Origin of the sequence: Rhizobium sp. WSM1274 (assembly GCF_025200775.1) — a bacterium.
Taxonomy (GTDB): domain Bacteria; phylum Pseudomonadota; class Alphaproteobacteria; order Rhizobiales; family Rhizobiaceae; genus Rhizobium; species Rhizobium leguminosarum_I.
This window is the reverse complement of sequence record NZ_CP104138.1, coordinates 4,710,344-4,821,086: the sequence shown is the minus strand read 5'-3', so window position 1 is coordinate 4,821,086 and position 110,743 is coordinate 4,710,344. Positions and strand designations below refer to the sequence as shown.

Here is a 110,743-nt window from a genome sequence, read left to right as displayed (position 1 = left end):
AATGGCGGCCTTATGCTTTTCGTGATCGGGCTCTATGCCAATCAGCGCCTTCGTCGCGCCACGCGCGTTTCGCACTGACAAGCGCGTCGCGATCTTTCAGATACGCTTCCCGCGATTGCTTTGTTTTTACGCATGTCGTTGTCGCGACATGCTTTATCCCATCTGAAGATTGCCGGCGTCAATTCGTCGCCGGCCGATAGCGAAAGAACTGCACGCCCACGTCCGCCGCCTTCGGAAGCGGTTCCAGATAGGGCGGGATATTGCCCTTGCCGAGCTCAGCATAGAGCCCGTCCGGCTTCAGCTTGGCGATCTCGCGCGTCTGCAGGTCGCCGGGGCAGAAGGCAAGCGCCGTCACGCCAGTCCCCTTCAGGAAGGCTTCCGCCTCCTGCGGCTCCGCCATGCCGATATGCAGCTCCGTCAGCATGCCGCCCTGATTGCGATGATAGGGCGCAGAGAGAACACGGTTGCTGGTGAAGCGCAGGATCGGCACCCCCATTTCCGAGGGCGCGGAGACCAGTCCGGTCGGAAGCCCGGCGAGCGGCGTCAGCGCCGCTTGGGACGTGCAGGAAATTTCCTTTGCCGGCTTCACCGCCTTCTTCTGGGCAGCATTCTCCATCTGCAGCGAGATAAACCCGCCACCGACAGCCCAGGCGGCTGGAGCACTGGCGAGCACGGTGACGATATAGACGAAGGCGGCGGCGACATTCTCGCTGTCGCCGTTGGAAATGCGGCGCACATCTATAATCAACAGGGCAAGCGGCAGGATCGAGATCAGGTTCGAGAAGGTCGAACCGCGCACCTGGACCAGCGCGATTGCCCAGCTCGTCATCAGCAGGAAAAGCAGGATCAGGTGGATCTGCACACGGTCACGCTGAACGACGCGGAAGATGCAGACGGCGATGCCGAACAAGCCGGCCGCATAAAAACCACCGATCGAGAAGGGATCGGTGCGCCCGAGAACGAAAACCGACTGCGCTTCCGAAACATTCCTCAGCCAGAGCTCGACCAGCATCGGATCGAGACCGGCCAGCGGATCGCTCAGGCATTGCGGTGCGATCACCACCGCCGAACCGAGAACGCCGGCGCCGACGACGGCCAGCGCGGCAAAGCGCAAGGGCCGGCGCAGGCGGCTCGCGAAAACCGCCGAAAACAACAGCAGTCCGCCGCCGATCGCCGCCAGGCTGTAATAGCCAAGCGAGAGATTGTCGCAGGTGACCATCGAATAAAGCCGGGGCGGCACCGTTGCGAAGAAGAGGATGCTGATCGCAATGGCCAGCGCCAGCCCGAAGGCCTTCGCGGCGGCAGCGAAATCTTCGCCCTCCCATGCCCAGAGCAGGGCGATGGTCAGGCAGACGGCGGCAACGAAAGGTGTCGTCTCGGCGCCGATGGCGATGGCGATGGCTGCCGCGATGCCGGCAACCGCATAGCTCCAGGCGCGACGCTCGGGATCCAGCAGCATCGCGATCATCGTCGCGACCAACGCCAGCTGCGCGTTGTGATGATCGATGGCGCCCGGCGCGAAACGGTTTCCGGTGTAGATCGCAAGACCGGTCAAGCCGAGACTGATGTGCATGGCGGCAACGCCGCCGATGCGCCGACCGGCAACCGCCATGGCGAGCATGGCGGGCAGGATGAGCGATACCGGCCAGACGCCGAGCGCCAGCGCCTCTGCCGTCTCATGCGGTACAAACAGGCTGAAGAACCAGATTAGCGAGGCAATCGGCAGATCGATCAGCCGTGACCAGTGCATCAGCGTGCCGCCGTCGAGGCCGAGACGGTATTGCATCAGGTCGAACCAGCCCTGCCCGGTCAGAAAATCGCGAACTTCGACGAGACGCATTCCGTCGTCATTGTCGGGGCCGACGTAATCGGTGGCACCGGAAAGCTTGGTGATGAGGATGGCGGCGGCAAGGATGACGCTATAGGCGATGACAACAGGCCAGAGACGCGTCAGCAGGTCGCGTAGCCCGACCCGAGAGGCGTCGATTGCGGATGATGCTTGGGAGATCGGCTGCACAGCGTTCATCGTGGTTAGCGGTTCGTTTCCGGATGGCGAAGCTTAGCCGCCGCCGATCAAGAAAGTGTAAAGCCGTTTGTGGCAGCCGCTGATTTTGCCTGCGTCATAGGGTCTTATTAACGGCGCATGATTTAGGCTGAGCGCGGCTTTCAAGTGTAACGAGTAGAGTCATGGCCCGATCGCGCACCGACAATTGGAATATTGCCGTTCTGCTTCCCTGCTATAATGAAGCGGCGACGATCGGCGCTGTCGTTCAGGGTTTTCGGGCGACGCTGCCCGATGCTGCGATCCATGTCTACGACAATAATTCCACCGACGGCACCGCGCTGCAGGCAATGCTTGCCGGCGCGCATGTCGTGCGCGAGCGGCGTCAGGGCAAGGGCCATGTCGTGCGCCGGATGTTCGCCGATATCGACGCCGACATCTACATCATCGCCGACGGCGACGGCACCTACGCGCCTGGTGATGCCGAGGAACTGGTGCGCACGCTGCTGACCGAGCGCGCCGACATGGTGGTTGGCACCAGGCGCGGCGTGCACGCCGATGCCGGCCGTCAGGGCCATGCGCTCGGCAACCGGCTTTTCAACCTGCTTTACCGGATGATCTTCGGCCCCGATTTCACCGATATCTTTTCCGGCTACCGCGCGTTTTCGCGCCGCTTCGTCAAGAGCTTCCCGGCGGTATCGGGCGGCTTCGAGATCGAAACCGAGATGTCTGTGCATGCCTCGCGGCTGAAGCTGCCGGTCAGCGAGCTGGAGCTCGACTACGGCCGCCGGCCGGAAGGCTCGCATTCCAAGCTTTCGACATTCCGCGACGGCGCCAAGATCCTCTGGATGTTCGCGATGCTGATGAAGGAAACCCGGCCCTTCGCCTTCTTCAGCGCGATCAGCGCCACCTTCATGCTGGCGAGCCTCGGTTTCATGGCGCCGGTGCTGGCGGAATATTTCGAAACGGGACTCGTCAGCCGCATGCCGACCTGGGTGCTGTCGACGGCGCTGATGATGATCTCCTTCATGCTGTTCACCGCCGGCGTCATCCTGGATTCCGTCGCACGCGCCCGCGCCGAACAACTCCGTATCCATTATATGGGCCTGGAAAGGCCGAGCGCGTTGAAGGCACCGCTCAGCGACGCAGGCCCGGTATCGCGCGCGCCTCCCGGCAAGGCGGATGCGGCATGAGAAAGCTCATCCGCTTCGCCATTGCCGGCGGCATCGGCTTCCTCGTCGATGCCGGCATCCTGTCGGCGCTCCTCCATCTGACACCGCTCGGGCCGTTTCTGGCGCGGCTCTTCGCAATCGCCTTCGCCATGGCGGCAACCTGGGCTTTCAACCGGAGCTTCACCTTCGATCGCACCGGCCGTTCGCTGGCCGCCGAAGGCTTCCGCTATGGCTCGGTCGGGGTGACGGCAGCGCTCGTCAATTACGGCCTCTATTCCGCGCTTCTGCTGTCGCTGCCGGCGCTTCAGCCGCTGGCGGCCATGGTGATCGCCAGCGTCGCCTCGATGATCTTCAGCTTCTTCGGCTATTCGCGCTTCGTCTTCCGCGCCGAGTGAGTAGAGCGCCGCGCGTCCAATAGGACGCGCTAAGGACGCTCTAACCCTCTGAAGTGGCGCATAATCCTTTCCGAAAATCGATTCCGATTTTCGGGTTTATGCGCTAGACTGCTTCCCAGCCGTCCTTCTCGCTGGCCCGGTAGATCGCATCGATCACCTTCTGGTTCAGCTTCGAATTTTCGAGCGTGACGATCTCTTCCTTGCCGTTCTTCACCGCTCTGGCAAAAGCCTCGACCTGCCGCTTGTACTGGCGGCTGTCCTGGAAGCGGAAGATGCGCGATTGAGTGTGGCTGCGGTCGGCAAGCTCGATCTCCTCAGGTCCCCAGCGATTGGCGTTGAACGGCGACTTGACCTCGATGTAACCTTCGGTGCCGTGAAAAACCATGACCTGGCGGTTGGCCATCTGCGTCGAGATATAGAAGCTCAGCTCGAAATCGCCGAAATCGGCCTTGACGCTCGAATAGATATCCGTGCCGAAATCCGCGTCGCGCTCGGTGATCGCCTGGATCCAGAGCGGCTCCTTGCCGGTGGAAAAACGCGTACCCATGACGGGATAGACGCCGATATCGGGAAGGCCGCCGCCGCCGAGCTCGGGGACGTTGCGCATGTTGGCGGGGTCGCGGTTGAAATAGGTGAAGGCGCCCTGCACATGCCGGAGCGAACCGATGGCGCCCTCGTCGATCAACGAGCGCACTTTCTGCCAGACCGGGGAATAGGTGATCATATAGGCTTCGCTGACCACCACCCGGTTGCGGTCGCGGGCGGCGATCACGTCGTCGATATCGTCTGCCTTCAGCGCCAACGGCTTCTCGCAGAGCACGTGCTTGCCGGCATCCGCCGCCTTGATCGACCATTCGATATGCTGCGAGGTCGGCAGCGGGATGTAGACGGCGTCGATGAGGTCGGAGGCTAGCATCTCCTCATAGGAGCCGAAGGCATGCGGTACCGAGAAGCGGTCGGCCATCTCCCTTGCGCGGTTGAGATCGCGGCTGGCAATCGCCGTGACGACACAATTTTCCGCATCCTGGATCGCCGGAACGACATTGTCGCGACCGATCTTCGCCGTTGAAATGATACCGAAACGCAACATGATCCAAGCCTCCCGAACTGATTTCCGCGAACCATATTCAGGCCCTAGCTGCGGCGCAATGGCGGGACATGAAATCACGGAAGTTTGCCTTCCCGGATGCGCGGATCGCACTAAGTTGGTCAGGGCGGCGTTCTGCCGTATCCGCGATTTCAATTTATTCACACTTCTGGAGAGCGTCATGGAAATGCGCCGGCTTGGAAAAACAGGTCTATCGGTCGCGCCGATCGTCATCGGCGGCAATGTCTTCGGCTGGACGGCCGACGAAAAAACATCCTTCGCCATTCTCGACGCCTTCTTCGACGCGGGCCTGAACACGATCGATACGGCCGATGTCTATTCCTCCTGGGTCCCGGGCAACAAGGGCGGCGATTCCGAAGAGATCATCGGGCGCTGGCTAAGCCAGGCAAAGATCTCCCGCGACAAGGCCGTTATCGTCACCAAAGTCGGCTCCGACATGGGACAGGGAAAGACGCTGAAGGAGACCTATATCCTGAAGGCGGTCGAGGATTCGTTGCGCCGGCTGCAGACGGATTATATCGACCTCTATCTCTCGCACTGGCCGGATGAAGATACGCCGCATGAGGAAACGCTCGGGGCCTTTGCCAAGCTGAAGCAGCAGGGCAAGATCCGCGCCATCGGCTGCTCGAACTATGATGCGAAACTGCTTCAGGCATCCTTCGACGCTGCCGAGAGGGCCGGCCTGCCGCGTTACGATGTGCTGCAGCCGGAATATAATCTCTACGAGCGCTCGAGCTTCGAGGGGCCGCTTGCCGATCTCTGCGTCGAAGAAGACATCGGCGTCATCACCTATTTCAGCCTTGCCGCCGGCTTCCTCACCGGCAAATACCGCAGCAAGGCCGATACGGAAGGCCGCGCACGCGAGGGCCGGGTTTCGAAATATCTCGATGATAAAGGCCTGCGCATTCTGGCCGCCCTCGACAAGGTTTCGGCCGAGACCGGTGCAGCGCCCGCAGAAATTTCGCTCGCCTGGCTGCTGCGCAAGAAGGGCGTCACGGCGCCGATTGCCAGTGCAACCAGCCTTTCGCAGCTTGAAAGCCTGACGAAATCGGCGACACTTGCGCTTTCCGATGACGCGATGGCGCTGCTCGACGAAGCCGGCGCCTGAAAGAAAGAGATGCCATGACCGTGACGATACGCGATGCCCGCCCCGAAGATGAAGCCCGCTGGCGCGAGCTTTGGGCCGCCTACCTCGCCTTTTACGAAGTTACGGTCGATGCCGATATCAGCGATTCCACGTGGCGCCGGGTCTTCGATCCGGCGTCGGCGATTGCGATGCGCGTCGCCGAGGTCGATGGCCGGATCATGGGTTTTGCGCTCTATCTCACGCATGAGGGCACGTGGATCCGTGGCAGGGACTGCTATCTCGAAGACCTGTTCGTCGATGCCAATGCGCGCGGCAAGGGCGTCGGGCGGGCACTGATGGACGATCTCGTTTCGACCTGCAAAGCCCAGGGCTGGTCGCGGCTCTACTGGCATACCAGCGAGCAGAACAGAACCGCGCGTGCGCTGTACGACAGCTATGTCGAGAGCGACGGCCATATCCGCTATCGCATCAGGTTCACTGCATAATTTCTTAAATCGGAAATCGATTTAAAGTGTTACAGCGTCCTTTGCGCGTCTGAGAAGACGCGCGGCGCTGTAAGAGATGGAAAACCAGCATACCACTCGGAATGATCGCCTGCCCAATTGGCCATGCCGGGTTTGGTCAGGATGCCGCGCGGGCTGACATAACTCTGGATCACCCGCTTCGGCCGTTCGTGCCACTGGATATTGAAGGCCCAGAGCTTGGGAAAAAAGCAGAGCGAGGCATAAGGCAGGTGGTCGTGAATCCACCAGGCGAGCCGCTGCCAGTCGCTTTCATCGTGGTAGTGGTCGACCATCCACGGCACGGCAATGCAGACGGCAGCACCCATGCAGCCGTCAAAGTCCCTCATATCCCAGATGTGATGCGCTGATGTGGACGCATTGGTCGAACAGTTCAGATTGTTCTCGTTGCCGAACCTGTTGACTGCGGGCGAACGATAGCCGGATCGGATATGCAGGCGTCCGAACGTTGCCTCCAGCGGCTCCAGCAATTCCTCGCAGAGCCTCTTGCCCGCCTCGATCGCCAGATCGGGATCTTCGGGGATATTGGGAATGCGGTAGAAATCGGCGATTTCGGAATGCAGGAAATCGCGGAGGAAGAAGTTTTGCGACAGCCGCACACGGCCAAGATCCTCCAGACCCTTCATCGAATTCGGCTTTCGCATGACTTTACCCTCCCACATCGACGGCAGGAATCATCGCCCGGCACCGATTTCCAGTCCACCCGAAATCGATCGGGAACAATTAACGCGATCTTCTCTTCTTAATGTGTCGCCGCGTTCGCGGTTTTCCCCAGAACAAGGATCGAGAAAATGGCCAAGGAAAAGACGCTGGAAGATCTCTTCTATGACACGCTGAAGGACATCTACTTTGCCGAACGGCAGATATTGCGCGCCCTGCCGAAGATGGCGCGGGCCGCCCAATCCTCCGAACTGAAGAAGGGCTTCGAAAAACACCGTGAGGAAACCGAAGGCCAGGTCGAGCGCCTGCAGCAGGTTTTCGAACTGATCGATAAACGCGCCCAGGGCAAGACCTGCGAGGCGATCCAGGGCATCATCGCCGAGGGCGAGGACATCATGGAGGAATTCAAGGGCACGGCGGCCCTCGATGCCGGCCTGATTTCGGCTGCCCAGGCCGTCGAGCATTACGAAATCGCCCGTTACGGCACGCTGAAGACCTGGGCCGCGACGCTCGGTCTCAAGGAGGTCGTCGGCCTGCTCGACCAGACGCTGCAACAGGAAACGGCCACCGACAAGACCCTCTCCCAGCTCGCCACCACGGCGGCAAACCAGAAGGCAAAGGCTGCCTGATGGAAACGGCGCCCTAATAAGAACGGGCGGCCCGGCTCCAGCGCATCGGCCCGAAAAGTCGGAATCGATTTTCGGAAAGCACGATGCGCAGATTTAAAGTGCTACAGCGTCCTTTGCGCGTCTGAAAGGACGCGCGGCGCTGTAATCCTTACCGGCCGCCCGTATCCTGCCCGCTGTATCTGAAAAAATCGATGAAGGCGCGCAGCGCCGGGCGCATCTGCCGCCGGGTGGGATAATAAAGAAACGGCCCGGCATAGGGCGGGCACCAATCCTCCAGCACCCGCACAAGCTTGCCGCTCGCCAGTTCGGCATTGACCCGCATGTCGAAGAGATAGGCAAGGCCAGCACCGTTCAGCGCCGCAAGCAGGGCAAGTCGATCCTCGCTGACAACAAGCGGCCCGTCGACCGAAACGACGAGTTCCTGCCCGTCCTTTTCGAATTCCCAGCGATAGATCGAGCCGTTGGTGAAGCGCCGCTTGATGCAGCGATGACGGACGAGATCGCGCGGATGCTCCGGCTTCGGATGGTGCTCGAAATATTCGGGCGAAGCGGCGATTACCGTCGTCAGATCGGGCGAGACCCTGGCCGCGATCATATCAGCCTCCAGGCTCTCCTCCAGCCGGATGCCGGCATCGAAACCTTCCTTGACGATATCCGTGAAACCGTCCTCATTGGCGATCTCCAGGGTGATATCGGGATAGAGGTTGAGAAAGTCGCCGAGCCGCGGAGCGAGCAGCAGATCGGAGGCGAAGCGCGGCGCGGTGATACGCAGATTTCCAGCCGGTTTGGCGCGCGTATCTCGGACGGCCTCCAAGGCAATGTCGATCTCATCGAGCGCGGGACGAAGTCTTTCAAGCAGCAGCCGGCCCTCTTCCGTAGGCGCGACGCTGCGGGTGGTGCGCGCCAGAAGCCGCACCCCCAGGCTTTCCTCGATGCTCGATATCGCATGGCTGATCGCCGAGGGCGCGACGAGGAGTTCCTTCGCCGCGGCCCGGAAGCTGCGATGCTCCGAGACGGCGGCGAGAACGGCGAGTTGCGAGAGCTGTGTTCTGTTCATTGATCGAAATGATAGAACAACCTGTTAGAAACTGCATGTATTTTCTGATTGATGCGGCAGCGATATGGTCTGCCCGTACCGCAACCAGTCAGAACAGAATGATTTCAGGCCGGGCGGCCTAAAATCTGAATCCTGTTCTGAATTAAATAGTTAGAGCATGACGTCGTCCGAAAACCACTCACACTTTTCGGCATCATGCTCTGGCGGCTCAAAATCAGCTCAAAGGAGCACATCATGAAAAACCGGAAACTCGGAAACGATCTGACCGTCTCGGCCGTCGGACTTGGCTGCATGGGCATGAGCTTTGCCTATGGCGCCAGCGACGATGCGGAATCGATCAAGACACTGCATCGCGCCATCGATCTCGGTGTGACCTTCTTCGACACCGCCGAAGTCTATGGTCCCTTTACCAACGAGGTTCTTCTCGGCAAAGCGCTGAAGCCGTTCCGCGACCGCGTGGTGATCGCCACCAAATTCGGCTTCAAGATCGATGCCAGCAAGCCGGGTACTGCCGCCATCACCGGCGTCGACAGCCGCCCCGAGCATGTGCGGGCGGTGGCCGAAGCCTCGATGAAACGCCTCGGCATCGAGACCATCGACCTCTTCTACCAGCACCGGGTCGATCCCAACGTGCCGATCGAAGAGACGGTCGGCGTCATGGCAGAGCTGGTGAAGGAAGGGAAAGTCCGCGCCCTCGGGCTTTCGGAAGCCGGCAGCGCCACTATTCGTCGCGCGCATGCGGTCCATCCGATCGCAGCCCTGCAGAGTGAATATTCGCTCTGGACGCGCGACCCCGAAGAAGAGGTTCTTGCCACCTGCCGCGAACTCGGCATCGGCTTCGTGCCTTACAGCCCGCTCGGGCGCGGCTTCCTGACCGGAGCGATCCGCAAGGCGGAGGATCTCGACGCGGACGATTTCCGCCGGCAGGTGCCACGTTTCCAGGCGGAAAATTTCGACGCCAATGCCGCCCTCGTCGCAATGCTCGAGCGGCTGGCAGCCGAGAAGGGCGTGACGGCAGCACAGCTGGCGCTCGCCTGGGTGTTGAACCAGGGCGACGACATCGTGCCGATACCGGGCGCCCGCAAGCTTCATCATCTCGAACAGAACGCCGCTGCCGCCGATATCGTGCTGAGCCCCGCGGAACTCGCGAGGCTTGAAGAGGTCATCCCGGCCGGGCAGGTGGCCGGGAAACGTTACTCGGATGCCTCGCTTGCGATGACCAACATCTGAACCTGAAAAAGCCCGGTCGGCGCAACCGGCCGGGCTTGCCTTCGGGGCTGGCGAAACTATTTAACGCCATCTCGAAGAACGGGATGAAAATATGTCGGACAGGCAGGCAGTCGAACAGACGGTTCATCTCTATGTCGAAGGCATGGCCTTCGCCAATGAGGCAGCCTTGAAAAAGGCCTTTCATCCAAAAAGCTCGATCATCGGCCATTACGAAAATGCGGTCGAATGGCTGACGCGGGACGAATTCATCGCCGCGATCCTGCAGGAGGAGCCGGCGCCGCCCGGCACGCAGCCCTACATGGACATCCAGAGCGTCGATGTCGAAGGCGATGCGGCAAGCGTCAAGGTCACCGACGATTTCGCCGGCATGCGCTTTACCGACTATCTCTCGCTGCTGAAGATCGACGGCCGCTGGACCATCGTCAGCAAACTCTACCATCTGCATCGGTGAAAAGACCGGCCGCTATTTGCGACCGGTCCATTAATGGCGACGCTGAATGGAGCTCAGCTTCTGAGGACACCGCCGGTGAATTTCATGACGCTGGCGACGATCTTCTGCGTCAGCGCCTCGAAATCCTCGTCCGTCAGCGTGCGCTCGACCGGCTGGATCTGCACCTCGATTGCCACCGACTTCTTGCCGTCGCCAACCGATGCGCCCTCGAAGATGTCGAAGACGTTGACGCCGGTCACCAGCTTGCGGTCGGCGCCGGTGGCGGCCTTGACGATGGCGCCTGCTTCCACCGTTTTGTCGACGACGAAGGCAAAGTCGCGCCGCACCACCTGGAAGGGCGACAATTCGAGCGCCGGCTTGGTGCGCGTCGCCTTGCGCTTGGCCTCCGGCATGGCGTCGACATAGACCTCGAAGCCGCAGAGAGCGCCGGAGACATCGAGCGCTTCCAGCGTCAGCGGATGGAATTCGCCGAAATAACCGAGCACGACCTTCGGCCCCATCTTGATCGTGCCGGAGCGGCCGGGATGATACCATTCCGGCCCGCCCTGCTCGATCTGGATATTGCCCATCGGCAGGCCGCAGGCTTCGATGACGGCGAGCGCGTCGGCCTTCGCGTCGAAGACGTCGACCGGCTTGCCGCCGCCCTTGGCGGGGTTCGACCAGGCGCGACCGGCGCCGGCAAGCGAGGCCGTGCCGCGGCGAATGCCGCCGGCCACGCGGCGCTGACCCTCAGGTCTGTCATTCTCATAGGTGCCGGAGACCTCGAAGAGGGCGACATCGCCGTAACCCTTGTCGGCATTGCGCTGGGCTGCGGTCAGCAGGCCCGGCAGAAGCGAGGGACGCATATCCGACATTTCGGCGGCGATCGGGTTGGCAAGCTTGAGGGTGGGCGAACCGCCGCCGAACAGCTTTGCCTGGTCTTCCGGAATGAAGGACCAGGTGACGGCTTCGAGCATGCCGCGCGCGGCCAGCGCCCGCTTGGCGAGGCGGGTGCGGATCTGCAGCGTCGTCAGGATCTTGCCATTGACGGCCGCATGGCTTTCGAGCGGCGCCGGCTTAATATTGTCGACGCCGTGGATGCGCATGACCTCTTCGACGAGATCGGCCTTGCCGTCGACATCGGGACGCCAGGAGGGAACGGCGACGGAGACGCGCTCGCCGGAACCGGAGACCTTGAAGCCAAGACGCGTCAGAATCGTGTCGCTCTCCTCATTCGAGACGTCGAGGCCCGTCAGGCGCTTGACCTCCGAATAGGGGAAATCGACGATCTTCGGTTCGTAACCCTTGTAGCCGACGACCTCGGCCTTGGCGGCCTTGCCGCCGCAAAGTTCCAGCACCAGTTCCGTCGTGCGTTCGAGACCGGGGACCATATAGTTCGGATCGACGCCGCGTTCGAAGCGGTAGCGAGCGTCAGTGATGATGCCGAGGCTGCGGCCTGATTTGGCGATGTTCATCGGGTCCCAGAGGGCAGATTCGATCAGCACGTCGACGGTGTTTTCGTCGCAGCCGGAATGTTCGCCGCCCATGATGCCGCCGATCGATTCGATACCGTTTTCATCTGATATGACGACGTTGTTCGGCGACAGTTTGTATTCGCGCTGGTCGAGCGCCAGCACCGTCTCGCCTTCGGCGGCGCGGCGGACGGTCAGGTTGCCATTGATCTTGGCGGCATCGAAGACATGGATCGGCCGTCCCTGATCGAAGGTCATGTAATTGGTGACATCGACAAGCGCATTGATGGGGCGCAGGCCGATGGCGATCAGCCGCTGCTGAATCCAGCGCGGGCTCGGGCCGTTCCGGACGCCGCGTACGAGGCGCAGCGCAAAGCCCGGGCAGAGCTTCGGATCGTCGAGATCGAGCGTCAGCTTCACCGGCGTCTCGCCTTCGACGGCGAAGGACGGGGCGGGCCGCGTCTTCAGCGTGCCGAGACCGGAGGCGGCGAGATCGCGGGCGATGCCGTGGATCGAGGTGCAGTCCGGCCGGTTAGGCGTCAGGTTGATCTCGATAACCGGATCATCGAGATGAGCGTAGGCGGCATAGCTCGTGCCGACAGGCGCGTCGTCCGGCAGGTCGATAATGCCGTCGTGACTGTCGGAGATCTGCAGCTCCTTTTCGGAGCACATCATGCCATGGCTTTCGACGCCGCGGATATTGCCGACGGCAAGCGTCACATCGATACCGGGAACATAGGTTCCGGGCGCTGCGAAGGCGCCGACGAGACCGGCGCGCGCATTCGGGGCACCGCAGACGACCTGGACCGGCGCGCCAGAACCGGTATCGACCATCAGCACCTTCAGCCGATCGGCCTGCGGGTGTTTTTCGGCCGAGACGACCCTGGCGATAACGAAGGGCTTGAAGGCCGCCTTGTCGTCGACATCCTCGACCTCCAGCCCGATCTCGGTGAGGCGCGTGCAGATTTCATCGAGGCCGGCATCCGTTTCCAGATGCTCTTTCAGCCAGGAGAGCGTGAATTTCATCGTCCCAATTCTCCGTTCAAGCGCTGAGGCCGCCGAACAGCGTCGGCATGTCGAGCGGGCGGAAGCCGTAATGCGTCATCCAGCGGACGTCGGCGTTGAAGAAGTCGCGCAGGTCGGGCATGCCGTATTTCAGCATGGCGATGCGGTCGAGGCCCATGCCCCAGGCAAAACCCTGATATTCGTCCGGATCGAGCCCGCCGTAGCGCAGCACGTTCGGGTGGACCATGCCGCAGCCGAGGATCTCCATCCAATCGGTGCCTTCGCCGAACTTGACGATCGGGCCGGAGCGATCGCACTGGATATCGACCTCGAAAGAGGGCTCGGTGAAGGGGAAGAAGGACGGGCGGAAACGCATCGTCACGCTATCGACCTCGAAGAAGGTCTTGCAGAATTCTTCCAGCACCCAGCGGAGGTTGGCGACATTGGCCTTCTTGTCGACCACCAGGCCTTCGACCTGATGGAACATCGGCGAATGCGTGGCGTCCGAGTCCTGGCGGTAGGTCTTGCCGGGAATGATGATGCGGATCGGCGGCGTCTGCGCCTCCATGGTGCGCACCTGCACCGGCGAGGTATGGGTGCGCAGGACCTTGCGCTCGCCATTTTCATCCGGGTTGAAGAAGAAAGTGTCGTGCATCTCGCGGGCCGGATGGCCTTCGGGGAAATTCAGCGCGGTGAAATTGTAATAATCGGTCTCGATGTCGGGACCTTCGGCGATCGAGAAGCCCATGTCGGCGAAGATCGCGGTGATCTCATCGACGATCTGGCTGATCGGATGGATACGGCCGCGCTCGGCCGGCGAAGAGCGCACCGGCAGGCTGACATCGACCGTTTCGGCCTTCAACCGAGCATCGATCGCCGCTTGCCGCAGCGTCGCCTTGCGGGCGGTGAGCGCCTCGGTCACCGCGTTCTTCAGAACGTTTATCGCAGCACCCTTGCTCTGGCGCTCCTCCGTCGTCATGGCGCCGAGCGTCTTCAACAGTTCGGAGACGGAGCCCTTCTTGCCAAGGGCGGAAACACGCACGGCTTCCAGCGCCGTTTCGTCATCGGCAGCGGCGATTTCTGCGAGCAGCGATGTGTTGAGCTGGTCGATATCTGACATTGTCACTTCTTTCCGTCCAGTATCAGGCGGGCGATCGGGAGGCAGGCGGCGCCGGCCGGCGCCAGGAATATAAAGAAAGAAAAACCCGCGCTAGCCCAAACCAGCGCGGGTTTCCCAAAATCATAAATTCAAAAGCTTGGGAAGCGCTAGTTACTTGATCGCGCCTTCAAACTCGTTCGCCGTGCCGGCTTCCTTGAGGTATTCAAGAGCCTTCTTGGCAGCGCTGACCAGCGCGCCGAATGCTTCCGGCTCGTGGATCGCCATGTCGGAGAGAACCTTGCGGTCGACTTCGATGCCAGCCTTGTTCAGGCCGTCGATGAAGCGGCCGTAGGTCAGGCCGAATTCACGCACGGCGGCGTTGATGCGCTGGATCCAAAGCGCACGGAAGTTGCGCTTGTTGACCTTGCGGTCGCGGTAGGCGTACTGCTTCGAACGATCGACAGCAGCCTTGGCGGTACGGATGGTGTTCTTGCGGCGGCCGTAAAAGCCCTTTGCTGCCTTCAGAACCTTCTTGTGCTTGGCATGAGAGGTGACGCCTCTTTTTACACGTGCCATATCATGATCTCCTTAAATCTAGCGTTCGCGGACGAGTCTCAGAGACCGTTCGGCAGGTAATTCTTGATAACCTTGCGGCCATCCGGTTCTGCGAGAACCATGGTGCCACGTGCATCGCGAATGAACTTGTTGGTACGCTTGATCATGCCATGGCGCTTGCCAGCAGCGGCAGCCTTGACCTTGCCGGTTGCGGTGATCTTGAACCGCTTCTTGGCAGAGGACTTCGTCTTCATCTTGGGCATTTTGCTACTCCTTCTGTCCTCCCTGCGCGCTTTATCAAAAAAGCCCTTCTCGCGAAGTCCGGTTCTCCGGCCGTCGCAACAAGGTGCGGGAGCGTTTGTTGTTGATCTACGGCATCGGCGACGAACCGTTCCGCAAGCATTCGAAACTGCCACGGCATGCCCTGCCGGTCAGTTCGGACGCGCGCTTATAACCGCAGCGTCATGAAAGTGCAACGGGGCGGCGGAGGAATCTTCGCTGCTCCCAAAATACAGTGGCAGAAAGCACAAAAGCCGCCCTTACGGACGGCCTTGGGCGAAAAACTGCCTGGCGCTTACTTCGGCGCCAGCACCATCATCATCTGGCGGCCTTCGAGCTTCGGTTCGGCTTCGACCTTGGCGAACTCGATCGTATCGGCCTTGACCTGCTGCAGAAGCTTCATGCCGAGTTCCTGGTGGGCCATTTCACGGCCGCGGAACTTCAGCGTCACCTTGACCTTGTCGCCTTCGTCGAAGAAGCGACCCATCGCCTTCATCTTCACCTCGTAATCATGGGTGTCGATGTTCGGGCGCATCTTGATTTCTTTGACTTCGACGATCTTCTGCTTCTTGCGCGCCTCGGCAGCCTTCTTCTGGTTGGCATATTTCAGCTTGCCCAGATCGAGGATCTTGCACACAGGCGGTTCGACATTGGGGGAAATTTCGACGAGATCGAGTCCGGCTTCTTCCGCCATTCTCAAGGCCTGGTCGGTAGGCACGACGCCCATATTCTCTCCGTCAGCCCCGATCAGCTGAACTTTGGGAATGCGGATTTCACGGTTCGAGCGCGGTCCGTCCTTCACGGGCGCGTCGGTTTTAAAAGGTCTGCGAATGGTCGTATTCTCCTCGCGTTGTTTCGGAACGTTGCAGCATCGCGCTCCCAATCAGGGGTGCACAAACGTGTCGCGTCATCGCTGCAACGGAGTCAATATCATCCTTTAGCGGAAAAATCACCCGCTGTCAGCCTGCCAAGAATCTGTTTTATAGACCAAAACAACAGGAGTTTCGCCGATGTCCGATCAGATGTCCAATGCCCAGCCGCAGTTCCTGACGGTCGGCGAGGGCGAGGCAGCGCGTGACATCGCCATGCTCGTCCGCCCGGCGCAGGCGGGCAACGGCGCACCGGCGCTCGTCTGGCTGTCCGGCTACCGCTCCGACATGAGCGGCACCAAGGCGGTGGAACTCGACGGGCTGGCGGCGGAGCTTGGGCTCGCCTGCATCCGTCTCGACTATTCCGGCCACGGACTTTCCGGAGGCAGCTTCGGCGACGGCACGATCTCGCGCTGGCTGGAGGAAGCGCTTGCCGTCATCCGTCATGTCGCGCCCGACCGGGTGATCCTCGTCGGTTCGTCGATGGGCGGCTGGATCGCGCTCAGGCTGGCGCAGGAACTTGCGCGACAGGGCGGCGGAACGCTCGAAGGCCCAAAGCTCGCAGGGCCAAAGCTCGCAGGGATGGTGCTGATCGCGCCGGCACCCGATTTCACCTCGGAGCTGATCGAGCCGAACCTGAAGGCCAAGGAGCGCAAGTCGCTTGCGGAGCGCGGCTATTTCGAAGAGCGCTCGCAATATAGCCCGGAACCCAACATCTATACGCGGGCGCTGATCGAGGACGGCCGAAGGAACCGGGTGCTCGACGGCATCATCGAAACGGGCTGCCCGGTGCATATCCTCCAAGGCATGAAAGATCCCGACGTGCCGCATGCGCATGCGATGAAACTGGTCGAACATCTTCCCGCCGACGACGTGGTGCTGACCTTCGTCCGCGACGGCGATCACCGCCTTTCCCGCCCCGGCGATATCGCGCTTCTTTTGAGTGCCGTCAAAGACATCATCCGTTCATCAACAAATAGGCAGATGCCCGCTTGAACGGCAGAGGCGGATAAATTCGCCTGATGCAAGCTCCCCAAGCCGTTGCATTTTAACCATACCGGCGAGTCGCAAGGTCCTCCCAAGAAGTAACGATTGACTCTTTCCGGCCCTCTCCATTAACACTTTGTTAATAAATAAGGGCGATGCAAGGAAAGAGCGGGCGTGCGGATCAAGGGTATCTTTGTGGCCATGATGGCCATGTTTGCGATGGCGACGGCCGCCATACCAGCCCCCAGCAGAAATGCTTCCATGGTGACAGGCAATGCCACCTCACAGCCGATCGGGCACTACGATTTCTGTCAGATCCACCGCAGCGAATGCGGCGCAAACCGCAACGCAGGCCCGGTTGCCATGAACCCGGAGAAGTGGTCGCTGGTGCGTTCGGTCAACGCCACGGTCAACCGCACGATCACGCCGATGACCGACAAGGAAATCTACGGCAAGGATGAGGTCTGGGCCTATCCGACCACTGCCGGCGACTGCGAAGATTTCGCGCTGCTGAAGCGCCGCATGCTGATCCAGCGCGGCTTTTCGGCTGCCGATCTGCTGATGACGGTCGTGCGCAAGCCGGATGGCGAAGGCCATGCCGTGCTGACGCTGCGCGCCGCCGAGGGCGATTTTGTGCTCGACAACCTCGCCTCCGACGTCAAGCCGTGGTTTGGTACGCCCTATTCCTTCGTCAAGCGCCAGTCGAGCTACAATGCCGGCCGCTGGGTCACCATCGAAAACGACCGCGACGTCCTGGTCGGCGCGCTGCGGTAAGGGTCGCAATAGAAAATGTGGAAAGGCCGGCGGTTTGCCGGCCTTTTTTTGTTTTGTGGGTGGTTCTTTATAAAGGGGGGCTGCCTTTCGCTTGCGCTCCTCACCCCCCTCATCTGCCCTACGGGCATCTTCTCCCCGCTGGGGAGAAGGGGGAGCAAGACGCGCCATCGCTTCTACAAAAGATGCTTCAAGAAGGGCGAGACGTCGCCATACATCCCTTCTCCCCAGCGGGGAGAAGATGCCGGCAGGCAGATGAGGGGGTGAGCGACGATAGGAGCGAATGCACGGAGCGCAAGCGATGGGCAAGAGCCGGCTTGATGCCGAGTGTGACGCACCGTCTCCGGCCCTTCGCTTGAGCTCAGGGCGTTCGTCGCTGCAATCGATTCACCGGATCGATTGCTCGGGCTTCGCCCGACCGCTCCTCACCCATTCCCGATCAGGATACCGGCGCCGAGTACCAGGCTGCCGCCGAGCACCACCTGGAAGGCGGCGCGCAGGAAGGGGGTTTCCATGTAGCGGTTCTGGATGAAGGCGATGGCCCAGAGTTCGAAGAAGACGACGATGGCGGCGGTGATGGTCGCCGTCCAGAAATGCGGGATCAGATAGGGCAGTGCATGGCCGAGGCCGCCGAGCGCGGTCATGATGCCGCAGGCAAGGCCGCGTTTGACCGGCGAGCCTCTGCCGGAGATCTTGCCGTCGTCATGGGCGGCCTCGGTGAAGCCCATCGAAATGCCGGCGCCGACGGAGGCTGAAAGGCCGACGAGGAAGGTCTGCCAAGTATCCTGCGTGGCGAAGGCGGCGGCGAAGATGGGCGCCAGCGTCGAGACCGAGCCGTCCATCAGCCCGGCAAGGCCCGGCTGCACATAGGTCAGCACGAATTGCCGGCGCACCGTCTCGTCCTCGTCATGCTTGACGTCTTGGGGCGTATGTTTGTCTCCGAGCATGCGGGCGATATCTTCATGCCCTTGTTCAGCAAGCGCGAGATCACCGAGAAGCTGGCGCGTCGAGGCGTCCGAGGTCCGCTTTGCCGCCTCGACATAGAAACGATAGGCCTGCTCCTCCATCGCCTCGGTTTCCCTGCGCATCGCATCCAGCGAAAGGTTTGCCCTGAGCCAGTCCGGCTTGCGTTCGTAGAATCCCTCCACATGCTCGCGCCGGATCAACGGAATGCGCTCACCGAAACGCTGGCGATGCATCTCGATCAACGATTTGCGATGGGTATCCTCGACCTCGGCCATGTCCTCGAAGACCTTGGCCGAGGCCGGAAATTCGTGGCGAAGCCTGTCGGCATAAGCGAGATAGATGCGGGCATCGTCTTCCTCGGAAGCGATCCCAAGGGCGAGAATCTCCTGCTCGGACAGCGACTCGAAAGATCGTTTCGGGGATCTGAAAAACCGCGCCAGCATGACTCTCTCCAATTTTTAGAATAATTCTAAACCTAAAGAAGGAGGTGGTGACGGTCAAGGGCATGGAGCAGGCCAGCTGACAGATTGCCGCAAGCGGCACGGACGACTTTGGCTCATCGCCATAAACACCTATATGAGAGGGCGCCGCATCACGCGGCACCGGGGTTTTGAAATGGACAATGACATTCAGGGCCGCCCTGCTCATGTCGCGGCGATCCGCGAAAGGGCGGAGGCCGAAATGCGGGACATGGGCGTCGACGAGGCTTTCATCGACAGGCTGGTCGAGACCTTTTACGGGCGCGTGCTAACGCATCCCGATCTCGGCCCGGTGTTCGACGCCAGGCTATCCGGCCGCTGGCCGGCGCATATGGAAAAGATGAAGAGCTTCTGGTCGGCCGTCGCCTTCCGCAGCGGCGCCTATGGCGGCAAACCGGTGCAAGCGCATACCGGCGTTGCGAACCTCACACCCGATCTCTTTCCGAAGTGGCTGTCGCTGTTTGCCGCAACGCTCGACGATATCGCCCCATCGCCGGAGGCCAAGGCCTGGTTTATGGCGACGGCCGAGCGGATCGCCAAGAGCCTGACGCTGTCGCTGTTCTACAATCCGGCACTTGACGATCCCACGCGCAAACCCGCCCGAACTATCGTGTAGAGACGATATTCCCGGAAAAACGCTGACACTTTTCTAGAACAGGATGATTTTAGGCCGGGTCGGCCTAAAATCTGAATCCTGTTCTACATTATATAGTTAGAGCATGATGTCGTCCGAAAACCGCTCAACACTTTTCGGCATCATGCTCTAGGTCTTCGCCGCCGAGGCGGTGGCGCCGGCGCTGGCCGCCACGACGAGCGCCGTTCCCAGCATCTGCAGCGCGGTCATCGGCTGGGCGAGGATCAGAAAACCGGCAAGGGCGCCGATCGCCGGTTCGAGGCTCATCAGGATACCGAAGGAAGCCGCCGGCATGCGCCGCAGCGCCACCATCTCCAGCGCATAGGGCAGGAGCGGCACGAGGATGGCAAGGCCGAGAACCTCGGCCAGTCCCTTCAGCGTGAAGGCACCCGCCGTCTCCACCAGACCGAAGGGTGTCGCGACAAGACCTGCGACGATCAGCGACATGGAGAGACCTTCCAGCCCCTTGAAGGCAGCGCCGACCTTCTTCGTCAGCAGGATATAGACCGCCCATCCCACCGCCGAGCCGAGGGCTAAGAGGACACCTGAGGGATTGCCGACCCAACCTTCGCCGTCATGGGCAAGGAAGAGGATGCCGGCCGCAGCGATCAACGGCCAGACGAGCCGCCAGGTCAGGCCGTAGCCGAAGACGGCAACCGAGAGCGGCCCAAGGAAATCGATGGCGATCGCCAGTCCGAGCGGCAGCCGCTGGATCGCCGCGAAGAAGCAGAGCGTCATGGCGGCCGTCGTTGTGCCGAGCAGCAATATCGCCCGCCATTGGGCGCCGCTATAACGCAGCACCGAAGGCCTGACGACGACGGCAAGGATGATCGCCGCGAAAGCAAGCCGCAACCAGGTGGCGCCGGCAACGCCATAGGTCGCAATGGCTGACGAAGACAGTGCCGCGCCGAACTGGATCGAAGACATCGACATCAGGCACATCGCGACCCCGGCCGCCAAGCCGCCCGAAACCGTCGATACGCCCGGCTGCGCCATCAAAGCTGCGCCATCCGTCCCGGTCTCGATATTCTTGATGTCCATGTGGCCCCCGATCCTGGCGCGGTTCTAGGCCGAAGACGGGTGAGAGCCAAATTCAAACTTTTCATGCCGGGATCAAGAGCGCTGATGCTGATGCGCCGTAGATCGGCCGGCGGTGCGGGATCGATCCCGCGCCTTGGCCCAGGAGATCGCCGATTAGTGCCCCTCACCCTAACCCTCTCCCCGTAAACGGGGCGAGGGGACGTGCCCTGCGAGAGCGAAGTGGGACGGAGAGGTCGCGGCTATCCCCCTTCGCCCCGCGAGCGGGGAGAAGGTGGCGGCAGCCGGATGAGGGGCCGGTATCGGCGATCTCCCCGGCCGCGGCGATGCAATATCAGCGACGGCCAGCAAGGATGACCTCTTCGGCGTCTTCGACGCTCATCTCGAAGACCCTCCTGCCGATGTCGAAGCTGAAGCCGTTGCGGGCAAAAGCCGAAAGCTCTTTGGCCTTTCGCTTTTCGTCGAGCTCGACCCGGCGGAAGGGGCCGAAGGCGCGTTTGCGGGCAAATATCGCTGCCGCATAGAGATCGTCAGCCTCTTCAAGTGCCGCCTCGACCTTGTCGCTGGAGACGCCCTTGGCAGCAAGCTTCTGGGCGATCGCGCGCTTCGATTTGCCGCCGCGCACGGCCGAGCGCGTGCTGATTTCCGCATAGGCGTGATCGTCGAGCACCTTGTTGTCATAGGCAAATTTGACGGCGAAATCGGCAACGGCCTTAAGTTGTGCCGCGCTGATATCTTCGAATGTCTCCTTCGCCTTGCGGGTGATGGCGTCAAACAGCTGCTTTTCCGTCATCATCCGCCGCTCGAGGCGATAGACGGTGGAATTGCGCGCCCAGCTCAGCATGCGGGCTGTCGGGAGGGATGGAACGGTTTCGTCGGTCATCGGCTGGGTTCAGGCTTCCAGACCCTTGAGAACATTGGCGACGTTAAGGCCGATCTCCGGCACGCCGTAACCGCCCTCCATGCAGGCGAGCACCGGCAGGCCGGCGGAAGCGATCATCGCGCCCATGCGGGTGAAATCGTCGGAGGTGAGGCTGAAGAAAGAGATCGGGTCGCGCTCGAAGGTGTCGACGCCGAGCGCCACGACGATCGCCTCGGCGCCGAACGTCTTGATGCGGGTGAGCGCATCAGCAAGGGCCGAAGACCAGACATCCCAAGGCGTGCCCGGCGGCATCGGATAGTTGCGATTGGCGCCGGCGCCCTCCCCCTCGCCTTCCTCGTTGGCATGGCCGAGGAAATAGGGAAAGGCGTGCATGGGATCGCCGTGCAGCGAGGCGGTGAAGACGTCGCCTCTGTGATAAAAGAGATCCTGCGTGCCGTTGCCATGGTGGAAATCGACATCCAGCACCGCGACTTTCCTGGCACCGCGATCGAGCAGCCGCTGCGCGGCGACGCCCGAATTGTTGATGAAGCAGTAGCCGCCGAAGAGATCGATGCCGGCATGGTGGCCGGGCGGGCGGCAGAGCGCGAAGGCGAAGCGATTGCCGGCATTCAGCCAGTCGACGCCTGATATAGCGCATCGCATCGAAGCGATCGCTGCCTCGTAGGACCCCTTGGTGATCGAGGTATCGGCGGCATTGGCGTAATGGCCGATCGCGCCAACGATATTGTCGGGCACGCTCTGACTAGTGCGGCGAACGGCGAAGGAATTGGCGATCGCCTCGCCGGTGAAACCGGCCGATACCCAGCGGTCCCAGACGGTGGCGAGAAAATCCAGATAGGCGGGATCATGCACCTTTCGGGCCGTTTCCAGCCCGTGCGCATCGGGCGCCACGACATCGGTAAAGCCCGCCTCCTTGACCGCCGCCAGGATCCATTCGGCGCGAAACGGCGCCTCGAAGGGCGTCACCAGCTGGCCGGCGTGCAGCTCCGTCCTGGCATCGCGCAGCCTGTGATCCTCGGAATAGATGACGCGCATTTCAGATCCTGCCCTTGATTGACAATGGAGATTTACACGGCTCGCCCCTGACAAAAAAGCGGCGCGGGCTCTTGATCGTCTGGAATAATGACGCCACCTTCGCCGGGGTTTTGAGAACGAGGAAATTTTCCGCATGAAAGTGCTGATGGTCGATGTCGACGGCGTGCTCGTTCATGGTCGTCCCGCCGATGGCCTGCCTCTCTTCACCTATCTGGAGCGCGATCTCGGCCTGCGTATCGACCTGCTGCAGGAGGAATTCTTTCAGACCCACTGGCGCGATATCATCATCGGCCGCGAGGCGCTGGAACCGCGGCTCGCCGGCGTGCTCGCAAAGATCGCACCCCATCTCAGCGCTAAAACACTGATCGACTACTGGTTCGAAAACGATTCCCGCCTCGATCTCAATCTGCTGGAAGAGCTCGCCGCTCTCAGGCAAAGCGGCATCACCCTCTTGCTGGCGACCAACCAGGAACATAGGAGGGCACGCTACCTGATGGAGCAGATCGGCCTTAAAGCGCATTTCGACGACATCATCTATTCCGCAGCACTCGGACACAGCAAGCCTTCGCCCGATTTCTTCCGGCTGGCGACCGAGCGTGCCGGCGTGCTTCCCGGCGAGATCGCCTTCATCGACGATCTGGCCGAAAATATCGAAGCGGCGCGACAGTTCGGCTGGAATGCCGCGCAATGGACGGCGGGCGCGACACTCGGTGGCACGCTTCCTGTCTTCGCCAGGCCGGCATGAGCGGGGCCGGCGCAATCAGGCGAGCCGCTTGTAGAACAGGGTGGTGGCGCAAAAGCCGCCTTCCGGCCACAGCGCATAATCGGGAATGACGCCGACGCGCTGCCAGCCCAGGCGCGGATAGATCGCCTCGGCATCGCTGCCGGTTGCCGTGTCGAGCACGAGCAGGGTCTTGCCACGGCTTGCCGCCTCGCACTCGGCGGCATCCATCAGCAGCCGGGCGAGTCCCTTGCCGCGGGCCGAGCGGTGCACCAACAGCTTCTTCAGGTCGCCGCGATGCGGCTGGTTCGGCATCTGTGCGGCACCCACCTGCACCGTGCCGACGATCCTGCCGCCGAGTTCGGCGACCAGCAGCAGATTGGCGCCGGTGGCAACGGCATCGGCGACATCGCGCCAATAGGACTCGGCATCCTCAAGCCCATAGGGCTGCATGAAGCCGACGGAGGCGCCGCCAGCGACGCAATCGATAAGTATTTCCGAAAGAGCCGGAATGGCCGCGCGGGCTTCCTCGGCGGAAAGGCTGCGAATAGCAGGCATGCTGTTCTCCTGAAATGAATGCTGTTATCGGCCGCCGCGATCGAGCACGACGCAATAGCGTGCCGGCGCGTTGCCCGGATTGTGGAAGACATGGCCCTCGCCGACCGGCATGAAGAGGCAATCGCCCGGGCGCAGCCGGTAGACGGTCTCGCCCGCCGTCATCTCCAGCTCGCCGTCGAACAGCCAGATATGCTGCGTCATGCCATGGGCGCTCGCATGCGGGGGGAAGCTGACGTGGGCACCGGCGGGGAACTCGACCTCGACGATATCGACATCGGAAGCCGTGCCCGGGGGTGAAACAGACCGCCTGATATAACCGGTCTCCGGATCGCGCCAGACCTGTTGCTCCTGCCTCCGGGCAAGCGGCGAGGCCTGCCCCTCTTCCGCAAAGAAGGCCGACAGCGACAGGCCGAGCGCGGCGCAGATCCTTGCCAGCAGCGAGGCGGTCGGGCTCGCCTCCGCCCGCTCGATGCGCGAGATCATCGCCCGGCTGACGCCGGAGGCGGCAGCAAGATCATCGAGCGTCAGAGCCTTTTCCTGCCGCAGCGTGCGGATGCGGATGCCGATCGCCTGTTCGAGTTCCGGTTCCATTTTCAGGTCTCATGATTCCACTATAAGAGAAATACATTATCCGATGATGGAATCAAGTGCCTATGAAAAGCGGCAAAACGCGCCTTGCTTTCGCCGCTGCGCCGTCCATATATGGCGGCGTAATCCGAGGAGAGAACAATGGACGCCAGCACGCAGAGCACGGAACTGACGCGAAGCTTCACGGCTGCCGCCTGGGACAGGATCGCTCCGATCATGGCTGAAATCGAGGCCTTGCCGCTGCTGCAGCGCCTTTCGGACGGCACATTGCCGCCTGAGATTTTTCGGCATTACATCCTGCAGGATGCGCTCTACCTGAAGCATTATGCGCGATGCCTTGCGATCGTCGCGGCCAAGGCGCCCGACAATGCGCAGGTCCTGCGCTTCCTCGGTTCGGCGCAGAAGGCGATCACCGTCGAGCAGGGCCTGCATGCAGGCTTCCTCACCCAATTCGGCATCACCTCCGCCGACGTCACATCCGCCGAACCCTCGCCTGCCGGCTTTGCCTATACGAACTTCCTGCTCGCCACCGCCTATCACAGCTCCTACGCGGTGGCGCTGTCCTCGATCCTTCCCTGCTTCTGGATCTACTGGCATGTCGGCGAAGCGATCAAGAACCGGCCTGTTATCGAGGGCAATGCCTTCCAGGCCTGGATCAACACCTATGGCGATCCGCAATTTGCCGCCGGTGCCCGCGAAGTGATCGCGTTGGCCGACATCGCCGCCCGCGCCGCATCGCCGGTTGAGCGGGCTCAAATGACCGATGTCTTCGTGCGCGCCTCGCAATATGAATGGATGTTCTGGGATTCGGCCTGGCGGCAGGAGACGTGGCCGGTCTGATAGGGCTCGGCACAGGACGTCATAGCGTAAACAGCGGGATAATTACCGCTTTGCGGCAGGGGGCGGCGCTGCTATATGGCGCGCATGAGCACCAATTCCACCACTCCGCTGTCCCATATCCGCAACTTTTCGATCGTGGCCCATATCGACCACGGCAAATCGACGCTGGCCGACCGGCTGATCCAGACGACGGGCGGCCTTGCCGAGCGCGAAATGTCCGAGCAGGTGCTCGACAATATGGATATCGAGCGCGAGCGCGGCATCACCATCAAGGCGCAGACCGTGCGCCTGCACTACCAGGCTAATAACGGCGAGAAATACATTCTCAACCTGATCGACACGCCCGGCCACGTCGACTTCGCCTATGAAGTCTCGCGGTCGCTGTCGGCCTGCGAGGGTTCGCTGCTTGTCGTCGACGCTAGCCAAGGCGTCGAAGCGCAGACGCTCGCCAACGTCTATCAGGCCATCGACAACAACCACGAGATCGTCACCGTCCTCAACAAGATCGACCTGCCGGCGGCCGAACCCGACCGCATCAAGGAACAGATCGAGGAAGTGATCGGCATCGATGCATCGGAAGCGGTGCTGATTTCGGCAAAGACCGGCCTCGGCATTCCCGACGTGCTGGAGGCGATCGTCCACAAGCTGCCGGCGCCGAAGAGCCCCGGCGGCGAGAAGGCGCCGCTGAAGGCGCTGCTCGTCGACAGCTGGTACGACGCCTATCTCGGCGTCATGGTTTTGGTGCGCGTCATCGACGGCGTGCTGACCAAGGGCCAGACGGTGCGGATGATGGGCACCGATGCGAAATACCAGGTGGAGCGCGTCGGCGTGCTGACGCCGAAGATGGTCAATATCGACAGCCTCGGCCCCGGCGAGATCGGCTTCATCACCGCCTCGATCAAGGAAGTGGCCGATACCCGCGTCGGCGATACGATCACCGAGGACAAGCGGCCGACGGCCCAGGCGTTGCCGGGCTTCAAGCCGGCCCAGCCGGTGGTGTTCTGCGGTCTCTTCCCGGTCGATGCCGCCGATTTCGAGGATCTGCGCGCCGCCATGGGCAAGCTTCGCCTCAACGACGCCTCCTTCTCCTTCGAAATGGAATCGTCCGCCGCTCTCGGCTTCGGTTTCCGCTGCGGCTTCCTCGGCCTGCTGCATCTCGAAATCATCCAGGAACGGCTGGAGCGCGAGTTCGACCTCGACCTCATCGCCACCGCGCCCTCGGTCGTCTACAAGATGTACATGACCGACGGCACGGAGCGCGAGCTGCACAACCCGGCCGACATGCCCGATGTCGTCAAGATCTCGGAAATCCACGAGCCGTGGATCCGCGCGACGATCCTGACGCCCGACGACTATCTCGGCGGCATCCTGAAGCTCTGCCAGGACCGGCGCGGCATCCAGATCGAACTTACCTATGTCGGCACGCGCGCGATGCTGACCTACGACCTGCCGCTCAACGAAGTCGTGTTCGATTTCTATGACCGGTTGAAGTCGATCTCGAAGGGCTATGCCTCCTTCGACTATACGTTGACCGACCATCGCGAGGGCAACCTCGTGAAGATGTCGATCCTCGTCAACGGCGAGCCGGTCGACGCGCTGTCGATGATGGTGCACCGGACGGCGGCCGAAAAGCGCGGGCGCGACATGTGCGAGAAGCTCAAGGAGCTGATCCCGAAGCACATGTTCAAGATCCCGATCCAGGCGGCGATCGGCGGCAACGTCATTGCCCGCGAGACGATCTCGGCGCTGCGCAAGGACGTGACCGCGAAATGCTACGGCGGCGACGCCACCCGCAAGCGCAAGCTGCTCGACAAGCAGAAGGCCGGCAAGAAGCGCATGCGCCAGTTCGGCAAGGTGGAAATTCCCCAGGAAGCCTTCATCGCAGCGCTGAAGATGGGCGACGAATAACGCTTCTCAACGTCATCTTATGCGCATACAATGTGCGCATAAGACTGAGGAGATCGTTATGGCCCAGCAGCCAAGAAAAGCAGCGAACCTGTCTCTTGACGAAGGACTCGTCTCGCAGGCGCGCGAGCTCCAGATCAACATTTCCCGGGCGGCGGAAGAAGGTATCGCAAAGGCCATAAAGGCGGAGCGCGAGCGGCTTTGGCGTATCGAGAACGCCGAGGCTATCCGTCTGGAAAACGAATATGTTGAAAAGCACGGCTTGCCCTTCGCGAAATACCGTCAGTTTTAATGGTACGCTTTCACGTTTATCGCCTTAAAAGCGGAAATCTCCTGGCCATCGATCTTCAGGCCAATCTGCTTGACGATCTGCCTTCGCGCGTCATGGTTCCGCTGCATCCCGTGCAAGAACTGAGCTGGTCGATCTCGCGACTGAACCCACGCTTTCCTATTGAGGGTGAAACCTATGTCATGGCCACCCAGCGCATGGCATCGGTCCCGACCGTGGAAATTGGAAAAGTGGTGGCGGATCTTACCGCCGACAGCGATCGCATTATCGCTGCCGTCGATTTTGTCTTCCAGGGCTTCTGAGATCAACTCCCCGCCATATACTCCTTTACCAGCCCCTCATAGGCGTCCATCTCGGGCAGCGCCTCGTAGCTGTACACCGCGCCGGTGTCGGCGAAGGACAGCTTCTCGCTTGTCCATGTCTCGATGAAGGGCGTGAACCAGCTGGGGTCGTCGAGCATGGTCACGCGCAGATTGACGAACCAGTCCATGCCTTCCGGCCGGGTGAACATCCAGCTCATGCAATGCGGGCAGAAGTAATGCTTCGTGGCGCCATGCAGACCGCCGATCACCGGCTCGCCTTGCGTCACCTCGAAGCCTTCGCTCGGGATGGCCGCACTCAGCGAATAGGCGCTTGATGTCATCTTCTGGCACCCCGTGCAATGACAGGCCATGGTGAGCAGCGGCGGGGCACTGATCTTCAACCGCACCCGACCGCAACGGCAGCCGCCTTCCATCGGTAAATTCAGTTCGCTCATGATGTCCTCCCGTTTTGCCTTCTGATCTAGCGGAGCTTTCTTCGCTGTCGAGGTGGCGAGGTCATCGCGGAATGGACGGCCTTGCCGGCGTTAGAGCATTTCCGTTTTCTCCCAATCACGGAAATGCTCTATCTCTTTGTTTTCCGGACGCAAAACCGCTACGCACTTTTGCTGGAATTGCTCTAGCGGATGCGGGCTGGATTGCCGACCACGGTTGCGCCGGCCGGCACATCCCTTGTCACCACCGCACCGGCGCCGACGATCGCACCGTCGCCGATGGTGATGCCGCCGAGAATGATGGCGCTGCCGCCGATCCAGACATCGCCGCCGATCGTGACCGGCCGGGCGATCTCGATGCCCGTGCTGCGCAATGCCGGGTCCTTGTGATGCTCGGCGCAATAGATCTGCACACCGGGGCCGAACATGCTGCGATCGCCGATCGTCACGCGGCCGGAATCGAGGATGGTGCAGCCTGCATTGAAATAGACGCGCTCGCCGAGAGTGATATTGATGCCATAGGAGCAGTGAAACGGTGCTTCGATGAAGATATCGGGCGCGGCCAGCGCAAAGAGCGCTCGCAGGGCCGGCGCGGCGGCGCCACGCTCATCCGGCGGCAACGTGTTATGCGCGTGGACGGCTAAGCGCGCCTGCCGGCGCAGGAGATCGAGCTCATCATCGAGGCAGCAATACCATTCGCCTGCCGCCATCTTTTCGCGTTCGCTCGCCGGCATCGCATCGCCTCTCACGCCGAGGCCTGCGACAGCATTTCGACCTCTTGCTGCTCGATCAGGCTGACCCAGGCACGCGCGATAGCAAGGCCTGCAGCATCGGCGGCTCCGGCATGTCTTGCCGCCAGTTCGGCACGGTTCTCCAGCCAGCCCGGCGCGATGCGCGCAATCGTATCGGGGAATTCGGCCGTCCATTGCGCGACGACCGCTGCATTGGCCTCGAAATGGAACTGGGTGCCATAGACGGCGCGGCCGATTCGGAAGGCCTGGTTTTCGGCGACAGGGCTCGAGGCGAGACACACCGCGCCTTCGGGCAACGAAAACGTATCGGCATGCCATTCGAAGATGGTGAATTCGCCGCCGAGCGCCGACAGCAGCGGATCGGCCCGGCCCTCGGCGGTGACGGCGATCTTGTGCCAGCCGAATTCGCGGGCGATTCCTAAGTGATTGTCGGCGCCATAGGCGCGGGCGAGGATCTGGCTACCGAGGCAGATGCCGAGCACCGCCTTGCCGGCATCGCCGAAGCGGCGCGTGAGCTGGACGAGTTCCGGCAGATAAGGGTGGGTTTCGTCGTCCAGCGCGCTCTGCTCGCCGCCGAGGACGACCAGCGCGTCATGGCCGGATATATCTTTCGGCAGCATGCCATCCTGCCAGACCCGGAACCACTCGATCTCCGCTCCCGCCTCGTCGAGGGCTGCTGCAAGCGCGCCGAGGCCGGTATTCCGCATATTTTCGATCACTGCGACGCGCATAGGCTCTTCCTGGTATGGCCGACCACCGGAAGAGACCATGCGGAAGAGCGGCGCGCAAGACGCCAGAACGGGATTCAGGCTTTAGGCCGGTTCGGCCCAAAATCTGAATCCTGTTCCTAATTAATTAGAGCATGATGTCGCCCGAAAACCGCTCACACTTTTCGGCATCATGCTCTGGCGAGGCAATTGCGCCGGCGCGCGACAGGGCTTAAATCTCGGCAAACGAAAGGACATCGCCATGACCGAAAAAGCCCGCGTCACGATCCTCTACTGCACCCAGTGCAACTGGCTGCTGCGCGCCAGCTGGATGGCGCAGGAGCTGCTGCATACTTTTTCCGACAGTCTTGGCGAAGTGGCGCTGATTCCCGCCACCGGCGGCAATTTCGAGATCCGCGTCAATGGCGATCTGATCTGGGAGCGCAAGCGCGACGGCGGCTTTCCCGGGCCGAGGGAGCTGAAACAGCGGGTCCGCGACATCGTCGAGCCCGGTCGCGATCTCGGCCATGTCGACCGCGCCTCGCTCGAAAGTTGACCACGCGGCTCAGCGGTAGGGCGATCGGCAGGTCTTGTAGATGCCCTCATAAGTGAGGAAACGATCCGTCCGCGGATTGTAGGAGCGGTACTCGTTGCTGCACCAAGCGGCATGGCTATTCATGTCGCGCGGCTTCGGCTGCACCCTTTGCACCGGCGGCGGATCATAGGTCAGCTGCGGCGGCCCGGCAGCGCCCGGCCGATAATAGGTCGGCCCCGAGCCCCGCGGACGATAGTTCGGCTTGACATAGGCGGGGCGATGCCATTGCTGCGGCCCGAACCCGAAGCAGCCGCGAAAATCGCAGAGCGTCGATCCCGTATTAAGCGGCCCGATGCCCGGCTTGCCCAGCTTCAGCGAATCGGCCCCGGCGATGGCGGGTGACAAAACGGCCAAGAGACCGGCGAGCAGAAGCGTATGGGGAGCAAGCATGAGGCATTCCTTTCGGTATTTCCTCTATATAGGGCGTGCCAACGGGAGCGCTATGCCCACCCTTCGGCGCTCCCTTGCATGTGATTGGCTGCTTTTTCGCCAACTGTCAGAAAAACTTCAAAAACCCAGTTGACAGTCAGGGGCCACCCCCTTACATCGCTCTCCGTCGCCCAGATGGCGGAATTGGTAGACGCGCCAGCTTCAGGTGCTGGTACCCGAAAGGGTGTGGAGGTTCGAGTCCTCTTCTGGGCACCATTCCATTCTTGATCGCTACCAAGATCAAGGAGTTAAGCCTTTCCAAACTAAAGTTGCGCAGGTGCCTTGCAACAAAGGCCAGTCATGATGCGCGCAAAGGCTTGTTCGCTCGGTAGCTCCCAAGGTCCTCATTTCTGGACGCTTATTCCCGCCGCTCTTGATAGCTGGCCTGCATTGACTCACCCATCTCCAAATGCGAACATAAAGAGAACGCAATGGAGTCTTGCAATGATCCGATTCGCCACATCCGCAGCCAGCAAACCCGAGCCGTCAAAGGCACGCGAGGTGTCGGCCACCGAGCCGGCCATTGAAATGTCTCGCCCGAAGTCGGTCATTGAGCTAGCCGCTGCGGCGCCTACGGCTGGCCTGCTGCTGCCCAGCTCCGAGGCAGGCGAGCTCGGCTCCGATACTCTGCCGAAGACCGCCAAGCCACCACGCCGTGCGGCAACAAAACGTAAGCCTAAGGTCGCCGAGGCAGACGACACTCCACTCCAGCTTAGTCTGGAGGCTTAGCCGCAACCATCCGGCCAAGGTGTGGCGGCAGGGAATTCCCACCATGATCTATATAGCACTTCGGAATTCCGAGATTGGCTGCGGCCTGGGCGGGCGTCATCGGACGGCGTCGACCCGAAGCGTTTACCGCACCGGCTGATAGTGGCCGCGGAGCGGAACTTTGCCACCCGTGGTAATCAAGCCATCGCGTTCGCAGACATAGATCAGCGTCGGCATGCCGCCGGAACGGAAGATTTCGTCATAACGGCGGCGGATCTGCACGGTTTCGGTGCGGCAGTTGTAAGATTCCTCCTCTTTCTTATCCGGCTGCGCCTTGACGCCGGGAAGACCCTTGTAGGGATAGAGGGGCCGAACGCCCGAATCGACGGATTTCGTCCAGTCGACGGCAAAGGCGAACGCCGGGGCGAGGCTCGACACGGCTACGAGCGATATCAGAAGCATCATCAACAGCCGCATGGGAACTCTCCTGCCGGCAATAACCCGTCCTTCCGATGTAGGAAAACCGACGACCGTCATCAAGCGGCTGCAGCGGGGGACTTCCTAAAATAACTTCTGATGACGGGATGGCTGAAGAGGCCGGCGAGGATCGCAAAGCCGGCGCCGAGGACGAAACCGGCGAGAAAACCGCCGATGACGCCGGCAATCAATAGAATCGTCTTTCCGGGACCGTCTCCCTTGACCGGCGGCTCGGCCGGCGAAATGACGCGAATGTTACTCTGATTGAAGTTCTGCTCCTCGCTCGTCTGGCTGGAGCGTTTCAGCACCGTCTCGTAGATATCGCGCGCCGCCGTCGCCTTGCGCTGCAATTCGTTCAATTCCACCTGCTTGTCCGACGAACTCGCCTGTAGCGCCTTCTGCACGGCAAGCTCCTTGGCGATGCTGTCCTCGGCGGCCTTTGCCTGCTCGTATTCGCCCCTTGCCGAGGTGGCGAGACGCTGCAATTCGCCCTTGATTTCGCCTGATATGCTCTGCAGCGAGGAGCGGGCCGCCTGCAGGCGCGGATGACGCGTGCCCATCTGGCTTTCGAGGCTGCCGACGGCGGCGGCCTGGGTGGCATATTGCTGACGCAGGCTGACGAGCGGCGAGGTGACGCCGCCTTCCGCCTGGTTGCCGGCGACGATGTCTTCGACGCGGAGATTGGCGACGGCATCGGCGCGGGCCTTCGCCTGGATGGTCTTTTCCTGTGCCGTCACCAGCATCGTGTTCAGCGAGACGAGCCGTTGGTCGGAGATCAGGTTCCCCTCGGTCGCGGCCATGTCGTTGTCGGCGCGGAAGGTTTCGACAGCCTGCTCGGCTTCCAGCACCTTCTGGCGCAGGTCGTTGAGCCGTCCGTCAAGTGTCGACGAGGTGTTTTCGTAGATGCCGTTCGAAGCGCTGTCCTCCTCCTCGGTGAAGGAGGTGACGACCTGGTTGGCAAGCCTTGCGGATTTTTCGGGATCGTTGGTCGTGGCAGCAAGCGAGACGACATAGGTGCTGGCCTCGCGGGTGATCACCAGCGCCTTCTGCAGAGTGCCGATTACGGCAGCGCCATCCGTCCGGCCGCCGGTGAATTCGGGATCCTGGTCGAGCTTCATGGCTTCGGCAACGCGGCGCAGCACATTGCCCGAAGTCAGGATCTGCACCTGGCTGTCGATCAGCGCCGAGATCATTTCCGGCGAGGGACCCGAAGATTGCGCGCTGGCATCGGCAAGGCCGATCTGGCGTGGGTCGAAATAGAGGCTGCTGACGGCGGTGAATTTCTGGGCGATGCGCGGCGCCACCGCCCCGCCGGCCACAGCTCCGAGAAGGGCCAGGCCCAGCACGACCAACCGCCGGCTCCAGATCGCGGCGATACTGGAGCGGAGGTCGAGAAGCGGGGCGCCAGGTGCCGACGCAGCATTCGACGGCGCGTCGACGACAGGCTGTTTTGGAGGAGGAGGCGCCAGCCGCTCATATTGGCGGGTTTCGGCAATGCTTGCCGGCGGCACGAAGGGTGGCGGCGCGGGTTCGGGCGATGGCCGGACGAAATCATCCGGACGGACGACAGGACTGCGCATGCGCACGCCTTCCGGCGCAGTCTGAGACGGCTCAAAACTGCGCCAGCCAGGGAGCCGGCTTACCCTGTTCCTGTCATACTGGTTCATACGCGCACTCGTGTCCCGCCCAGCGTGAAAGACTGAAGCCGAGGTGCCGATACTTTAGAAATTCTTAGCTAACGGACCGTTAAAATAACGTCAGCGACGCCGATGTTGCGATTTGCCGCGATAACGAGGATGGCCATGAGGACGATACGACATCTGACAGCGCTGCTGCTTGCGGCCGCTCTGATCCCGTCGCCGGCCTTTGCGACCGAGGCTCCCTGTTATCGCGGCGTCAATTTGTCCGGCGGCGAATATGGCGAGCGCGGCGGCATCTACGGCACCAACTACACCTATCCCGGCGAAGACACTATCGGCTATTTCGCCAAGAAGGGCATGACGATCATCCGGCTGCCCTTCCGCTGGGAGCGGCTGCAGCCGGCGCTCGGCGGACGGCTCGACGAGGACGAGCTCAAGCGGATCAAAGATACCATCGGCCTGATCCGCAAGCACGGCATGGCGGTTCTGCTCGACCCGCATAATTTCGGCTATTACGACAAGACCCAGGTCGGCACGGCGCCGGCGACGGATGCCGCCTTCGGTGATTTCTGGGCAAGGCTTGCCGTCGAATTCGCCAATCAGGACGGCGTTCTCTTCGGCCTGATGAACGAACCGCACGACATCAAGGCAACGGACTGGCTGGATGCCGCCAATGCCGCGATCCGCAGCATCCGCGCCGTTGGCGCGCGCAACCTCATCCTGGTGCCGGGCACGGCATGGAGCGGCGCGGGCAGCTGGGAAAAGGATGTGATCGGCGGCGCCAACGGCACGGTGATGCTCGGCGTGCGCGATCCGCTCGACTTCTACGCCTATGAGGTCCACCAGTATCTCGACGCCGATTCCTCCGGAACCCATCCGACCTGCGAAGGTGCAGGCGCCGCGGTCGACGCAATCGCCAGCGTTACCGCCTGGCTGAAGCAGCACCACAAGCGCGGCTTCCTCGGCGAATTCGGCGCCTCCACCGACAAGGACTGCATGAGCGGATTGACCGAAATCTACGCCACCATGTCCGGAAATAGCGACGTCTGGCTCGGCTGGTCCTATTGGGCGGCGGGCGAATGGTGGCCGGCGGACGAGCCGTTCAACGTCCAGCCGCGCAAAGGCCCCGAGCGCCCGCAGATGCGGCTTCTTGCCGAGGCGGCAAAAGCCGATACCGGCACTTGCTCAGCCGTCAAGCCGGCGGGGAAATGAAAATGGCGGTCGTCGATCACAGGACAGCAACATTCGCTGTAGGCGCCACTGTAGCGGGCAACCGGTTCGATGCCGCCGGCAGGGCATCGCGCACCGATCATCTGGTGCTCTGGCTCGGCCTGCTCTCCGTGCTCTACAACGGCATTCTCGCCTTCATCAACCACAACGTCGTGCCGCTGTCGATGACGCATGTCGCCGCCAGCGAAGGCCTGATCATGGCGAGCGCCATCATCTATATCCTGCACAAGGGGATCTACGAGACCGACCTGCCGGCCTTCCTGTTCCTGCTGTTCACGCTCATCGTGACCATCTATGTCAGCGTGCTCAACCGCATGCTGTTCATCGATCACTTCCGCAACGTGCTGATCATCTTCTGCTTTACCGGGCTCGGCGGCTGGAGCAACGAGAAAACGATGAAGCTCGCCTTTCGCTGGGCAAGCCTTGCCGTCATGATCTTCCTGATCTTCGAGATCGTCAGCGTGCCGTTCTACGTCAGCATCGTCCACCCGTCCGATTATTTCGCCAACACGCGCGGGCTGCTGCCGCTGAGCTACAACACGACGGGCCTCTTTCAGAACGCGCTCGGCTTTCCCGAGCGCTTCTCCTTCGGCATCATCGACCATCGTTCCTCGTCGATCTTCCTCGAACAGGTGTCGCTCGCCAATTTCTGCGGCGTGATCGCGGTCTACCTGATTTCGATGTGGGAAAGACTCGGCCGCTGGGACCGGCTGCTGATGATCGGCACGGCCGTGCTGATCCTGGTGACGAACGACACGCGCACGATGCTGATCTTCTGCTTTGCCTGCATCGTCGGCTACTTCGTCTTTCCGAAGATCCCGAAGAATTTCAATCTGGCGCTGATGCCGCTGATCGTCGCCGCCGGCTTCCTCGTCTACGTGCTGAAACCCAATGCGACCGGCGACAATTTCACCGGCCGCATCAACCTAACGATGAAGAAAATCATGGAGCTCGATCCGCTCGCCATTCTTGGGCTTTCGGTCGACCGGGTCGCCGAATTCGCCGACAGCGGCTATGTCTACCTGATCTACGCGGCGACGATCTTCGGCGTCATCGCCTTATGGCTGTTCGTCTGCCTCTTTCCCGCCGGGCGGACGGCGGCGCAGCGGCGTTGCGCCCATTCACTTTCTCTTTTCATTTTTCTGAATATGATGATCGGGGGAACTGCGGTCTTCTCGATGAAGATCGCCGGTCTCCTGTGGTTCGTCGTCGGACATATGCGCTTCCACGACAGCCCGCGCATCCGGCAGGGTCGTCCGGCAGATGTATTGAGTTGACCGCAGCGGCGCCTGTTCGCGCGAGCCCGAGGGAGCAAAACGCTCGATGCTTGTCCAGCTTCAATATCTGCGCGCCATCGCGGCGCTGATGGTCGTCTATTTCCACGCGATATTGCAGCTTGCCAAGGTCAATCCCGCCGTCGACGCCACCGCCTTCATCTATGGCGAAACCGGCGTCGACATCTTCTTCGTCTTGAGCGGCTTCGTGATGTGGCTGACAACGAGCGGACGCGCCATGAGCCCGGTCGATTTCGCCCGCCGGCGCATCAGGAGGATCGTGCCGCTCTACTGGCTGGCGACGCTGTTTTCGGCGACGGTGGCGCTGGTGGCCCCGTCATTGCTGAAATCGACGGTGTTCGACCTGCCGCATCTCGCAGCCTCGCTGTTCTTCCTGCCGTGGAGCAACCCCGCCGATCCCAGCACGATCACGCCGGTGGTCGTTCCGGGCTGGACGCTGAATTACGAGATGTTCTTCTACTTCGTCTTTGCGCTGCTATTGCCGCTACAGGAAGTTCGGCGCATCCCGGCGATGTTTGCCGTCTTTGCCGTCATCCTGATCGCCTGCCGGCTGCTGCCGGAAACGACTGTGACCCGGTTCTACCGCGAACCGATCATGCTGGAATTCCTCGCCGGTGTCGTGCTCGGCTGGCTCTACGGGCAGAAGATCCTGCTGCCGAGCCGCTGGGCTTGGGCGGCCCTTGCCATGGGCTTTGCCTTTCTCTTCATCAACGAGGCGCTGATGCCGCCGGAAAGCCGGTTCTATGCCTGGGGAATCCCGGCGATCTTCATCGTCTACGGCGCGATCTCCATCGATTTTTCCAGGCTGCCGGTTGTCGGATGGCTGAACTATCTCGGCGACTGCTCCTACAGCATCTATATCACCCACGCCTTCGCGCTGGCCCTTCTCAGGGTCGCCGCCGACCGCCTGCCAATCGGCATGCTGCAGCAGCCGGTGCTCTTCGTGATCCTCTCGCTGGTGCTCTCGTCGATCGGCGGCGCGATCATCCATGAGGTCACCACGCCGCGCCGCAAGGTTGCGGTGGCGAGCCGGCCGCCGGCCTAAAACGCTCGAAGGCGAGATTACGCATCCAAGCGGCGCTGACGGTACAGTTTTTCGCGCAACTTCTCCTAAGCTTCAGACTGAGCAATGAGAGAACTTGCGCAAACGTGATGGTTTCTCTTGCAATTTGTCGCATGAATGAAAGTGCGCCGGCCTATTCGCGGCCCGGGCTTTGATCTAAGCACAGCGGCGGCCTTGGAGAGGGAAGAGGGAAAGACATGACAAGTTACGTATTGACGGTATCCTGCAAGTCGACGCGCGGCATCGTGGCGGCGATTTCGAGCTATCTGGCCGACAAGGGCTGCAACATCGTCGACAGCTCGCAGTTCGACGATCTCGACACCGGCAGGTTCTTCACACGGGTGAGCTTCATCTCCGAGGAAGGCGTGCCGCTTGCCGAACTCAAGGAAGGCTTCGAGCCGATCTGCAAGCGGTTTGCCATGGATGCCGAGATCCATGACGGCAACGCCCGCATGAAGGTGCTGCTGATGGTGTCGCGCTTCGGCCATTGCCTCAACGACCTGCTCTACCGCTGGAAGATCGGCGCCCTGCCGATCGACATCGTCGGCGTCGTCTCCAACCATTTCGACTACCAGAAGGTCGTGGTCAACCACGACATCCCCTTCCACCACATCAAGGTGACGAAGGAGAACAAGCTGCAGGCCGAAGGCCAGATCATGGATATCGTCGAACAGACCGGCACGGAGCTGATCGTACTGGCGCGCTACATGCAGGTGCTTTCGGATGCGATGTGCCAAAAGATGTCTGGTCGGATCATCAATATCCATCATTCCTTCCTGCCGAGCTTCAAGGGCGCCAACCCCTACAAGCAGGCCTATCAACGCGGCGTGAAGCTGATCGGCGCGACGGCGCATTACGTCACCGCCGATCTCGACGAAGGCCCGATCATCGAGCAGGACACGGCGCGCATCACCCATGCGCAGTCGCCCGATGATTACGTCTCGATCGGCCGCGACGTCGAAAGCCAGGTGCTGGCGCGCGCCATCCATGCCCATATCCACCACCGCACCTTCCTGAACGGCAACCGTACCGTGGTCTTCCCGGCAAGCCCCGGCGGTTACGCCTCCGAACGCATGGGTTGAGCGTCGCCTAGACCCTGCATCTCTTTTGCTGGCGAACGACAATCTCCCGTTGCCTGCCAGCGGCAAGTACTCGATTATCTCCTTCAATAGGTAATCGAATCATGCAGCGGAGGGGTGTCATGACCGACGAGGCGCTTGTTGATCGCATGGCGCTGCCGCGTCCCGACGTCACCGCCAGCGACGCGGAAGAGATCCTCCTTGCTCATTACAGCCTCTCCGGCACGCTTACCGAACTCGGCAGCCAGCAGGATCGAAACTATCGCGTCGATAGCGATCGTGGCCGCTACGTCCTGAAGATCTGCCATGCAGCCTACGAGATCCGCGAGCTCGAAGCGCAGAATGCGGCGATCCATCACCTCAAAAGCAGGCAAGATGCCCCGCGCGTTCCACAGGTGATCCGCAGCAATGAAGGGCGGGAGATCGTTGTCCTTACCGTGCGTGGGCAGGGCTATCAGGTCCGGCTGCTGGAATATCTGGAAGGCCAGGGGCTGACGGAGCTGACCTATCTGGCGCCGGCATCCGTTGCAGCCCTCGGCGCGCTCTGCGCCAGGCTGGCGCAGGCGCTTGCCGATTTCGACCATCCCGGTCTCGACCGCAGCCTGCAATGGGATCTCAGGCGCGCCGGGCCGGTCGCAGTGCAGCTGCTGTCCGCGATCACCGATAGTGCGGCGCGCGACCGGATCGCCAAGACCATGGTGATGGCCATTCGCCGCATCCAGCCGTTGGCCCCATCGCTTCGGCTGCAGGCCGTGCATCATGACGTCACCGGCGACAATGTCGTCGGCCACCGCGACGCCCGTGGCCATACCATTCCCGACGGGGTGATCGATTTCGGCGATATCATCCGCGGCTGGCTGGTCGGCGACCTCGCCGTCACATGCGCTTCGCTGCTTCATCAGGCGGATGGCGACCCTTTTCATATCCTGCCAGCCGTCACCGCCTATCAGGCGATCTATCCGCTGACCGGCGATGAGCTGAAGGCGCTCTGGCCGTTGACCGTCGCACGCGCGGTCATTCTCGTCGCCAGCAGCGAGCAACAGATTTCAGTCGATCCCGATAATGACTATGTCCGCGGCAATCTCGAGCACGAGCGGGCGATCTTCGATACGGCGATGTCCGTTCCCTTCGAACTTATGGAAGCCGCGATCCTCAGGGCGGCCGGTGCAAATGTCGCCGCCCCGGAAGCATCGGGATGGCTGTCGTTGCTGCCGGACATCGATCCGGCCGGGATCGCCTATGTCGATCTTGGGGTGCGGAGCCCGCATTTTTCCGCCGGCAACTGGCTAAATGCCGACATGGACTGGCGGCTGCTTGCCCGTGTAGCAACCGAAAACGGCACGGCAGCGACGCGCTACGGCGAATATCGGCTTTCCCGTGCGGGAACCGCGAAGGGACAGGCGACCTGCGCCCTGCATGTCGACATATGCCTTGCCGCAGGCAGCGCGATTGCAGCGCCCTTTGCCGGCCGTATCGGCTGGAAGGACCAGCATCTGACGCTCGCCAGCGGCAGCATGACCCTGCATCTCGATGGGCTCGACCTCTCGGTCGAGGATGGAGCTGCGATTGCCGCCGGCGATCCGCTTGGCACGGTTACCGGAGAGGCTTCGTCGCTCGGCGGGCTGCGTGTCCAGCTTTGCAACGTCGCGGGTCTTGAACCACCGTTGTTTTCCACACCCCGCGCGGCGGCGGCCTGGTCGGTGCTCTGCCCTTCACCCTCGCTGCTTCTCAGCCCGCAAGCGGATGCGCCGCAACCTGATACCGCCGCGCTCTTCGCCAGGCGGCGGGCGCATCTCGCAAGGCCGCAGAAGAACTATTACGCGGCGGCGCCGCAGATCGAGCGCGGCTGGAAGGAGCATTTGTTCGATGTCGAAGGCCGCGCCTATCTCGACATGGTCAACAACGTCACCATTCTCGGCCATGGCCATCCCAGGTTCGCGGCAGCAATCCACGCCCAATGGCTGCGGCTCAACACGAATTCGCGCTTCCACTATGCCGCGATCACCGAATTTTCCGAACGCCTCGCCGCCCTTTCGCCGGACGGGCTCGACGCGGTCTTCCTGGTCAACAGCGGCTCGGAGGCGAACGATCTGGCGCTTCGGCTGGCGCAAGCCCATAGCGGCGCGCGCAACATGCTCTGCCTGCTCGAAGCCTATCATGGCTGGTCGGCGGCAAGCGACGCCGTCTCCACCTCGATCGCCGACAATCCGCAGGCACCGACCACCCGGCCGGACTGGGTGCATACCGTCGTTTCGCCGAACACCTATCGCGGCGACTTCCGTGGTCCCGATACGGCAGCGGATTATCTCGGCATGGCGACGCCGGTGCTGGAGGCAATAGATGCTGCGGGCGAAGGCCTTGCGGGCTTCATCTGCGAATCGGTCTACGGCAATGCCGGTGGCATCCCGCTGCCGGACGGTTATCTCAGGGAAATCTATGCGCAGGTCCGCGCTCGCGGCGGCCTCTGCATCGCCGATGAGGTGCAGGTCGGCTATGCCAGGCTCGGGCATTATTTCTGGGGCTTCGAGCAGCAAGGGGTCGTGCCTGATATCATTACCGTCGCCAAGGGCATGGGTAACGGCCATCCGCTCGGCGCCGTCATCACCACGCGGGAGATTGCGCAATCGCTGGAGAAGGAGGGCCCTTTCTTTTCCTCCACCGGCGGCAGCCCGGTCAGTTGCATCGCCGGCATGACGGTGCTCGACGTTATGGCCGAGGAAAAGCTGCAGGAAAATGCCCGGACGGTCGGCGATCATCTGAAGGCGCGGCTAGCCGCGCTGATCGACCGCCATCCGATTGCGGGCGCCGTGCACGGCATGGGCCTCTATCTCGGCCTCGAATTCGTCCGCGACAGAACGACGCTGGAGCCGGCGACCGAAGAGACGGCTGCCATCTGCGACCGGCTTCTCGAACTCGGCGTCATCATGCAGCCGACCGGCGATCACCAGAATGTGCTGAAGATCAAACCGCCACTCTGCATCAGCATCGACAGCGCGGATTTCTTCGCGGACATGCTGGAGAAGGTACTCGAAGAGGGCTGGTGACACAGGGCTTCCGGCATTAACCAAATCGGTCATTTCGAGGCATGTCGATTTTTAATGAAACAGGCCATTGCTTGATACGGCAAGGCTTCCTATGTCTGCCGCGGTGATCGATCGAACTTCCGATTCTGTCATGCGAATTTAACGAAAGACTGATATGTTTCTTTCTGTAAGTTCGGACTGCGACGGAATGAATTTTTTCGGATCGTCGATATTTTGACACGTTTCGGAATATGTTTCTGACAGGCTATAGCGTAATCTCTACCAAGTTAGTAGATTATCGAAGACAGCCTTCACCGATTCCGGGCTCTACCCGGGACCTTTCAAGTGCAACGCCAACATAAGGAACGAGCATGATAGACATCGATATTCTCGCCGATCTCCTTGGGCGATCTGTGCTTGGCAATGACCGTCCGGGCGCCCTCTCCCGCCCGAACTGTCGAATGTGACGTTCGTCCTCCTTTCAACGGTACCAGACAAGTCAATTCGCCATGGCTGCGCATGTTGCGCGGCAGGAGTTCTATCTATGAAGAAGCAAGTTATCGAATACGCAGGCGTTCCCGTCGGGATCGTCATTCCCGATGAAGATCGGCTGAAGTTCATCGCCGTGAAATTTCATGTCCACGACCTCGACGAGCAGCGCTTCGGCTCGCCGGACGAGGTGCGGCTGGCTATCCATGACCTGATGACCCGCCGTCATCCGAAGCCGCTTCATGCCTGAGGACAAGAGGCCGCAATCAGCATTCACGGCTTTTCGTAATGTCCGACCGGTCCCGCCAAATGGGGCCGGTCTTGTTTTTTGAGGGCATTACAGCGCCGCGCGTCTTTATCAGACGCGCAAAGGACGCTGTAACGCTTTGAATTTCTGCATAATTTTATCCTTAAATCGATTCCGATTTAAGGAATTATGCAGTACAGTCCTACCGGCCGCCTTTCCGTGATAAGGATCCGCCCTTGCCCGATCTTCTGAACCTCATTACCGACATCGAAGGCGTTTCCGTCGGCCATGCGACCGACCTTGCGCTCGGTTCCGGTGTCACGGTCATCGTCTTCGACGAACCGGCCGTCGCATCCGGCACCGTGCTCGGCGGCGCGCCCGGCGGGCGCGACACCGCCCTGCTCGATCCGTCGATGACCGTCAATGCCGTGGATGCCTTCGTGCTCTCCGGCGGCTCTGCCTTCGGGCTGGATGCCGCCGGCGGCGTGCAGGCGGGCCTGCGCGAACTCGGCCGCGGCTTTGCAGTCGGGTCGGTGCGTATTCCGATTGTGCCGCAGGCAATCCTGATGGACCTGCTGAACGGCGGCGACAAGGATTGGGGCCTTCACTCGCCTTATCGCGACATGGGCTATGCGGCGTTGAAGGCGGCCGCCAAGGGCGCATTCGCGCTCGGCACGACAGGCGCCGGCACAGGGGCGACGACGGCCACCGTCAAGGGCGGGCTTGGCTCAGCCAGCGCCGTCAGCAGCGCCGGGCACCGCATCGCGGCAATCGTCGCCGTCAATGCGCTCGGCTCGGCGACGATCGGCGACGGGCCACATTTCTGGGCGGCGCCTTTCGAGAAAGACGCGGAATTCGGCGGGCTCGGCATGCCTGATGTGACCGACCACCGGATGCGGCTCAAGGGCATGAACACCCCGGCGACGACGATCGGCGCTGTCGTGACCGATGCGCAGCTGACGAAGGCCGAAGCGCATCGGCTTTCGCTCGCCGGCCATGACGGCCTCGCCCGGGCACTGCTGCCGGCGCACCTGCCGCTCGACGGCGACACCGTCTTTGCCGCTTCGACGGCCAAGCATCGAAGAGACGATATGGCGAGCCTGATGGAGCTTTGCCATCTCGCGACTATCGTCATGGCGCGGGCGATCGCCCGAGGGGTCTACGCGGCGACCGCGCTGCCGGTCGAGGGCGCGCAAAAGGCCTGGCGCGACCGCTATGCGAGTAGCGGTTGATTGAATAGGGTCGGACTCTCTACAGATCCAATATGCCGAATGGCGGAGAGACGTGAATGCAGATCCGGGCGCTGATGTATTTCGACGAACTGGTCAGGACCAATTCGATGCGCCAGGCGGCCGAGAATCTCAATGTCGCGCCAACGGCGATCAGCCGGCAGATCGAGAACCTCGAATATCATTTCGGTGCGCCGCTCGTCGAACGCAGCGCCCGCGGCGTCAAGCTGACGGCCGCCGGCGAACTGCTTGCCGCCCGCGCCGGCCGGACGCTGCGCGAGCTCGATCACGTCCAGCAGCTGATCGAAGACCTGAAGGGCCTGCAGCGGGGCCGCGTCAGCATCTATGCCAATGGCGCGACTGTCGCCAATCTGCTGGCGCCGGCGCTCGCCGAATTCAGCCTGAAATATCCGAAGCTGCGCTTTGCCGTGACGATCACCAGCGCGCGGCAGGCGGTCGACGCCGTCAACAGCGCCGAGGCGGATATTGCGGTGACGCTGTTTGCGCCTCCTATGTCCGGCACCAAGGTACGGCTGCGCTCCGAGATCGCCTATGATCTCATCGCCACGCCGCAGCATCCGGCCGCTGCGCATGCCGAGATCCCGCTGAGGACGCTCGCCGACTACGCCTTGGCGCTGCCGGATCAATCCTTCGGCTTCCGCCAGGCCTTCGATGCGTTGTTCGAGAAGGAGGGGCTAAGCCTCGATCCCGTCTTCGTCACCAGCTCGCTCGAAATGCTGAAGGAACTGGTGCTCAGCGGGGCTGCCGCCACGCTGCTGCCGGCGCTGACTGTCCGCCGCGAGATCGAAGCGGGTCAGCTCCTTGCCATTCCGCTCGCCGGCAAGGCCGGCATCCGCACCCATGTCGATCTCTGCGTCGCGCCGGACCGGCAGCTGTCCTTCGCCGCGACGAAACTGCTCGACTTCATCGAGAGGTTCATGCGCGAGCGCACGAACCGCCGGGCCGGGACGAAAGACTGACGCTTCGAGCTTGCATCGCCTGCGGATTTGCGGTGTAGCTTTTTCGGCTACACTGAGCACACAAAATCGTCATTGTGTGTGCACCGGCATAGTGTCACTCTCCTCGCAAAAGGTCTTCGTCATCGACGCGCGGCCAGACAAGGGAACATGATGATCAAGCTTTCGTTTGCGCCTTCAGCCCGTTTCTTCAGGCGGCTTTCCCTGGGTGCCGCACTTTCGGCCGGGCTGGTGATGACGGCGATGACGCCGGCCGAGGCGGCGAAGACCACCCTCAATCTCGGCATGAGCGTCGAGCCGACCGGTCTCGACCCGACGATCGCAGCACCGGTCGCGATCGGCCAGGTGACCTGGCAAAACGTGTTCGAGGGCTTGGTGACGATCGACCAGGCCGGTAAGATCCAGCCGCAGCTGGCGAAAAGCTGGGAAATCTCGCTCGATGGCCTGACCTATACGTTCAAGCTGCAGACCGGCGTCAAATTCCATGACGGCGAGGCCTTCGATGCCGCGGGCGCCAAGTTTTCGCTGGACCGCGCCCGCGGCGCCGATTCGGTCAATCCGCAGAAGCGCTTCTTCGCCTCGATCGCCTCGATCGATACGCCCGATGCCGAAACGCTGGTGCTGCATCTCTCGGCACCGACCGGCAGCCTGATCTACTGGCTCGGCTGGCCGGCCTCGGTGATAGTCGCACCGAAGACGGCGGCCGACGACAAGACGACGCCGATCGGCACCGGTCCGTTCAAATTCGCCAGCTGGGCGAAGGGCGACAAAGTCGAACTCGCCAGGAATGCCGATTATTGGAACAAGGATGCGGCCGCCAAACTCGACACGGTGACCTTCCGCTTCATCGCCGATCCGCAGGCGCAGGCGGCTGCGCTGAAATCCGGCGATCTCGATGCGTTTCCGGAATTTGCCGCACCCGAGCTGATGAGTTCTTTCGATGGCGACGCGAGGCTCGTCACCAGGATCGGCAATACCGAACTCAAGGTCGTTGCCGGCATGAACACGGCCAAGAAGCCGTTCGACGACAAACGCGTCCGCCGGGCGCTGATGATGGCGATCGACCGCAAGACGGTGATTGACGGCGCCTGGTCGGGCTTGGGCATGCCGATTGGCAGCCACTACACGCCGAACGATCCGGGCTATCAGGACATGACCAATGTGCTGCCCTACGACGTCGAGAAGGCGAAGGCGCTGCTCGCCGAAGCCGGCTATCCCAACGGCTTCACCTTCACGATCAAATCGCCGCAGATGGCCTATGCGCCGCGCAGCGCCCAGGTGATACAGGCGATGTTTGCCGAGATCGGCGTGACGATGAATATCGAGCCGACGGAATTTCCGGCGAAATGGGTCCAGGACATTATGAAGGATCGCAACTTCGACATGACGATCATCGCCCATGCGGAGCCGCTCGACATCGACATCTATGGGCGCGATCCCTATTATTTCAACTACAAGAACCCCGCTTTCAACGCGCTGATGAAGAAGGTCCAGGAGACGGCCGATCCTGCCGCGCAGAATGCGATCTACGGCGAAGCGCAGAAGATCCTCGCCGAGGACGTGCCGGCGCTCTACCTCTTCGTCATGCCGAAACTCGGCGTCTGGGATAGCAAGCTGAAGGGCCTGTGGGAGAACGAGCCGATCCCTTCCAACGTGCTGTCTGGTGTTTCCTGGGACGAGTAACAAAGGTAGGCCGGGCCGAATGGTTGGCACGCCGTGGGCCTTGGAGGGAACCGACATGCATTTGATCGATGTAGTGCGCAGCCCTCTCCATTCCTCACCAAGTCAGTTCAGCCGGGGCCGACATTGTTTGGTTTCGCTGGCGGGTAGCATTCCTGCCGCGAGCGCCTGCACAGTGAATGGCTCCTTCCGCCCGCCCCGTTCTCCGTCATGCTCGGCCTTGAGCCGAGCATCCACACCCCATCCACCAGCAGCCGCGGCATGGATCCTCGGCTCAAGGCCGAGCATGACGGAGAGTGAGGTCGGCGTTCTAGCCAAACTCACCGTCGGCGCGTCGGGTGGGATCCGCCGTTCCACGTCGAAAGCGTGGCACGCATGATCCCACTCCTCGCCCGTCGCTTCGCCGGTCTCCTGGTCACGCTCGTCGTCGTCTCGCTGTTGATCTTCACCATCATGGACCTTCTGCCCGGCGATCCCGCCTCGATCCTGCTCGGCACCTCGGCGACACCGGAAACGCTTGCCGCGCTACGCCACGATCTCGGGCTCGATCAGCCGCTGCTGCTGCGTTATGGGCAATGGCTGACCGGTGTGCTATCCGGCAATCTCGGCAATTCGCTAACCTATGGCGTACCGGTCGCAGGATTGATCGTCGAGCGGCTGACAGTGACGCTGCCGCTGGCGCTGATGGCAATTATGCTTTCGGTGGCGATTGCCTTGCCGCTCGGCGTGCTGGCCGCCTCGCGCCGCGGCGGCATCTTCGATCTCATCGCAACGCTGTTTTCGCAGATCAGCATTGCAGTGCCCGCCTTCTGGGTGGCGCTGCTGTTGATCATCCTGTTTTCGACGATGCTCGGGCTGATGCCGGCCGGCGGTTTCCCGGGCTGGAGTGCCGGCCTGATGCCGGCGCTGCAGGCGCTGGTTATGCCCGCTGTCGCGCTGGCAATGCCGCAGGCGGGCGTGTTAACCCGGGTGGCGCGCTCGGCCGTGCTCGACACGATGCATGAGGATTTTGCCCGCACCGCGGTCGCCAAGGGGCTGTCGCGCAGTGCGGTGCTGTGGCGCCATATCGTGCCTAATGCGTCGATCCCGATCCTGACGATGATCGGGTTGCAATTCACCTTTCTCGTCGCCGGCGCGGTGCTGGTGGAAAACGTCTTCAACCTGCCCGGCCTCGGACGGCTCGCCCTTCAGGCGCTCTCCCAGCGCGACATCATCGTCATGCAGGATGTCGTGCTATTCTTCGCAGGCCTGGTCATCGTGATGAATTTCATTGTCGATCTCTCCTACCTGGCGATCGATCCCAGGATGAGAAAGGCGGCCTGACGCATGGCACCGATCGTGTCCACCGCCATCACCAGCCGCCGCCGGGTCTTTAGACTTAGCCGGCGAATGAACCTGATTTCGGGGGTCGTCATCATCGGCCTGCTGGTCGCCGTGGCACTGCTGTCGCTCGTTTGGACGCCGCTGCCGCCGGCGAAAATGCAGATCATCCACAAATTGCAGCCGCCGCTTGCCTTCGGCCTGCTCGGCACGGACCAGTTCGGCCGCGACGTGCTTTCGATGCTGATGGCAGGCTGCTGGAATTCGCTGTCGATCGCCATCACAGCGGTCATGATCGGCGGGACGCTGGGCTCGATCGCCGGCATTTCGGCGGCGGCAATCCGCGGTCCGTTCGAAGCACTGCTGATGCGCATCTGCGACGTCATCTTCGCCTTGCCGCCGATCCTGTCGGCCATGGTTCTCGGCGCCTTTCTCGGGCCAGGGCGGTTCACCGCGATCACCGCGATTGCCGTCTTCATGATCCCGGTCTTTGCCCGGGTGACGCTTGCGACCTCGCTGCAGGCCTGGAGCCGCGACTATGTGACGGCGGCGCGCGCCATCGGCAATACGCGCCTGACCATTTCGCTGCGCCATGTGCTGCCGAATATCACGAGCCAGATCATCGTGCATGGCGCGATCCAGCTGGGGCTGGCGATCCTCACCGAAGCGGGTCTCAGCTTCCTCGGGCTTGGCATGCCGCCGCCGGCGCCGACCTGGGGCCGGATGCTTGCCGATGCGCAAACCTATCTGGCGCTCGCCCCCTGGCTGGCGATCCTGCCCGGCCTTGCCATCGCGCTCACCGTCTTCGGCTTCAACATGCTCGGCGACGGTTTGCGCGATCTGCTCGACCCGCGCGAGGCAAGCCGCTGATGTCCTCCCCAGTCGAAAAGCCCGAAAGACCATGCCATGACCGATACCGACTTTACCATTCGCGAACTCAGGCAGCGCTTCGCCGATAAAAGCCTCTCCCCTCTCGAATACTGGCTTTCACTCGAAGACCATATTGCGGCCTGGGAGCCTTCGATTTCGGCACTCTACCTCTACGATCCTGAATCGGCGCGCGCCCAGGCGAAAGCATCGACGGAGCGCTGGGCGAAGGGAGAAACGCTCGGCGCCCTGGACGGCATCCCGGTGACGCTGAAAGAGTTGATCGCCACGAAGGGCCAGCCGGTTCCGCTCGGCACGAGGGCAGTGGAACTGAAGCCGGCAGAGGCCGACGCACCGGCCGCCGCCCGACTGCGGGAAGACGGCGCGGTGATCTTCGCCAAGACCACCTGCCCCGATTACGGCATGCTTTCCTCCGGGCTTTCGAGCTTTCATCCCCTCAGCCGCAATCCCTGGAACACCACGCAAAATCCCGGCGGATCGAGCGCCGGGGCTTCCGCAGCGGCGGCCGCCGGCTACGGACCGCTGCATATCGGCACCGATATCGGCGGCTCAGTGCGCCTTCCCGCCGGTTGGACCGGCATCTTCGGCTTCAAGCCGAGCCATGGGCGCATTCCAGCCGATCCCTATTATGTCGGGCGCTGCGTCGGGCCGATGGCGCGCACGGTCGAGGATGCGGCCTTTTCAATGGCGACGCTGTCACGCCCGGACTGGCGCGACGGCACCAGCCTGCCGCCGAACGATTTCAACTGGATGGATCTCGACATCGACGTGTCGGGCATGAAGATCGGGCTGATGCTCGATGCCGGCTGCGGGCTTGCGTTGGAGGACGAGATCAGGGTCGCGGTCGAAGCGGCGGCGCAACATTTCGAGAAGGCCGGCGCGACCATTGTATCCGTCCAACCGGTGCTGACGCGCGCGATGCTGGATGGGCTCGACAACTTCTGGCGATCCCGGTTTTGGGGCGATATCGCGGACCTCGACGAAGAACGGCGCGACAGCATCCTGCCTTATATCAGGGATTGGGCGATGGCCGGCGCCAACATCAGCGGTGTCGATGCGGTCAAGGGCTTCAATCAGACGATCGAGATGCGCAGGAGCTGCGGACGGCTGTTCACCGAGGTCGACGCCGTGCTTTCGCCGACCAATCCGATCATCTCCTATCCGGCCGAATGGGCATCGCCGACCAACGATCCGGCCCTGCCGTTCGAGCATATCGGTTTCACGGTGCCATGGAACATGTCGGAGCAGCCGGCCGCTTCGATCAATTGCGGCTTCTCCCAATCGGGCATGCCGATCGGCCTGCAGATCGTCGGGCCGCGTTTCGACGACCTGCGGGTGCTGAGACTGTCGAAAGCCTTCGAGGACTGGACGGGCGGGGTAAGATCCTGGCCGCGGCCGACTACAGCGCCGCGCGTCTTTTCGAACGCGCAAAGGACGCTGTAGCACTTTGAATGGCTGCATAATTTTGTCCTTAAATCGTTTCCGATTTAAGGAATTATGCAGTCGGCTGATCAACCGAACGGGCGGCGATAGCCGGTCGGCTGCTCGTAGAGCCAGCCGATGCGCTCGACCGCGGCCGCGAAATTCTCGCGCGCCACCGTCATGCTGTGGCCATTGGCATGGAGAATGGTTTCCGGATCTTCGAAGACGGCGACATGGCCCTTCCAGAATACCAGGTCGCCACGGCGGATTTCGGATCGGTCGATCGGCTGGCCGAGGCCTGCCGCCTGCAGGTCGGTATCGCGCGGCGCAGCTCTGCCCGTCATCAGCATCGCCAGCTGGACGAGGCCGGAGCAATCGATGCCGAGGCCGGAACGCCCGCCCCAGAGATAGGGCGTCTCCAGGAAACGGGCTGCGATGCCAACGTAATCGGCGCCATCGAGGGCACCGATCGGCTGCACGTGCTTGGCGAAGATCGCAGTTCCGTCCTCAAGCACGACATAGCGATTGCCGCGCGCTTCCGCCTCGCCGGCGACATGAACGCGGCTTCCCATCGACACGATGGCCTGGTGGGGCTTGCGCAGTTCCGGCTCGGGATAGAGGAAGGTGCGCTGGACGGTGACGATATGAGTCGGCGTCGGCCGGCCATCCAAGAGCGCGTCTGCCTTGACATAACCGACATAGCCGTCAGAGGCGGCTTTCACCCAGCACCAGCCGTCGGCGCGATCGAATACCGTCAGGTCCTCACCGAGAAGCAGCTCGGTATCGATGCCGCGGGCAAGATCCGGTTCAGGGCGCAAACCCACGACGGGAACGGCGACACGGGCCGGCGCGCCTTCCACAAAGCGCGACGCCTCGACCTTGCCTTCAAGCCTCGCTTCCGCGAGATCAGGTCTGTAGGCATGCAGGCGGCGGTCGAGCATCGTCATTCGCATTCCTTTCAGATCGGCAGCCGGCGGGCCTGATCTCGGATGAGATCGCCGAGCTTTTCCAGGTAGAGCGCGCCGCCGACGGTACGCTTGATGATCACGTTGCGCCGGTCGGCATCGTCACGCACACGATCGACCAGGCCCATCTCGCCCATCGTATCCAAGGCGCGGGTAATGACCGGCTTGGTGACTTCAAGCGTGGCGGCAAGCCCGCGCACGGTGTGCGGCGGCGGCACCAGATAAATATGCAGCAGGATGGCCATCTGGCGCAACGTCAAATCGCGGTCATCGTGGCGGACCTGATCGAGCGCCGCGCCATGCCAGAGCCCCAGCGCCTGCGAGGCGGTCAGTTCGATCGGCACGGCCCCTCCGGAAGATCGTTACGCTAACGTTTCATTTTCCGGTAGTTGCCATGCACATGCAAGGGGCGCTGGGAATTGCCGCCCGGCAGGGTGAATAAAATTTTAACGATCGAGGCGCAACGCGCAACACGCGGCGCGCCTCAACGCTTTTTGCGTATGGGCTCAGCGAAGGCTTTCGCGGATATGGTGAAAGAGCGCGCGGATCGCCTGTGCCTCGCCGCCGCCCGGCGAATGCGGCCGTTCGGACGGAGCCCAGCCGAAAATATCGATATGTACCCAGCTCTTCGCCCTGCTGACGAAACGCTTGAGGAAGAGGGCCGCAGTGATCGCACCGGCCATGCCGCCGGCCGGCGCATTGGTGAGGTCGGCGAACTTGGCGCGGATATCCTTTTCGTAGCCGGAATAGAGCGGCAGGCGCCAGAGCGGATCGTCGGTTTCTAGGCTCGCCTCAGTGAGGTCATGCGCCAGATTGGCGTCATCGGTGAAGAAGGGCGGGAGATCCGGGCCGAGCGCAACGCGGGCAGCGCCGGTCAGCGTCGCCATGTCGATCAAGAGCTCAGGCTCTTCCTCATCGGCGTAGGCAAGCGCATCGGCAAGGATCAGACGGCCTTCGGCGTCGGTATTGTCGATCTGGACGGTCAGGCCTTTGCGGCTGCGGTAGATGTCGCCGGGCCGAAAAGCGTTGGACGAGATCGCGTTTTCGACAACGGGCAAGATAACACGCAGGTCGACCTTCAGCTTGGCGTCCATGATCATCAGGGCAAGCCCCATGACATTCGCCGCGCCGCCCATGTCTTTCTTCATCAGCAGCATGGAGGCGGCAGGCTTGATGTCGAGACCGCCAGTATCGAAGCAGACGCCCTTGCCGACCAGTGTCACCTTGCGATGGCCCTTCTTGCCCCAGCGCAGCTCGAGAAGGCGCGGCGCATCGGCGCTGGCGCGGCCGACAGTATGGACCAGCGGGAAGTTCTGCGTGAGCAGGTCGTCGCCCGCAATCACCGATATCTCCGCCTTGTAATGTTCGGCCAGGCCACGGAAAACGGCCTCGAGTTGGTTCGGGCCCATGTCGTTCGTCGGCGTATTAATCAGGTCGCGGGCAAGAAAGACGCCAGCGAGTTGGCGCTTGATGTCGGCGGCGTCGGCATCGCGGGGGATCATCAGCGTCGCCGCCGCCGATTTTTCGGATTTGTAACGGTCGAAACGGTAGCTGCCGAGCCCGAAGCCGAGCGCCAGGCGATTTGCCGTCAGCGGCGCGGTCTCGATGTGCCAGTCGCCGGCCGGCAACGCGCGGGCGAGCCTGCCGGTGATGTAAGGCTGCTCGGATGGATTGGTGCCGAGGCCGTAAAGCGCGCCGCCGAGATGGCCTTCAGCCGTCGGGATCAGCAGCAGCGACCCGCTTTCGGCCTTGTAGCCTGCCCTGCGCGCCCAATCGAGCGCGATCGGATCGATCGTGCCGGTGTCGATATGGGCAGGCGTGACGGCAAAGATCGGCAGCGTCGAACCGCCCTTCGTGTTGAAAGGAGTCGGTCTCTCGATGAACTGATAGGGGGCCATGATTGTCCTTCGGCGGTCGTAAGGAATCGTTCCTTAACGGTCTGTTAGGGTTAACAGACTATTGCTGGAGCGAAGATTACGCGTCAAACCTTTCCCTGTTCCGCTTCGAGGTCAGGCGCCGATTTCGGAATCCAGGAACGCGCCATGCCTGCCTCGCTCACCACCATATTCACGAATCGTATCCTGCAGGGCGCTGCGGCCTCGCTGCTCGTCCTGGCGCTTGCCGGCTGCTCGACGACCAAGGACCGGATGACAACGGGCTCGGTGCCGAAACTCACCAAGCCGGTTGACGAGATGGACGCGATTGAGCTGCGCTCGGCGACGGACCGGCTCGGCCAGGCCTACGAAAAGAACCCACGCGATCCCGTCACCGGCGTCAATTATGCCAATCTGCTGCGCATGAACGGCCGTGACACGCAGGCGCTCGCCGTCATGCAGCAGGTGGCGATCGCCAATCCCGGCGACCGCAACGTGCTGGCCGCCTACGGCAAGGCGCAGGCGGCGGCCGGCCAGTTCCAGCAGGCGCTCGACACGATCGGCCGCGCCCAGACACCGGATCGTCCGGACTGGAAGCTGGTCTCGGCCCAAGGCGCGATCCTCGACCAGATGGGCCGGGCAAGCGAGGCCCGGCAGCGCTACCGCGACGCGCTCGATATCCAGCCGAACGAGCCCTCCATCCTTTCCAACCTCGGCATGTCCTACGTGCTGACCGGCGATCTGCGCACGGCCGAAACCTATCTGCGCTCCGCCGCCAGCCAACCGACGGCCGACAGCCGCGTCAGGCAGAACCTTGCCCTCGTCGTCGGTCTGCAAGGACGTTTCCCGGAAGCCGAGCAAATCGCCCGGCGCGAACTTTCGCCGCAACAGGCCGATGCCAATGTCGCCTATCTCAGAGGCATGCTCTCGCAGCCAAATTCCTGGCAGAAACTCGCCGCCAAGGACAAGACGCCGGGCGCAGCGAACGTCAGCAATACCTACTGACCGGACTTCCTCTGCGCTTGAGAGCGTCCGAAGTCACATGCGACAGCCTATCGATCACTTACGCCCGCGAGAATGAGCCGGAGCCCGAGGCCGGCCATGACGACACCCGCGCTGCAGTCGATCCAGCTCTTGGCTGCAAGATAGAGCCGCCGCGGGTGGCGGGCCGAAAAAGCGAGGGCCACGATCGAATACCACCCCGCCTCCAAGACGAAGACGCCGAGGGGCAGCGCGACGATGAGACTGAGCGGCACCGTCCTCGGTAAAAGTGCGGCAAAGATGCTGGCATAGACGATGATGGTCTTCGGGTTGCTGAGTTGGGTCAGCAGCGCGGTCATGAAGCTCAGCCTCGGCGCAGGATTTCCGTTGACGGTGTCGGAGACCTCGAGCGGCTGACCGGCGCTCCTCCAGATATTGACGGCGATATAGACGAGATAGGCGCCGCCTGCGACCTTCAGCAGGACATAGAGCCATTCGAACTGAGACAGCAGCGCCGTCAGCCCAGCAAGCGCCAGCACGGCAAAAACAACACCGCCGACGCCCATGCCGAGTGCGGCCGCAAGGCCATCCAGCCTCGAGCGCGAGATGGCGATCCTGGAGACGACGACGAAGCTCGGGCCGGGGCTCATCGCGCCGACGGCCAAGGCTGCCATGATGCTGATGAAAATGCGCCCAGAAGACATCGGAAACCTCTCTTTTGGATTGAACGAACATCAGGGGCGCCGCGGGGCGCCAGCACTTGCCGATGGTCGTCCATCCAATTTACCAGCTCAGTCGGCGGCGGTCACCCGCGTTTTCTGGTAGCCGATCGGACCGATGGTCCTTGATGCACATCGTCTTCAGCCGAAAGCGGTCGCCGCTTTCCGGCGTCGGCGCAAACGTCAGAACTTGTCGGACACCTGGATGCCAGCCGGACCGAGAATGACGGCGATCAGCACCGGCAGAAAGAACAGGATCATCGGCACCGTCAGTTTCGGCGGCAGGGCGGCCGCCTTCTTTTCCGCCTCGTTCATCCGTTCGTCGCGTCCTTCCTGGGCGAGAACGCGCAGTGCCTGCGCGACCGGCGTGCCGTAGCGATCGGCCTGGATCAGCGCCTGTGTCACCGAACGCACCAACTCGATCTGGGTGCGAGTGGCGAGATTGTCGAGCGCCACGCGGCGATCCGGCAGGAAGGAGAGCTCGGCCGTGGTCAGCACCATCTCCTCGGCGAGCGCCGGCGACTGCTCGCCGAGCTCTTCCGACACGCGACGCATCGCAGCCTCGATCGAGATGCCGGATTCGACGCAGATCAGCATCAGGTCCAGCGCATCCGGCCAGGCGCGCTTGATCGAGTGCTGGCGCTTGCCCATGCGGTTCGAGATATAGATGTTCGGGGCGTAGAAGCCGAGATAGCCGACGCCGATGACGGCGAAGAGACGGATCGGCATGCCTCTTCCGGCGAGATTGCCGAGGCCGAAGACCCAGACGGCGGCAAGCGTCAGAAAAAGGAAGGGCAACAGGAAACGCGCCACCAGGAAGGTATTCAGCGCATTCTCCGAACGGAAACCGGCGGCACGCAGCTTGTTGACCGTGTTTTCGTCGACCAGCGCCTTGCGCAGGTTGAAGCGCTCGACGATCTGACGGACCGAGCGGTTGTTCTGGTTTCTGAGCGAGGCCTTGCCGGCGCCGGTTTCGGTGTTCATGCGGGCGCGTTCGCGGGCACGGATCTGCTCGCGTTCGGTCGAAACCGCCTTCATGCGCTTGTTCAGATCGCCTCGTTCGAAGAAGGGGATGGCGATCGTATAAAAGGTGGCGAAGACGGCGATCGCGACGAAGAGCGCGATCAGCATGCTCGGATTGGTCAGCGTTGCGGCAAAGTCCTGCGACATGATGCTTCCTTCCGGCTAGATGTCAAAATTGACCATGTTGCGCATGACGAAGATGCCGATCGACATCCAGATCGCCGAGGCACCCATGATGAGATGGCCGCGCGGATCGGTGAAAAGGATCATCATGTAGTTCGGCGACGTCATGTAGACGAGGGTCGCAACGATGAAGGGCAGAGCCCCGATGATGACGGCCGACGCCTTGGCTTCCATCGAGAGCGCCTGGACCTTGGCCTTCATCTTCCTGCGTTCGCGCAGCACCTTGGAGAGATTGCCGATCGCTTCCGACAGATTGCCGCCGGCCTGCGACTGGATGGCAATGACGATGGCGAAGAAATTGACTTCCTGGAGCGGCATGTGGATCGTCATGCGGGCGCAGGCGTCGGGAATGCTGAGGCCCACCTGCTGCGCCTCGATCACCCGCAGGAACTCGCTCTTGACCGGCTCGGTGCCTTCGGTGGCGATAAGACGGATGGCATCGTTGAGCGGCAGGCCCGATTTGATCGAGCGGGTGATAACGTCAAGCGCATTGGGGAGTTCGTTCAAAAACTTGGTCTGGCGGCGCTTGATCAGAAAGCCGAGGACCCAGCGCGGCAAGCCGAGACCAGCGACGACGGCGATACCGACCATGACCATCAACGACGCACCGACGACGAAGGCCACGAGCAGCAGCACCAAGGCGAAGATGGCGCTGAAGAGATAGAATTTCGCCGGTGTGATCGTCAGGCCGGCCTGCACCAGCCGGGATTTCATCGACAGGGTCTTTTTGGTCTTTTCGTGCTGGCGCTTTTCCAGATCCTTCAAGTTGTCCTGCACCGATTTGCGGCGCTTCGACAACTCCTGCACCCGGTCACGGGCAGCCTTGACATTGACCCGGTCGCTTTCGGCCGATTTGACGCGATTGATGCGGCTTGCCGATTTCTTGTCGGCTTCGATCTTCGAAAACAACAGGGCATAGGCAACCGCCGCCGCCGAGACGGCGGCGAGGGCGACGATTGCCAGCACTATGGGATCGAATCCGAACATCTCGCCTATTCCTTCGTTTTCGCTTCCATCGCGTCGAGGGCGGCGGCAAGACGCTTTTCCTCGTTGAAGTAGCGGGCGCGATCCCAGAAATGCGGCTTTCCGACGCCGGTCGACATGTGCCGGCCGACCAGGCGGCCGTTCGCATCCTCGCCTTCGATCTCGTAGCGCATCAGGTCCTGGGTGATGATGACGTCGCCTTCCATGCCGATCACCTCGGTGATCTGGGTAATGCGGCGCGAACCGTCGCGAAGGCGCGCCGCCTGAATGACGACGTCGACCGAGCTGGAAATGATCTCGCGCACCGTTTTTGCCGGTAGAGTGAAGCCGCCCATGGCGATCATCGATTCGATACGGCTCAAGCATTCGCGCGGCGTATTGGCGTGGATCGTGCCCATCGAACCGTCGTGACCGGTGTTCATCGCCTGCAGCAGGTCGAAAACTTCAGGTCCGCGCACTTCGCCGACGATGATGCGCTCGGGACGCATGCGCAGGCAGTTCTTGACGAGATCGCGCATGGTGATCTCGCCCTCGCCTTCGATATTCGGCGGGCGCGTTTCGAGACGGACGACATGCGGCTGCTGCAGCTGCAGTTCGGCCGTATCCTCGCAGGTGATGACGCGCTCGTCCCTGTCGATATAATTGGTGAGGCAGTTCAGAAGCGTCGTCTTGCCCGAGCCGGTGCCGCCTGAAATGACGACATTGCAGCGCACACGCCCGATGATCTGCAGCACGGTTGCGCCTTCCGGCGTGATCGCGCCGAATCGGACGAGCTGATCGAGGGTTAGCTTGTCCTTCTTGAACTTGCGGATGGTGAGCGCCGGCCCGTCGATCGACAGCGGCGGCGCGATGACGTTGACGCGCGAGCCATCGGGCAGGCGGGCATCGCAGATCGGGCTCGATTCGTCGACACGGCGGCCAACCTGGCTGACGATGCGCTGGCAGATCGAGAGAAGCTGCGCATTGTCGCGGAAGCGGATCTCCGATTCGATCGTCTTGCCGCCGACTTCGATGAACGTCTGGCCGGCGCCGTTGACCATGATGTCGGCAATATCGTCGCGCGCGAGCAGCGGCTCTAGCGGGCCGTAACCGAGGACGTCGTTGCAGATATCCTCGAGCAGCTCTTCCTGCTCGGAGATCGACATCGCAAAGTTCTTGATGGTGATGATGTCGTTGACGATGTCGCGGATTTCCTCGCGGGCGCTTTCGCCGTCGAGCTTCGAAAGCTGCGAGAGATCGATGGTGTCGATCAGCGCGGAAAAGACCTGCGCCTTGGTGTCGTAATATTCATCCGTGCGGGCCGGGCGCTTGCGCTGCGGCGTCTGCAGCGGCGTCACCTGCTGGCGTGCGGGCTCACGCGAGGGTTCGACCAGAATGGAGGGGGAAGAGGCCGCAGGGGCGGCGGCCAGAGCCGGCGGCGGTGGAGCAATCGCTCCTCCGACCTTTCCGGAACCTTCGTTTCCGCGTTTTCCAAACATGCCACTCGATCCAATCTGCTCGTTCTAGAGCATTTCCCGATCTCTTCGAGTCACGGAAATGCGCTATCTCATTGTTTTCACGCAATTGCGAACGCAAACCGCTGCACAGTTTTGCTGGAATTGCTCATCGTCTACTTGCGCTTCAGGAGGCCCAGCAGACCGCCCTTCTTCGCCTTCCTGATCGCGACACGGCCGGTGACGATGTGCGATATCTGCGAAAAGGTTTCCGCCGTCGGCGACTTCGGGTCGACTTCAGAAATCATCCGGCCGCTATTGGCGGCGTTGCCGAAAAGATTGATGTCGAAGGGAATGATCGCGATCGGCTCAATCTCGAGCGGCTCGCAGAAATCCGACGGCGAAATTTCCGGCCGTTTCGGCATGCCGACCTGATTGAGGATGAGATGCGGCGGCCGGTCGTTCGGCCGCATCTTGCGCAGCGCGTCCAGCATGTTCTTGGCGTTGCGCAGATTGGCGAGATCGGGAACTGCTGCGATGACCACCTCGTCGACGCTCGACAGCACCGAGCGCGTCCATTCCGACCATACATGCGGAACATCGAGCACAGTGACGGGCGCGCTGCGCTGCAGAACATCGAGCACCGGCTGGAAAGCCTGGCCATCGAAATCATAGGCACGGTCGAGCAGCGAGGGTGCCGCAAGCAAAGACAGATGCTCGGAACATTTCGTCAGCAGGCGGTCGAGGAAAACCTCGTCGAGACGATCGGGCGCGAAGACCGCTTCGGCGATGCCCTGGGCCGGATCCTGGTCGAAATCGATGTTCGCCGTACCATAGGGCAGGTCGAGATCGGCGAGGATCGTCTCGGTGGAGAAGAGATTGGAAATGCCGAAAGCGCAATTATGCGCGATGGTCGAGGCGCCGGTGCCGCCCTTCGAGCCGATGAAGGCGATGCTGCGACCGAGCGGCTCGGCGTCCGGATCGACGAAGATCGAAGCCATCGCCGCAAGGATATCGGGCATGGCGACGGGCTGAACCATATATTCGGAAATGCCATTGCGGATGAGCTCGCGATAAAGCCCGATATCGTTGTAATATCCGACAATGACAACTTTGGTCGTCGGATCGCAGACCGCGGCGAGCGGCGCAAGTTCGGCGAGCAGGTTTGCGGCATTCGCCTTGGTCTCGAGGATGATGAGGTTCGGTGTCGGGGCGCCGGAAAACATATTGGCGGCAGCGGCGGTGCCGCCGCTGGTGATGCGCATGCTGACCTTCGCCACGCGCCGATCATTGGCGCAGCGTTCCATGACATGCTGCAGGGCTTCGCTCTCGCAGAAGGCATGGACGGAGATGCGCGGCAGCGGCCGCATGTTTTCCAGATCCGCCATGCGCACCGCCTCGTCGGCGTTGCGAAGCTCGCTGGGATTCCTGATTTCGTATTCGATCGCGCTCATCGTGCCGTTCCGCCTTAGAAGCTACTGTCGCTGCCGGCGACATCTTCGATCGTCGATGTCGTCGTGCGGTATTCCTGGATGGCGTTGTTGCGCCGCTGCGCGTCGATCGGGGTCATGCCGCGGGGTGCCACCAGATCCTCAGGATTGGCGATCTGGGCGGCAAGGTTGTTTTGCGAGGCGCAGCCGAAATTATAGTAATTCTGGTTGGTCAAATCGTTCGAGATGTCCTTCGGCCACTGGCCGCATTGCGTGGTGATCGCGGTGGTGCCGGTAAAGCTCAGCCGGATCGGCGCCGCATCGCCGGGCCCGGCGGCGGCATAGGAGGTATTGACGATTTTCGAGCTTGCGATCCCCCGCGACACCAGCTCGGCACGGACCTGATTGCGCAGTTGATAGGCTGCTGCCGAATTGGGCGACCCTTGCGGCGACAGCACGTAAACGGGGCCTGAGGCGCGCGAGATGTAGTTTGCGGCAAAACCGCGGATGAGGTCTCGCTGGGCGATGGTCAGGCGGCGATCGGTGGAGGCGACGGGTATATCAACCGTCTGCTCCGCCTCCGTCACGATGATCGGATGACGGGCGCGGTAATCGTCCGGAATACCGCCGGTCGTCAGCTGGTCATGCGGGCCGGCGCATCCAGAAAGGACGGTCATCGACATGGCGGCCATCGCAAAAAGCGCCTTCGAGATTCCGAAGCGGGTTATAGTCGCAATCATATGGGCCATCGCCTGATCTCTGTTTTCTGCCATTGCTGCCGATCGTGCCCCGCTCATTTGTAGATGAACCCGATCGAGCCGTGGAACTGCGCGTCGGCGACGGGCGCCTCGCGGCGGCCATAGACCTTGTTGACACGGTTGAGGAAGAAGGTTGCGCCATCGTTCTCAGGACTGAAATTGTCGTCCGGCCGGTTGAGCTGATTGCGCGCCACCGGACGCACCAGATAGGGCGTTGCGATGATGACGAGCTCGGTTTCCTGACGCTCGAAACCCTTCTGGCGGAAGAGCGTGCCGAGCAGCGGGATCTTCGAGACGCCGGGCGTGCCGCCCATCGTCTGGGAAACGTTGTCGCGGATCAGGCCGGCGAGCGCGATCGAACCGCCCGAGGGCAGCTCCACCGAGGTCTCCGCGGAACGGCGCTGATAGGTGGCGTTGCCGCTGCCGGCCACCGGTTCGGAGACATTGGTCTTGATCTGCAGGCTGATGCGTCCCGATGACAGCACGACCGGCTTGAAGGCGAGGTTGATACCATAGTTAAACGGCACGACAGTGACGTTGCCGTTGCTGTCGGTCGTCGAATAGAGCTGCTGGCCGCCGGAATTGAAGGTCGCGGCCTGACCCGATATCGCCGTCAGCGTCGGCTCGGCGAGCGTCTTGACGACCTTGGCCTGCTCCAGCGCGTTAAGGTAGGTTGAAATGTCATATTTGCCGATCGAGCTCTTGAAGAGCGCCGCCAGACCGCCGCCAATCGTCGATGTGGCACTGTCGGCACTGGGACTGCCGAGCTGAGCGACCGTTATGCCGGAGGAATTGGAAACGAGGTTGTCGAAGCCAAGCTGCTTCAGCACTTCGCGGCGGACCTCGGCGATCGTCACCTTGAGAGTGACCTGGTCCTCGCCCTCAATCTGCAGAAGATTGACGACCTGCGAGGCCTGACGGTTTTCGGCAAAGAGCGCCACCGAGCTATCGCCGCCGGTGCCGGATGCGGTCTCGGTTCTGGTCGTCGCCTCGCCGCCCTTCAGGAAGACCTGCGCCAGATCGGCCGCCTGCGTGGCATCCTGCGGCGTGCGCACGGTGCCGGTCAGCACGATGTTGTCGGAGACGATTTCGACCTTGATGTTGGAGTCCGGAATGAAGCGGCGGAGATTGACTTCCAGGCCGGAGACGTCGCGCTCGATCTCGATGTCGAGATTGACGATCTCCTGTCCACCGGCACCGAAGACGAAGATATTGGTCTGGCCGACCTTCTTGCCAAACAGGTAGATGCGCCGCGAGGTACGGGTCACGGCATCGGCCATAGTCGGATCGGAGACGAGGATATCGTGCGCATCGTCCGGCAGATCGACGACGACGGCCTTGTTGAGCCCAAGCTTCAACCGGCGATGGGCATTGGGGCCAGTCTGAGAGATCCGGACCAGGCTATCGGAATCGGCGTGCGCCTCGCCTGCGCCGAGAAGCGGGGAGAAAGAGGTCGGAACTATACCGGAGACGCCGATTGCCAGCCAAAGGCAGCCTGTCAGGAGAGGTCCGGCGCGCCGCGTTGAATTGCCCATTTGCACGTTCTCTTACTCCGCCTTCGGTGCTGCGCTGGCATCCGTGACGATGGCGCCCGATTTGATGACCTGGATGATCGCACTGCCGTTGTCACCGCTCAGCAGATAGTCGGCGGCACTTGTATCCTGCTCCTGCGCATCGGCGACCGAGCGCAGCGCGAGCGACAGCCGGTCGGCCATCTGCTGGGCGACAGCGAGAACCTTCGTTTGATCAGGGGTGAGCTCGAGCGTCGCGGTCGTGCCGACCACCGATTTCGAGCCGTCGTCCTTTTCCTGGATCTGTTGGTCGATGGCGAGAACGCGAACATTGCTCAGCACGGTTTCGGTAATGAGCTTGGCGGCTTCGGTGCCCTTGCGGACCATGATGACATCGACACGGTCATTCGGCAGGATGAAACCGCCGGCACCTGTTGCCACCGATATCTCGGTCGCGACGGCACGCTTGCCGGCCGGCAACAGCGAGGACAGGATGCGGCTGCTGGAATCGGCGAGCTTTTCCGGCCGGATCGGTTCACCTTCGAAGATCGGCAGACGCACGACCGCGCCCTGCAGATCCTTGATCGCATCCGGCTTGTCGGCTTCGGTGATGAGACCCTGGACGACGCCGCCCTGCGGCCAGGCCATCCAGTGCACCAATTTGTCGTCCAGCCTTGCGCCGACCGGCAGATTGGCGCTCGAAACGAGCACGTTGACGGTCGGTTCCTTCTCGACGACCGAGCGGACCTGGGTGACGACACCGCCGCTGCCCGCCATGCGCATTGCCAGGAGGCCGGCGAGGCCGGCTGCCACCACGGCGACAGCTAGGATTATAAGGCGGGCCGGTTTCATCGATCATTCCTCAGGGCATGATATGTTCGCCCTGTAGAATGCTCAGCAATTGGTATAATTATGGTTAATAGAATGCTTACATTTTAAGTTAACGGGCATTTAAAATGCCGTTATTTCAGGCTTTCCAGCGCGACGAGAAAAAGCGGCGAGGAAGGGAAGGCCATGAAACCGCCGATCGCGATCGCGATGCCATAGGGGATCTTCTTGGCGAGCAGCAAAGAGATCGGCACCGGCAGCCCGATGGCGAGGATCGTGTTCGCTTGCGTTCTCACCAGCAGGATCAACAAGGTGACGAGGCCGCCGACCGCTGCGACGTCGGTCATCAGGAACGCAAGGGATTGGTTCAGACCGAACCAGAGCGCTGTGGCGCTCAGCAGCTTGGCGTCTCCGCCGCCCATCACGTTGAAGGCAAAAAGGGCAAAGCAGGCGCCAAAGACGATGGCGGCAGCAACAAGATGCATGCCGATCGCCTCCAGGCTAAGGCCGGAGAGCGGCGCAAGCAGGAGGAAAGAGGCAACAAGGATCAGGGAAACGCGGTTCGGGATCGTCATGGTGAACAGATCCGAGAAAGCCGCGATGGCGAGGCAGAGTGGCAGTATTAGGAAAACTGCAGCTGCGATCATGCTTATACCCGATCGTGACTTGATGCGAAAAGGCTCACGGCCGTTCAGCCTGTGAGCCCGCTCAATAGCTTGGCCGGAGCAAATCCGGCCGGCATTATGCGGACGCCGTTTGGCGGCGCCTATATTAGTTGGCCGGTGCGGCCGGGGCGGCGGTTGCGGTGACCGCGCTATCCATCTTGGTGCTCAAGTTGGAGAACGTGTCGCCGATCTTGCCGCCGAGGCTCGTTGCGCCGGTGATGAGCGCTACGGAAATGAGGGCGGCGATCAGGCCGTATTCGATTGCGGTCGCGCCGGATTCGTCCTTCAGAAAACGGCTAAAAAGCTTGGTCATGGTATCTCCTAACTCCAGTTGATGTTCAGCACGTCCGCCAACTGTTTGCCGTTGATCGGATGACTGCAACCTAGCGAATGGCCGTTTCCATCGGCTTAAGGAAAAGAGTTAACTAGACGTGAACGAGACAACAGGCCTTTGTAGAGTCAGTATTTCCTTACGCACTCACCTCAATATTTAACAACATTCTTGGAATAACTGCTGAATTCATCCGGAAATAGCACAAATTTCGCCTCCAACCGGGGCGTGCGCCGTCCGGAACCGTGCCAAATCGGAGCATTACGCTTCATCCTGGAACAGAGCGGCGGGCTTAAGGCTTCGTTCACCATTTTTTTCCATTCTATGTGCATATTGCGCTGTGATCGTGAAAGAGGACCAAATGTCATCAAGCGGCAAAACCATTTTCTTTGCCGGCATGATCGCCGCTTTCGGTGTTTCGGGAGTTTCCGCGGCCGCAGACGATGACATGCTGCGGGTCTATATGGATCACGCGCGCGTGCTGAAGCTCGATCGTCCCGTCAGCAAGGTGATCGTCGGCAACGCCAAGGTCGCCGATGCGACGGTCGCCGACGCCAAGACCATCGTGCTGACAGGCCGCAGCTTCGGCACCACCAATCTGGTGCTTCTCGATGCCGACGGCAATGCGATCCTCGACGAACGCATCCTGGTGTCGATCGACGAAGGCAATACGGTGCGTGTCTACCGGCAGACCGAGCGCTCCGTACTGTCCTGCACGCCGAATTGCGAGCAGCATGCGCAGCAAGCAGCCACCGCGACCGCCTCACCCTGAGCATATCTCGGAGCTTTCTCGACTATTCGTTAAAATCGTCGTGTCAGGCTGAAACGGAAAATCAACGAACGGATCCTAGTGTGACGGACGAAGAATGTCGCTTAGGTCCAGGCAATGACGGTAATTGATCAGAAGACGGATAAGGGGCGCGCCTTTACGCCATTCCGTTTCTTACGGTTTCGCGCTCTCGCCCGCTCGCGCGAGGGTGCTGCGGCGATCGAATTCGCCCTGCTTGCCATTCCCTATTTCCTGGTGGTTTTCGCAATCCTCGAAACTTTCGTCGCCTTCGCGGCCGAGGAACTCGTCTCCAACGGCGTTGATACGATGAGCCGCCGGATGCGAACCGGGCAGATTACCTATAATCTCGGCCGCACGACCGATATGAACCGGGCGCAATTCCGCCAGGCTTTCTGCAATGAGATCTCGATCCTGATCCGTTGCTCGGCAAGCGAAGTCGCCACGCCGAGTAAGCTTTACGTGGATGTGCAGACGTTCAGCACGTTTTCGGCCATTCCGACGACGATCCCCAAGCTTTCCACCGACAAATATGCCGACATCAATACAGCCGCCTTCAAATATGCGCCGGGCGGCGCCGGCACGATCAACATGGTCCGTGCCTATTACCGCTGGGAAATCATCACGGATCTGGTCAGGCCCTATATCAGCACGATACGTCCCTCCGACGGTTCGATGCCGAGCCAATATCTGATCGTCGCGACCGCGGCCTTCCAGAACGAGCAGTATCCATAATGGCGTTGCGCAACCCGTTCACCAGACTGGTCCTGATGGCGCGGCGGCTCATCCGAGACCGCAAGGGCGCCGGAGCGATCGAATTCGCGATCCTCTTTCCCGTGCTCATCATGCTCTATATCGGCGCTTTCGAAATCACGATCGGCCTCAGCGTCAGCAAGCGCGTGACACGCGCCGCAGGAACGGTGGCCGACCTCATCACCCAGCAGCAATCCGTCACGAAGAGCGCGCTCGCGCAGATGCCGTCGGTCGCAACGGCGATCTTCGTGCCCTACAATTCGACGGCGCTGACGCTGAAGATCACGGGGATTACCATCGATGCCAGCGCCAATGCGAAGGTGCTCTGGTCCTGGGCAAAGGACGGGACGGTGCCCTATGCCAAGAACTCCACAGTGAGCAACGTGCCAGCGGACATGAAGACGGCGAACAGCTTCCTGGTCCGCACCGAACTCAGCATCCCCTATACGATGTTCCTGTTTGCGCCGAACTTCATGCCGGACGGCATGCGCACGATCACCATCAGCCGCAGTTACTTCTACCGCCAGCGTCAGGGCGACTCGATTCCCTGCGGCGACTGCTGACGGCCCCTTCCCGCTCTTGTCTGGTGCATAACTCCTTAGATCGAAATCGACTTAGGAGTTAGGCAGCAATCACAGTGTTACAGCGTCCTTTGCGCGCCTGAAAAGACGCGCGCGCTGTAATTTGCCAAGCCGGCCGTGGCATTATATGGCTGGATCTCAGCCGCCTCCGACATTCCAGAGGCCGGCGATCGGCTTTCTCGGGTGTAAAATGGCGCGTGCCTTTCTTTTCGTTCTGGATTCCTTCGGCATTGGCGGAGCGCCGGATGCGGCGGCCTATGGCGACGAAGGCGCTGATACGCTCGGCCATATCGCCGAGTTCTGCGCAGCCGGAGCCGGGGACCGCGCCGGGTTGCGCGAAGGGCCGCTTTCCCTGCCCAACATGTCGGAACTCGGGCTGATGCATATCGCCCGGTCCGCTTCCGGCCGGTTTCCGGCCGGCATGTCCGTCCCGGAAAAGGTCTACGGTATTTATGGCGCCGCCACCGAAATCTCCCGTGGCAAGGATACGCCATCAGGTCATTGGGAGATCGCGGGAACACCTGTCAGTTTCGATTGGGGTTATTTCCCGACGGAGGGCGACGCCTTTCCTTCAGAATTCATCGAGACATTGTGCAGGGAGGCTGATGTGCCCGGCATCCTCGGCAATTGCCATGCCTCGGGAACGGAGATCATCGCCCGGCTCGGCGAGGAGCATATCCGCACCGGCAAGCCGATCTGCTACACCTCATCGGATTCGGTCTTCCAGGTCGCGGCGCATGAGGTGCATTTCGGCCTCGATCGTCTGTTCGCCTTCTGCGGTTTGGCCCGGGGACTGCTCGATCCCTACAATATCGGCCGCGTCATCGCCCGGCCCTTTATCGGCCAGTCTACCTCTTCCTTCCAGCGCACCGGAAACCGGCGCGACTTTTCCGTGCTGCCGCCGGAACCGACGCTGCTCGACCGGCTGATCGAGCAGGGGCGGCGCGTGCATGCTGTCGGAAAGATCGGCGACATCTTCGCGCATCAGGGCATTTCCAGGGTCATCAAGGCGAACGGCAATGAGGCGCTGATGGATGCGTCGCTCTCGGCGATCGACGAGGCTGAGGATGGCGATCTCGTCTTCACCAATTTCGTCGATTTCGACATGATCTACGGCCATCGCCGCGATGTGCCGGGTTATGCCGCGGCACTCGAAGCCTTCGATGCGCGTTTGCCCGAAGTCCACAAGAAACTGAAGCCCGGCGATCTCGTCGTGCTCACCGCCGATCATGGCTGCGATCCGACCTGGCGCGGCACGGATCATACGCGCGAGCGCGTGCCTGTTATCGCCTATGGCCCCGGCATCCGGTCGCGTTCGATCGGCGTGCGCCGCAGCTATGCAGATATCGGCGAGAGCATCGCCCGGCATCTCGGCATCGCGGCCGGACCGCACGGAAGGAGTTTTCTGTGACATCGCATCTGAAGAAGGTCGAGCTGCACTGCCATCTGGAGGGTGCGGCCCCTCCAGCCCTGACCGCAGCGCAGGCGCGGAAATACGGCGTCGACATCAGCGCCGCGCTTCGCGGCGGAGCCTATGTCTGGCATGATTTCGCAAGCTTCCTCGAATGTTACGACAAGGTTTCCGAGGTCTACAGGACCGAAGAGGACTACGCGCTTCTGACCGAAACCTATCTCGACGAACTGGCCGGCATCAATACGATCTACAGCGAGCTCATCGTTTCGCCCGATCACGGCAAGCGCATCGGGCTGGGCGCCGATGCCTATATATCAGGTATCTGCGAAGGCATCCGGCGGGCCAAGGAAAAGAGCGGCATCGAGGCTCGGCTGATCGTTACCGGCGAGCGGCATTTCGGTCCGGAGAGTGTGATCGGTGCTGCCGAATATGCGGCAAAGGCCGGCAATCCCTTGATTACCGGCTTCAACCTTGCCGGCGAGGAACGCATGGGGCGCGTCGCCGACTATATCAGAGCCTTCGATATCGCCCGCGATGCAGGCCTCGGTCTGACCATCCATGCCGGCGAGGTCTGTGGCGCCTTCAGCGTCGCCGACGCGCTCGACGCGGTGCGCCCCTCGCGCATCGGCCATGGGGTGCGCGCCATCGAGGATCTCGATCTGGTGAAGCGGCTTGCCGATCTCGGCACCGTGCTCGAGATCTGCCCAGGCTCCAATATCGCGCTCGGGGTCTTTCCCGATTTCGCCTCCCATCCGCTGCGCCGGCTGAAGGAAGCAGGTGTCAGGGTGACGATCAGTTCAGACGATCCGCCCTTCTTCCGTACCTCGCTCAAGCGAGAATACGAGCTTGCCGCCGGGGCTTTCGGCTTCGGCGACGCCGAGATCGATGCCATGACGCGCACTGCGATCGAGGCGGCCTTCGTCGACGATGAGACACGAAAGACCTTGCTCGCCCGGCTTTAAAAGACTCGAGAGACTGGGGAAGATCGACGCAAATTGACCGCCACTCTTGCGGTCGGGACGATTTCCGTGAAAGAAACATTCGATAGAAAGAATGAAAGGCTTCCCCATGGACGGCGTCACGGTCATCGATCATCCGCTTGTACAGCACAAGCTCACCATCATGCGGCGCAAGGAGACATCGACGGGAAGTTTCCGGCGCTTGCTGCGCGAAATCTCGACCCTGCTCTGCTACGAGGTGACCCGCGATCTCGAATTGACGATGGAAACGATCGAGACGCCGCTGCAGACGATGGAGTCGCCGATCCTCGAGGGCAAGAAGCTGGTCTTCGCCTCGATCCTGCGCGCCGGCAACGGGCTGCTCGAAGGCATGCTCGATCTCGTGCCTTCCGCCCGAGTCTCACATATCGGCGTCTACCGCGACCACGAGACGCTGCAGCCGGTCGAATATTATTTCAAGGCGCCGGAGGACGTGGCCGAGCGCCTGATCATCGTCGTCGACCCGATGCTTGCGACCGGCAATTCCTCGATCGCAGCGATCGACAAGCTCAAAGAGCGAGGCGCCCACAATATCCGCTTCCTCTGCCTGCTTGCCGCACCGGAAGGCATCCGCAACTTCCGCGCCGCGCATCCCGATGTTCCAGTTTTCACCGCATCGATCGACAGTCATCTCAACGAGAAGGGCTACATCATGCCCGGCCTCGGCGATGCCGGCGACCGCATGTACGGCACCAAGTAATTTCAGCCTTCCATTACCAAATCGAAAGACCTTGAGGCCCGGAGGTTCGTTCCGGGCCTTTTGTCGTCGATATTAGCAACTTGTCAGCACTTAAGGTTTAGCAAGCTTGAAGCATGAGGCCCTGCATGAAGCCGGGTTTATACAGGAAGGATTTCTGTTTCATGCTCGTGCGCACCGTCCTATTCGCCAGCATCGCCGCGGTGCTCGCCACACAGGTGCCTTCCTTCTTCGGAAGCACCAGCCAGCAACCTGCTGACGCTCTCTCCGCCAATTACGTATCGACCGAAAGCAATGAGCCCGCAGTACCCGCGCCCGTATCCGGCAGCAATGCAATCCGCCTGCAGGCCGATGCGCAGGGCCATTATACCGGCAGCTTCAAGATCAACGGCAAGCCGGTGCAGGGCCTGATCGATACCGGCGCCACTTATGTGGCGCTCAACGAGACGCTCGCCCGCCGACTGGGCTTCACGGCCAACCAGCTCGATTTCCGCTATGGGGTGAACACCGCGAACGGCCAGACGAAGGCCGCGCATGTGACACTCGACCGGGTCGAAATCGGCGGTATTCGCGTGCGCGATGTCGAAGCCTTCGTCCTGAGGGACGATGCGCTGACGACGACGCTGGTCGGCATGAGCTTCCTGCAGAAGCTCGCCTCCTATTCCGTCGCCGACGGTTCGCTCAGCCTCAAGCAGTAAACCGCTTCAGACCAGCCCCGCAATCACCGGTGTCAGCTCCGGCTTGTCGTCGGTGATGCGGTAGTGCGTGGCAAGTGCTGTCGCCGCCCTCTCCGCTGCGGTCTCGTCAGCGGCGTGAACGAGAGCGATCGGTTCGCCCGCATTCACGCGTGTGCCGAGCGGCAGGAGTTCGGAGAAGCCGACGCGATGGTCGATCCGGTCCGCCGGATGGCGTCTTCCGCCGCCGAGATCGATGACACTGACGCCGATACCGCGGGCATCGCAGGCGGCAAGCCAGCCGGACCGGGCGGCCGGCACAGGTTTTTCGACAGGTGCCCTGGCCAGATATCGGTCGGGGTTTTCGATCAGATCGGCCGGACCGCCGAGCATCGATACCATGCGCGCGAAGACCTCTGCCGCCTTTCCCGATGACAGCGCTCGCCGCGCCATCGTCTCGGCTTCATCAGACGAAGCGGCAATGCCGGATTTCACCAGCATTTCGGCGGCGAAAGCGAGAACGACGGTCTCAAGCCGCGTGTCCTTTTTCCTGCTCGCCAGGAAATCCAGGCAATTGCGCAGCTCGACGGCGTTGCCGGCACTATCGGCGAGCGGCTGGTTCATGTCGGTGATCAGGGCCGAGGTCTTCACGCCTGCGCCATTGGCCACCTCGACCAGCGACTGCGCCAGGATCTCCGCCTGGCCGCGGTCGGCCATGAAAGCACCGTTGCCGACCTTGACGTCGAGCACCAGCGTCTCGAGCCCGGCCGCAAGTTTCTTCGAGAGGATAGAGGCGGTGATGAGGGGGATGGAATCGACCGTGGCGGTCACGTCGCGCACGGCATAGAGCCTGCCATCGGCGGGCGCCAAGGTCCCGGTCTGACCGATGATGGCGCATCCCACCTCCTTCACGACTTTGTGGAACAAGTCAGCATCCGGGGTGATCATATAGCCGGGAATGGATTCGAGCTTATCCAGAGTGCCGCCGGTGTGGCCGAGGCCGCGCCCGGAGATCATCGGAACGGCAAGGCTGCAGGCAGCGACGATCGGCGCCAGCATCAGCGAAACATTGTCGCCGACGCCGCCGGTCGAATGTTTGTCGGCGATCGGGCGGTCGATATCGGTCCATTGCAGCCTGTCGCCGGAATCGGCCATCGCCAGCGTCAAGGCCACGATTTCGGCCCGCGACATGCCCTTGAACCAGACGGCCATGGCGAAGGCGCCGATCTGGCCTTCCGACAATTGGCCGGCAGCCAACGCCGCGATGAAGGAGCTGATATCGGCGGCATCGAGTTCGTCGCCATCGCGCTTGCGCCGGATGATCTCCTGCGGGATCATTTCAATAGCTCGACGCCGCAGCCGGTGCCGACTGTGTTCCGCTCAGAACCGCCAGGATATCGTCGAGCAGGCCGGAAGCGCCGAAGCGGAACGTCGACGGCATCGCCCAGTCCGGCGTCATGATGGTTTCGGCAAGGCTCAGATAGAGGGCGGCATCCGCCACCGAGCCGATGCCGCCGGCCGGCTTGAAGCCGACCTTGCGCCCACTTTCACGAATAGTCCGGATCATGATGTCGGCGGCTTCGAGCGTGGCGTTGACGGCGACCTTGCCGGTGGAGGTCTTGATGAAATCTGCGCCGGCCTCGATGGCGAGTTCAGAGGCACGGCGGATCAATGCCGCATCCTTCAACTCGCCGGCCTCGATGATGACCTTCAGGACGACGGGGCCGGTGCATTCGGCGCGCACGGCCTTGACCATGTCGGTCACCGCCTTCTCATTGCCGGCGAGCAGCTTGCGGTAGGGGATGACCAGATCGATCTCATCGGCGCCATCGGCAATTGCCTCACGCGCTTCGGCGGCGACATCGGCCACTTCCATATCGCCCGAGGGGAAGTTGACGACGGTTGCGATGCGCACCGCATGGCCGGTGCCGAGGATGTTGCGCGCCTGGGCGACGAACCGCGGCCAGATGCAGATCGCAGCGCTGTTGCCGTAGGGCGTCTGGGCGCGGGCGCACAGCGCATCGATCTGCGCCTCGGTGCAATCGTCCTTCAAATTGGTGAGATCGAGAAGGGAAAGGGCGACAGCCGCAGTCTCCCGGTTGGAATGGCTATTCATCTTCGCTTCCTCTCGAGCATGATGTCGAAAAGTGTGGGCGGTTTTCAGACGACATCATGCTTTAACTATTTAACTTAGAACAGGATTCAGATTTTAGGCCGACCCGGCCCAAAATCATCCTGTTCCAGCCGCAATCATGTCTTTCAAGATGGCGGCGAGACGGGCGCCGCCGATGGGCGCCATGTCCTTGGTTTCTTCATGGCTTAGCTCATTGCCGGTCATGCCTGCGCCATAGTTGGTGATAACGGAGGCGGCTGCAACCCTCAGGCCCAGCATTCTTGCGATGATCACCTCGGGCACTGTCGACATGCCGACGGCATCGGCGCCGAGGATGCGCGCCATGCGGATTTCGGCCGGGGTTTCGAAGCTTGGACCGGAGAACCACATATAGACACCCTTCGCCAGCTCGATTTCAAGCTTTGCCGCTGCCCTCTGCATCGCCGCGGCAAGGCCCGCATCATAGGCATTGGTCATGCCGACGAAACGGTGATCGCTTTCCTCGCCGATCAGCGGGTTCATGCCGGAATAGTTGATGTGATCGGTGATCTGCATCACCGAACCGGGCGGCATGTCGTCACGCAGCGATCCCGCCGAATTGGTCAGGATCAGCGCTTCGACGCCGAGCGCCTTCAGCACCTCGATCGGCAGGCGCATGGCGTTGGCATCGCCCTTCTCGTAATAATGCACGCGGCCGGAGAGCATGATAACGGGCACGCCGCCGAGGCGGCCGGCGACGACTTCGCCTGCATGGCCGGAGACGGCGCTGACGGGAAAGCCCGGCAGGTCGCGATAGGGAACACGAACGGCGCCATCGAGCTCACCGACGAGGGAGCCGAGACCGGAGCCGAGCACGATGCCGTGGCGCGGCTTGATGCCCCCGAGCAATGCGGCGAGCAGGCTGACCGTCGCCTTCATCCGAGTTCCGTTTCGAAGCTGAAGGGAAGAAGCTCTTCCATCGTCATGGTCTTCTTCACGCCCGCCTCATCGCAGAGGTAGATCTTCGTCTCCTTGGAGGCAAATTCGGAGATCTTCTGACGGCAGCCGCCGCAGGGCGGGCAGAGCGGCAGTTTTTCGGCAATGACGGCCATTTCGACGATCGTCTTTGCGCCGCCCATGATCATGGCGCCGATCGCCGTCGGCTCGGCACACCATCCTTGCGGAAAGGAGAGATTTTCGATGTTGGCGCCGATATAGACCTTACCGTCCTCGGCGCGGATCGCCGCACCGACCGGGAATTTCGAATAGGGCGCATGCGCAAAAGCCATGGCGCCGCGGGCGGCTTCGAACAGGTCGTGAGACATATCAACGCTCCTTCGTATAAGGCACGCCGCCGGCTTTCGGCGGGGTCGCGACGCCGATGAAGCCGGCAAGCAGGACGCAGGTGAGAACATAGGGCAGCGCCTGGAAGACCTGAACCGGCACTTCGCCGATCAGCGGCACCTGCTTGCCCTGCATGAAATTTGCCAGCGCATCGAGGAAGCCGAAGAGCAGGCAGGCAAACATGACGGGCACCGGCTTCCACTTGGCAAAGACCAGAGCGGCAAGCGCGATATAGCCCTTGCCGGCCGACATGTCCTTGATGAAGGCGGCGGACTGGGCAATCGCCAGATAGGTGCCGGCAAAGCCGCAGAGAATGCCGGCGCACATGACGGCGCGGTAACGCAGCCAGGCAACCGAGATGCCGGCAGTATCGACCGCGCCAGGGTTTTCGCCGACGGCGCGCAGCCTGAGGCCAAAGCGTGTGCGGTAAAGCACCCACCAGGAAAACGGCACGGCGAGAAAGGCGAGATAGGTGAGGACATTGTTGCCCGATATGACATTGGCATAGATCGGGCCGATGATCGGTATGTCGTGAGCGGCATCGGCGCCCGGCAGGATGATCGGCGCGAAGCGCGATTCCGGCGACAGCTGCGGCGTGCGTCCGCCCTGGCCGAACCAGGCCTGGCCGAGCACGATGGTGATGCCGGCGATGAAGAAGTTGATGGCGACGCCTGACACAATCTGGTTGCCGCGATTGGTGATCGAGGCGAAACCGTGCACCAGGCTCAGCGCCACCGAGCAGAGGATGCCTGCACCGAGGCCGAGCCAGGCCGAATCGGTAAGATAGGCAACGCAGGCGGCGGCAAAGGCCGATCCCAGCATCTTGCCCTCGAGACCGATATCGAAGATGCCGGCACGTTCCGAAAACAGACCGGCAAGGGCGGTGAAGATCAGCGGGATCGACAGGCGGATGGTCGAGCTCAGAACGCTGATGAAGATGTCATAATAATCCATCACTCGCTCCTTAACCGCGCTTGAATTGTTGGTAGAGGCGCACCATCGCCGGCCGGAACATATATTCCAGCGCGCCGGCAAAGAGGATCACCAGACCCTGGATGACGAGGATCATCTCACGGGTGATATTCGGCATTTCGAAGGAAATCCAGTCGCCGCCCTGGTAGAGAATACCGAAGAGGATCGCTGCCACGATGATGCCAAGCGGATGATTGCGGCCCATCAGCGAGACGGCGATGCCGACGAAGCCGGCACCACCGACGAATTCCACCTGCAGACGGGCCGACGAGCCCATGACCGGGTTCAGCGCCATCATGCCGGCGAGCGCGCCGGAGAGCAGCATGGCGATGATCACCGTGCGGGCATAGGGGATGCCGGCATAGGCCGCCGCCGTCGGGCTGACGCCCAGCGTGCGCATCTCGAAACCGAGCTTGGTGCGCCAGACAAGCAACCAGACGAGGTAGCTGACGACGAGCGCAATGATGAAGGAGACGTTGAACGGGGCAGCCCCCAGCTTGGCGCCGAACAGCTGCATGACCCAGCCGAGCTTCGGCAATTGGCCGCCTTCCAGGAAGGTGCGGGTTTCCGGCGCCATTTTACCGGGCACGATCAGCACATGCACCAGGAGATACACCATGAGCGCTGCACCGATGTAATTGAACATGATCGTCGTGATGACGATGTGGCTGCCGCGTTTTGCCTGCAGGAAGGCCGGGATGAAGGCCCAGGCTGCGCCGAACAGGCCGGCGCCGACGACGGCGATCGGCATCGTTACATACCACGGCACGTAGCGATCGAGCGACAGTGCCACCAGCGCGCAGCCGAGGCCGCCGACATAGGCCTGGCCTTCCGAGCCGATGTTGAAAAGGCCGGCATGGATCGCCACCGCGACGGAGAGGCCGGTGAAGATGAAGCTCGTCGCGTAATACAGCGTGAAGCCGATGCCTTCGCCATTGCCGAGCGCGCCCTGGATCAGCAGCGACAGCGCATCGAGCGGGCTCTCGCCGATCAACCAGACGACGAAGCCGGAGATCAGGAAGGCGACGATGAGATTCAAAATCGGGATGAGGCCGTAATTGATCCAGTTTGGTAGCGGAACGGAAGCAGTGCTCATAAAGGCCTCATGCGGCAATGCCGGCCATCATCAGGCCGAGGGTCTGTTCACCGGCATCGGGCGTCTTCTCGCCGACGACATGGCCGGCAAACATGACAAGGATACGGTCTGAAAGGGAGCGGATCTCATCGAGTTCGACGGAGACGAGCAGGATCGCCTTGCCTGCGTCACGCATCTCGATGATCCGGCGGTGGATGAATTCGATGGCGCCGATATCGACACCGCGTGTCGGCTGGCCGATGATCAGCATCTTCGGATCGCGTTCGATCTCACGGGCGACGACGATCTTCTGCTGGTTGCCGCCGGAGAAATTCGCCGTCTTCAGCCACGGGTTCGGCGGACGGATGTCGTATTTCTCAATCTTCTCCATCGCATCCTTGCGGATCGCTTCGAGATCGAGCAGCGGGCCTTTGCTGTAGGCCGGGCGGCGGTGGTAACCGAGCACGGAATTTTCATATTCCTCGAATTTCAGCACCAGGCCCATATGGTGGCGGTCCTCGGGAATATGAGCGAGGCCGAGATCACGCAGGCGGGCCGGATCGGCCTTGTCGATCGTCTGGCCGTCGAGCAGGATTTCCCCGGAGGTCGGCTTGCGGATGCCGGCAATCGCCTCCAGTAATTCGGACTGGCCATTGCCGGCGACACCGGCGATGCCGACGATCTCTCCGGCGCGCACGTCGAAAGAGACGTTGTCGACCATGGTGACGCCGCGATTGTCCTTGACCGTGAGGTTGCGGACGGACAGCACGGCGGCTTGCGGGTTCGCCTCCCCCTTCTGCACACGCAGCAGCACGCGGCGGCCGACCATCAGTTCGGCGAGTTCCTCCACCGTCGTCTCCGCGGTTTTGCGGGTCGCGACCATTTCGCCGCGGCGCATGACCGAGACCGTATCGGTGATCGCCATGATCTCGCGCAGCTTATGGGTGATGAGGATGATCGTCTTTCCCTGGTCGCGCAGCACCTTGAGAATGCGGAAGAGGTGATCGGCCTCCGCCGGCGTCAGCACGCCGGTGGGCTCGTCGAGGATCAGGATCTCGGCGCCGCGATACATGGCTTTCAAAATCTCGACACGCTGCTGCAGGCCGACCGGCAGCTCCTCGATCAGCGCGTCGGGATCGACCTCCAGGCCATATTCCGTTTCCAGCCGCTTGAGCTCGGCACGGGCCGAGGCGACGCCCCTCGCAAGCAGCATGCCGGCTTCGGCGCCGAGCATGATGTTTTCGAGCACCGTGAAATTATCGACCAGCATGAAATGCTGGTGCACCATGCCGATGCCGGTGGCGATCGCCGCCTGGCTGTCGCGGATGGTGACGGGGCTGCCGTTGACGCGGATCTCGCCGCTGTCGGCATGATAGAAACCGTAGATGATCGACATCAATGTCGATTTGCCGGCGCCGTTTTCGCCGATGATGCCGTGGATCGTCCCCCTGGCAACGGTAAGGTTGATGTCCTTGTTGGCATGGACGGCACCGAACTTCTTGTCGATGCCGACAAGCTCGATAGCGGGCTTATCTGTCACTGCAGGCTCCAAATAAGAAAAGGGCGTATGGCGAAAATCCCCTCCGCCATACGCCCGATCTCAATCGTCGATCACATTCGGGCGCGGATCACTTCGGGCAAGCGCTGTCCGAGGTGTAATCGTGAACCTTGATGGTTCCCGCGATGATGTCGGCCCTGGCCTTGTCGACGGCAGCCTGCATTTCCGGCGTGATCAGCGACTTGTTGTGCTCATCGATCGCAGCGCCAACGCCATCTTCCTTGACACCGAGCGCCTGGACGCCGCCGGTGAACTTGTCGTTCTTGGTGTCGTTGTAGGCGTTGTAGACGGCGAGGTCGACGCGCTTGACCATCGAGGTCAGGACCGAGCCCGGATGCAGATAATTCTGGTTGGAGTCGACGCCGATCGACAGCTTCTTGTTGTCGGCAGCCGTCTGCAGAACGCCGAGACCGGTGGCACCGGCTGCCGCATAGACGACGTCAGCGCCCTGGTCGATCTGGTTCTTGGTGAGTTCGCCGCCGCGGACCGGGTCGTTCCAGGCCGCACCCGTCGTGCCGGTCATGTTCTGGAAGACTTCGATATCGGCCTTGACGGAGCGTGCGCCCTGCTCGTAGCCGCATTCGAACTTGCGGATTAGCGGAATGTCCATGCCGCCGACGAAGCCGACTTTGCCTGACTTCGACGCCATGCCGGCGAGAACGCCGACGAGGTAGGAGCCTTCTTCTTCCTTGTAGACAACCGAGCGGACGTTCGGCTTGTCGACGACGGAGTCAACGATGATGAACTTGGTATCCGGGAATTCGGCTGCAACCTTCTCGATGGCCGAGGTCCAGGCGAAGGAAACTGCAACCACCGGATTGAAACCACGGCTTGCGAAGTTGCGGATGGCCTGTTCGCCCTGGGTGTCGCCCGTCGGCTCGAAGTCGCGATAGGCAATGCCGGTCTCGGCCTTGAACTTCTCGGCACCGTTATAGGCCGCCTCGTTGAAGGACTTATCGAACTTCCCGCCGGTGCCGTAAACCAACGCCGGCTTGACATCGGCGGCAAGCGCCGTCGTCGACATGGCAGCCACGGCAAAGAGAGTGAGAAGGGATTTTTTCATTGTGCAGCCCTGTTGTTGCTATTCGTTAGGGGTCCTCCCGCAAGCCCTTTTCGGGCATGTCTGCGGAACCACCGACCTCCCCCCGGAGGCCTGGCTGCGCGCATCCTTGCATGGCTCACGGAAAAATTCACCAGAAATTTTTCAGCTGGTAAAGATTTGCAGCGATTGCCGAAAATCAGCTCTTCGGGGCTGATTTTTGGACATTCCTTGCCTCAAAATGCGGATTTTCTAGCCAATTCGAGCGGCAAATACCGAGTAGAAGAGCGGACGATGCCCACCCGGATTTCTCGCCGGATCGTGTTGGCGGAACCACCTTGCTATGCGGTGAAGCGACCCGCCACCGGCGGCTTCTTGTAGCCGATCATCCACAGAAGCAGCGCGATCACCAGGAAAACGGCAAAGGCCGGCTGGAGCATCAGCCACTGGAAGATGAAGGTGTAGAAACGCGGGTGGATATAATAGGAAAGGGAGGATTGCAGCGACGTCAGGGTTGTCGGGCTGACATCCTGCCAGGCATCGGAGATCGGCGTCATTACCACGGAAGACGCCGCAACCGATTGGATCGAATCGATGGTCCCGGCAATCACGGCCGCCGCAAGCGCGACAAGACTCGCCAGACGCAACAGGAAACGCATCAATTCCTCCGACGCTCGATATGCCGGACAATTCCGGCCGGCCGCGCCATTCTCCACCTTGAGAATTACATAGTCATCGATGAGGTGAAGCACAATGGAGGGGCCGAGGCGAGTTTTATCTGAAGAAGTCAAAAAACTGTTAGATTTCGGTTGATCGACAAAAATTCATCGGTATATATCGCGCCGTTCCGACGATTTGCTCCTATCCTAGGCGCGAACGCCCAATGGACAGGTGGCCGAGTGGTTTAAGGCGCACGCCTGGAACGCGTGTGTACGTGAAAGCGTACCGTGGGTTCGAATCCCACCCTGTCCGCCATACCCTCATTTTCAATATTGATTCAAACCGCATTTCGCGCGGGACGCGGAAGCTTTGTTATTCTCAAGGGCGCTGCAGCAGGGCGCGTCCGATCTGCTTCGGGTTCTCGCTGCGCAACACCAGAGATGTCGTCACAGCCCCAAATCGCGCGATCGTGTCAACGATCGTTTCCAGCTCTCCCGGCGACGGGACCAGCACCTTCAAGAGAAAACAGTCCTCTCCGGTGAGGCGCAATACTTCCATGACTTGCGGCATCTGCGCGAACTGTTTCAGACAGGGTTTGATATGCTCATGCGTCGTGCGCAAGCGAAGCACAGCCGTCATTCCAATTCCCAAAGCGGTCGGGTCTATCCGGGCGGTGTAACCGACAATGATGCCGCGGTCTTCCAGCCGCTTGACGCGTTCCGATGCTGCCGGCTGAGAGAGCCCGACCCGCCGACCGAGTTCGGAGATCGCAATGCGTCCATTTTCCTGCATCGCTTCGATGATGGCGATATCGGTCGGATCGAGCAATACCCGATTGTTTTCCTGAAAAGCCATGGGATCACCTTAAAATCATCGGAGAACGGCGTGGTTTTCCGATGATCATTCATTCCGAAGCAAAAGAAAATGCATCATTTTCACCTGCGCGGATGATCAAAGGAAAAGACATGAAGGACATCATCATATTGCCGGGAATTGGCGGTTCGGGTGAGACTCATTGGCAAACACGTTGGGAAAGGTCGAACCCGGACATGCGGCGTTTCCAACCGGCTAATTGGGAAAAGCCCGACTTGGCGGACTGGATTTCAGCTCTGGAGCGCGCCGTTGGCGCATCGGCGACCCCTCCCCTGCTGGTCGCGCATAGCCTTGCCTGTCTGCTGGTTGCTCATTGGCAGCAGGTTTCTTCGCTTGCCGTTGCCGGAGCGTTTCTTGTGGCAGTCCCGGATCCGCAGTCCGCGTCATTCCCTGAGGAGGCGGCCGGATTCGCCGATCCGCCGTCGCAAAAAATACGCTTCCCCACTCTGATTATCGCAAGCGCCGATGATCCCTTCGGCACGCTCGACCATGCCCATGCGCGCGCGGATCTGTGGGGCAGCGGCCTTGTCGCGATTGGTCCTTTCGGCCATATCAACGGGCAAAGCGGTCTTGAGGACTGGGGCCAGGGAAAGGCGTTGCTGACGGCCTTCTCTGCCGGATTGGCGAAATCTGATCGGGCTTGAACTTATTTCGAGTTCCCGACCAAATAGCGGAAACAGGCCTTTGCTGCGGCGGACGCGTGCGAGACGGAGCGACGAAATGCGCCGCTCGCAAACGTACGTTCGAGGCTCTCGAACCCGTCGCTCCGATGACGCTACGAGGTTTAAAACGTCGAAAGATTCCTGAATTTTTACCATGCGGCTTCACCGCGTCTTTGCACGTTTGGGTTTAGGTTCAGCCAAACTCAAAAACAGAGGTAAAACAGATGGAAGAACTTTCGGTAAAGTCGAAGATCATCAAATCCGTCTATTTCAGCCAGGAAGACGGACGGCTCAGGATTTGTTTCAAGAATGGCGAGGAACGTCTGTTCCAAGGCGTTCCCTCCTCGGAAGCCCACGCGATGACGGTGGCGCCGTCTCCCGGCCATTATTATCTCGACCGGATCAGAACCCGGTTTCGCAGATTGGCAGCCTGAAAACCCGCGCGGATAGCGACAGCACGCATTGCGGGGTTGCGTGGAATCGGGACGCGGCCGGTGGATATTGACCGGCTGTTAGCCTTCGATATCATCTGGGTTGGATCGCCGCGGTCGGAAAGCGGCAACGTGTCGGCGCTGCCGGCTTAAAGGTCGGCCAGCCGGGAGGCTCGGCGGCGAACCCCAGCCAGGAAGCCGAGCCTCCCCGTCACGGGACGCTCGTGGAGCGCCATGCCGAAATGCATATCGTTTTCGAACGCCACATGCCCCGCTTGTTTGCTTGAGATCGTATGATCCCGCGCCAGTTTGGGTCCCCATCATCCCACCGCGCTAGCGAATTGGGGCTAATCCTGTGAAAAACTCGAGATATCGCATCCGGACTCGACAATGCTTTATTAGCATGATTGCATAAAGCTATCGGATAAAGACCGGAGAGTGATGATGTTCGAGAAGCTGCTTGAGATGCAGGAGCGTGGCGCACGGGACCGTGCCCGTGGCCGCAGCCTAGCCGACAATCCGATGTCGAAGCCGGATATCCTGCCGATCACCGACTTCCAGGAATGGTACTCGATGTTCGACGCCTGGCGCTTCGGTTGGTCGATCGAGGATGCGATGGCGGGGCACATCAATATGCCCCGGGATGGCGGCACATTGGCCCAGACCTACACCAGAACGGTCTGATCGACCCTGTCCTCGGCGCCGAAGAATTTCAGGTAGCGTTCGACCTCGGCCGGTTCGCCGGTCGCCTTCTGCGGGTTGTCGGAGAGTTTCACCGCCGGACGGCCGTTGGCGTCGCTGACCTTGCAGACGATGGAGATCGGGTTGAGGCCGGAGATCTCGATCGGCGCGCAGCCGGAAAAATCATTCGTCAGGTTCGTGCCCCAGCCGAAGCTCATGCGCACGCGGCCTTCGAAATGCCGGTAGGTATCGATGATAGCGTCGACGTCGAGACCGTCGGAGAAGATCAGCAGCTTCTGGCGCGGATCGCGGCCCATCTTTTTCCACCAGTCGATAATCTTCTCGCCGCCTTCGATCGGCGGGGCACTGTCCGGGCGGAAACCGGTCCAGTCGGCGACCCATTCCGGCGCGTCGCGCAGGAAGGCGGCGGTGCCGAAGGCATCCGGCAGGACGATCAGAAGGTTGCCGCCATAGAGTTTGTTCCAGTCGCGCAGGATCTTGTAGGGCGCGTTGCGCAACTGCTCGTCGGTTTCGGCCAGGGCGGCGGCGACCATCGGTAGCTCGTGAGCATTGGTGCCGACGGCCTCAAGATCGGAATCCATCGCCAGCAATACGTTGCTGGTACCGGCAAAGGCCGGGCCGATGCCTTCCTTCAGCGCCTCGACGCACCAGCGCTGCCAGAGGAAACTGTGACGGCGGCGGGTGCCGAAATCGGAGATGCGCAGGCCCGGCAGTTCCTTCAGCCGTTCGACCTTCGACCACATCTTCGCCTTGGCGCGGGCATAGAGCACATCGAGAGTGAAGGGACCGAGCGCCTTCATCGCCGAGCGCGACCTAAGCTCGTTGACGATGGCGAGCGCCGGGATTTCCCACATGGTGGTTTCCTTCCACGATCCGTGGAAATCCAGCACATATTGCCCGTCCTTCTTCGACAGCTCGTATTCGGGCAGCTGGAAATTGGAAAGCCAAGCGAGGAATTCCGGTTCAAAGATCTGCGCGCGACCATAGAAGCTGTTACCCGCAAGCCAGATCATCTCCTTCTTGGAGAGCCTCAGCGTGCGGGCATGATCGAGCTGCTCGCGCAATTCGCCTTCATCGAGTTCTTCGGCCAGACGCACCCGCTTGGTGCGGTTAATCAGGGTGAAGGAAGCGTTCACGTCCGGATAGAGCTTCCAGATCATCTGCAGCATCAAAAGCTTGTAGAAATCGGTATCGATCAGGCTGCGGATGATCGGATCGAGTTTCCAGGCGTGATTGTAGACGCGTCTTGCGATATCGGTCCTGGCCATGAAACTCCCGCCCTGTCCACTCCGGTCAGGTGCTGCCAAATTCCCGGGTACTGCCAAGTTCCCAGCCGGCGCACGAAACCGGCTCGTGTGCCTTCTTATCGAAAAATCGGCGGCTAAAGTCCAGACAAAACAATAAACGCCCCGCCGCAGTGTGGCGGCGGGGCGTGAAGGTGGTTTTGCTGAAGATTATTGGGCCGGAGTTGCGGGCGCGACATTCGGAGCGGCCGGCGTGTTGTTCGGCGTTTCGGTTGGAACGGCAGTACCGTTCTGCAGTGCCGGCGCGGGGGCCGGAGCAGGCTGCTGCGACTGAAGCTGCTGGCCTGGCTGGTGCGGTGCCACCTCTTTCGCCTCGCGCCTGCCCCAAATCTCGACCGGTATCCAGACCACGAAGGCAAGCACCAGCGCAACGATCAGCACTGTCAGAATGCGATAACCGGTGCGTCCCTGCCTTGCCTTCACCGGCGGGATCAGCTGTTCCTTGTGAAGCTTGCGATCGGATTTTTCCCAGCGTGTTTCCCTCTGATGCGCCATCATCATCTCCTTCCGCTGTCTTGACCGGCCGATCCGGCTGCGAAGAATTTCCGCAAAGGAAACGGGCGGCTGTCTGGAAGGTTCCGAAAGCTCAATAGCCGGCGGCGCGGTCGACCACGAATTGCAGCGGCTCGCCGCGCTCGAAACGGGCGATCTGCGTCTCGACATGCCGGAACAGCGCGTTTTCTTCGGAGACCGCCGCATCGTGCGGCGTAAGGAAGACGTTCTGCAAGTCCCACAATGGGCTGTCTGATGCAAGCGGTTCCGCCTCGAAGACATCGAGGGAAGCGCCGCCGAGGGTACCATTTCGGATGGCGGAGGCGATATCGGCCTCGACCTGGCTCTTACCGCGGCCGGCATTGATGAAAACCGGCTGCCCGAGCGCGCCGTTACGACGCAGCTTCGCAAACAGAGCGGCGTTATAAAATCCCGATGTTTCAGGCGTCAGCGGCAGCAGGCCGACGAGGATGTCGGTCCTTGCGAGAAAGCTGTCCAGTGCGCTGGCGTCGAAGGTTTCGATACCGTCGATCTGCTTGCGGGTGCGCGACCAGCCGATGACATTGAAACCCATCACCCTCAGCTTGGCGACCGCGTCCTGCCCGAGAATGCCGAGACCCATGACACCGACCGTCACTTCCGCCGCCTCCGGCGCGATCAATTTTGCCCATTGGCGCTGGCGCTGGTGGCTGTCATGGGCGTATTGCCCGCGCAGATGCATCAAGCACTGCATGACCACCCATTCGCTCATGCGTGTCGTCAAGCTGCGGTCGACGAAGCGAACAATCGGGATCTCGGGCAGGCCGGCCATGCCGATGATATGGTCAACGCCGGCGCCGCCCGAAAAGATCACTTTCAGGTTCGGCGCCCGCGCGAAAAGATCGGCATCCGGCTTCCACAGAAGCGCGTATTCGACCGCGCTGAGATCGCGTGCCTGATTGGCCGGATCGGCGAGATTGATGCTGCCGCGGTCGGCAAAGGCCGTCTTCAGCACGCGCGCGACGCCTTCGGCATTAAACTTGATATCGACGAGAACGGGAGGACGGGCGGACATGAGCTTCTTTATTGCTGCACGGCGGGCGTCGGCACCGCCTCGATGTTGAAAGCGGCGGCCATGAGGGCCTTGGTGTAATCGTCCTTCGGCGCGCGGAAGATGTCGGCTGACGGACCCTGTTCCACCACCTTGCCGAACCGCATGACGATGACGTCGTTGGCGAGCGCCTTCACCACTTTCAGGTCGTGGCTGATGAAGAGATAGGCGAGGTCGTGTTTCTTCTGCAGATCGCGCAGCAAATCGACCACCTGGGCCTGGACGCTCATATCGAGGGCGGAGGTCGGCTCGTCGAGCATGACGAAGCGCGGTTTCAGCACCATGGCGCGGGCAATGGCAATGCGCTGGCGCTGGCCGCCGGAGAATTCGTGCGGATAACGCCAGCGGGTCAGCGGATCAAGACCCACCTCCTCAAGCGCCCAGCAGACGCGCTGGTCGCGTTCTTCAGCGGTCAGGGAGCGCTCATGCACCTTCAGCCCCTCGGCGACGATATCGCCGACCGACATGCGGGGGCTGAGCGATCCATACGGATCCTGGAAGACGACCTGCAGCTGATTGCGCAGCGGCCGCATTTCGCTGAACGAATAGCCGGCTATATCGTTGCCGACAAAGGCGATCCGCCCTTCTGAGGAAATCAGCCGGGTGAGCGCCAGGCCGAGCGTGGTCTTGCCGGAGCCGGACTCGCCGACGACGCCGAGCGTCTGGCCGGCGCGTAGCGAAAGATCGATGCCGTCGACCGCCTTCACGTGATCGACGACACGGCGCATCAGCCCGGCCTTGATCGGGAACCAGACACGGATATCCGAACCTTCCATCACCATCGGTTTCGACGGATCGGCCAATGGCGGCTCGCCACGCGGCTCGGAGGCCAGAAGGTGCCGGGTATAGTCGTGCTTCGGATTGGAAAAGACGTCCTCGACGGCTCCGGTTTCGACAATCCTGCCCTTGGTCATGACGCAGACGCGATCGGCGAATTTGCGCACGATGCCGAGATCATGGGTGATGAACAGCAGCGACATGCCGTGGACGGCCTTCAACTGCCGGAGCAATTCGAGGATCTGCGCCTGCACCGTGACGTCGAGGGCGGTGGTCGGCTCGTCGGCAATCAGCAATTCCGGCCGGTTGGCGAGCGCCATGGCGATCATGACGCGCTGGCGCTGGCCACCGGAGAGTTCGTGCGGATAGGCCTTCAACCGCTTCTCCGGCTCACGGATGCCGACCTGGTTCAACAATTCCAGTACGCGCTGGCGCGCCGACTGGCCGGTCATGCCCTGGTGCAGGGCAAGGATCTCGGCGATCTGCTTCTCGATCGTATGAAGCGGATTGAGCGAGGTCATCGGCTCCTGGAAGATCATGGTGATGTCGTTGCCGCGCACGTCGCGCAGTTCCCGCTCCGACGCCTTCAAGAGATCCTTACCCTTGAACAGGATTTCGCCGGAGGGATGGCTTGCCGACGGATAGGGCAAAAGCCGAAGGATCGAGTTGGCCGAGACCGATTTGCCGGAGCCGGATTCGCCGACGAGCGCCACGACCTCGCCTTTGGCGATATCGAAGGAGATATGATCGACGGCGAGCGAGGTTTCTCCGCCCTGATGAAAGGCAACCGAGAGATCACGGACGGAAAGCAGCGGTTCTGTCATGTCACTCATTGAAACGTCTTCCTCGGATCGAAGGCATCGCGCACGGCTTCGCCGATGAAGATCAGCAAGGAAAGCATGATCGACATGGCGAAGAAGGCCGTCAGGCCGAGCCATGGCGCCTGCAGATTGGTCTTGCCCTGCGCGATCATCTCACCGAGCGAGGGGGAGCCCGGCGGCATGCCGAAGCCGAGGAAATCGAGCGAGGTCAGCGTCGTGATCGAACCGGAGAGGATGAAAGGCAGGAAGGTCAGCGTCGCGACCATCGCGTTCGGCAGCAGGTGGCGCCACATGATGGTGCGATTGTTGACGCCGAGCGCACGGGCGGCGCGGACATATTCGAAATTGCGGGCGCGCAGGAATTCGGCCCGCACGATGCCGACGAAGCCGACCCAGGAGAAGAGCAGCATGATGCCGAGCAACACGAAGAAGCCGGGCGGCAGCAGTGCGGCGATGATCAGCAGAATGTAGAGTACCGGCATCGACGACCAGATCTCGATGAAGCGCTGCAGCAGCAGATCGGTCCAGCCGCCGAAATAACCCTGCACCGCACCCGCCGTCACGCCGATAACAGCCGAGCAGATGGTCAGCACCAGGCCGAAAAGCACCGATATGCGGAAACCGTAGATGACGCGCGCCAACACGTCGCGCGCCTGGTCGTCGGTGCCGAGCCAGTTGAGATTGCCGGGAGTGCAATCCGGATCGTTCACCCCTTGCGGATAGCCGGCGCAACGCTCCTCCTTAGTCATCAACCAGAAGGGAGCGGTCGGCGCCGAATGCGGAATGTTGGAATTGACCGAGCGATAAGAATAGCGGATCGGCGGCCAGATCATCCAGCCGTTGGCATTGATTTCGTCTGTTATCACCGAGGAACGATAGTCGGTTTCGGCCAGGAAGCCACCGAACTTTTCCTCGGGATAATCAACGAGGACTGGGAACAGGACCTCGCCTTTGTAGGAGGCGATGATCGGCCGGTCGTTGGCGATGAATTCGGCAAACAGGCTGAGGATAAACAACAGCATGAACAGCCACAGCGACCAGTAACCGCGGCCGTTCGCCCGGAAATTATGCCAGCGGCGGATGTTGGTTGGTGAGAGCAAGCCTTTGCGCGGCGGCTTGACGGGTGTCGTGACAGCGGGGTTTGCGGCGGCGTCCATCAGACATCCCTCCGCTCGAAATCGATGCGCGGATCGATCCAGGTGTAGATCAGGTCGGAAATCAAGCTGACGAACAGACCGAGCAGCGAGAAGATGTAAAGTGTGGCGAAGACGATCGGATAATCCCGGTTGACCACAGAGAGGTAGCCGAGACGGCCGAGGCCATCGAGCGAGAAGATATTTTCGATCAGCAGCGATCCGGTGAAGAAGGCGGAGATGAAGGCGCCGGGGAAACCGGCAATGATGATCAGCATGGCATTGCGGAAAACATGGCCATAGAGCACCTGCCGCTGGTTCAGGCCCTTGGCGCGGGCGGTGACGACATATTGCTTCTTGATTTCCTCGATGAAGGAATTCTTGGTCAAAAGCGTCGTCGTCGCGAAAGCGGAAAGGGAAAGCGAGATCAGCGGCAAGGTCAGGTGCCAGAAATAGTCGAGCGGCTTCTGCCACCAGGCCAGCTGATCGAAATTGTCGGAGACCAGGCCGCGCAACGGAAACCAGTCGTAGAACGAGCCGCCGGCGAAAAGCACGATCAGGAGAATGCCGAACAGGAAGCTCGGTACGGCATAGCCGACGACGATGACGCCCGAGGTCCAGACGTCGAAGGTCGATCCATCCTTGATTGCCTTGCGGATGCCGAGCGGGATGGAGATGGCATAGGAGAAGATCAGGATCCAGATGCCGAGCGAGATCGACACCGGCAACTTCTCCTTGATGAGTTCGAGCACGGAGGTGTTGCGGAAGAAGCTCTCGCCGAAATCGAAGCGGCTGTAATTCCACATCATCTCGCCAAAACGGGTCAGCGGCGGCTTGTCGAAGCCGAACTGTTTTTCGAGCTTGGCGATCAGTTCCGGGTCGAGCCCTTGGGCACCGCGATATTTCGAGCCTTCATCGCTGCCGGTGCCGCCGAGAAGATCGCCACCGCCGGATAGGCGCTGGTCGGCACTGTCAGCCTGACCGGTCAATTGGGCGATCACCTGCTCGACGGGACCGCCGGGCGCGAACTGGATGACGATGAAGGAAATCGCCATGATGCCGACGATGGTCGGGATCATTAGAAGCAGGCGGCGAATGACATAGGCGCCCATCAGCCTTCAGCCTCCGGGAATGTTTTTCCTGTCTGCCTGCCGTCCAGTCTCATGCCGCTCAATCCGCCAGCCTTCCCTTGCCGGCCCTGCCGGCTTGTCGTGATTCGCTCGTGCCATTTGGAGCCGAGGGCCCCTGCATTGCAAGCCCGCTCATTTTGCCGAGGTCGACCACCAAGCTTCCGGGAAACCCAGACCATAGGCGGGAAACTCGGCCGGCCGGGTGATCGTGTTCCAATAGGCAAGGCGAGATGTCCTGGAGTAAAACAATGGCACGACATAGTGATTGGCCAGCAAGACGCGATCCATGGCCTTGATCGACGCGACCTGCTCGTCCCGGTTCGGCGCGAAAATGATCATGCGGATTAAGGCATCGACGGCCGGATCAGCGATGCCGGCATAGTTGCGCGAGCCAGGCTGCTTTGCCGCCTCGGAACCCCAGTAGTCGGCCTGCTCGTTGCCGGGATTCATCGTCTCGCCCCAGATGCCCCAGATCATGTCGTAATCGAAGCTTCTGACGCGGTTCGTATATTGCGAGGCATCGACGGTGCGCAGACGGGCATCAATCCCGATCTTCTTGAGGTTGTTCGCATAGGGAAGGACCGAGCGCTCGAAGGACGGGTTGGACAAGAGGATTTCGAAGCTCATCGGCTGGCCGGTCTTCGCGTTGACCATGCGATTGCCCTTGAGCTCCCAGCCCGCCTCTTTGAAAAGAGCGATGGCCTTGCGCAGATTGTCGCGGATCTTCTGCGGATCACCGGCAACGGGATTGGTGTATGGCGTTGTGAACACCTCCGGCGGAACCTTGTCCTTCAGACCTTGCAGTATTTCCAGCTCCCGTCCCTGCGGCAGGCCGGATGAGGCGAGTTCGGTGTTCCAGAAATAGCTGTCGATCCGCTCGAAGGCATTGAAGGCGAGGTTGCGGTTGAGGTCCTCGAAGTCGAATGCATAGTTCAATGCCTCGCGCACCTTGATGTCTTTGAAGAGGTCGCGCCGCATATTGGGTACAAAAGCCTGCATGATGCCCGTTGCGCGTAGCGCGTTCGGCGGCTCCTCGCGCTTGACACGGCCATCCTTCACCGCAGGAAAGTCGTAAGCTGTCGCCCACCGGCTTGCCTGGTTTTCCTGGCGATAGTCCACATTGGCGGCACGGAAGGCCTCGAATTCGACATCCCGATCGCCGAAATAGGTGTAGATGATGTTGCGGAAATTGTTCTGGCCGACATTCACATTGAGATCCTTGCCCCAATAGTCATCGCGCAATTCGAAACGAGTGCGCGCGCCGGGAGAGAAATCGGCGATCTTGTAGGGACCCGAGCCCATGACGGGCTCCAGCGTCGTCTTGGAAATGTCTCGCGGCTTGCCATCCGGTCCCGGCGCCTCCCACCAATGCTTCGGCACAATCGTCAATTGGCCGAGAATATTCGGAAGCTCGCGGTTGTTCTTCTCGTCAAAAGTGAAGGTGACGTCGCGATCGCCGGTCTTTTCGGCTTTCACCACATGGCTGTAATAATTGAAGTTGAGCGGATTGAGCTCCTTGGATTTGTCGAAGCTGAAGACCACGTCATCAGGCGTCACGGGCTGGCCGTCCGCCCATTTCGCCTCCTTGCGCAGGCGGAAGGTCGCGCTGGAGACATCAGGGGGAAAGGAGAGCCCTTCGGCAAGCAGACCATAAGAAGCGAGAACCTCGTCATCGGCAGGTTTCATGAGAGTGTCGTAGACCAGCGCCACGCCTGTCGCCACTTCGCCCTTTTCCAGCAGCGGATTGAACGTATCGAAGGTGCCTGTTGTCGAAAGGCGCAGGTCGCCGCCCTTTGGGGCGTTGGTATTGACGTAGTCGAAATGGGTGAAGCCTGGCTGGTATTTCAGTTCATTAATGACCGAACTTCCGATGCGGAATTCCTGGTCCTCAGCCTTGGACGAGAGGGGAACGAGAGCACCCGCAAGCGATAAAAACAAACCGATCTTCGACCACAGAACCGCCATTCACGCTTTCCCCTGATTATTGGTGGGTTCGACAATACGAAAAATACGGGCGAAAAACAGGAGAGAGTTTGGTTTTTGCCGGGCGCGCCAAATTTTGACCCATCGGGTCCGTGTCAAGGCGCCGCCTCTTCGAGCCGCCTTCGCAACATGCGGCGCAACTCTGTTACAAGGCGCGGGTCGCCGGCGCTGTCGGGATCATAGGCGGCGGCAACGACGATGCGCAGAAGCTCCAATATGAGGGCCGCAAGCAGATCGACATCGGGCTCCACCGAAGGGTTGGCCTTTTTCAGCAAGGCGACGATGCTTGCCCGCATTTCGGCGCGCGAGCGTGCCTTGCGTTCCTTGGGAATGTCGCGTCTGGCCGCCAGAACAGGAAATTCCGGGAAATCCTCGATGTAGCGTCCGAGCCGCGTGAAGACCGCATCGCCGATCTCGGCTGCAGTCCTTCCCGCGGATTCGTCCTCGAGCGCGGCCAATGCCGCATTGAAATGCTGCAGCCGGTCGATATGCAGCGCCTCGGCAAGAAGCAGCTTCGTCGGGAAGAACTGATAGAGCGAGCCGATAGAAGAGTTGGCGGCGGCGGCGATCTCGGTCATCGTCGCGGCATCGTAGCCCTTTTCGAGGAAGACCTTTGCCGCGGCTTCGAGCAGGACGGCTACGCGCTCATGGCCGCGCTGGCGCTTCGGGACACGGGTCTGCGGCTCGGGGCTTGATTTTTGTGAGGTATCCCTCATATTACTCATTGTGAGGATATCCTCATATTTTATGGAGCCCTTTCATGCCGCTTTACGATCCCAAAACCACCGCGCTCATTTCCATCGATCTGCAAGGCCTCGTCCTTGGCCGGGCGCTGGCGCCCCATTCCGGCCAGCAGGTGGTCGAAAATACCGCCGCCATCGCCACCAGCCTGAAGGCGGCCGGCGGAACGATCATCCTCGTCACCGTCGGATTCTCCCCGGACTATGCCGATGCTGTCAACCAACCGGCCGATGAGACGCTGCACTTTCCGGAAGGCGGCCTGCCGGCCGCTGCCCTTGCCGTGCCGCCGGAGATTGCGGCCCTTACCGCCGATGTCCATATCGTCAAGCATCACTGGAGCGCCTTCTACGGCACCGAGATGGATCTGCAGCTGCGCCGCCGCGGTATCAGGACGGTGATTCTTGCCGGCGTCGCCACCAATTTCGGCGTCGAATCGACCATACGCGATGCCTTCGCGCATAACTATGCCGTCATCGCCGCCGAGGATGCGATGACCAGCTTTGCGCCTGAAATGCATGATTTTTCCTGCCGGTATATCCTGCCGCGGCTGGCGCGCATCCGGAAAACCGCGGAGGTCGTCACCAATAGCTGAGCCGCTGCGGCGATCCGTCACCGCCTTCTTCTCCCACCGCCAGTCAAATCATCGATTCACCAAAATCGCTTTTCACGATAGGTTCGATCGCAAATCACTTCGGCAGCGCTTCAAGGGAACAGTATGGCTTTCGGCTTCACTCAGGCTTTCAGGACATTCGGCAAACTGACGCTTGCCGGCGCAATCGGCGCGAGCCTTGCCGCCGGTGACGTCGGCGCGGAGCAGAAGACGCCGAGTCCGGGCAGTGCCAAGGGGCAGTTCGGCGCCGTCAGCCTGCCGACGCAGGGACCGGCGCAGCCGATCGGCTTTTACGCGAAGGGCTGCATGACGGGTGCGGTGGCGCTGCCGACCGACGGGCCGACCTGGGAGGCGATGCGGCTGTCGCGCAATCGCCGCTGGGGCAATCCGGCCACGATCGCGCTATTGGAACGATTTTCACAGGACGCCGCCAGACATGCCGGCTGGCCGGGCATTCTCGTCGGCGACATCGCCCAGCCGCGCGGCGGACCGATGCCCAGCGGTCATGCCTCCCACCAGATCGGCCTCGATGCGGACATCTGGTTCACGCCGATGCCCGCGCGCCGGATGACGGCCGAGGAGCGCGAGGATCTTCCCTTCACCTCGATGCTGGAGAAGAACAAGTTTCTGACGATCGATCCCAAGGTCTGGACGGAATCGCACGCGCGGCTGTTGATGCTGGCCGCGAGCTATCCCCAAGTGGAGCGGATTTTCGTCAATCCGGCGATCAAGAAGAAGATGTGCGACACCTGGACGGGCGACCGCACCAATCTCGGCAAGCTCCGGCCGGAATACGGCCACGACTCGCATTTCCACATGCGCATCAAGTGCCCGCCCGGTGCTGCGGGATGTACACCGCAGGCCCCCGTCGCTGCCGGCGACGGCTGCGACAAGTCGCTCGCCTGGTGGTTCACGCCGGCGCCCTGGGCACCGCCGAAACCGCCGAAGCCCGGCGCCAAGCCGCCGAAGCCGCCGCGCGAGATGATGGTCTCCAACCTGCCGAAAGCTTGCGCCGCCGTGCTTGATGCTGCTTCCGTGGCCTCGATGCAGGCCGCCACCTATGGCGGAGCTTCCGCCGCAAGCGTGCTGGCCGCCGCTCCGGCCGCAGCGCCCGCCACCGACGCCGATGGCGCTTTACCCGATGTCGGCCCGGTTCCGAACGACAAGCCGGCGATACAATGATCCAGGTTCTGGGATCCCGCCCTGAGACCAAACCCGCGGACGGAGACCCGGGGTGCGCTGCCTTTCAAATCGCAAACTCTTGGTATAAAGCGGTCAAATCGATTGAATTGTTCGGGCGGAGGGGTTGATGGCCGGCGGCAAATGCCTTGCATTGATTGCGCATGACCAGAAGAAGGACGACATGGCGGATTTCGCCCGCGCCAACAGGGACATTCTCTCCCGTTGGAAGATCGTCGCCACCGGCACCACTGGCGGCCGCGTGCTCGACGCCGCCCCCGACCTCCACGTCACCAGGTTGAAAAGCGGACCGCTCGGCGGCGACCAGCAGATCGGCGCGCTGATTTCGACCGGCGAGGTCGGCGCCCTGATTTTCTTCGTCGACCCTTTGACGCCGATGCCGCACGATGTCGACGTGAAGGCATTGATGCGGCTGGCGATCGTTTACGATATTCCGATGGCGCTCAATCACGCGACCGCTATAAAACTTCTTCCGACACTTAAAGCCTGATCAGCACGGAACCGGCCATGCCAAAACCGAACAACAGCACCGCTCCGCTGCCTTTCCCGATCCTGATCGGCGATATCGGCGGCACAAATGCCCGCTTCTCCATCCTCACCGATGCCTATGCCGAGCCGAAACAGTTCCCGAACGTGCGCACGGCGGATTTCGCCACGATCGACGAAGCGATCCAGCACGGCGTTCTCGACAAGACCGCCGTGCGGCCGCGCTCGGCGATCCTCGCCGTCGCCGGCCCGATCAACGACGACGAGATCCCGCTGACCAATTGCGACTGGGTGGTGCGGCCAAAGACGATGATCGAGGGCCTCGGCATGGAGGATGTGCTCGTCGTCAACGATTTCGAGGCGCAGGCGCTGGCAATCGCCGCGCTTTCGGATGAAAACCGCGAACGCATCGGCGACGCCACCGGCGACATGATCGCCTCCCGCGTCGTGCTCGGACCGGGCACCGGCCTCGGCGTCGGCGGGCTCGTGCATGCCCAGCACAGCTGGATCCCGGTTCCCGGCGAAGGCGGCCATGTCGATCTCGGGCCGCGCAGCAAGCGCGACTATGAAATCTTCCCGCATATCGAGACGATCGAAGGCCGCGTTTCGGCCGAGCAGATCCTCTGCGGGCGCGGCCTCGTCAATCTCTACCATGCCATCTGCATTGTCGACGGCATCCAGCCGACGATGAAGGATCCCGCCGACATCACTTCGCACGCGCTTGCCGGCAGCGACAAGGCAGCCATAGAGACCATCTCGCTGTTTGCCACCTATCTCGGCCGCGTGGCGGGCGACATGGCGATGGTGTTCATGGCGCGCGGCGGCGTCTATCTCTCCGGCGGCATCTCGCAGAAGATCATCCCGGCGCTGAAGAAGCCGGAATTCCGGATTGCCTTCGAGGACAAGGCGCCGCATACGGCGCTGCTTCGCACCATCCCGACCTATGTGGTGACACATCCGCTGGCAGCGCTTGCCGGGCTTTCCTCCTATGCGCGCATGCCGGCGAATTTCGGCGTCTCGACAGAAGGCCGCCGCTGGCGGCGTTAAGCCTGGCGCGCAAAGAAATACAGCGTTCTTGGCGCGTCCTGGCGGACGCGCGGCGCTCTAGCCAAACCAGTCCCAACTCTTTATAGACCCCGGCAAAAGTGCGCGTCGTCATCGCGGGGCGCTTGGTCCGAGACAGGAAACCCTATTTGGAAGCGGCGGAAAGCAGAACGCAGGGCGTCAGCAGCGATACCGTAACCGGCATCCTGAAGCGCATCATCGCTGAAAACGGCCGCGATCATCTGTGGGGCTATGTCTTTGCGATCGCCTGCCTCATCGTGGTGGCGGTTTCGACGGCGTTCACCGCCTGGATCATGCGGGCGATCATCGACGAGGCCTTCGCCAATCGCCGCGCCGACGTCGTCTGGATCATCTGTCTTTCGATCTTCATCGCCTTCGTGCTGCGCGGCTTTGCGAGCTACGGTCAGGCGGTGGCGCTTTCCAAGGTCGGCAACGATATCGTCGCCCGCTACCAGCGCCGGCTCTATGCGCATCTGATGACGCTTTCAGTCGGCTTCTTCAGCGAGGCGCGCTCTGCCCATATCGCTGCGCAGGTGAGCCAAAACGTCAGCGGCATTCGCGACGTGCTCAACCTGACGATCACCTCGACAGTGCGCGACCTGCTGACCTTCGTTTCGCTGCTCGCCGTGATGATCCTCCAGGATCCGCTGCTCAGCCTTGCGGTGTTCATCATGGCGCCGCCGCTGCTTTATGCACTGCGTTATGTTTCCAAGCGGCTGCGCTCGGCGACCCGCGAGGCCGTGCATCTGAACAGCCACGTTCTCGGCGCCATGCAGGAGACGATCCAGGGCATCGCCATCGTGAAAGCCTTCACGATGGAAGAAGAGCTGGAGCGCAAGGTCAACAAGCTCATCAAAGGCGCCGAAAGCCGGGCGAACCGGATTGCCCGGCTTTCCGAGCGCACCTCTCCTCTGACGGAAAGTTTCGCGGGCTTTGCCGTCGCCAGCGTGCTTGCCTATGCCGCCTACCGCTCGATCTACTTCAATGTGCCACCCGGCGCCTTCTTCTCCTTCGTCACGGCGCTGCTGCTTGCCTATGACCCGGCCCGCCGGCTTGCCCGCCTGCAGGTGCAGATGGAGCGCGCCGTCGTCAATGCGCGGATGATCTATGAATTGCTCGACATGGAACCGCGCCAGCGCGACCTGCCGGATGCCCGGCCGCTGACGGTGACGCAGGCAAGAATCGAATTCCGCAATGTGTCCTTCGCTTACGGCAATGAGAGCGTGCTCAGCGGCGTCAGTTTCACCGCCGAGGGCGGTGCGACCACAGCACTTGTCGGGCCCTCCGGCGCCGGCAAATCCACCGTCATCAGCCTCATTCCGCGCTTCTACGATCCGCGCGAGGGCGAAATTCTGATCGACGGGCAGGATATCGCCCACATCACCAAGAAGTCGCTGCGCCAGCAGCTCGCCTATGTCTCGCAGCAGCCCTATCTGTTCGAGGGCACGATCCGCGACAATATCCGCTATGGCCGGCCGGAAGCGACCGATGCCGAGGTGGAAGAGGCGGCGCGGCTTGCCTATGCGCATGATTTCATCTCAGCACAGCCGCAAGGTTACGAGACGCCGGTCGGCGAAAACGGCGTGACGCTTTCCGGCGGCCAGCGCCAGCGGCTATCGATCGCGCGCGCCCTGGTGCGCAATGCGCCGATCCTGCTTCTCGACGAGGCGACCTCGGCCCTCGACACCGAATCCGAAGCCGCCGTGCAGAAGGCGCTCGACGAAGCGATGAGCGGACGCACCGTCGTCGTCATCGCCCATCGGCTGTCGACCGTGGTGCGCGCCGACAAGATCGTCGTCATGCAGCAGGGCCGTGTCGTCGAGGAAGGCAATCACGAGACGCTTGCGAAGGTCAGCGACGGTCTTTACGCTCGCCTCAACAACCTGCAGAGGCCTTCGGCCTCCGATTCAAACTGACCTGGTGAGACTGATATGAGCGATGCTGCGATGAAACTGGTGGTGGTTGGCGCAGCCGGACGCATGGGTCAGACGCTGATCCGGCTCATCCATTCCATCGAAGGTGTCACGCTGCATGCCGCGGTCGAGCGTGCCGGCTCGCCCTTCGTCGGCAAGGATGCCGGCGAGATCGCCGGTCTCGGCCCGACAGGGGTCATCATCGGCGACGATCCGCTCAACGCTTTTCTCGACGCCGAAGGCGTGCTCGACTTTACCTCGCCTGCTGCAACAGTGGAATTCGCAGGCCTCGCCGCGCAGGCCCGCATCGTCCATGTCATCGGCACGACGGGCTGTTCGGACGACGACAATGCGAGGACCGCCGCCGCCGCCCGCCATGCCCGCATCGTCAAGTCGGGCAATATGAGCCTCGGGGTCAATCTGCTCAGCGTGCTCGCAGAGCAGGCAGCACGTGCGCTCGATCCTGATGATTGGGACATCGAGATCCTGGAAATGCACCACAAGCACAAGGTAGATGCGCCGTCCGGCACCGCCCTTCTTTTCGGCGAGGCTGCGGCAAAGGGGCGCGGCATCGATCTTGCCGCGAAATCGGTCCGGGTGCGCGACGGCCATACCGGCGCCCGCGAAGCGGGCACGATCGGCTTTGCGACGCTGCGCGGCGGCTCGGTCATCGGCGAGCATTCCGTGCTTTTCGCCGGCGAAGGTGAAATCGTCACCCTGTCGCACAGTGCGGCCGACCGCTCGATCTTTGCGCGCGGCGCCATCAAGGCGGCGCTCTGGGCGCGCGACAAGAAGCCGGGTCTCTATTCCATGCTCGACGTGCTCGGGCTTTCTTCCTCATAACGATACTACGGAGGCATATTCATGAGCGGTACCCTCGTCCTCGTTCGCCACGGCCAGAGTGACTGGAACCTGAAGAATCTCTTCACCGGCTGGAAGGATCCCGATCTGACCGAGCTCGGCATCCAGGAAGCCAATGCCGGCGGGGCGGCGCTCGCCGAATACGGCATCAAATTCGACGTCGCCTACACCTCCGTGCTGGTGCGCGCGCAGCACACGCTGAAGCTCATCCTCGACAAGGTCGGCCAGCCCGATCTCCTGACGATCCGCGACCAGGCGCTGAACGAGCGCGATTACGGCGATCTCTCCGGCCTCAACAAGGATGATGCGCGCGCCAAATGGGGCGAGGAACAGGTGCATATCTGGCGCCGCTCCTATGACGTGCCGCCGCCCGGCGGTGAAAGCCTGCGCGACACCGGCGCCCGCGTCTGGCCCTACTACCTCACCGAAATTCTGCCGCGCGTGCTCAGAGGCGAGAAGGTGCTGGTTGCCGCGCACGGCAATTCGCTGCGCTCGCTGGTGATGGTGCTCGACAAGCTCACCCGCGAAGGCGTGCTCGCCCTCAACCTCGCGACCGGCGTGCCGATGGTCTACAAGCTGAAGGCGGATTCCACCGTCGCTTCCAAGGAAGTGCTCGGCGACATGTCGGGCGCGCATTAATCTTGGCTGATCTTTCCCCCTTAGACCATTTCCGTTTTTCTACGAATCACGGAGATGCTCTATCTCTTTGTTTTCACGCAATTCCGGACGCAAAACCGCTACGCACTTTTGCTGGAATTGCTCTAGGCGGGGAAAGGCGCTCAATTCTCGATGGTGAACTGTACCCGGTCGGCTGCGAAACGGCTGATCGAATATTGCACCGGCACACCCTCAAGATCGGTATTCATCGCCTTGGCGATCAGCAGGATGGCGCCGGGGGTGAGTTCGAGGTCGGCCATGTCGGCCGCACTCGCATGGGCGGCCGTCACTTCGGTCGTCGCCCGGACATAATCCGGCAGGCCGAGTTCGGCGAAAGCCTTGGTAATCGATTCTCCCGTCCGGTAGGCCTCACCGATACCGGCAAAGCGCTTGGCGGGAAACCAGCTCGTCGCCCTTGAAACCGGCCGCTTGTCCGCCTGACGCAATGTTTCCAGGCGGATCACCTCTTCTCCCGGCTTCAGGCCCAGCCAGCGGGCAATCTCGGCACTCGCTTCTTCCTTTGCCTCATCGAGCAGAAGGCCGCGCATCTCTCGGGCTTGATCGGCGATGCCGGCGGTAAAACGGGTACGCCGCGTGATCGGGAAGTTCAGTCGCTCCTTACGCTCGATCAGCGTGCCGCGACCCTGTACCGCACGGACGATACCCTCCTGCGCCAATGCCGCCAGCGCGCTACGCACCGTATGTCGGTTGACGCCGAATTGCAGCGCCAGCATGGTTTCCGGCGGCACCATGCCCGTTTCGTCATAGGCTCCCGTGCTGATCGCCTCGCGAATCCGATCGGCGATCTGGCGCCAGAGCGCCACGCCGGTTTGCCTTTGCACCTGCTTCAATCCCGCCATTCCACCCCTGCTCGTCCATTTAACTCTCGATGTCACACGCTTGTCACGACATCGATTTAGAGCTAAGTATAGCTTGTATGGTTGTCTATATCAATAGATATTTAGAGGGAAGCGGCGATGATATCAGCGGACAGGACAGACGCTGCGTCACAGACGGCATCCGGGCGCAAACGCGCCGCCGATCTGCTGGCGCGCGCGGAGCGCAGCGAACTCCAGGCGGTCTTCGATGCGCTGCCGGAAAAGCCTGTGGCCCATCCGGTGCGCGGACCGGAAACCGGGCTGGTGATGGTGCGCGGACGCATCGGCGGCGGCGGCGCTCCTTTCAACCTGGGAGAAGTGACTGTGACGCGAGCGACCGTCCGGCTTGGCTCCGGCTCGGTCGGCCATGCGCAGGCGCTCGGCACCGACCGCGAGAAGGCCAGGCTTGCGGCGATCTTCGATGCGCTCTGGCAGGAGGAGGCGACGAAGGACTTCGTCGAACAGGCCCTGCTTTTGCCGATCACTGAGCGGATCGCCGATGCCGAACGCCGCAAGGCGGACGAGACGGCGGCAACCCGCGTCGATTTCTTCACCATGGTGCGGGGAGACAACTGATGGGCCTGAAGACAGAAGCTTTGACCGGCGGCTTTGCCGAGCCGGTCTTCCATGCCCAAAGCGTCTTTAAGATGCTGATGGACGGCATGGCCCGCCCCGGCACGATCCAGACCGCTCAGCCGGATGTCGCGCCGCCGGCACCGCTCGGCATTGCCGCCGGCACGATCGCGCTGACGCTTTGCGACCACGACACATCAGTCTGGCTTTCCCAGGGACTGGCGAGATCCGCCGTGCCGGAGTGGCTCGGCTTCCATACCGGCGCGCCGCTGACGACCGAAAAGGCCGAGGCGCGCTTTGCCTTCACCGAGGGCGGCACCGCGCTTTCCTCCTTCGGCCTCTTTGCATCAGGCACGCAAGAATATCCCGACCGCTCGACGACCCTCATCATCGAGCTCGCCAATCTCGAGGGTGGCCGCAGGCTGGCGCTGATGGGTCCCGGCATCCAGAGCGTGACGGAGATCGCGCCGATCGGCCTGCCGGAGACCTTCCTGCGGCTCTGGACCGAGAACCGCGCGCTCTTTCCGCGCGGCGTCGACATCGTGCTGACGGCGGGCAAGCGTTTCCTCTGCCTGCCGCGCACCACCAAGATCACAGCAACGGAGATCTGAGCTCATGTATGTTGCCGTCAAGGGTGGCGAGACCGCCATCGCCAATGCCCACCGGCTGCTGGCCGACCGCCGCCGCGGCGACCGTTCGCTGCCGGCGATCGGCATCGAACAGATCGTGGCGCAGCTGGCGCTCGCCGTCGATCGCGTCATGGCCGAGGCTTCGCTTTTCGACCGCACACTCGCTGCCCTCGCCATCCGCCAATCGCGCGGTGACATGATCGAGGCGATCTTCCTGCTGCGCGCTTACCGCACGACGCTGCCGCGTTTCGGCTATTCCAAGCCGCTCGACACGGCTGATATGACGATCGAACGCCGCATCTCGGCGACCTACAAGGATCTGCCGGGCGGCCAGCTTCTTGGGCCCACCTTCGACTATACCCATCGGCTGCTCGATCCCTCGCTGCTTTCGGACGAGGCGGTGGAGACGCCCGCTCAGCGCGCCGCCGAGACCGGCCGTGTCATGCGCGTCTCCGAGATCCTCGGCGAGGAAGGCCTGATCGAGGCCGACGGCGACATGCCGGAAGATCACGAGATCGGCGACCTGACCCGCGAACCGATGGAATTCCCGATGACCCGGGATCTCCGCCTGCAGGCGCTTGCCCGCGGCGACGAGGGCTTCCTGCTGGCGCTCGGTTATTCGACCCAGCGCGGCTATGGCCGCAACCACCCCTTCACCGGTGAAATCCGCATCGGCGACGTCGAGGTGGAATTCGACGTGCCGGAACTTGGTTTCGCCGTCTCGCTCGGCACGATCCAGATCACCGAATGCCAGATGGTCAACCAGTTCAAGGGGTCGGCCAAGGCGCCGCCGCAATTTACCCGCGGCTACGGCCTGGTCTTCGGCCAGAGCGAACGAAAGGCGATGGCGATGTCGCTGGTTGATCGTGCGCTTCGCGCCGAAGAGCTCGGCGAGGATATCACCGCACCGGCACAGGACGAGGAATTCGTCATCTCGCACTCCGACAACGTCCAGGCGACGGGCTTCGTCGAGCATCTGAAGCTTCCGCATTATGTGGACTTCCAGGCCGAACTCGATCTCGTCCGCCGCATGCGCCGCGAATTCGAAGCCGCCCGCAACGGTGGCGAAGACATGAAGGAAGCCGCCGAATGACCGATCTGGCCAGCTACAACTTCGCCTATCTCGACGAACAGACCAAGCGGATGATCCGCCGCGCCATCCTCAAGGCGATCGCCATTCCGGGTTACCAGGTGCCCTTCGCCTCGCGCGAAATGCCGATGCCCTATGGCTGGGGCACCGGCGGCGTGCAGGTGACGGCCTCGATTATCGGACCTGATGACGTGCTGAAGGTCATCGACCAGGGTGCCGACGACACGACCAACGCCGTTTCCATTCGCGCCTTCTTCCAGAAGGTCGCCAATGTCGCGGTGACGACGCATACAAAGGATGCAACGATCATCCAGACGCGCCACCGCATTCCCGAGGAAAAGCTCGAGGCCGGCCAGGTGCTCGTCTACCAGGTGCCGATCCCGGAGCCGCTGCGCTTCCTCGAGCCGCGCGAGACCGAGACGCGCAAGATGCACGCGCTCGAAGAATACGGCCTCATGCATGTGAAGCTCTACGAGGATATCGCTCATAACGGCCGCATCTCGCGGACTTACGCCTATCCGGTGAAGGTCCACGGCCGCTATGTCATGGACCCGTCGCCGACGCCGAAATTCGACAATCCGAAGATGCATATGTCGGATGCGCTGCAGCTCTTCGGCGCCGGACGCGAGAAACGCATCTATGCGGTTCCGCCCTATACCGACGTCGTCAGCCTGGATTTCGAGGATTACCCCTTCGATATCCAGCGCTTCGACAAGCCCTGCGCCCTTTGCGGCGCCGAGGACGTCTATCTCGACGAAGTGGTTCTCGACGATAAGGGCGGGCGGATGTTCGTCTGCTCCGACACCGATCATTGCGAAGACCGCCGCGCGCATGGACATGCCGGCGAGATGCTGGCCCGGGAGGCTGCAGAATGAGCGATACCCCCCTCCTCAAGGTTCACGACGTTTCGAAATTCTACGGCAACCGCATCGGCTGCCGCGACGTCTCGTTCGAGCTCTGGCCCGGCGAAGTGCTCGCCATCGTCGGTGAATCCGGCTCTGGCAAGACGACGCTGCTCAACTGCCTCTCCACCCGGCTGCTGCCGAGCACCGGCAGCGTCGAATATCACATGCGCGACGGCAGCTACCGCGACCTTTATCGTATGAACGAAGCCGAGCGGCGTTTCCTGATGCGCACCGATTGGGGCTTCGTGCATCAGAACCCGGCCGATGGCCTGCGCATGACCGTTTCTGCCGGCGCCAATGTCGGCGAACGGTTGATGGCGATCGGCGACCGGCACTACGGCAAGATCCGCGCTTCGGCGATCGACTGGCTCGAACGCGTCGAGATCGACGCCGACCGCATCGACGACCAGCCGCGCGCCTTTTCTGGCGGCATGCGCCAGCGATTGCAGATCGCCCGCAACCTCGTCACCGGCCCGCGCCTCGTCTTCATGGATGAACCCACAGGCGGCCTCGACGTCTCGGTGCAGGCGCGGCTGCTCGATCTCGTGCGCGGCCTCGTCAACGATCTCGGTCTCTCGGCCATCATCGTCACCCACGATCTCGCCGTCGCCCGTCTGCTCTCGCACCGGATGATGGTGATGAAGGACGGTTACGTCATCGAACACGGGCTGACCGACCGCGTGCTCGACGACCCGCGCGAACCCTATACGCAGCTGCTCGTCTCCTCGATCCTGCAGGTCTGAGGTCCTAAACCAAGGAAGAAGAAATCATGGCAACGCCCCTCGTCGTTTCCGAAGTCTCGAAGAGCTTCACCATGCATCTGCGCGACGGCATCAAGCTGCCCGTCGTCTCCGATGTCGCCTTCTCGGTCGCATCGGGCGAATGTGTCGTGCTCGGCGGCCCATCGGGCATCGGCAAGAGCTCGCTGCTCAAGATGATCTACGGCAATTATGCCGTCGACACCGGCCAGATCCTCATCCGCCACGACGGACGCATCGTCGATCTCGCCTCCACCGATCCGCGCACCGTGCTCAACGTCCGCCGCAATACACTCGGCTATGTCAGCCAATTCCTGCGCACCGTGCCGCGCGTCGCGGCGATCGACGTGGTTGCCGAACCGCTGGTGGCGCGCGGCGAGGACGCCGCCACGGCGCGGCAAAAGGCGGGCGCCCTGCTTGCCAGGCTCAATCTGCCGGAAACGCTCTGGCAGCTTCCGCCCGCCACCTTCTCCGGCGGCGAGCAGCAACGCGTCAACATCGCGCGCGGCTTCATCACCGAGCATACGATTCTGCTTCTCGACGAACCCACAGCCTCGCTCGATGCCAGGAACCGTGCCGTCGTCGTCGGCATGATCGCGGAAAAGAAGAAGGCGGGGGTGGCCCTTCTCGGCATCTTCCACGACGAGGAAGTGCGCGAAGCCGTCGCCGACCGCATTCTCGACGTCCAGCAGTTCTCACCCGGAAAGATCGCTGCATGAGCCGCAAGCTTGATATCGAGCCCTATTTTCATGAAACGGCATCCGTCAGCGATTCCACCTTCGGGCGCTATACCGAGGTCTCGGAACGCTGCCGCATCAGCGAGGCCACGTTCGGCGACTATTCCTACATCATGCAGGATGGCTCCGTCTGGTGTGCGACGATCGGCAAGTTCGTCAATATCGCCGCCGCCGTGCGCATCAATGCCACCAACCATCCGACCTGGCGCGCGACACTGCATCATTTCACCTATCGCGCCGCCGACTACTGGCCGGACGGCGACATGGAGACGGACTTCTTTGCCTGGCGGCGCGCAAACCGCGTGACCATCGGCAACGACGTCTGGATCGGCCACGGCGCGACGATCCTGCCCGGCGTCAACGTCGGCAACGGCGCGGTGATCGGAGCCGGCGCCGTCGTGTCGAAGGACGTCGCGCCCTATACGATCGTCGGCGGCGTGCCGGCCAAGTTCATCCGCGAGCGCTTTCCAAGAGAGGTCGGCGAACGGATGGACAGGCTTTCCTGGTGGGACTGGGATCATGACCGGCTGCGCCAGGCGCTCCAGGATTTCCGCAACCTGGGCGCGGAAGATTTCCTGTGCCGCTACGGCGGTTAAAACCCCCGATATAGGGGCGAAGAATTGTGACAGGACTTACACAAATATGACATGTGAGGTTCATCAAGCGGGACTAATGCGATGCTGATCAAGGCCTGGATCGCAAGGGAAGAGCATGATGTTCGAGCTGAAGAATGTCACACGTCGTTTCGGAAAAAAGCTCGCTGTCGATTCCGTCACGCTCGCCATTCCCCAAGGCCAGATGGTCGGCATCATCGGCCGCTCCGGCGCCGGCAAGTCGACGCTGCTGCGCATGATCAACCGCCTGCAGGAGCCGAGCTCCGGCTCCGTTCATTTCGCCGGCGTCGAGGTCTCCGGGCTTCGCGGCCAGGCGCTGCGCAACTGGCAGCGCGACTGCGCGATGATCTTCCAGCAGTTCAACCTGTTGCCGCGCCTCGACGTTCTCACCAATGTCATGCTCGGCCGCCTCAATCACCGCTCGACGCTTATGAGCCTGCTCAACATCTTCACCCGCGAGGAACGCGTGCATGCCATCGCGGCACTGGAACGCCTCGGCATCGAGCAGACGGCGCTGCAGGCAGCCGGCACGCTTTCCGGCGGCCAGCAGCAGCGCGTGGCGATCGCTCGCGCGCTGATGCAGAACCCGAAGATGGTGCTCGCCGACGAGCCGATCGCCTCGCTCGATCCGTTGAACGCCAAGATCGTCATGGATGCGCTGCGCGACATCAACGAGCGCGAGGGCATCACCGTCATCACCAACCTTCATACGCTCGACACCGCCCGCAACTATTGTGAGCGCATCGTCGGCATGGCCGGCGGCCGCGTCGTCTTCGAGGGCAAGCCCTCGGAGCTGACCGCCGCAGCGGTGAAGGAAATCTACGGGACGGACAAGGACGGCGCCGGCATCGACGAAACGGTGACCTCGACATCGATCAATACAGCCCCCGAGCGGGCAGACAATCAATCCGCCGGCACCCAACCGCTGGCGCTGGCCGGCCTTTGAGAGGCAGCCGCGATCGAGCGCCCGCGTCAAGGGCACACTTCTTCGTAACGGGAAGGCCGGAGACACCGGTCAATAGGAGAGAACATGTTGAAGAAAGCACTCTTTGCGGCAACGGCGCTCTTCGCGCTCGCCGGCGCTGCCCATGCTGCAGACCTCAAGGAATTCCGCATCGGCATCCTCGGCGGCGAAAACGAAACCGACCGCCTGCGCAACTATGCCTGCCTTGCCGACCACCTGAAGCAGGAATTCGGCTTCGAGAAGGTTTCGCTCTTCCCGGCCGCCGACTATGACGGCGTGATCCAGGGTCTGCTCGGCGGCACGCTCGACTTCGCCGAACTCGGCGCCTCCGGCTACGCAGCCGTCTACATCAAGGATCCAAAGGCTGTCACGCCGATCCTGACGACGCAGCAGAAGGACGGCTCGACGGGTTACCACTCGATCGGCCTCGCTCTGAAATCATCGGGCATCAAGACCATCCAGGACGCCAAGGGCAAGAAGCTCGGCTACGCCGACCCGGATTCCACCTCCGGCTACCTCGTTCCGCTGACGCAGATCCCGAAGGACACGGGCATGCCGAACGATAAGTTCTTCGCTTCGACCCAGTTCAACGGCGGCCACGAGAACAACCTTCTCGCCGCCTATGACGGTAAGGTCGACGTCGCCGTCGACGATAGCTCGGGCATCGGCGATTTCAAGGACGGCTACACCTCCGGCACCTTCCGCAAGGAAGTCGACAAGGGCGCCGTCGATCCGAACAAGCTGGTCGAAGTATGGCGTTCGCCGCTGATTCCGAACGGCCCGCTCGTCGTTCGCAACGCTCTCGGCGAAGAATGGCAGACGAAGCTTGCAGGCTTCTTCACGGCTCTGCCGGAAAAGGATCACAAGTGCTTCGCGGCTATCGAAGGCGGCGATTACAAGGGCTACTCGCCCGTCAAGCACGACTTCTACAACACTGTCGTTGAAGTCCGCAAAGCTGCCATCGGCGGCTGATCGGCCTCTTGAATGCGGGGCGGCCGGAAACGGCCGCCCTTTATCTTTGACTACAGCGCCGCGCGTCTTAGACGCGCAAAGGACGCTGTAGCACTTTGAATTGCTGCATAATTTTATCCTCAAATCGATTCCGATTTGAGGATAGAATTATGAAGTAGGCGAGGCGTTGATGACTATTGCCGATACACAGCCGCACATGCAGAGCACGAAGGAGATCGGCACCGCCTGGGAGCGGATGGTCGCCAAGCGCCGCTTCTACACCATCCTCGGCCTGGTTATCCTCATTGCGGCTTTCATCAGTTCGGTCCGCTTCGCCGACGAGAGCAATGCCGGCCATTTCTTCGACCGCCTGCCGCATCTCTTCGACTTCCTGAGCTGGCTCATCCCCAAGGATTGGCACGATGTCTGGCGCGCGCTGTTCGACATAGCGAGCGTCAACGACAAGGGCGGCGAGGAATTCAATTTCGACAAGGGACGCGTCTATGTCTGGGGCGACTTCTACATTCCCGAATATTTCGAGCTGATGATCGTCACCATCAACGTGGCGCTGATCTCGACGATCATCGCCTTCGTCATTGCCGTTCCCTTGAGCTTCTTTGCCGCGCGCAACCTGACGAATTCATGGCCGTTGCGCATCTTCACCAAGCGGCTGATGGAGTTTCTGCGCGCCTTCCCTGAAATCGTCATTGCCGGGCTGTTTTCGGCGATCCTGTCGATCGGGCCGGTCGCCGCCATCATCGCCATCACCCTGCACACGATCGGCGCGCTCGGCAAACTCTTCTACGAAGTGGCCGAAAATATCGACATGAAGCCTCACGAGGGCATGAAGGCCGTCGGCGCCAACTGGTGGGAACGCGTGCGCTTTGCCGCCCTGCCGCAAGTGCTGCCGAATTTCACCTCCTATGCGCTGCTGCGCCTCGAGGTCAATGTGCGTGCCTCGACCATCATCGGCGCCGTCGGCGGCGGTGGCATCGGCGAGGAGCTGAAGCTTTCGATCTCGCGCGGTTTCGGCGCCAAGACCATGGCGCTCGTTCTGCTGCTGTTCGTGACGATCGTCGCCGTCGACCAGTTCTCCGCATGGCTGCGCCGCCGTCTTGTCGGTGAACACGCCTTCCTCCTGCAACATTGAGGCCGCCATGACGGTGATCGACGCAAACCGCATGCACGAGATAGAAACCCGCTACCCCGAATATTTCCACCGATCGCTCCGCCAGCGTTTCGGCGGGCTGATGATCCTCATCGCAACGCTGCTCTACAGCCTCTATGCCGTCTGGTTCTTCGACCTGCCCAAGCTCTTCGCCGAGGCCCATTGGGAGCGCGTCGGCATCTATCTCAGCCAATGGGTGAGCTACGACGTCCAGCCGGAATTCCGCATTGGGGACGACGGCTCGATCGACATCCGTTATCCGCGTTTCTCGCCGCTCGGCGACAATCCGCATCCGGACTGGCTGGTCAACAACCCCGACGGCAGCATCACCGTTTCGATCAGCGGCACCAGCCGCACCGTCACCGTCTCGAAGAGCGAGACAATCGTCACCGCGCATGGCGTCAGCGTCCCGGTGGACGTTTCGAGCGGTGCGCCCGAGGTCGTCGGGCCGGTGCCCGGCTGGATAACGGTCTATGACGACAACGTGCTGGCCGATCTCGGCTTTGCCGGCAATGTCAGCATCTCCGTCGACCGGGTGAAGATCCGCAAACGTTTCATCGGCTGGGCAAATTTCATCTTCGACACGCAATCATCCTTCTTCGACAAGCCGGTCGGCGAGGTCGTCAGCCTCATCGTCTCCGGCCCCCGCATCAAGTCCGACCAATCCAATCTGTCGCTCGCCTTCGACGACATCTGGAACAACAGCGAATGGCAGCACGGTGACGTCTGGACCAAGCTTTTCCAGACGATCGTCATGGCTTTCCTCGGCACGCTGCTCGGCGCGCTTACCGCCTTTCCGCTGGCCTTCCTGGCAGCCCGCAACATTACGCCGAACCGCCTGCTGAACCAGGTCCTGAAGCGCTTCTTCGATTTCCTGCGCTCGGTCGACATGCTGATCTGGGCGCTGTTCCTGACGCGCGCCTTCGGGCCTGGACCGCTTGCCGGCAGCGGTGCGATCTTCCTCACCGAGACCGGCACGCTCGGCAAGCTCTATTCCGAAGGCCTCGAGAATATCGACAACAAGCCGCGGGAAGGCGTCAAATCAACAGGCGCCCAGACCGTGCTCGTTCATCGTTACGGCATTATGCCGCAGATCGTTCCCGTCTTCGTCAGCCAGACGCTCTACCAATGGGAATCGAACGTGCGCGGCGCGACCATCATCGGCGCCGTCGGCGCCGGCGGAATCGGCCTCAAGCTGTGGGAGGCCATGCGCACCAATGCCAATTGGGAAAACGTCGCCTACATGGTCATTCTGATCCTGATCGTCGTCTTCATTTTCGACACCGCCTCGAACGCCCTGCGCCACCGGCTAATGGGCACGAAAGCCCACTGATCCGTCCGTCAAAGCAGTGGCGGCGCTGCCGCCATCATCATTCTGTCACGGAAATCTTTTAGCCGGGAGCCTGCTTGCGGTTCGCCGTCAAATCACTGCACAGTGCCCTCCCCGTTTGGACGATCTCCAGGATAAAAGCCTTGCGCTACGCTCTCTATTTCTCGCCGCCGAAGGATGATCCCCTGACCGGCGCGGCCTCGCTCTGGCTCGGTCGCAATGCTTTCACCGGCGAGACTTATCCGGCACCGGAATATGAGCAACTGAGTGCGGCAGAGCAATTCGAGCTGACCGCCGACCCGCGCCGCTACGGCTTTCACGCCACGATCAAGGCGCCCTTTTCGCTCGCCTCTTCGGTCACCGAGAAGGATCTCATGACCGTCGCCGAGGATTTTGCTAAGCGCACGCAAGCCTTCGAGATTCCTGAACTCGTGCTCGGCCAGCTCGGCCGTTTTTTTGCTCTCGTTCCCGGTTCTGTTCATCAACCTCTTCAGGATTTCGCCGCGAAGGTGGTAAGGTCGTTCGAACCGTTTCGCGCAGCGCTTTCCGAGGCCGATATGGCGCGGCGCAGTCCGGAGAAGCTCAGCGACAGCCAGCGTGCCCATCTGCAGCGCTGGGGTTATCCTTACGTCATGGAGGATTTCGGCTTTCACATGACGCTGACCGGCCAGGTGCCCGAGACACGCGCCGAGGTGATGAAAGCGATTCTGACCGAGCGTTTTGCCGGTTTCACCGGCCGGCCGCTTTCGATTTCCGGCCTTGCCGTCTTCATCGAAGAGACGCGCGGTGCCCCGTTCAAAATTCATTCCTGGCTGCCGCTTGCCGGCGCCAAAAGCTGAAAGACCTGACGCCATGAGCAAAGAGACCGTGTTTTCCAACGCCCGCATCGTTCTCGAGGACGACATCCTCTCGGGCTCGATCCTCATCCGCGACGGGAAGATCGCCGACATCTCCGGGGGCAACTCGGTAGCCGGCGAAGATTTCGAAGGCGACTACGTCATTCCCGGTCTCGTCGAGCTGCACACCGATCATCTCGAAGGCCACTATCAGCCGCGCCCCGGCATTCGCTGGAACAAGATAGCGGCCATCCAGGCGCATGACGCCCAGATCGTCACCTCAGGCATTACCACGGTGTTCGACTGCCTGCGCATGGGTGCGGACGAGGACGGTGGCTTCGAACATGGCGAGATGCGCGAGATGGCCGACGCCATCCAGTCGGCGGAGACGGAAGGCAGGCTGCGTGCCGAGCACCTCATCCATTTGCGCTGCGAGGTCTCGGCCGACAATGTCCTCGAACATTTCGCCGATTTCGAAAACGACCGGCATGTGCGGCTCGTCTCGCTGATGGATCATGCGCCCGGCCAGCGTCAGTTTCAGACGATGGATCAATATATCTTCTACTACCAGAAGAAGCGGGGCCTGAGCGACGAGGCCTTCGCCCATTTCGTCGCCAAGCGCCAGGCAGAATCGGCGCGCAATTCGACGCCGCACCGCAACGCCATCGCCAAGGTCTGCGCCGAGCGCGGCATTACCGTGGCAAGCCATGACGATGCGACGCTCTCGCATGTCGACGAGGCGATCGACAACGGCGTGCGCCTGGCCGAATTCCCGACCAGCTTCGATGCCGCCCGGGCGTCGCACGGACATGGCATGAGCGTACTGATGGGCGCGCCGAACATCGTGCGCGGCAAATCCCATTCCGGCAACATCGCCGCCCGCGACCTTGCCGAGATGGGCGTGCTCGACGTGCTTTCCTCCGACTACGTGCCGCTCAGCCTGCTGCATGCGCCGTTCATCCTCGCCGATGAGGTGAAGAGCATCAGCCTGCCGAAGGCGATCGCCATGGTGACGTCGACGCCCGCCCGCACCGTCAGCCTCGATGATCGCGGACGGATCGCGACGGGGCTGCGCGCCGATCTCGTCCGCGTTCATCGTTCGCATGGTGTGCCGGTGACACGCTCGGTCTGGCGCCAAGGACGCCGTGTCGCATGATGTCACACGAACCCCACGCGGGAGCCGGAGCCGAGCGCGGCATCATGGTCGTCGTCGTCGGCCCGAGCGGTGCCGGCAAGGACACGCTGATGAACCTCGCGGCTCGGCGTTTCAAGGGCCGCGACGATGTGCATTTCGTCCGCCGCGTCATCACCCGTCACCGTGACGCCGGCGGCGAAGATCATCTTTCCGTCTCCCTCCAAGGTTTTGCCGCCATGGAGCAATCAGGCTCCTTCGCCGTCTGGTGGGAAGCGCACGGGCTGAAATACGGCATTCCGGCCGAGGTTTCGGTAGCGCTGTCGAAAGGCCACGTCGTCGTCGCCAACGGCTCGCGCTCGGCGCTTCATCGCTTCCAGGCCGCCTTCCCGCGTCTGAAAGTCATCAACGTCACCGCCCGCCCCGAAGTGCTCGCCGGCCGGCTGGAGGCGCGCGGCCGCGAGACGCATGAGGATATCATGGCCCGGCTTGCCCGCGGACCGCTGACGGTGCGCGGCGAATACGACGTGACGGAGCTCGACAATAGCGGCTCGCTCGAAGAGGCCGAGCAGAAGATGATCGAGATCCTGGACGGGTTGCTGACCAAGACGCACTGAACAGATCGAGAGGAAGGGCATGCGCGCCATCAAGGTGGTCGACTACGATCCTTCCTGGCCGCGGCTCTTTGCCGAGATCAGCACCGAGGTCTCCGCCTTGCTCGGCGACCGCCTGCTTTCCATCGACCATATCGGCAGCACCTCCGTGCCTGGCCTGGCGGCCAAGGCGAAGATCGACCTTGCTGCCGTGATGATATCCGACGCCTTCCTGCCGGCGGCGATCGAGGTGGTGCGCGCTGCCGATTTCGTCTTCCACGGTGACACAGGAGAGCAACGATGGGCCTTCACCCGTGATCATGAAGGTCATGGTTTCAAGCTCTATCTTTGCGGACCCGATAATCGCTCACATCGGGAGCGCATTCTGTTTCGCGATTATCTCCGGGATCATCCCGAGAGGGCCAAAGCCTATGCCGAGCTGAAACGCCGGCTGGCTGCGGAGGCAGGCGGCGATTGGGATTTTTACACCGGCGGAAAGACCGAGTTTGTCAGCGAGACGGTTCGGCTGGGCTGCCTTGAGGACATGAAATGGAGTGCCCCTGCACTCCATGCCACTATCGATTAATCGCTGTCGCCCCGTCCCGAGACGATCTCGCGCTTGCCGACGTGATTGGCCGGACCGACCAGACCTTCTTTTTCCATGCGTTCCACCAACGAAGCAGCGCGGTTATAGCCGATGCCAAGGCGGCGCTGGATGTAGGAGGTCGAGCATTTCTTGTCGCGCATGACGACCTTGACCGCCTGCTCGTAGAGTTCGTTGCCATCCTCCGAGGCCATGGCGCTCTTGTCGAAGACGGCGCCAGCTTCTTCCTCCTCCGTCTCGTCCTCCTCGTCGGCGGTGACGGTATCGAGATATTCGGGGCGACCCTGAGTCTTTAGATGGGCAACGACCTTTTCGACCTCGACATCCGAGACGAAGGGGCCGTGAACGCGGGAAATCCGCCCGCCGCCCTGCATGTGCAGCATGTCTCCCTGACCGAGCAGCTGTTCAGCACCCTGTTCACCGAGAATGGTGCGGCTGTCGATCTTCGAGGTC

At 61.7% G+C, this 110,743-nt stretch carries 116 protein-coding genes, 2 tRNA genes and 1 pseudogene (2 of these 119 cut by a window edge); 65 read left to right on the top strand and 54 right to left on the bottom strand.

Annotated elements, in window-relative coordinates; genetic code table 11:
* Positions 1-78: the end of a hypothetical protein gene (locus tag N2600_RS23730; protein ID WP_222248472.1), read on the top strand. The gene continues 168 nt to the left of window position 1, outside the view; 78 of the gene's 246 nt are visible here — the last part of the coding sequence; its start codon lies off the left edge, out of view; its stop codon occupies positions 76-78.
* 100 nt (positions 79-178) lie between these two features.
* On the opposite strand, the gene N2600_RS23725 is transcribed toward N2600_RS23730, so the two are convergent.
* Entirely contained in the window at positions 179-2,026 is a 1,848-nt protein-coding gene (locus tag N2600_RS23725) for a hypothetical protein (protein ID WP_260297561.1), read from the bottom strand.
* Between the two features lie 161 nt (positions 2,027-2,187).
* Between N2600_RS23725 and N2600_RS23720 the strand changes: the two genes are divergently transcribed.
* Entirely contained in the window at positions 2,188-3,195 is a 1,008-nt protein-coding gene (locus tag N2600_RS23720; RefSeq protein WP_260109859.1) for a glycosyltransferase, read from the top strand.
* Positions 3,192-3,569, top strand: a complete 378-nt coding sequence (locus tag N2600_RS23715) for a GtrA family protein (RefSeq protein WP_170257332.1) — start codon at positions 3,192-3,194, stop codon at positions 3,567-3,569. The genes N2600_RS23720 and N2600_RS23715 overlap by 4 nt, the downstream gene beginning before the upstream one ends.
* A gap of 103 nt (positions 3,570-3,672) precedes the next feature.
* Here N2600_RS23715 and N2600_RS23710 read toward each other — a convergent pair whose 3' ends face one another.
* A complete protein-coding gene (locus tag N2600_RS23710; protein ID WP_170260315.1) occupies positions 3,673-4,659 on the bottom strand; it encodes a Gfo/Idh/MocA family protein in 987 nt (328 codons plus the stop codon).
* A 178-nt stretch (positions 4,660-4,837) separates the two neighbouring features.
* Between N2600_RS23710 and N2600_RS23705 the strand changes: the two genes are divergently transcribed.
* Both N2600_RS23705 and N2600_RS23700 read left to right on the top strand, forming a co-directional pair.
* A complete protein-coding gene (locus N2600_RS23705; protein WP_260109858.1) occupies positions 4,838-5,785 on the top strand; it encodes an aldo/keto reductase in 948 nt (315 codons plus the stop codon).
* Positions 5,786-5,799: 14 nt separating this feature from the next.
* Positions 5,800-6,249, top strand: a complete 450-nt coding sequence (locus tag N2600_RS23700; RefSeq protein WP_170280213.1) for a GNAT family N-acetyltransferase — start codon at positions 5,800-5,802, stop codon at positions 6,247-6,249.
* A gap of 21 nt (positions 6,250-6,270) precedes the next feature.
* Here N2600_RS23700 and N2600_RS23695 read toward each other — a convergent pair.
* Positions 6,271-6,963: pseudogene (locus tag N2600_RS23695) on the bottom strand (hypothetical protein).
* A 113-nt stretch (positions 6,964-7,076) separates the two neighbouring features.
* Between N2600_RS23695 and N2600_RS23690 the strand changes: the two are divergent.
* On the top strand, positions 7,077-7,574 hold the full coding sequence (locus N2600_RS23690) for a YciE/YciF ferroxidase family protein (RefSeq protein WP_017966593.1): 498 nt from the start codon (positions 7,077-7,079) through the stop codon (positions 7,572-7,574).
* Between the two features lie 148 nt (positions 7,575-7,722).
* Here N2600_RS23690 and N2600_RS23685 read toward each other — a convergent pair whose 3' ends face one another.
* Complete coding sequence (locus N2600_RS23685) at positions 7,723-8,631, bottom strand: LysR family transcriptional regulator (protein WP_260297560.1); 909 nt, start codon at positions 8,629-8,631, stop codon at positions 7,723-7,725.
* A 234-nt stretch (positions 8,632-8,865) separates the two neighbouring features.
* On the opposite strand from N2600_RS23685, the gene N2600_RS23680 reads away from it, so the two are divergent.
* Entirely contained in the window at positions 8,866-9,861 is a 996-nt protein-coding gene (locus N2600_RS23680) for an aldo/keto reductase (protein ID WP_260297559.1), read from the top strand.
* A 91-nt stretch (positions 9,862-9,952) separates the two neighbouring features.
* Positions 9,953-10,312: a nuclear transport factor 2 family protein gene (locus N2600_RS23675; RefSeq protein WP_222385595.1), complete on the top strand. Its 360-nt coding sequence runs from the start codon at positions 9,953-9,955 to the stop codon at positions 10,310-10,312.
* 53 nt (positions 10,313-10,365) lie between these two features.
* Here N2600_RS23675 and pheT read toward each other — a convergent pair whose 3' ends face one another.
* The 5 genes from pheT to infC form a co-directional block, all read right to left on the bottom strand.
* Positions 10,366-12,789, bottom strand: coding sequence for a phenylalanine--tRNA ligase subunit beta (pheT, locus tag N2600_RS23670; RefSeq protein WP_260297558.1), 2,424 nt, complete (start codon positions 12,787-12,789; stop codon positions 10,366-10,368).
* 16 nt (positions 12,790-12,805) lie between these two features.
* Positions 12,806-13,888, bottom strand: coding sequence for a phenylalanine--tRNA ligase subunit alpha (gene pheS / locus N2600_RS23665; RefSeq protein WP_017966588.1), 1,083 nt, complete (start codon positions 13,886-13,888; stop codon positions 12,806-12,808).
* 150 nt (positions 13,889-14,038) lie between these two features.
* A complete protein-coding gene (rplT, locus tag N2600_RS23660; RefSeq protein ID WP_017966587.1) occupies positions 14,039-14,443 on the bottom strand; it encodes a 50S ribosomal protein L20 in 405 nt (134 codons plus the stop codon).
* A gap of 38 nt (positions 14,444-14,481) precedes the next feature.
* A complete protein-coding gene (rpmI, locus tag N2600_RS23655) occupies positions 14,482-14,685 on the bottom strand; it encodes a 50S ribosomal protein L35 (protein ID WP_003570998.1) in 204 nt (67 codons plus the stop codon).
* 311 nt (positions 14,686-14,996) lie between these two features.
* The gene (infC, locus tag N2600_RS23650) at positions 14,997-15,533 is read right to left on the bottom strand and encodes a translation initiation factor IF-3 (RefSeq protein WP_075225634.1); all 537 of its coding nucleotides are present in this window, start codon (positions 15,531-15,533) and stop codon (positions 14,997-14,999) included.
* A 178-nt stretch (positions 15,534-15,711) separates the two neighbouring features.
* Between infC and N2600_RS23645 the strand changes: the two genes are divergently transcribed.
* A complete protein-coding gene (locus tag N2600_RS23645) occupies positions 15,712-16,566 on the top strand; it encodes an alpha/beta hydrolase (RefSeq protein ID WP_260297557.1) in 855 nt (284 codons plus the stop codon).
* A 165-nt stretch (positions 16,567-16,731) separates the two neighbouring features.
* Positions 16,732-17,331, top strand: coding sequence for a transglutaminase-like cysteine peptidase (locus N2600_RS23640; protein WP_260297556.1), 600 nt, complete (start codon positions 16,732-16,734; stop codon positions 17,329-17,331).
* A 422-nt stretch (positions 17,332-17,753) separates the two neighbouring features.
* On the opposite strand, the gene mbfA is transcribed toward N2600_RS23640, so the two are convergent.
* Complete coding sequence (mbfA, locus tag N2600_RS23635; protein ID WP_222313406.1) at positions 17,754-18,737, bottom strand: iron exporter MbfA; 984 nt, start codon at positions 18,735-18,737, stop codon at positions 17,754-17,756.
* 172 nt (positions 18,738-18,909) lie between these two features.
* Here mbfA and N2600_RS23630 point away from each other — a divergent pair, with 172 nt between their 5' ends.
* Positions 18,910-19,389 (top strand): group III truncated hemoglobin, encoded by a 480-nt coding sequence (locus tag N2600_RS23630; protein ID WP_222385598.1) that lies wholly within the window; start codon positions 18,910-18,912, stop codon positions 19,387-19,389.
* Between the two features lie 147 nt (positions 19,390-19,536).
* On the opposite strand, the gene N2600_RS23625 is transcribed toward N2600_RS23630, so the two are convergent.
* The 3 genes from N2600_RS23625 to N2600_RS23615 all read right to left on the bottom strand — a co-directional run bounded on the left by N2600_RS23625 (position 19,537) and on the right by N2600_RS23615 (position 22,363).
* Positions 19,537-20,448: an EamA family transporter gene (locus N2600_RS23625; protein WP_260109848.1), complete on the bottom strand. Its 912-nt coding sequence runs from the start codon at positions 20,446-20,448 to the stop codon at positions 19,537-19,539.
* 331 nt (positions 20,449-20,779) lie between these two features.
* Positions 20,780-21,328, bottom strand: a complete 549-nt coding sequence (gene recX, locus N2600_RS23620; protein WP_260297555.1) for a recombination regulator RecX — start codon at positions 21,326-21,328, stop codon at positions 20,780-20,782.
* A gap of 9 nt (positions 21,329-21,337) precedes the next feature.
* Positions 21,338-22,363, bottom strand: a complete 1,026-nt coding sequence (locus tag N2600_RS23615) for a histone deacetylase family protein (RefSeq protein ID WP_260297554.1) — start codon at positions 22,361-22,363, stop codon at positions 21,338-21,340.
* Between the two features lie 133 nt (positions 22,364-22,496).
* Here N2600_RS23615 and N2600_RS23610 point away from each other — a divergent pair, with 133 nt between their 5' ends.
* A complete protein-coding gene (locus N2600_RS23610) occupies positions 22,497-23,108 on the top strand; it encodes an HAD-IA family hydrolase (RefSeq protein WP_260297553.1) in 612 nt (203 codons plus the stop codon).
* 15 nt (positions 23,109-23,123) lie between these two features.
* On the opposite strand, the gene N2600_RS23605 is transcribed toward N2600_RS23610, so the two are convergent.
* Together N2600_RS23605 and N2600_RS23600 are read right to left on the bottom strand one after the other, a co-directional pair.
* Complete coding sequence (locus N2600_RS23605) at positions 23,124-23,642, bottom strand: GNAT family N-acetyltransferase (RefSeq protein WP_260109844.1); 519 nt, start codon at positions 23,640-23,642, stop codon at positions 23,124-23,126.
* 24 nt (positions 23,643-23,666) lie between these two features.
* Positions 23,667-24,233, bottom strand: a complete 567-nt coding sequence (locus N2600_RS23600; RefSeq protein WP_260109843.1) for a helix-turn-helix domain-containing protein — start codon at positions 24,231-24,233, stop codon at positions 23,667-23,669.
* A gap of 138 nt (positions 24,234-24,371) precedes the next feature.
* Here N2600_RS23600 and tenA point away from each other — a divergent pair, with 138 nt between their 5' ends.
* From tenA to N2600_RS23580, 4 genes are all read left to right on the top strand, one after another.
* Positions 24,372-25,070, top strand: coding sequence for a thiaminase II (tenA, locus tag N2600_RS23595; RefSeq protein ID WP_260297552.1), 699 nt, complete (start codon positions 24,372-24,374; stop codon positions 25,068-25,070).
* Positions 25,071-25,145: 75 nt separating this feature from the next.
* On the top strand, positions 25,146-26,978 hold the full coding sequence (gene lepA, locus N2600_RS23590; RefSeq protein ID WP_017966575.1) for a translation elongation factor 4: 1,833 nt from the start codon (positions 25,146-25,148) through the stop codon (positions 26,976-26,978).
* Positions 26,979-27,036: 58 nt separating this feature from the next.
* Complete coding sequence (locus N2600_RS23585; RefSeq protein ID WP_260297551.1) at positions 27,037-27,267, top strand: type II toxin-antitoxin system CcdA family antitoxin; 231 nt, start codon at positions 27,037-27,039, stop codon at positions 27,265-27,267.
* Positions 27,267-27,566: a CcdB family protein gene (locus N2600_RS23580; protein ID WP_260297550.1), complete on the top strand. Its 300-nt coding sequence runs from the start codon at positions 27,267-27,269 to the stop codon at positions 27,564-27,566. The genes N2600_RS23585 and N2600_RS23580 overlap by 1 nt, the downstream gene beginning before the upstream one ends.
* 2 nt (positions 27,567-27,568) lie before the next feature.
* Here N2600_RS23580 and N2600_RS23575 read toward each other — a convergent pair whose 3' ends face one another.
* The 3 genes from N2600_RS23575 to N2600_RS23565 form a co-directional block, all read right to left on the bottom strand.
* Positions 27,569-28,021 (bottom strand): GFA family protein, encoded by a 453-nt coding sequence (locus N2600_RS23575; RefSeq protein ID WP_260297549.1) that lies wholly within the window; start codon positions 28,019-28,021, stop codon positions 27,569-27,571.
* Positions 28,022-28,203: 182 nt separating this feature from the next.
* Positions 28,204-28,752, bottom strand: coding sequence for a sugar O-acetyltransferase (locus N2600_RS23570; protein ID WP_260297548.1), 549 nt, complete (start codon positions 28,750-28,752; stop codon positions 28,204-28,206).
* A gap of 11 nt (positions 28,753-28,763) precedes the next feature.
* Complete coding sequence (locus tag N2600_RS23565) at positions 28,764-29,540, bottom strand: type 1 glutamine amidotransferase (RefSeq protein WP_260297547.1); 777 nt, start codon at positions 29,538-29,540, stop codon at positions 28,764-28,766.
* A gap of 199 nt (positions 29,541-29,739) precedes the next feature.
* Between N2600_RS23565 and N2600_RS23560 the strand changes: the two genes are divergently transcribed.
* Entirely contained in the window at positions 29,740-30,033 is a 294-nt protein-coding gene (locus N2600_RS23560) for a SelT/SelW/SelH family protein (protein WP_017966569.1), read from the top strand.
* Between the two features lie 9 nt (positions 30,034-30,042).
* Here N2600_RS23560 and N2600_RS23555 read toward each other — a convergent pair whose 3' ends face one another.
* Positions 30,043-30,462, bottom strand: a complete 420-nt coding sequence (locus N2600_RS23555; protein ID WP_260297546.1) for a BA14K family protein — start codon at positions 30,460-30,462, stop codon at positions 30,043-30,045.
* Positions 30,463-30,630: 168 nt separating this feature from the next.
* Here N2600_RS23555 and N2600_RS23550 point away from each other — a divergent pair.
* Positions 30,631-30,717, top strand: a tRNA-Leu gene (locus tag N2600_RS23550).
* 228 nt (positions 30,718-30,945) lie between these two features.
* The gene (locus N2600_RS34495) at positions 30,946-31,230 is read left to right on the top strand and encodes a poly(hydroxyalkanoate) granule-associated protein (protein ID WP_311202872.1); all 285 of its coding nucleotides are present in this window, start codon (positions 30,946-30,948) and stop codon (positions 31,228-31,230) included.
* 123 nt (positions 31,231-31,353) lie between these two features.
* Here N2600_RS34495 and N2600_RS23545 read toward each other — a convergent pair whose 3' ends face one another.
* Both N2600_RS23545 and N2600_RS23540 read right to left on the bottom strand, forming a co-directional pair.
* On the bottom strand, positions 31,354-31,686 hold the full coding sequence (locus tag N2600_RS23545; protein WP_260109837.1) for a hypothetical protein: 333 nt from the start codon (positions 31,684-31,686) through the stop codon (positions 31,354-31,356).
* A gap of 59 nt (positions 31,687-31,745) precedes the next feature.
* Positions 31,746-33,353, bottom strand: a complete 1,608-nt coding sequence (locus N2600_RS23540) for a GumC family protein (RefSeq protein ID WP_260109836.1) — start codon at positions 33,351-33,353, stop codon at positions 31,746-31,748.
* 135 nt (positions 33,354-33,488) lie between these two features.
* Between N2600_RS23540 and N2600_RS23535 the strand changes: the two genes are divergently transcribed.
* From N2600_RS23535 to N2600_RS23480, 12 genes are all read left to right on the top strand, one after another.
* A complete protein-coding gene (locus N2600_RS23535; protein WP_260297545.1) occupies positions 33,489-34,538 on the top strand; it encodes a glycoside hydrolase family 5 protein in 1,050 nt (349 codons plus the stop codon).
* 2 nt (positions 34,539-34,540) lie between these two features.
* Entirely contained in the window at positions 34,541-35,833 is a 1,293-nt protein-coding gene (locus tag N2600_RS23530; protein WP_260297544.1) for a hypothetical protein, read from the top strand.
* A 46-nt stretch (positions 35,834-35,879) separates the two neighbouring features.
* Positions 35,880-36,896 carry an acyltransferase family protein gene (locus N2600_RS23525; RefSeq protein ID WP_260297543.1) on the top strand — a complete coding sequence of 339 codons (1,017 nt, stop codon included), beginning with the start codon at positions 35,880-35,882 and terminating at the stop codon, positions 36,894-36,896.
* A 215-nt stretch (positions 36,897-37,111) separates the two neighbouring features.
* The gene (gene purU / locus N2600_RS23520; RefSeq protein WP_018070299.1) at positions 37,112-37,996 is read left to right on the top strand and encodes a formyltetrahydrofolate deformylase; all 885 of its coding nucleotides are present in this window, start codon (positions 37,112-37,114) and stop codon (positions 37,994-37,996) included.
* 119 nt (positions 37,997-38,115) lie between these two features.
* Positions 38,116-41,037 carry an aminotransferase gene (locus tag N2600_RS23515; RefSeq protein ID WP_260297542.1) on the top strand — a complete coding sequence of 974 codons (2,922 nt, stop codon included), beginning with the start codon at positions 38,116-38,118 and terminating at the stop codon, positions 41,035-41,037.
* A gap of 523 nt (positions 41,038-41,560) precedes the next feature.
* Positions 41,561-41,755 (top strand): hypothetical protein, encoded by a 195-nt coding sequence (locus tag N2600_RS23510; RefSeq protein ID WP_003544544.1) that lies wholly within the window; start codon positions 41,561-41,563, stop codon positions 41,753-41,755.
* Positions 41,756-41,988: 233 nt separating this feature from the next.
* On the top strand, positions 41,989-42,984 hold the full coding sequence (locus N2600_RS23505; RefSeq protein ID WP_260297541.1) for a P1 family peptidase: 996 nt from the start codon (positions 41,989-41,991) through the stop codon (positions 42,982-42,984).
* Between the two features lie 56 nt (positions 42,985-43,040).
* A complete protein-coding gene (locus N2600_RS23500) occupies positions 43,041-43,961 on the top strand; it encodes a LysR substrate-binding domain-containing protein (RefSeq protein WP_260297540.1) in 921 nt (306 codons plus the stop codon).
* A gap of 150 nt (positions 43,962-44,111) precedes the next feature.
* Positions 44,112-45,641 carry an ABC transporter substrate-binding protein gene (locus tag N2600_RS23495; protein WP_260297539.1) on the top strand — a complete coding sequence of 510 codons (1,530 nt, stop codon included), beginning with the start codon at positions 44,112-44,114 and terminating at the stop codon, positions 45,639-45,641.
* A gap of 372 nt (positions 45,642-46,013) precedes the next feature.
* Complete coding sequence (locus N2600_RS23490) at positions 46,014-46,961, top strand: ABC transporter permease (protein ID WP_260297538.1); 948 nt, start codon at positions 46,014-46,016, stop codon at positions 46,959-46,961.
* 3 nt (positions 46,962-46,964) lie between these two features.
* Complete coding sequence (locus tag N2600_RS23485) at positions 46,965-47,828, top strand: ABC transporter permease (protein ID WP_260297537.1); 864 nt, start codon at positions 46,965-46,967, stop codon at positions 47,826-47,828.
* A 36-nt stretch (positions 47,829-47,864) separates the two neighbouring features.
* Complete coding sequence (locus tag N2600_RS23480) at positions 47,865-49,289, top strand: amidase (RefSeq protein ID WP_260297536.1); 1,425 nt, start codon at positions 47,865-47,867, stop codon at positions 49,287-49,289.
* A gap of 68 nt (positions 49,290-49,357) precedes the next feature.
* On the opposite strand, the gene N2600_RS23475 is transcribed toward N2600_RS23480, so the two are convergent.
* The 3 genes from N2600_RS23475 to N2600_RS23465 all read right to left on the bottom strand — a co-directional run bounded on the left by N2600_RS23475 (position 49,358) and on the right by N2600_RS23465 (position 52,131).
* On the bottom strand, positions 49,358-50,215 hold the full coding sequence (locus N2600_RS23475) for a C40 family peptidase (RefSeq protein ID WP_260297535.1): 858 nt from the start codon (positions 50,213-50,215) through the stop codon (positions 49,358-49,360).
* Between the two features lie 11 nt (positions 50,216-50,226).
* Positions 50,227-50,577 (bottom strand): MarR family transcriptional regulator, encoded by a 351-nt coding sequence (locus tag N2600_RS23470; protein ID WP_064247479.1) that lies wholly within the window; start codon positions 50,575-50,577, stop codon positions 50,227-50,229.
* Between the two features lie 162 nt (positions 50,578-50,739).
* Complete coding sequence (locus N2600_RS23465) at positions 50,740-52,131, bottom strand: leucyl aminopeptidase family protein (protein ID WP_260297534.1); 1,392 nt, start codon at positions 52,129-52,131, stop codon at positions 50,740-50,742.
* Positions 52,132-52,275: 144 nt separating this feature from the next.
* Here N2600_RS23465 and N2600_RS23460 point away from each other — a divergent pair, with 144 nt between their 5' ends.
* Entirely contained in the window at positions 52,276-53,112 is an 837-nt protein-coding gene (locus tag N2600_RS23460) for a tetratricopeptide repeat protein (protein ID WP_260297533.1), read from the top strand.
* 47 nt (positions 53,113-53,159) lie between these two features.
* On the opposite strand, the gene N2600_RS23455 is transcribed toward N2600_RS23460, so the two are convergent.
* The 10 genes from N2600_RS23455 to N2600_RS23410 form a co-directional block, all read right to left on the bottom strand.
* Positions 53,160-53,792 carry a LysE family translocator gene (locus N2600_RS23455; protein WP_260297532.1) on the bottom strand — a complete coding sequence of 211 codons (633 nt, stop codon included), beginning with the start codon at positions 53,790-53,792 and terminating at the stop codon, positions 53,160-53,162.
* A gap of 198 nt (positions 53,793-53,990) precedes the next feature.
* Positions 53,991-54,977 carry a type II secretion system F family protein gene (locus tag N2600_RS23450; protein WP_162115526.1) on the bottom strand — a complete coding sequence of 329 codons (987 nt, stop codon included), beginning with the start codon at positions 54,975-54,977 and terminating at the stop codon, positions 53,991-53,993.
* Between the two features lie 15 nt (positions 54,978-54,992).
* The gene (locus tag N2600_RS23445) at positions 54,993-56,000 is read right to left on the bottom strand and encodes a type II secretion system F family protein (protein ID WP_017966547.1); all 1,008 of its coding nucleotides are present in this window, start codon (positions 55,998-56,000) and stop codon (positions 54,993-54,995) included.
* A gap of 5 nt (positions 56,001-56,005) precedes the next feature.
* A complete protein-coding gene (locus N2600_RS23440; RefSeq protein WP_017966546.1) occupies positions 56,006-57,475 on the bottom strand; it encodes a CpaF family protein in 1,470 nt (489 codons plus the stop codon).
* A 131-nt stretch (positions 57,476-57,606) separates the two neighbouring features.
* A complete protein-coding gene (locus N2600_RS23435; protein WP_170280182.1) occupies positions 57,607-58,884 on the bottom strand; it encodes an AAA family ATPase in 1,278 nt (425 codons plus the stop codon).
* A 14-nt stretch (positions 58,885-58,898) separates the two neighbouring features.
* Positions 58,899-59,657 carry a CpaD family pilus assembly protein gene (locus N2600_RS23430; RefSeq protein WP_170280181.1) on the bottom strand — a complete coding sequence of 253 codons (759 nt, stop codon included), beginning with the start codon at positions 59,655-59,657 and terminating at the stop codon, positions 58,899-58,901.
* Positions 59,654-61,153 (bottom strand): type II and III secretion system protein family protein, encoded by a 1,500-nt coding sequence (locus N2600_RS23425; RefSeq protein ID WP_170277229.1) that lies wholly within the window; start codon positions 61,151-61,153, stop codon positions 59,654-59,656. Before N2600_RS23425 ends, N2600_RS23430 begins: the two co-directional genes overlap by 4 nt.
* 12 nt (positions 61,154-61,165) lie before the next feature.
* Positions 61,166-61,981 (bottom strand): Flp pilus assembly protein CpaB, encoded by an 816-nt coding sequence (gene cpaB, locus N2600_RS23420; RefSeq protein ID WP_162115531.1) that lies wholly within the window; start codon positions 61,979-61,981, stop codon positions 61,166-61,168.
* A 110-nt stretch (positions 61,982-62,091) separates the two neighbouring features.
* A complete protein-coding gene (locus N2600_RS23415) occupies positions 62,092-62,604 on the bottom strand; it encodes an A24 family peptidase (protein ID WP_222385620.1) in 513 nt (170 codons plus the stop codon).
* Between the two features lie 124 nt (positions 62,605-62,728).
* Positions 62,729-62,935: a Flp family type IVb pilin gene (locus N2600_RS23410; RefSeq protein ID WP_222385621.1), complete on the bottom strand. Its 207-nt coding sequence runs from the start codon at positions 62,933-62,935 to the stop codon at positions 62,729-62,731.
* Positions 62,936-63,314: 379 nt separating this feature from the next.
* On the opposite strand from N2600_RS23410, the gene N2600_RS23405 reads away from it, so the two are divergent.
* From N2600_RS23405 to N2600_RS23375, 7 genes are all read left to right on the top strand, one after another.
* Positions 63,315-63,725 (top strand): pilus assembly protein N-terminal domain-containing protein, encoded by a 411-nt coding sequence (locus tag N2600_RS23405; RefSeq protein WP_017966539.1) that lies wholly within the window; start codon positions 63,315-63,317, stop codon positions 63,723-63,725.
* A 114-nt stretch (positions 63,726-63,839) separates the two neighbouring features.
* Positions 63,840-64,475 carry a TadE/TadG family type IV pilus assembly protein gene (locus N2600_RS23400; RefSeq protein ID WP_260297530.1) on the top strand — a complete coding sequence of 212 codons (636 nt, stop codon included), beginning with the start codon at positions 63,840-63,842 and terminating at the stop codon, positions 64,473-64,475.
* A complete protein-coding gene (locus N2600_RS23395) occupies positions 64,475-65,056 on the top strand; it encodes a TadE/TadG family type IV pilus assembly protein (protein WP_260297529.1) in 582 nt (193 codons plus the stop codon). The genes N2600_RS23400 and N2600_RS23395 overlap by 1 nt, the downstream gene beginning before the upstream one ends.
* A gap of 208 nt (positions 65,057-65,264) precedes the next feature.
* Entirely contained in the window at positions 65,265-66,485 is a 1,221-nt protein-coding gene (locus N2600_RS23390; RefSeq protein ID WP_260297528.1) for a phosphopentomutase, read from the top strand.
* Positions 66,482-67,450 carry an adenosine deaminase gene (locus N2600_RS23385; RefSeq protein WP_260297527.1) on the top strand — a complete coding sequence of 323 codons (969 nt, stop codon included), beginning with the start codon at positions 66,482-66,484 and terminating at the stop codon, positions 67,448-67,450. The genes N2600_RS23390 and N2600_RS23385 overlap by 4 nt, the downstream gene beginning before the upstream one ends.
* A 106-nt stretch (positions 67,451-67,556) precedes the next feature.
* Positions 67,557-68,186 carry a uracil phosphoribosyltransferase gene (gene upp, locus N2600_RS23380; protein WP_003544477.1) on the top strand — a complete coding sequence of 210 codons (630 nt, stop codon included), beginning with the start codon at positions 67,557-67,559 and terminating at the stop codon, positions 68,184-68,186.
* A 125-nt stretch (positions 68,187-68,311) separates the two neighbouring features.
* Positions 68,312-68,881 (top strand): TIGR02281 family clan AA aspartic protease, encoded by a 570-nt coding sequence (locus N2600_RS23375; protein ID WP_260297526.1) that lies wholly within the window; start codon positions 68,312-68,314, stop codon positions 68,879-68,881.
* 6 nt (positions 68,882-68,887) lie between these two features.
* Here the strand turns inward: N2600_RS23375 and deoA are convergent, their stop codons facing one another.
* The 9 genes from deoA to N2600_RS23330 all read right to left on the bottom strand — a co-directional run bounded on the left by deoA (position 68,888) and on the right by N2600_RS23330 (position 77,596).
* A complete protein-coding gene (gene deoA / locus N2600_RS23370) occupies positions 68,888-70,195 on the bottom strand; it encodes a thymidine phosphorylase (RefSeq protein ID WP_260297525.1) in 1,308 nt (435 codons plus the stop codon).
* Position 70,196: 1 nt separating this feature from the next.
* Positions 70,197-70,973, bottom strand: coding sequence for a deoxyribose-phosphate aldolase (gene deoC, locus N2600_RS23365; RefSeq protein WP_162115538.1), 777 nt, complete (start codon positions 70,971-70,973; stop codon positions 70,197-70,199).
* Between the two features lie 114 nt (positions 70,974-71,087).
* On the bottom strand, positions 71,088-71,888 hold the full coding sequence (locus tag N2600_RS23360; protein ID WP_260297524.1) for a purine-nucleoside phosphorylase: 801 nt from the start codon (positions 71,886-71,888) through the stop codon (positions 71,088-71,090).
* Complete coding sequence (locus N2600_RS23355; protein ID WP_260297523.1) at positions 71,885-72,274, bottom strand: cytidine deaminase; 390 nt, start codon at positions 72,272-72,274, stop codon at positions 71,885-71,887. The genes N2600_RS23360 and N2600_RS23355 overlap by 4 nt, the downstream gene beginning before the upstream one ends.
* A 1-nt stretch (position 72,275) precedes the next feature.
* On the bottom strand, positions 72,276-73,247 hold the full coding sequence (locus N2600_RS23350) for an ABC transporter permease (protein WP_170277222.1): 972 nt from the start codon (positions 73,245-73,247) through the stop codon (positions 72,276-72,278).
* 10 nt (positions 73,248-73,257) lie between these two features.
* The gene (locus N2600_RS23345) at positions 73,258-74,361 is read right to left on the bottom strand and encodes an ABC transporter permease (protein ID WP_162115542.1); all 1,104 of its coding nucleotides are present in this window, start codon (positions 74,359-74,361) and stop codon (positions 73,258-73,260) included.
* A gap of 7 nt (positions 74,362-74,368) precedes the next feature.
* A complete protein-coding gene (locus N2600_RS23340) occupies positions 74,369-75,880 on the bottom strand; it encodes an ABC transporter ATP-binding protein (RefSeq protein WP_260297522.1) in 1,512 nt (503 codons plus the stop codon).
* Positions 75,881-75,968: 88 nt separating this feature from the next.
* On the bottom strand, positions 75,969-76,961 hold the full coding sequence (locus tag N2600_RS23335) for a BMP family lipoprotein (protein ID WP_260297521.1): 993 nt from the start codon (positions 76,959-76,961) through the stop codon (positions 75,969-75,971).
* Positions 76,962-77,278: 317 nt separating this feature from the next.
* Positions 77,279-77,596 (bottom strand): hypothetical protein, encoded by a 318-nt coding sequence (locus N2600_RS23330; protein WP_018070333.1) that lies wholly within the window; start codon positions 77,594-77,596, stop codon positions 77,279-77,281.
* Between the two features lie 226 nt (positions 77,597-77,822).
* On the opposite strand from N2600_RS23330, the gene N2600_RS23325 reads away from it, so the two are divergent.
* A tRNA-Ser gene (locus N2600_RS23325) sits at positions 77,823-77,912 on the top strand.
* Between the two features lie 63 nt (positions 77,913-77,975).
* Here N2600_RS23325 and N2600_RS23320 read toward each other — a convergent pair.
* Entirely contained in the window at positions 77,976-78,452 is a 477-nt protein-coding gene (locus N2600_RS23320) for an Lrp/AsnC family transcriptional regulator (protein WP_260297520.1), read from the bottom strand.
* A 41-nt stretch (positions 78,453-78,493) separates the two neighbouring features.
* Here N2600_RS23320 and N2600_RS23315 point away from each other — a divergent pair, with 41 nt between their 5' ends.
* The 3 genes from N2600_RS23315 (at position 78,494) to N2600_RS23305 (ending at position 80,247) form a co-directional block, all read left to right on the top strand.
* Positions 78,494-79,114 carry an RBBP9/YdeN family alpha/beta hydrolase gene (locus N2600_RS23315; protein WP_260109804.1) on the top strand — a complete coding sequence of 207 codons (621 nt, stop codon included), beginning with the start codon at positions 78,494-78,496 and terminating at the stop codon, positions 79,112-79,114.
* Positions 79,115-79,356: 242 nt separating this feature from the next.
* Positions 79,357-79,566, top strand: a complete 210-nt coding sequence (locus tag N2600_RS23310) for a KTSC domain-containing protein (protein ID WP_170280170.1) — start codon at positions 79,357-79,359, stop codon at positions 79,564-79,566.
* A 441-nt stretch (positions 79,567-80,007) separates the two neighbouring features.
* Complete coding sequence (locus N2600_RS23305; protein WP_017966522.1) at positions 80,008-80,247, top strand: CrpP-related protein; 240 nt, start codon at positions 80,008-80,010, stop codon at positions 80,245-80,247.
* Here N2600_RS23305 and pncB read toward each other — a convergent pair.
* From pncB to N2600_RS23265, 8 genes are all read right to left on the bottom strand, one after another.
* A complete protein-coding gene (gene pncB, locus N2600_RS23300; RefSeq protein ID WP_017966521.1) occupies positions 80,229-81,533 on the bottom strand; it encodes a nicotinate phosphoribosyltransferase in 1,305 nt (434 codons plus the stop codon). The two genes, N2600_RS23305 and pncB, sit on opposite strands and share 19 nt — an antisense overlap.
* Positions 81,534-81,719: 186 nt before the next feature.
* Entirely contained in the window at positions 81,720-82,067 is a 348-nt protein-coding gene (locus tag N2600_RS23295) for a hypothetical protein (protein ID WP_260109802.1), read from the bottom strand.
* A gap of 88 nt (positions 82,068-82,155) precedes the next feature.
* Entirely contained in the window at positions 82,156-83,115 is a 960-nt protein-coding gene (locus N2600_RS23290; protein WP_260109801.1) for a 2-hydroxyacid dehydrogenase, read from the bottom strand.
* 8 nt (positions 83,116-83,123) lie between these two features.
* The gene (locus N2600_RS23285; RefSeq protein WP_260109800.1) at positions 83,124-84,761 is read right to left on the bottom strand and encodes an ABC transporter ATP-binding protein; all 1,638 of its coding nucleotides are present in this window, start codon (positions 84,759-84,761) and stop codon (positions 83,124-83,126) included.
* Positions 84,758-85,906: an ABC transporter permease gene (locus tag N2600_RS23280; RefSeq protein ID WP_260297518.1), complete on the bottom strand. Its 1,149-nt coding sequence runs from the start codon at positions 85,904-85,906 to the stop codon at positions 84,758-84,760. Before N2600_RS23280 ends, N2600_RS23285 begins: the two co-directional genes overlap by 4 nt.
* Entirely contained in the window at positions 85,906-86,994 is a 1,089-nt protein-coding gene (locus N2600_RS23275) for a microcin C ABC transporter permease YejB (protein WP_017966516.1), read from the bottom strand. Before N2600_RS23275 ends, N2600_RS23280 begins: the two co-directional genes overlap by 1 nt.
* Before the next feature lie 150 nt (positions 86,995-87,144).
* Positions 87,145-88,977 (bottom strand): extracellular solute-binding protein, encoded by a 1,833-nt coding sequence (locus tag N2600_RS23270; RefSeq protein WP_260297517.1) that lies wholly within the window; start codon positions 88,975-88,977, stop codon positions 87,145-87,147.
* Positions 88,978-89,090: 113 nt separating this feature from the next.
* Positions 89,091-89,720 (bottom strand): TetR/AcrR family transcriptional regulator, encoded by a 630-nt coding sequence (locus tag N2600_RS23265; RefSeq protein ID WP_260297516.1) that lies wholly within the window; start codon positions 89,718-89,720, stop codon positions 89,091-89,093.
* Between the two features lie 35 nt (positions 89,721-89,755).
* On the opposite strand from N2600_RS23265, the gene N2600_RS23260 reads away from it, so the two are divergent.
* The 7 genes from N2600_RS23260 to N2600_RS23230 all read left to right on the top strand — a co-directional run bounded on the left by N2600_RS23260 (position 89,756) and on the right by N2600_RS23230 (position 96,510).
* Positions 89,756-90,328, top strand: coding sequence for an isochorismatase family protein (locus N2600_RS23260; RefSeq protein WP_260297515.1), 573 nt, complete (start codon positions 89,756-89,758; stop codon positions 90,326-90,328).
* 123 nt (positions 90,329-90,451) lie between these two features.
* On the top strand, positions 90,452-91,528 hold the full coding sequence (gene mepA / locus N2600_RS23255) for a penicillin-insensitive murein endopeptidase (RefSeq protein ID WP_260297514.1): 1,077 nt from the start codon (positions 90,452-90,454) through the stop codon (positions 91,526-91,528).
* A 127-nt stretch (positions 91,529-91,655) separates the two neighbouring features.
* Entirely contained in the window at positions 91,656-92,036 is a 381-nt protein-coding gene (locus tag N2600_RS23250; RefSeq protein ID WP_260297513.1) for a methylglyoxal synthase, read from the top strand.
* 17 nt (positions 92,037-92,053) lie between these two features.
* Complete coding sequence (locus N2600_RS23245) at positions 92,054-93,079, top strand: glucokinase (protein ID WP_260297512.1); 1,026 nt, start codon at positions 92,054-92,056, stop codon at positions 93,077-93,079.
* Positions 93,080-93,225: 146 nt separating this feature from the next.
* Entirely contained in the window at positions 93,226-95,013 is a 1,788-nt protein-coding gene (locus N2600_RS23240; RefSeq protein ID WP_260297511.1) for an ABC transporter ATP-binding protein, read from the top strand.
* Between the two features lie 15 nt (positions 95,014-95,028).
* Positions 95,029-95,853 carry a 4-hydroxy-tetrahydrodipicolinate reductase gene (gene dapB / locus N2600_RS23235; RefSeq protein ID WP_260297510.1) on the top strand — a complete coding sequence of 275 codons (825 nt, stop codon included), beginning with the start codon at positions 95,029-95,031 and terminating at the stop codon, positions 95,851-95,853.
* Positions 95,854-95,874: 21 nt separating this feature from the next.
* Positions 95,875-96,510, top strand: a complete 636-nt coding sequence (locus N2600_RS23230) for a 2,3-bisphosphoglycerate-dependent phosphoglycerate mutase (protein WP_017966507.1) — start codon at positions 95,875-95,877, stop codon at positions 96,508-96,510.
* Between the two features lie 140 nt (positions 96,511-96,650).
* On the opposite strand, the gene phnF is transcribed toward N2600_RS23230, so the two are convergent.
* Positions 96,651-97,388, bottom strand: a complete 738-nt coding sequence (phnF, locus tag N2600_RS23225; protein WP_260297509.1) for a phosphonate metabolism transcriptional regulator PhnF — start codon at positions 97,386-97,388, stop codon at positions 96,651-96,653.
* A 117-nt stretch (positions 97,389-97,505) separates the two neighbouring features.
* Here phnF and phnG point away from each other — a divergent pair, with 117 nt between their 5' ends.
* From phnG to N2600_RS23150, 15 genes are all read left to right on the top strand, one after another.
* Entirely contained in the window at positions 97,506-97,982 is a 477-nt protein-coding gene (gene phnG / locus N2600_RS23220; protein WP_017966505.1) for a phosphonate C-P lyase system protein PhnG, read from the top strand.
* Positions 97,982-98,590, top strand: a complete 609-nt coding sequence (phnH, locus tag N2600_RS23215; protein ID WP_260297508.1) for a phosphonate C-P lyase system protein PhnH — start codon at positions 97,982-97,984, stop codon at positions 98,588-98,590. Before phnG ends, phnH begins: the two co-directional genes overlap by 1 nt.
* A gap of 4 nt (positions 98,591-98,594) precedes the next feature.
* On the top strand, positions 98,595-99,701 hold the full coding sequence (locus tag N2600_RS23210; RefSeq protein ID WP_018495759.1) for a carbon-phosphorus lyase complex subunit PhnI: 1,107 nt from the start codon (positions 98,595-98,597) through the stop codon (positions 99,699-99,701).
* On the top strand, positions 99,698-100,573 hold the full coding sequence (locus tag N2600_RS23205; RefSeq protein ID WP_260297507.1) for an alpha-D-ribose 1-methylphosphonate 5-phosphate C-P-lyase PhnJ: 876 nt from the start codon (positions 99,698-99,700) through the stop codon (positions 100,571-100,573). Before N2600_RS23210 ends, N2600_RS23205 begins: the two co-directional genes overlap by 4 nt.
* The gene (phnK, locus tag N2600_RS23200; RefSeq protein WP_003544413.1) at positions 100,570-101,346 is read left to right on the top strand and encodes a phosphonate C-P lyase system protein PhnK; all 777 of its coding nucleotides are present in this window, start codon (positions 100,570-100,572) and stop codon (positions 101,344-101,346) included. The genes N2600_RS23205 and phnK overlap by 4 nt, the downstream gene beginning before the upstream one ends.
* Positions 101,347-101,372: 26 nt before the next feature.
* Positions 101,373-102,080, top strand: a complete 708-nt coding sequence (phnL, locus tag N2600_RS23195) for a phosphonate C-P lyase system protein PhnL (protein ID WP_260297506.1) — start codon at positions 101,373-101,375, stop codon at positions 102,078-102,080.
* The gene (locus N2600_RS23190) at positions 102,077-102,694 is read left to right on the top strand and encodes a DapH/DapD/GlmU-related protein (protein WP_260297505.1); all 618 of its coding nucleotides are present in this window, start codon (positions 102,077-102,079) and stop codon (positions 102,692-102,694) included. Before phnL ends, N2600_RS23190 begins: the two co-directional genes overlap by 4 nt.
* A 118-nt stretch (positions 102,695-102,812) precedes the next feature.
* Positions 102,813-103,658: a phosphonate ABC transporter ATP-binding protein gene (gene phnC / locus N2600_RS23185; RefSeq protein WP_260297504.1), complete on the top strand. Its 846-nt coding sequence runs from the start codon at positions 102,813-102,815 to the stop codon at positions 103,656-103,658.
* 84 nt (positions 103,659-103,742) lie between these two features.
* Positions 103,743-104,648 (top strand): phosphonate ABC transporter substrate-binding protein, encoded by a 906-nt coding sequence (phnD, locus tag N2600_RS23180; RefSeq protein WP_162115563.1) that lies wholly within the window; start codon positions 103,743-103,745, stop codon positions 104,646-104,648.
* A 169-nt stretch (positions 104,649-104,817) separates the two neighbouring features.
* Positions 104,818-105,777 carry a phosphonate ABC transporter, permease protein PhnE gene (phnE, locus tag N2600_RS23175; protein WP_260297503.1) on the top strand — a complete coding sequence of 320 codons (960 nt, stop codon included), beginning with the start codon at positions 104,818-104,820 and terminating at the stop codon, positions 105,775-105,777.
* Between the two features lie 7 nt (positions 105,778-105,784).
* The gene (gene phnE, locus N2600_RS23170; RefSeq protein WP_260297502.1) at positions 105,785-107,128 is read left to right on the top strand and encodes a phosphonate ABC transporter, permease protein PhnE; all 1,344 of its coding nucleotides are present in this window, start codon (positions 105,785-105,787) and stop codon (positions 107,126-107,128) included.
* A gap of 140 nt (positions 107,129-107,268) precedes the next feature.
* The gene (locus N2600_RS23165) at positions 107,269-107,964 is read left to right on the top strand and encodes a DUF1045 domain-containing protein (protein ID WP_260297500.1); all 696 of its coding nucleotides are present in this window, start codon (positions 107,269-107,271) and stop codon (positions 107,962-107,964) included.
* A gap of 13 nt (positions 107,965-107,977) precedes the next feature.
* Positions 107,978-109,117 carry an alpha-D-ribose 1-methylphosphonate 5-triphosphate diphosphatase gene (locus N2600_RS23160; protein ID WP_260297499.1) on the top strand — a complete coding sequence of 380 codons (1,140 nt, stop codon included), beginning with the start codon at positions 107,978-107,980 and terminating at the stop codon, positions 109,115-109,117.
* A complete protein-coding gene (phnN, locus tag N2600_RS23155) occupies positions 109,114-109,710 on the top strand; it encodes a phosphonate metabolism protein/1,5-bisphosphokinase (PRPP-forming) PhnN (RefSeq protein WP_017966492.1) in 597 nt (198 codons plus the stop codon). The genes N2600_RS23160 and phnN overlap by 4 nt, the downstream gene beginning before the upstream one ends.
* 19 nt (positions 109,711-109,729) lie before the next feature.
* Positions 109,730-110,272, top strand: a complete 543-nt coding sequence (locus N2600_RS23150) for a GrpB family protein (protein ID WP_260297498.1) — start codon at positions 109,730-109,732, stop codon at positions 110,270-110,272.
* Here N2600_RS23150 and N2600_RS23145 read toward each other — a convergent pair.
* Positions 110,269-110,743: the 3' portion of a DNA translocase FtsK gene (locus tag N2600_RS23145; RefSeq protein WP_260297497.1), read on the bottom strand. The gene runs 1,868 nt beyond the window's last position; 475 of the gene's 2,343 nt are visible here — the last part of the coding sequence; the start codon falls outside the window, past its right edge; its stop codon occupies positions 110,269-110,271. The two genes, N2600_RS23150 and N2600_RS23145, sit on opposite strands and share 4 nt — an antisense overlap.

Coding starts and splice junctions, on each gene's coding strand:
- N2600_RS23720 (WP_260109859.1), top strand. CDS start 2,188: ATGGCCCGATCGCGCACCGACAATTGGAATATTGCCGTTCTGCTTCCC.
- N2600_RS23205 (WP_260297507.1), top strand. CDS start 99,698: ATGACCGATCTGGCCAGCTACAACTTCGCCTATCTCGACGAACAGACC.
- N2600_RS23710 (WP_170260315.1), bottom strand. CDS start 4,659: ATGTTGCGTTTCGGTATCATTTCAACGGCGAAGATCGGTCGCGACAAT.
- N2600_RS23460 (WP_260297533.1), top strand. CDS start 52,276: ATGCCTGCCTCGCTCACCACCATATTCACGAATCGTATCCTGCAGGGC.
- N2600_RS23475 (WP_260297535.1), bottom strand. CDS start 50,215: ATGACGATGCTCGACCGCCGCCTGCATGCCTACAGACCTGATCTCGCG.
- phnN (WP_017966492.1), top strand. CDS start 109,114: ATGATGTCACACGAACCCCACGCGGGAGCCGGAGCCGAGCGCGGCATC.
- N2600_RS23690 (WP_017966593.1), top strand. CDS start 7,077: ATGGCCAAGGAAAAGACGCTGGAAGATCTCTTCTATGACACGCTGAAG.
- N2600_RS23355 (WP_260297523.1), bottom strand. CDS start 72,274: ATGTCTCACGACCTGTTCGAAGCCGCCCGCGGCGCCATGGCTTTTGCG.
- N2600_RS23495 (WP_260297539.1), top strand. CDS start 44,112: ATGATCAAGCTTTCGTTTGCGCCTTCAGCCCGTTTCTTCAGGCGGCTT.
- phnE (WP_260297503.1), top strand. CDS start 104,818: ATGACTATTGCCGATACACAGCCGCACATGCAGAGCACGAAGGAGATC.
- dapB (WP_260297510.1), top strand. CDS start 95,029: ATGAGCGATGCTGCGATGAAACTGGTGGTGGTTGGCGCAGCCGGACGC.
- N2600_RS23290 (WP_260109801.1), bottom strand. CDS start 83,115: ATGTCCGCCCGTCCTCCCGTTCTCGTCGATATCAAGTTTAATGCCGAA.
- N2600_RS23510 (WP_003544544.1), top strand. CDS start 41,561: ATGAAGAAGCAAGTTATCGAATACGCAGGCGTTCCCGTCGGGATCGTC.
- N2600_RS23705 (WP_260109858.1), top strand. CDS start 4,838: ATGGAAATGCGCCGGCTTGGAAAAACAGGTCTATCGGTCGCGCCGATC.
- N2600_RS23415 (WP_222385620.1), bottom strand. CDS start 62,604: ATGATCGCAGCTGCAGTTTTCCTAATACTGCCACTCTGCCTCGCCATC.
- N2600_RS23500 (WP_260297540.1), top strand. CDS start 43,041: ATGCAGATCCGGGCGCTGATGTATTTCGACGAACTGGTCAGGACCAAT.
- lepA (WP_017966575.1), top strand. CDS start 25,146: ATGGCGCGCATGAGCACCAATTCCACCACTCCGCTGTCCCATATCCGC.
- N2600_RS23295 (WP_260109802.1), bottom strand. CDS start 82,067: ATGATGGCGCATCAGAGGGAAACACGCTGGGAAAAATCCGATCGCAAG.
- N2600_RS23400 (WP_260297530.1), top strand. CDS start 63,840: ATGACGGTAATTGATCAGAAGACGGATAAGGGGCGCGCCTTTACGCCA.
- pncB (WP_017966521.1), bottom strand. CDS start 81,533: ATGGCCAGGACCGATATCGCAAGACGCGTCTACAATCACGCCTGGAAA.
- N2600_RS23360 (WP_260297524.1), bottom strand. CDS start 71,888: ATGAAGGCGACGGTCAGCCTGCTCGCCGCATTGCTCGGGGGCATCAAG.
- N2600_RS23625 (WP_260109848.1), bottom strand. CDS start 20,448: ATGGACATCAAGAATATCGAGACCGGGACGGATGGCGCAGCTTTGATG.
- N2600_RS23275 (WP_017966516.1), bottom strand. CDS start 86,994: ATGGGCGCCTATGTCATTCGCCGCCTGCTTCTAATGATCCCGACCATC.
- N2600_RS23675 (WP_222385595.1), top strand. CDS start 9,953: ATGTCGGACAGGCAGGCAGTCGAACAGACGGTTCATCTCTATGTCGAA.
- phnG (WP_017966505.1), top strand. CDS start 97,506: ATGATATCAGCGGACAGGACAGACGCTGCGTCACAGACGGCATCCGGG.
- N2600_RS23715 (WP_170257332.1), top strand. CDS start 3,192: ATGAGAAAGCTCATCCGCTTCGCCATTGCCGGCGGCATCGGCTTCCTC.
- rplT (WP_017966587.1), bottom strand. CDS start 14,443: ATGGCACGTGTAAAAAGAGGCGTCACCTCTCATGCCAAGCACAAGAAG.
- N2600_RS23405 (WP_017966539.1), top strand. CDS start 63,315: ATGTCATCAAGCGGCAAAACCATTTTCTTTGCCGGCATGATCGCCGCT.
- N2600_RS23270 (WP_260297517.1), bottom strand. CDS start 88,977: ATGGCGGTTCTGTGGTCGAAGATCGGTTTGTTTTTATCGCTTGCGGGT.
- deoA (WP_260297525.1), bottom strand. CDS start 70,195: ATGATCCCGCAGGAGATCATCCGGCGCAAGCGCGATGGCGACGAACTC.
- N2600_RS23600 (WP_260109843.1), bottom strand. CDS start 24,233: ATGGAACCGGAACTCGAACAGGCGATCGGCATCCGCATCCGCACGCTG.
- N2600_RS23335 (WP_260297521.1), bottom strand. CDS start 76,961: ATGAAAAAATCCCTTCTCACTCTCTTTGCCGTGGCTGCCATGTCGACG.
- N2600_RS23490 (WP_260297538.1), top strand. CDS start 46,014: ATGATCCCACTCCTCGCCCGTCGCTTCGCCGGTCTCCTGGTCACGCTC.
- N2600_RS23570 (WP_260297548.1), bottom strand. CDS start 28,752: ATGCCGGCGAGCGAACGCGAAAAGATGGCGGCAGGCGAATGGTATTGC.
- N2600_RS23535 (WP_260297545.1), top strand. CDS start 33,489: ATGAGGACGATACGACATCTGACAGCGCTGCTGCTTGCGGCCGCTCTG.
- N2600_RS23525 (WP_260297543.1), top strand. CDS start 35,880: ATGCTTGTCCAGCTTCAATATCTGCGCGCCATCGCGGCGCTGATGGTC.
- N2600_RS23680 (WP_260297559.1), top strand. CDS start 8,866: ATGAAAAACCGGAAACTCGGAAACGATCTGACCGTCTCGGCCGTCGGA.
- rpmI (WP_003570998.1), bottom strand. CDS start 14,685: ATGCCCAAGATGAAGACGAAGTCCTCTGCCAAGAAGCGGTTCAAGATC.
- mbfA (WP_222313406.1), bottom strand. CDS start 18,737: ATGCTGGCGCGGTTTTTCAGATCCCCGAAACGATCTTTCGAGTCGCTG.
- N2600_RS23455 (WP_260297532.1), bottom strand. CDS start 53,792: ATGTCTTCTGGGCGCATTTTCATCAGCATCATGGCAGCCTTGGCCGTC.
- N2600_RS23605 (WP_260109844.1), bottom strand. CDS start 23,642: ATGCCTGCTATTCGCAGCCTTTCCGCCGAGGAAGCCCGCGCGGCCATT.
- N2600_RS23265 (WP_260297516.1), bottom strand. CDS start 89,720: ATGAGTAATATGAGGGATACCTCACAAAAATCAAGCCCCGAGCCGCAG.
- phnK (WP_003544413.1), top strand. CDS start 100,570: ATGAGCGATACCCCCCTCCTCAAGGTTCACGACGTTTCGAAATTCTAC.
- N2600_RS23320 (WP_260297520.1), bottom strand. CDS start 78,452: ATGGCTTTTCAGGAAAACAATCGGGTATTGCTCGATCCGACCGATATC.
- N2600_RS23480 (WP_260297536.1), top strand. CDS start 47,865: ATGACCGATACCGACTTTACCATTCGCGAACTCAGGCAGCGCTTCGCC.
- phnE (WP_260297502.1), top strand. CDS start 105,785: ATGACGGTGATCGACGCAAACCGCATGCACGAGATAGAAACCCGCTAC.
- N2600_RS23540 (WP_260109836.1), bottom strand. CDS start 33,353: ATGAACCAGTATGACAGGAACAGGGTAAGCCGGCTCCCTGGCTGGCGC.
- pheS (WP_017966588.1), bottom strand. CDS start 13,888: ATGTCAGATATCGACCAGCTCAACACATCGCTGCTCGCAGAAATCGCC.
- N2600_RS23445 (WP_017966547.1), bottom strand. CDS start 56,000: ATGTTCGGATTCGATCCCATAGTGCTGGCAATCGTCGCCCTCGCCGCC.
- N2600_RS23260 (WP_260297515.1), top strand. CDS start 89,756: ATGCCGCTTTACGATCCCAAAACCACCGCGCTCATTTCCATCGATCTG.
- deoC (WP_162115538.1), bottom strand. CDS start 70,973: ATGAATAGCCATTCCAACCGGGAGACTGCGGCTGTCGCCCTTTCCCTT.
- N2600_RS23390 (WP_260297528.1), top strand. CDS start 65,265: ATGGCGCGTGCCTTTCTTTTCGTTCTGGATTCCTTCGGCATTGGCGGA.
- N2600_RS23700 (WP_170280213.1), top strand. CDS start 5,800: ATGACCGTGACGATACGCGATGCCCGCCCCGAAGATGAAGCCCGCTGG.
- N2600_RS23615 (WP_260297554.1), bottom strand. CDS start 22,363: ATGCGCGTCATCTATTCCGAGGATCACAGGCTGCGCGATGCCAGGACG.
- N2600_RS23190 (WP_260297505.1), top strand. CDS start 102,077: ATGAGCCGCAAGCTTGATATCGAGCCCTATTTTCATGAAACGGCATCC.
- N2600_RS23350 (WP_170277222.1), bottom strand. CDS start 73,247: ATGGATTATTATGACATCTTCATCAGCGTTCTGAGCTCGACCATCCGC.
- N2600_RS23280 (WP_260297518.1), bottom strand. CDS start 85,906: ATGGACGCCGCCGCAAACCCCGCTGTCACGACACCCGTCAAGCCGCCG.
- N2600_RS23630 (WP_222385598.1), top strand. CDS start 18,910: ATGGACAATGACATTCAGGGCCGCCCTGCTCATGTCGCGGCGATCCGC.
- cpaB (WP_162115531.1), bottom strand. CDS start 61,981: ATGAAACCGGCCCGCCTTATAATCCTAGCTGTCGCCGTGGTGGCAGCC.
- N2600_RS23555 (WP_260297546.1), bottom strand. CDS start 30,462: ATGCTTGCTCCCCATACGCTTCTGCTCGCCGGTCTCTTGGCCGTTTTG.
- N2600_RS23345 (WP_162115542.1), bottom strand. CDS start 74,361: ATGAGCACTGCTTCCGTTCCGCTACCAAACTGGATCAATTACGGCCTC.
- phnC (WP_260297504.1), top strand. CDS start 102,813: ATGTTCGAGCTGAAGAATGTCACACGTCGTTTCGGAAAAAAGCTCGCT.
- upp (WP_003544477.1), top strand. CDS start 67,557: ATGGACGGCGTCACGGTCATCGATCATCCGCTTGTACAGCACAAGCTC.
- N2600_RS23285 (WP_260109800.1), bottom strand. CDS start 84,761: ATGAGTGACATGACAGAACCGCTGCTTTCCGTCCGTGATCTCTCGGTT.
- N2600_RS23465 (WP_260297534.1), bottom strand. CDS start 52,131: ATGGCCCCCTATCAGTTCATCGAGAGACCGACTCCTTTCAACACGAAG.
- N2600_RS23725 (WP_260297561.1), bottom strand. CDS start 2,026: ATGAACGCTGTGCAGCCGATCTCCCAAGCATCATCCGCAATCGACGCC.
- purU (WP_018070299.1), top strand. CDS start 37,112: ATGACAAGTTACGTATTGACGGTATCCTGCAAGTCGACGCGCGGCATC.
- N2600_RS23395 (WP_260297529.1), top strand. CDS start 64,475: ATGGCGTTGCGCAACCCGTTCACCAGACTGGTCCTGATGGCGCGGCGG.
- N2600_RS23315 (WP_260109804.1), top strand. CDS start 78,494: ATGATCATTCATTCCGAAGCAAAAGAAAATGCATCATTTTCACCTGCG.
- N2600_RS23440 (WP_017966546.1), bottom strand. CDS start 57,475: ATGTTTGGAAAACGCGGAAACGAAGGTTCCGGAAAGGTCGGAGGAGCG.
- N2600_RS23645 (WP_260297557.1), top strand. CDS start 15,712: ATGTCCGATCAGATGTCCAATGCCCAGCCGCAGTTCCTGACGGTCGGC.
- N2600_RS23310 (WP_170280170.1), top strand. CDS start 79,357: ATGGAAGAACTTTCGGTAAAGTCGAAGATCATCAAATCCGTCTATTTC.
- pheT (WP_260297558.1), bottom strand. CDS start 12,789: ATGAAATTCACGCTCTCCTGGCTGAAAGAGCATCTGGAAACGGATGCC.
- N2600_RS23435 (WP_170280182.1), bottom strand. CDS start 58,884: ATGAGCGCGATCGAATACGAAATCAGGAATCCCAGCGAGCTTCGCAAC.
- N2600_RS23450 (WP_162115526.1), bottom strand. CDS start 54,977: ATGTCGCAGGACTTTGCCGCAACGCTGACCAATCCGAGCATGCTGATC.
- N2600_RS23425 (WP_170277229.1), bottom strand. CDS start 61,153: ATGGGCAATTCAACGCGGCGCGCCGGACCTCTCCTGACAGGCTGCCTT.
- phnH (WP_260297508.1), top strand. CDS start 97,982: ATGGGCCTGAAGACAGAAGCTTTGACCGGCGGCTTTGCCGAGCCGGTC.
- N2600_RS23565 (WP_260297547.1), bottom strand. CDS start 29,540: ATGGTCTCTTCCGGTGGTCGGCCATACCAGGAAGAGCCTATGCGCGTC.
- N2600_RS23560 (WP_017966569.1), top strand. CDS start 29,740: ATGACCGAAAAAGCCCGCGTCACGATCCTCTACTGCACCCAGTGCAAC.
- phnF (WP_260297509.1), bottom strand. CDS start 97,388: ATGGCGGGATTGAAGCAGGTGCAAAGGCAAACCGGCGTGGCGCTCTGG.
- N2600_RS23230 (WP_017966507.1), top strand. CDS start 95,875: ATGAGCGGTACCCTCGTCCTCGTTCGCCACGGCCAGAGTGACTGGAAC.
- N2600_RS23250 (WP_260297513.1), top strand. CDS start 91,656: ATGGCCGGCGGCAAATGCCTTGCATTGATTGCGCATGACCAGAAGAAG.
- N2600_RS23585 (WP_260297551.1), top strand. CDS start 27,037: ATGGCCCAGCAGCCAAGAAAAGCAGCGAACCTGTCTCTTGACGAAGGA.
- N2600_RS23375 (WP_260297526.1), top strand. CDS start 68,312: ATGAAGCCGGGTTTATACAGGAAGGATTTCTGTTTCATGCTCGTGCGC.
- N2600_RS34495 (WP_311202872.1), top strand. CDS start 30,946: ATGATCCGATTCGCCACATCCGCAGCCAGCAAACCCGAGCCGTCAAAG.
- N2600_RS23210 (WP_018495759.1), top strand. CDS start 98,595: ATGTATGTTGCCGTCAAGGGTGGCGAGACCGCCATCGCCAATGCCCAC.
- N2600_RS23545 (WP_260109837.1), bottom strand. CDS start 31,686: ATGCGGCTGTTGATGATGCTTCTGATATCGCTCGTAGCCGTGTCGAGC.
- N2600_RS23330 (WP_018070333.1), bottom strand. CDS start 77,596: ATGCGTTTCCTGTTGCGTCTGGCGAGTCTTGTCGCGCTTGCGGCGGCC.
- mepA (WP_260297514.1), top strand. CDS start 90,452: ATGGCTTTCGGCTTCACTCAGGCTTTCAGGACATTCGGCAAACTGACG.
- N2600_RS23245 (WP_260297512.1), top strand. CDS start 92,054: ATGCCAAAACCGAACAACAGCACCGCTCCGCTGCCTTTCCCGATCCTG.
- phnD (WP_162115563.1), top strand. CDS start 103,743: ATGTTGAAGAAAGCACTCTTTGCGGCAACGGCGCTCTTCGCGCTCGCC.
- N2600_RS23160 (WP_260297499.1), top strand. CDS start 107,978: ATGAGCAAAGAGACCGTGTTTTCCAACGCCCGCATCGTTCTCGAGGAC.
- N2600_RS23580 (WP_260297550.1), top strand. CDS start 27,267: ATGGTACGCTTTCACGTTTATCGCCTTAAAAGCGGAAATCTCCTGGCC.
- N2600_RS23485 (WP_260297537.1), top strand. CDS start 46,965: ATGGCACCGATCGTGTCCACCGCCATCACCAGCCGCCGCCGGGTCTTT.
- N2600_RS23575 (WP_260297549.1), bottom strand. CDS start 28,021: ATGAGCGAACTGAATTTACCGATGGAAGGCGGCTGCCGTTGCGGTCGG.
- N2600_RS23305 (WP_017966522.1), top strand. CDS start 80,008: ATGTTCGAGAAGCTGCTTGAGATGCAGGAGCGTGGCGCACGGGACCGT.
- tenA (WP_260297552.1), top strand. CDS start 24,372: ATGGACGCCAGCACGCAGAGCACGGAACTGACGCGAAGCTTCACGGCT.
- N2600_RS23610 (WP_260297553.1), top strand. CDS start 22,497: ATGAAAGTGCTGATGGTCGATGTCGACGGCGTGCTCGTTCATGGTCGT.
- N2600_RS23530 (WP_260297544.1), top strand. CDS start 34,541: ATGGCGGTCGTCGATCACAGGACAGCAACATTCGCTGTAGGCGCCACT.
- N2600_RS23150 (WP_260297498.1), top strand. CDS start 109,730: ATGCGCGCCATCAAGGTGGTCGACTACGATCCTTCCTGGCCGCGGCTC.
- N2600_RS23410 (WP_222385621.1), bottom strand. CDS start 62,935: ATGACCAAGCTTTTTAGCCGTTTTCTGAAGGACGAATCCGGCGCGACC.
- N2600_RS23685 (WP_260297560.1), bottom strand. CDS start 8,631: ATGAACAGAACACAGCTCTCGCAACTCGCCGTTCTCGCCGCCGTCTCG.
- recX (WP_260297555.1), bottom strand. CDS start 21,328: ATGACCGACGAAACCGTTCCATCCCTCCCGACAGCCCGCATGCTGAGC.
- N2600_RS23430 (WP_170280181.1), bottom strand. CDS start 59,657: ATGAGCGGGGCACGATCGGCAGCAATGGCAGAAAACAGAGATCAGGCG.
- N2600_RS23515 (WP_260297542.1), top strand. CDS start 38,116: ATGACCGACGAGGCGCTTGTTGATCGCATGGCGCTGCCGCGTCCCGAC.
- phnL (WP_260297506.1), top strand. CDS start 101,373: ATGGCAACGCCCCTCGTCGTTTCCGAAGTCTCGAAGAGCTTCACCATG.